At 57.8% G+C, this 115,343-nt stretch carries 105 protein-coding genes and 2 tRNA genes (2 of these 107 cut by a window edge); 67 read left to right on the forward strand and 40 right to left on the reverse strand.

The window, feature by feature from the left end:
- The 4 genes in view from cysN to GRI41_RS04035 are tightly spaced (at most 31 nt apart) and all read right to left on the reverse strand, a layout consistent with a single transcriptional unit that may run on beyond the window.
- Positions 1-1,381 carry the 5' portion of a sulfate adenylyltransferase subunit CysN gene (cysN, locus tag GRI41_RS04020; protein WP_160603473.1) on the reverse strand. Its footprint begins 527 nt before the window's first position, so the window shows 1,381 of its 1,908 coding nt (coding positions 1-1,381); it begins with the start codon at positions 1,379-1,381; its stop codon lies beyond the left edge, outside the window.
- Complete coding sequence (gene cysD / locus GRI41_RS04025; protein WP_160603474.1) at positions 1,381-2,295, reverse strand: sulfate adenylyltransferase subunit CysD; 915 nt, start codon at positions 2,293-2,295, stop codon at positions 1,381-1,383. Before cysD ends, cysN begins: the two co-directional genes overlap by 1 nt.
- 31 nt (positions 2,296-2,326) lie before the next feature.
- Entirely contained in the window at positions 2,327-3,328 is a 1,002-nt protein-coding gene (locus GRI41_RS04030; RefSeq protein ID WP_160603475.1) for a zinc-dependent alcohol dehydrogenase, read from the reverse strand.
- Between the two features lie 18 nt (positions 3,329-3,346).
- Positions 3,347-4,135 carry an SDR family NAD(P)-dependent oxidoreductase gene (locus tag GRI41_RS04035; RefSeq protein ID WP_160603476.1) on the reverse strand — a complete coding sequence of 263 codons (789 nt, stop codon included), beginning with the start codon at positions 4,133-4,135 and terminating at the stop codon, positions 3,347-3,349.
- 166 nt (positions 4,136-4,301) lie between these two features.
- Here GRI41_RS04035 and GRI41_RS04040 point away from each other — a divergent pair, with 166 nt between their 5' ends.
- Positions 4,302-4,769, forward strand: a complete 468-nt coding sequence (locus GRI41_RS04040) for a VOC family protein (protein ID WP_160603477.1) — start codon at positions 4,302-4,304, stop codon at positions 4,767-4,769.
- Here GRI41_RS04040 and GRI41_RS04045 read toward each other — a convergent pair.
- The 3 genes from GRI41_RS04045 to GRI41_RS04055 form a co-directional block, all read right to left on the reverse strand.
- Complete coding sequence (locus GRI41_RS04045; RefSeq protein ID WP_160603478.1) at positions 4,766-5,128, reverse strand: hypothetical protein; 363 nt, start codon at positions 5,126-5,128, stop codon at positions 4,766-4,768. The two genes, GRI41_RS04040 and GRI41_RS04045, sit on opposite strands and share 4 nt — an antisense overlap.
- The gene (locus tag GRI41_RS04050) at positions 5,125-6,315 is read right to left on the reverse strand and encodes an aromatic ring-hydroxylating oxygenase subunit alpha (RefSeq protein WP_160603479.1); all 1,191 of its coding nucleotides are present in this window, start codon (positions 6,313-6,315) and stop codon (positions 5,125-5,127) included. The genes GRI41_RS04045 and GRI41_RS04050 overlap by 4 nt, the downstream gene beginning before the upstream one ends.
- Positions 6,316-6,397: 82 nt before the next feature.
- Positions 6,398-7,195 (reverse strand): helix-turn-helix domain-containing protein, encoded by a 798-nt coding sequence (locus GRI41_RS04055; RefSeq protein WP_160603480.1) that lies wholly within the window; start codon positions 7,193-7,195, stop codon positions 6,398-6,400.
- 192 nt (positions 7,196-7,387) lie between these two features.
- Here GRI41_RS04055 and GRI41_RS04060 point away from each other — a divergent pair, with 192 nt between their 5' ends.
- From GRI41_RS04060 to GRI41_RS04070, 3 genes are all read left to right on the forward strand, one after another.
- Positions 7,388-9,037, forward strand: a complete 1,650-nt coding sequence (locus tag GRI41_RS04060; RefSeq protein ID WP_160603481.1) for an MFS transporter — start codon at positions 7,388-7,390, stop codon at positions 9,035-9,037.
- A 49-nt stretch (positions 9,038-9,086) separates the two neighbouring features.
- Positions 9,087-10,130, forward strand: coding sequence for an NAD(P)H-dependent amine dehydrogenase family protein (locus GRI41_RS04065; RefSeq protein ID WP_160603482.1), 1,044 nt, complete (start codon positions 9,087-9,089; stop codon positions 10,128-10,130).
- A gap of 124 nt (positions 10,131-10,254) precedes the next feature.
- On the forward strand, positions 10,255-10,485 hold the full coding sequence (locus tag GRI41_RS04070; RefSeq protein WP_160603483.1) for a biotin/lipoyl-containing protein: 231 nt from the start codon (positions 10,255-10,257) through the stop codon (positions 10,483-10,485).
- Between the two features lie 18 nt (positions 10,486-10,503).
- Here the strand turns inward: GRI41_RS04070 and GRI41_RS04075 are convergent, their stop codons facing one another.
- The gene (locus GRI41_RS04075; RefSeq protein WP_268893179.1) at positions 10,504-11,616 is read right to left on the reverse strand and encodes an NADH:flavin oxidoreductase; all 1,113 of its coding nucleotides are present in this window, start codon (positions 11,614-11,616) and stop codon (positions 10,504-10,506) included.
- Positions 11,617-11,648: 32 nt separating this feature from the next.
- Positions 11,649-12,449 (reverse strand): enoyl-CoA hydratase/isomerase family protein, encoded by an 801-nt coding sequence (locus GRI41_RS04080; RefSeq protein ID WP_160603484.1) that lies wholly within the window; start codon positions 12,447-12,449, stop codon positions 11,649-11,651.
- A 130-nt stretch (positions 12,450-12,579) separates the two neighbouring features.
- Between GRI41_RS04080 and GRI41_RS04085 the strand changes: the two genes are divergently transcribed.
- The 4 genes from GRI41_RS04085 (at position 12,580) to GRI41_RS04100 (ending at position 17,097) form a co-directional block, all read left to right on the forward strand.
- Positions 12,580-14,268, forward strand: coding sequence for an FAD-binding protein (locus GRI41_RS04085; protein WP_160603485.1), 1,689 nt, complete (start codon positions 12,580-12,582; stop codon positions 14,266-14,268).
- Between the two features lie 108 nt (positions 14,269-14,376).
- Positions 14,377-15,372, forward strand: coding sequence for a thiamine pyrophosphate-dependent dehydrogenase E1 component subunit alpha (locus GRI41_RS04090; protein WP_160603486.1), 996 nt, complete (start codon positions 14,377-14,379; stop codon positions 15,370-15,372).
- A complete protein-coding gene (locus tag GRI41_RS04095) occupies positions 15,369-16,358 on the forward strand; it encodes an alpha-ketoacid dehydrogenase subunit beta (protein ID WP_160603487.1) in 990 nt (329 codons plus the stop codon). Before GRI41_RS04090 ends, GRI41_RS04095 begins: the two co-directional genes overlap by 4 nt.
- Before the next feature lies 1 nt (position 16,359).
- Positions 16,360-17,097: an alpha/beta fold hydrolase gene (locus GRI41_RS04100; RefSeq protein ID WP_160603488.1), complete on the forward strand. Its 738-nt coding sequence runs from the start codon at positions 16,360-16,362 to the stop codon at positions 17,095-17,097.
- On the opposite strand, the gene GRI41_RS04105 is transcribed toward GRI41_RS04100, so the two are convergent.
- The 3 genes from GRI41_RS04105 to GRI41_RS04115 are packed head-to-tail and all read right to left on the reverse strand — an operon-like array spanning position 17,090 to position 19,659.
- Positions 17,090-18,103 (reverse strand): acyl-CoA dehydrogenase family protein, encoded by a 1,014-nt coding sequence (locus tag GRI41_RS04105; RefSeq protein WP_160603489.1) that lies wholly within the window; start codon positions 18,101-18,103, stop codon positions 17,090-17,092. The two genes, GRI41_RS04100 and GRI41_RS04105, sit on opposite strands and share 8 nt — an antisense overlap.
- Entirely contained in the window at positions 18,100-19,278 is a 1,179-nt protein-coding gene (locus tag GRI41_RS04110; RefSeq protein ID WP_160603490.1) for an acyl-CoA dehydrogenase family protein, read from the reverse strand. Before GRI41_RS04110 ends, GRI41_RS04105 begins: the two co-directional genes overlap by 4 nt.
- A 57-nt stretch (positions 19,279-19,335) precedes the next feature.
- Positions 19,336-19,659, reverse strand: coding sequence for a Rieske (2Fe-2S) protein (locus GRI41_RS04115; RefSeq protein WP_160603491.1), 324 nt, complete (start codon positions 19,657-19,659; stop codon positions 19,336-19,338).
- 150 nt (positions 19,660-19,809) lie between these two features.
- On the opposite strand from GRI41_RS04115, the gene GRI41_RS04120 reads away from it, so the two are divergent.
- The 6 genes from GRI41_RS04120 (at position 19,810) to GRI41_RS04145 (ending at position 31,323) form a co-directional block, all read left to right on the forward strand.
- On the forward strand, positions 19,810-20,919 hold the full coding sequence (locus GRI41_RS04120; protein ID WP_160603492.1) for a 2-oxo acid dehydrogenase subunit E2: 1,110 nt from the start codon (positions 19,810-19,812) through the stop codon (positions 20,917-20,919).
- Between the two features lie 465 nt (positions 20,920-21,384).
- Positions 21,385-22,362 (forward strand): hypothetical protein, encoded by a 978-nt coding sequence (locus GRI41_RS04125; protein ID WP_160603493.1) that lies wholly within the window; start codon positions 21,385-21,387, stop codon positions 22,360-22,362.
- Positions 22,363-22,439: 77 nt separating this feature from the next.
- Positions 22,440-22,856 carry a hypothetical protein gene (locus GRI41_RS04130; protein ID WP_160603494.1) on the forward strand — a complete coding sequence of 139 codons (417 nt, stop codon included), beginning with the start codon at positions 22,440-22,442 and terminating at the stop codon, positions 22,854-22,856.
- A 71-nt stretch (positions 22,857-22,927) separates the two neighbouring features.
- Positions 22,928-24,022 carry a hypothetical protein gene (locus GRI41_RS04135; RefSeq protein ID WP_160603495.1) on the forward strand — a complete coding sequence of 365 codons (1,095 nt, stop codon included), beginning with the start codon at positions 22,928-22,930 and terminating at the stop codon, positions 24,020-24,022.
- A gap of 78 nt (positions 24,023-24,100) precedes the next feature.
- Positions 24,101-29,164: a TonB-dependent receptor gene (locus tag GRI41_RS04140; RefSeq protein WP_160603496.1), complete on the forward strand. Its 5,064-nt coding sequence runs from the start codon at positions 24,101-24,103 to the stop codon at positions 29,162-29,164.
- A 122-nt stretch (positions 29,165-29,286) separates the two neighbouring features.
- Positions 29,287-31,323 (forward strand): DUF11 domain-containing protein, encoded by a 2,037-nt coding sequence (locus GRI41_RS04145; protein WP_328600510.1) that lies wholly within the window; start codon positions 29,287-29,289, stop codon positions 31,321-31,323.
- Between the two features lie 36 nt (positions 31,324-31,359).
- Here GRI41_RS04145 and GRI41_RS04150 read toward each other — a convergent pair whose 3' ends face one another.
- A complete protein-coding gene (locus tag GRI41_RS04150) occupies positions 31,360-31,821 on the reverse strand; it encodes a response regulator (protein ID WP_160603497.1) in 462 nt (153 codons plus the stop codon).
- 138 nt (positions 31,822-31,959) lie between these two features.
- On the opposite strand from GRI41_RS04150, the gene GRI41_RS04155 reads away from it, so the two are divergent.
- The 3 genes from GRI41_RS04155 to trxB all read left to right on the forward strand — a co-directional run bounded on the left by GRI41_RS04155 (position 31,960) and on the right by trxB (position 34,327).
- The gene (locus tag GRI41_RS04155) at positions 31,960-32,736 is read left to right on the forward strand and encodes a tyrosine-protein phosphatase (RefSeq protein ID WP_160603498.1); all 777 of its coding nucleotides are present in this window, start codon (positions 31,960-31,962) and stop codon (positions 32,734-32,736) included.
- A 36-nt stretch (positions 32,737-32,772) separates the two neighbouring features.
- Positions 32,773-33,246 (forward strand): hypothetical protein, encoded by a 474-nt coding sequence (locus tag GRI41_RS04160; RefSeq protein ID WP_160603499.1) that lies wholly within the window; start codon positions 32,773-32,775, stop codon positions 33,244-33,246.
- A gap of 115 nt (positions 33,247-33,361) precedes the next feature.
- Entirely contained in the window at positions 33,362-34,327 is a 966-nt protein-coding gene (trxB, locus tag GRI41_RS04165; RefSeq protein ID WP_160603500.1) for a thioredoxin-disulfide reductase, read from the forward strand.
- Between the two features lie 37 nt (positions 34,328-34,364).
- Here trxB and GRI41_RS04170 read toward each other — a convergent pair whose 3' ends face one another.
- The 3 genes from GRI41_RS04170 to GRI41_RS04180 form a co-directional block, all read right to left on the reverse strand.
- The gene (locus GRI41_RS04170; protein ID WP_160603501.1) at positions 34,365-34,808 is read right to left on the reverse strand and encodes an MAPEG family protein; all 444 of its coding nucleotides are present in this window, start codon (positions 34,806-34,808) and stop codon (positions 34,365-34,367) included.
- A 3-nt stretch (positions 34,809-34,811) separates the two neighbouring features.
- Positions 34,812-35,261, reverse strand: coding sequence for an MAPEG family protein (locus tag GRI41_RS04175; RefSeq protein ID WP_160603502.1), 450 nt, complete (start codon positions 35,259-35,261; stop codon positions 34,812-34,814).
- Positions 35,262-35,328: 67 nt separating this feature from the next.
- Positions 35,329-36,273: a threonine ammonia-lyase gene (locus GRI41_RS04180; RefSeq protein WP_160603503.1), complete on the reverse strand. Its 945-nt coding sequence runs from the start codon at positions 36,271-36,273 to the stop codon at positions 35,329-35,331.
- A 98-nt stretch (positions 36,274-36,371) separates the two neighbouring features.
- Here GRI41_RS04180 and GRI41_RS04185 point away from each other — a divergent pair, with 98 nt between their 5' ends.
- A complete protein-coding gene (locus GRI41_RS04185) occupies positions 36,372-37,583 on the forward strand; it encodes a saccharopine dehydrogenase family protein (protein WP_160603504.1) in 1,212 nt (403 codons plus the stop codon).
- Between the two features lie 7 nt (positions 37,584-37,590).
- Here GRI41_RS04185 and GRI41_RS04190 read toward each other — a convergent pair whose 3' ends face one another.
- Entirely contained in the window at positions 37,591-38,982 is a 1,392-nt protein-coding gene (locus GRI41_RS04190) for a serine hydrolase domain-containing protein (protein WP_202388651.1), read from the reverse strand.
- A gap of 132 nt (positions 38,983-39,114) precedes the next feature.
- Here GRI41_RS04190 and GRI41_RS04195 point away from each other — a divergent pair, with 132 nt between their 5' ends.
- Positions 39,115-40,293 (forward strand): carboxynorspermidine decarboxylase, encoded by a 1,179-nt coding sequence (locus tag GRI41_RS04195; RefSeq protein ID WP_160604626.1) that lies wholly within the window; start codon positions 39,115-39,117, stop codon positions 40,291-40,293.
- On the opposite strand, the gene GRI41_RS04200 is transcribed toward GRI41_RS04195, so the two are convergent.
- The gene (locus GRI41_RS04200; protein WP_160603506.1) at positions 40,290-41,237 is read right to left on the reverse strand and encodes a DUF3137 domain-containing protein; all 948 of its coding nucleotides are present in this window, start codon (positions 41,235-41,237) and stop codon (positions 40,290-40,292) included. The two genes, GRI41_RS04195 and GRI41_RS04200, sit on opposite strands and share 4 nt — an antisense overlap.
- Positions 41,238-41,304: 67 nt before the next feature.
- Between GRI41_RS04200 and GRI41_RS04205 the strand changes: the two genes are divergently transcribed.
- The 3 genes from GRI41_RS04205 to GRI41_RS04215 all read left to right on the forward strand — a co-directional run bounded on the left by GRI41_RS04205 (position 41,305) and on the right by GRI41_RS04215 (position 46,245).
- Positions 41,305-41,859: a LemA family protein gene (locus tag GRI41_RS04205; protein WP_160603507.1), complete on the forward strand. Its 555-nt coding sequence runs from the start codon at positions 41,305-41,307 to the stop codon at positions 41,857-41,859.
- Positions 41,860-41,987: 128 nt separating this feature from the next.
- Positions 41,988-43,193, forward strand: a complete 1,206-nt coding sequence (locus tag GRI41_RS04210) for a type III PLP-dependent enzyme (protein ID WP_160603508.1) — start codon at positions 41,988-41,990, stop codon at positions 43,191-43,193.
- Positions 43,194-43,371: 178 nt separating this feature from the next.
- Positions 43,372-46,245, forward strand: coding sequence for a TonB-dependent receptor (locus tag GRI41_RS04215; protein ID WP_160603509.1), 2,874 nt, complete (start codon positions 43,372-43,374; stop codon positions 46,243-46,245).
- Positions 46,246-46,354: 109 nt separating this feature from the next.
- On the opposite strand, the gene GRI41_RS04220 is transcribed toward GRI41_RS04215, so the two are convergent.
- The 7 genes from GRI41_RS04220 to GRI41_RS04250 form a co-directional block, all read right to left on the reverse strand.
- Positions 46,355-47,224, reverse strand: a complete 870-nt coding sequence (locus GRI41_RS04220) for a TauD/TfdA dioxygenase family protein (protein ID WP_160603510.1) — start codon at positions 47,222-47,224, stop codon at positions 46,355-46,357.
- 38 nt (positions 47,225-47,262) lie between these two features.
- Positions 47,263-47,940, reverse strand: coding sequence for a nitroreductase (locus GRI41_RS04225; protein WP_160603511.1), 678 nt, complete (start codon positions 47,938-47,940; stop codon positions 47,263-47,265).
- A gap of 131 nt (positions 47,941-48,071) precedes the next feature.
- The gene (locus GRI41_RS04230; protein WP_160603512.1) at positions 48,072-50,246 is read right to left on the reverse strand and encodes a putative bifunctional diguanylate cyclase/phosphodiesterase; all 2,175 of its coding nucleotides are present in this window, start codon (positions 50,244-50,246) and stop codon (positions 48,072-48,074) included.
- A gap of 110 nt (positions 50,247-50,356) precedes the next feature.
- A complete protein-coding gene (locus GRI41_RS04235) occupies positions 50,357-50,635 on the reverse strand; it encodes a YdeI/OmpD-associated family protein (RefSeq protein ID WP_160603513.1) in 279 nt (92 codons plus the stop codon).
- A gap of 3 nt (positions 50,636-50,638) precedes the next feature.
- A complete protein-coding gene (gene hemA / locus GRI41_RS04240) occupies positions 50,639-51,859 on the reverse strand; it encodes a 5-aminolevulinate synthase (RefSeq protein WP_160603514.1) in 1,221 nt (406 codons plus the stop codon).
- A gap of 117 nt (positions 51,860-51,976) precedes the next feature.
- Positions 51,977-52,768, reverse strand: coding sequence for a glutamate racemase (murI, locus tag GRI41_RS04245; protein WP_160603515.1), 792 nt, complete (start codon positions 52,766-52,768; stop codon positions 51,977-51,979).
- Entirely contained in the window at positions 52,768-53,268 is a 501-nt protein-coding gene (locus tag GRI41_RS04250; RefSeq protein ID WP_160603516.1) for a VOC family protein, read from the reverse strand. Before GRI41_RS04250 ends, murI begins: the two co-directional genes overlap by 1 nt.
- Positions 53,269-53,433: 165 nt before the next feature.
- Between GRI41_RS04250 and plsY the strand changes: the two genes are divergently transcribed.
- From plsY to topA, 4 genes are all read left to right on the forward strand, one after another.
- Entirely contained in the window at positions 53,434-54,030 is a 597-nt protein-coding gene (gene plsY, locus GRI41_RS04255; protein ID WP_160603517.1) for a glycerol-3-phosphate 1-O-acyltransferase PlsY, read from the forward strand.
- 10 nt (positions 54,031-54,040) lie between these two features.
- Positions 54,041-55,144: a DNA-processing protein DprA gene (gene dprA / locus GRI41_RS04260; protein WP_160603518.1), complete on the forward strand. Its 1,104-nt coding sequence runs from the start codon at positions 54,041-54,043 to the stop codon at positions 55,142-55,144.
- A gap of 13 nt (positions 55,145-55,157) precedes the next feature.
- Positions 55,158-55,871, forward strand: coding sequence for a hypothetical protein (locus GRI41_RS04265; RefSeq protein WP_160603519.1), 714 nt, complete (start codon positions 55,158-55,160; stop codon positions 55,869-55,871).
- A gap of 150 nt (positions 55,872-56,021) precedes the next feature.
- Positions 56,022-58,583, forward strand: a complete 2,562-nt coding sequence (gene topA, locus GRI41_RS04270; protein WP_160603520.1) for a type I DNA topoisomerase — start codon at positions 56,022-56,024, stop codon at positions 58,581-58,583.
- Between the two features lie 541 nt (positions 58,584-59,124).
- Here the strand turns inward: topA and GRI41_RS04275 are convergent.
- The 4 genes from GRI41_RS04275 to lepB form a co-directional block, all read right to left on the reverse strand.
- A complete protein-coding gene (locus GRI41_RS04275; RefSeq protein ID WP_160603521.1) occupies positions 59,125-59,721 on the reverse strand; it encodes a hypothetical protein in 597 nt (198 codons plus the stop codon).
- A gap of 5 nt (positions 59,722-59,726) precedes the next feature.
- On the reverse strand, positions 59,727-60,623 hold the full coding sequence (era, locus tag GRI41_RS04280; RefSeq protein ID WP_160603522.1) for a GTPase Era: 897 nt from the start codon (positions 60,621-60,623) through the stop codon (positions 59,727-59,729).
- 123 nt (positions 60,624-60,746) lie between these two features.
- Positions 60,747-61,442, reverse strand: a complete 696-nt coding sequence (rnc, locus tag GRI41_RS04285) for a ribonuclease III (protein ID WP_235901052.1) — start codon at positions 61,440-61,442, stop codon at positions 60,747-60,749.
- Entirely contained in the window at positions 61,439-62,290 is an 852-nt protein-coding gene (lepB, locus tag GRI41_RS04290; RefSeq protein WP_160603523.1) for a signal peptidase I, read from the reverse strand. Before lepB ends, rnc begins: the two co-directional genes overlap by 4 nt.
- Before the next feature lie 90 nt (positions 62,291-62,380).
- Between lepB and pgi the strand changes: the two genes are divergently transcribed.
- From pgi to GRI41_RS04390, 20 genes are all read left to right on the forward strand, one after another.
- A complete protein-coding gene (pgi, locus tag GRI41_RS04295) occupies positions 62,381-63,934 on the forward strand; it encodes a glucose-6-phosphate isomerase (protein WP_160603524.1) in 1,554 nt (517 codons plus the stop codon).
- A 24-nt stretch (positions 63,935-63,958) separates the two neighbouring features.
- Entirely contained in the window at positions 63,959-64,708 is a 750-nt protein-coding gene (locus tag GRI41_RS04300; RefSeq protein ID WP_160603525.1) for a hypothetical protein, read from the forward strand.
- 159 nt (positions 64,709-64,867) lie between these two features.
- Positions 64,868-66,214 carry a glutathione-disulfide reductase gene (gor, locus tag GRI41_RS04305; RefSeq protein WP_160603526.1) on the forward strand — a complete coding sequence of 449 codons (1,347 nt, stop codon included), beginning with the start codon at positions 64,868-64,870 and terminating at the stop codon, positions 66,212-66,214.
- 12 nt (positions 66,215-66,226) lie between these two features.
- Positions 66,227-66,949 carry an SDR family oxidoreductase gene (locus GRI41_RS04310; RefSeq protein ID WP_160603527.1) on the forward strand — a complete coding sequence of 241 codons (723 nt, stop codon included), beginning with the start codon at positions 66,227-66,229 and terminating at the stop codon, positions 66,947-66,949.
- 103 nt (positions 66,950-67,052) lie between these two features.
- Positions 67,053-67,679, forward strand: coding sequence for a DUF2975 domain-containing protein (locus GRI41_RS04315; protein ID WP_160603528.1), 627 nt, complete (start codon positions 67,053-67,055; stop codon positions 67,677-67,679).
- Positions 67,679-67,891, forward strand: coding sequence for a helix-turn-helix domain-containing protein (locus tag GRI41_RS04320; protein WP_160603529.1), 213 nt, complete (start codon positions 67,679-67,681; stop codon positions 67,889-67,891). The genes GRI41_RS04315 and GRI41_RS04320 overlap by 1 nt, the downstream gene beginning before the upstream one ends.
- 96 nt (positions 67,892-67,987) lie before the next feature.
- Positions 67,988-69,520, forward strand: coding sequence for an acyl-CoA carboxylase subunit beta (locus GRI41_RS04325; protein ID WP_160603530.1), 1,533 nt, complete (start codon positions 67,988-67,990; stop codon positions 69,518-69,520).
- The gene (locus GRI41_RS04330) at positions 69,520-69,768 is read left to right on the forward strand and encodes a hypothetical protein (RefSeq protein WP_160603531.1); all 249 of its coding nucleotides are present in this window, start codon (positions 69,520-69,522) and stop codon (positions 69,766-69,768) included. The genes GRI41_RS04325 and GRI41_RS04330 overlap by 1 nt, the downstream gene beginning before the upstream one ends.
- Before the next feature lie 5 nt (positions 69,769-69,773).
- Positions 69,774-70,217, forward strand: coding sequence for a methylmalonyl-CoA epimerase (mce, locus tag GRI41_RS04335; RefSeq protein WP_160603532.1), 444 nt, complete (start codon positions 69,774-69,776; stop codon positions 70,215-70,217).
- A gap of 179 nt (positions 70,218-70,396) precedes the next feature.
- Positions 70,397-71,182, forward strand: coding sequence for an enoyl-CoA hydratase-related protein (locus GRI41_RS04340; protein WP_328600511.1), 786 nt, complete (start codon positions 70,397-70,399; stop codon positions 71,180-71,182).
- 120 nt (positions 71,183-71,302) lie between these two features.
- Positions 71,303-73,447, forward strand: a complete 2,145-nt coding sequence (gene scpA, locus GRI41_RS04345) for a methylmalonyl-CoA mutase (protein WP_160603533.1) — start codon at positions 71,303-71,305, stop codon at positions 73,445-73,447.
- The gene (locus tag GRI41_RS04350) at positions 73,444-74,289 is read left to right on the forward strand and encodes an alpha/beta hydrolase (RefSeq protein ID WP_160603534.1); all 846 of its coding nucleotides are present in this window, start codon (positions 73,444-73,446) and stop codon (positions 74,287-74,289) included. The genes scpA and GRI41_RS04350 overlap by 4 nt, the downstream gene beginning before the upstream one ends.
- Positions 74,290-74,300: 11 nt before the next feature.
- A complete protein-coding gene (bioB, locus tag GRI41_RS04355) occupies positions 74,301-75,311 on the forward strand; it encodes a biotin synthase BioB (protein ID WP_160603535.1) in 1,011 nt (336 codons plus the stop codon).
- A 97-nt stretch (positions 75,312-75,408) separates the two neighbouring features.
- A complete protein-coding gene (locus tag GRI41_RS04360; RefSeq protein WP_160603536.1) occupies positions 75,409-76,194 on the forward strand; it encodes a heme-dependent oxidative N-demethylase family protein in 786 nt (261 codons plus the stop codon).
- 22 nt (positions 76,195-76,216) lie between these two features.
- Positions 76,217-76,609, forward strand: coding sequence for a lysozyme inhibitor LprI family protein (locus tag GRI41_RS04365; protein WP_160603537.1), 393 nt, complete (start codon positions 76,217-76,219; stop codon positions 76,607-76,609).
- Positions 76,606-77,034, forward strand: coding sequence for a hypothetical protein (locus tag GRI41_RS04370; RefSeq protein ID WP_160603538.1), 429 nt, complete (start codon positions 76,606-76,608; stop codon positions 77,032-77,034). The genes GRI41_RS04365 and GRI41_RS04370 overlap by 4 nt, the downstream gene beginning before the upstream one ends.
- On the forward strand, positions 77,035-79,056 hold the full coding sequence (locus GRI41_RS04375; RefSeq protein WP_160603539.1) for an acetyl-CoA carboxylase biotin carboxylase subunit: 2,022 nt from the start codon (positions 77,035-77,037) through the stop codon (positions 79,054-79,056).
- A 120-nt stretch (positions 79,057-79,176) separates the two neighbouring features.
- Positions 79,177-79,464, forward strand: coding sequence for a hypothetical protein (locus GRI41_RS04380; protein ID WP_160603540.1), 288 nt, complete (start codon positions 79,177-79,179; stop codon positions 79,462-79,464).
- Between the two features lie 34 nt (positions 79,465-79,498).
- Entirely contained in the window at positions 79,499-79,897 is a 399-nt protein-coding gene (locus tag GRI41_RS04385; protein WP_160603541.1) for an MAPEG family protein, read from the forward strand.
- Between the two features lie 21 nt (positions 79,898-79,918).
- Entirely contained in the window at positions 79,919-80,290 is a 372-nt protein-coding gene (locus GRI41_RS04390; protein WP_160603542.1) for a tRNA-binding protein, read from the forward strand.
- Here the strand turns inward: GRI41_RS04390 and GRI41_RS04395 are convergent.
- From GRI41_RS04395 to GRI41_RS04405, 3 genes are read right to left on the reverse strand one after another with little or no spacing between them, the layout of a single operon-like run.
- A complete protein-coding gene (locus GRI41_RS04395; RefSeq protein ID WP_160603543.1) occupies positions 80,287-81,057 on the reverse strand; it encodes a cyclase family protein in 771 nt (256 codons plus the stop codon). The genes GRI41_RS04390 and GRI41_RS04395 overlap by 4 nt on opposite strands.
- A 32-nt stretch (positions 81,058-81,089) precedes the next feature.
- Positions 81,090-82,199: a 3-dehydroquinate synthase gene (gene aroB / locus GRI41_RS04400; protein ID WP_160603544.1), complete on the reverse strand. Its 1,110-nt coding sequence runs from the start codon at positions 82,197-82,199 to the stop codon at positions 81,090-81,092.
- On the reverse strand, positions 82,190-82,786 hold the full coding sequence (locus GRI41_RS04405; RefSeq protein WP_160603545.1) for a shikimate kinase: 597 nt from the start codon (positions 82,784-82,786) through the stop codon (positions 82,190-82,192). The genes aroB and GRI41_RS04405 overlap by 10 nt, the downstream gene beginning before the upstream one ends.
- Positions 82,787-83,029: 243 nt before the next feature.
- Between GRI41_RS04405 and GRI41_RS04410 the strand changes: the two genes are divergently transcribed.
- The 4 genes from GRI41_RS04410 (at position 83,030) to GRI41_RS04425 (ending at position 88,393) form a co-directional block, all read left to right on the forward strand.
- Positions 83,030-84,883, forward strand: coding sequence for a hypothetical protein (locus GRI41_RS04410; protein ID WP_202388652.1), 1,854 nt, complete (start codon positions 83,030-83,032; stop codon positions 84,881-84,883).
- A 28-nt stretch (positions 84,884-84,911) separates the two neighbouring features.
- A complete protein-coding gene (locus tag GRI41_RS04415; RefSeq protein WP_160603546.1) occupies positions 84,912-85,784 on the forward strand; it encodes a tyrosine recombinase in 873 nt (290 codons plus the stop codon).
- A 61-nt stretch (positions 85,785-85,845) separates the two neighbouring features.
- Positions 85,846-86,793 (forward strand): acetyl-CoA carboxylase carboxyltransferase subunit alpha, encoded by a 948-nt coding sequence (locus GRI41_RS04420; RefSeq protein ID WP_160603547.1) that lies wholly within the window; start codon positions 85,846-85,848, stop codon positions 86,791-86,793.
- A 130-nt stretch (positions 86,794-86,923) separates the two neighbouring features.
- Positions 86,924-88,393: a M48 family metalloprotease gene (locus GRI41_RS04425; protein WP_160603548.1), complete on the forward strand. Its 1,470-nt coding sequence runs from the start codon at positions 86,924-86,926 to the stop codon at positions 88,391-88,393.
- A gap of 325 nt (positions 88,394-88,718) precedes the next feature.
- On the opposite strand, the gene GRI41_RS04430 is transcribed toward GRI41_RS04425, so the two are convergent.
- A complete protein-coding gene (locus GRI41_RS04430) occupies positions 88,719-88,895 on the reverse strand; it encodes a Flp family type IVb pilin (protein ID WP_160603549.1) in 177 nt (58 codons plus the stop codon).
- 120 nt (positions 88,896-89,015) lie between these two features.
- On the reverse strand, positions 89,016-89,201 hold the full coding sequence (locus GRI41_RS04435; RefSeq protein WP_328600512.1) for a Flp family type IVb pilin: 186 nt from the start codon (positions 89,199-89,201) through the stop codon (positions 89,016-89,018).
- Positions 89,202-89,302: 101 nt separating this feature from the next.
- Between GRI41_RS04435 and GRI41_RS04440 the strand changes: the two genes are divergently transcribed.
- The 4 genes from GRI41_RS04440 to folE all read left to right on the forward strand — a co-directional run bounded on the left by GRI41_RS04440 (position 89,303) and on the right by folE (position 91,403).
- Positions 89,303-89,707, forward strand: a complete 405-nt coding sequence (locus GRI41_RS04440; protein WP_160604631.1) for a (deoxy)nucleoside triphosphate pyrophosphohydrolase — start codon at positions 89,303-89,305, stop codon at positions 89,705-89,707.
- A 55-nt stretch (positions 89,708-89,762) separates the two neighbouring features.
- A tRNA-Arg gene (locus GRI41_RS04445) sits at positions 89,763-89,839 on the forward strand.
- A 358-nt stretch (positions 89,840-90,197) separates the two neighbouring features.
- Positions 90,198-90,689, forward strand: coding sequence for a hemerythrin domain-containing protein (locus GRI41_RS04450; protein WP_160603550.1), 492 nt, complete (start codon positions 90,198-90,200; stop codon positions 90,687-90,689).
- Positions 90,690-90,794: 105 nt separating this feature from the next.
- Positions 90,795-91,403: a GTP cyclohydrolase I FolE gene (folE, locus tag GRI41_RS04455; RefSeq protein ID WP_160604632.1), complete on the forward strand. Its 609-nt coding sequence runs from the start codon at positions 90,795-90,797 to the stop codon at positions 91,401-91,403.
- A 176-nt stretch (positions 91,404-91,579) separates the two neighbouring features.
- Here the strand turns inward: folE and GRI41_RS04460 are convergent, their stop codons facing one another.
- Positions 91,580-92,059: a peroxiredoxin gene (locus GRI41_RS04460; protein ID WP_160603551.1), complete on the reverse strand. Its 480-nt coding sequence runs from the start codon at positions 92,057-92,059 to the stop codon at positions 91,580-91,582.
- Positions 92,060-92,246: 187 nt separating this feature from the next.
- On the opposite strand from GRI41_RS04460, the gene ahcY reads away from it, so the two are divergent.
- The 8 genes from ahcY to trxA all read left to right on the forward strand — a co-directional run bounded on the left by ahcY (position 92,247) and on the right by trxA (position 105,105).
- Positions 92,247-93,659, forward strand: coding sequence for an adenosylhomocysteinase (gene ahcY / locus GRI41_RS04465; RefSeq protein WP_328600513.1), 1,413 nt, complete (start codon positions 92,247-92,249; stop codon positions 93,657-93,659).
- Between the two features lie 150 nt (positions 93,660-93,809).
- The gene (locus GRI41_RS04470; protein WP_160603552.1) at positions 93,810-96,146 is read left to right on the forward strand and encodes a sensor histidine kinase; all 2,337 of its coding nucleotides are present in this window, start codon (positions 93,810-93,812) and stop codon (positions 96,144-96,146) included.
- Positions 96,143-96,586, forward strand: coding sequence for a tRNA (adenosine(37)-N6)-threonylcarbamoyltransferase complex ATPase subunit type 1 TsaE (gene tsaE, locus GRI41_RS04475; RefSeq protein ID WP_160603553.1), 444 nt, complete (start codon positions 96,143-96,145; stop codon positions 96,584-96,586). The genes GRI41_RS04470 and tsaE overlap by 4 nt, the downstream gene beginning before the upstream one ends.
- The gene (locus tag GRI41_RS04480; RefSeq protein ID WP_160603554.1) at positions 96,583-97,572 is read left to right on the forward strand and encodes an aminoglycoside phosphotransferase family protein; all 990 of its coding nucleotides are present in this window, start codon (positions 96,583-96,585) and stop codon (positions 97,570-97,572) included. The genes tsaE and GRI41_RS04480 overlap by 4 nt, the downstream gene beginning before the upstream one ends.
- Positions 97,569-98,285, forward strand: coding sequence for a nucleotidyltransferase family protein (locus tag GRI41_RS04485; RefSeq protein ID WP_160603555.1), 717 nt, complete (start codon positions 97,569-97,571; stop codon positions 98,283-98,285). The genes GRI41_RS04480 and GRI41_RS04485 overlap by 4 nt, the downstream gene beginning before the upstream one ends.
- Positions 98,278-101,238, forward strand: a complete 2,961-nt coding sequence (locus tag GRI41_RS04490) for a PD-(D/E)XK nuclease family protein (RefSeq protein WP_160603556.1) — start codon at positions 98,278-98,280, stop codon at positions 101,236-101,238. The genes GRI41_RS04485 and GRI41_RS04490 overlap by 8 nt, the downstream gene beginning before the upstream one ends.
- Entirely contained in the window at positions 101,235-104,738 is a 3,504-nt protein-coding gene (gene addA, locus GRI41_RS04495; RefSeq protein ID WP_160603557.1) for a double-strand break repair helicase AddA, read from the forward strand. The genes GRI41_RS04490 and addA overlap by 4 nt, the downstream gene beginning before the upstream one ends.
- Positions 104,739-104,784: 46 nt before the next feature.
- Positions 104,785-105,105 carry a thioredoxin gene (gene trxA / locus GRI41_RS04500; protein ID WP_160603558.1) on the forward strand — a complete coding sequence of 107 codons (321 nt, stop codon included), beginning with the start codon at positions 104,785-104,787 and terminating at the stop codon, positions 105,103-105,105.
- An 11-nt stretch (positions 105,106-105,116) separates the two neighbouring features.
- Here the strand turns inward: trxA and GRI41_RS04505 are convergent, their stop codons facing one another.
- Positions 105,117-105,899, reverse strand: a complete 783-nt coding sequence (locus GRI41_RS04505; protein ID WP_160603559.1) for an inositol monophosphatase family protein — start codon at positions 105,897-105,899, stop codon at positions 105,117-105,119.
- A 17-nt stretch (positions 105,900-105,916) separates the two neighbouring features.
- Complete coding sequence (gene argJ, locus GRI41_RS04510; protein ID WP_160603560.1) at positions 105,917-107,143, reverse strand: bifunctional glutamate N-acetyltransferase/amino-acid acetyltransferase ArgJ; 1,227 nt, start codon at positions 107,141-107,143, stop codon at positions 105,917-105,919.
- Positions 107,144-107,234: 91 nt separating this feature from the next.
- Between argJ and GRI41_RS04515 the strand changes: the two genes are divergently transcribed.
- The 4 genes from GRI41_RS04515 (at position 107,235) to GRI41_RS04530 (ending at position 111,462) form a co-directional block, all read left to right on the forward strand.
- On the forward strand, positions 107,235-107,945 hold the full coding sequence (locus GRI41_RS04515; RefSeq protein WP_160603561.1) for an energy transducer TonB: 711 nt from the start codon (positions 107,235-107,237) through the stop codon (positions 107,943-107,945).
- Positions 107,946-108,064: 119 nt separating this feature from the next.
- Positions 108,065-108,256, forward strand: coding sequence for a hypothetical protein (locus GRI41_RS04520; RefSeq protein ID WP_160603562.1), 192 nt, complete (start codon positions 108,065-108,067; stop codon positions 108,254-108,256).
- A gap of 102 nt (positions 108,257-108,358) precedes the next feature.
- Entirely contained in the window at positions 108,359-111,106 is a 2,748-nt protein-coding gene (secA, locus tag GRI41_RS04525) for a preprotein translocase subunit SecA (protein WP_160603563.1), read from the forward strand.
- A 59-nt stretch (positions 111,107-111,165) separates the two neighbouring features.
- Positions 111,166-111,462, forward strand: a complete 297-nt coding sequence (locus tag GRI41_RS04530) for a PilZ domain-containing protein (protein ID WP_160603564.1) — start codon at positions 111,166-111,168, stop codon at positions 111,460-111,462.
- An 89-nt stretch (positions 111,463-111,551) separates the two neighbouring features.
- On the opposite strand, the gene GRI41_RS04535 is transcribed toward GRI41_RS04530, so the two are convergent.
- Positions 111,552-111,626: transfer RNA gene (locus GRI41_RS04535), tRNA-Asn, on the reverse strand.
- A gap of 85 nt (positions 111,627-111,711) precedes the next feature.
- Positions 111,712-112,500 carry an NAD kinase gene (locus GRI41_RS04540; protein ID WP_160603565.1) on the reverse strand — a complete coding sequence of 263 codons (789 nt, stop codon included), beginning with the start codon at positions 112,498-112,500 and terminating at the stop codon, positions 111,712-111,714.
- A 161-nt stretch (positions 112,501-112,661) separates the two neighbouring features.
- On the opposite strand from GRI41_RS04540, the gene GRI41_RS04545 reads away from it, so the two are divergent.
- Positions 112,662-113,948 carry a bifunctional diguanylate cyclase/phosphodiesterase gene (locus tag GRI41_RS04545; protein WP_235901054.1) on the forward strand — a complete coding sequence of 429 codons (1,287 nt, stop codon included), beginning with the start codon at positions 112,662-112,664 and terminating at the stop codon, positions 113,946-113,948.
- On the opposite strand, the gene mfd is transcribed toward GRI41_RS04545, so the two are convergent.
- Positions 113,945-115,343 carry the 3' portion of a transcription-repair coupling factor gene (mfd, locus tag GRI41_RS04550; RefSeq protein WP_160603567.1) on the reverse strand. The gene runs 2,084 nt beyond the window's last position, so 1,399 of the gene's 3,483 nt are visible here — the last part of the coding sequence; the start codon falls outside the window, past its right edge; its stop codon occupies positions 113,945-113,947. The two genes, GRI41_RS04545 and mfd, sit on opposite strands and share 4 nt — an antisense overlap.

The following is a 115,343-nucleotide window of genomic DNA, read 5'->3' on the forward strand; positions in this document are numbered from 1 at the left end:
TCAGACTTGCATGCTCTTCCCGTGTGACCGCGGTTGGCTGCCAATGGACGTTCTGCGCGCGCCGCAAGCTGAAATGTAGCATTCCTGCGCCAACCGTGCGATTGGAAATTTTGTCGATCAGGATGAAACCGCCGAGCGCGCGATTTTCGCTGTAGGGTTCGAAAATCACCGGTTTGTCAGTGGTTACCTCGGCAACGCCGATCGCGTTGAGATCAAGCGTCTTTGCCGCCAGATGTTCCAACGTGTTGACATTGATTTCGTATTTCGGCTCCGCAATCGTTGCTGAAACTGTCTGGCTAGCCAGCTTCATCTGGTAGGCACGCCCCGGAAGCATTGCTTCATCATCCAGCCAGACGATCGTGGCTTCAAACTGGTCGGACACTTCGGGTGGGGCATCCGCCGCCGCGATCACATCACCCCTTGAACAATCGACTTCATCGTCCAGACAAATGGTCACCGATTGACCTGCCTGTGCTTCGTCCAGGTCTCCGTCGAATGTGGTGATGGATTTGACCGTGCTTGTCTTGCCCGATGGGAGAACCCGCACGGGATCGCCGGGTTTCACAGCCCCGGTAGCGATCAATCCGGAAAACCCGCGAAAGTCGAGATTCGGGCGGTTCACCCACTGAACCGGCATGCTCAGCGGCAATTCGGCGTCATGTGCTGCATTGATCTCTACCGCTTCCAAATGGGCAACAAGCGGCGGCCCTTTGTACCAGGGAGTGTTGGCCGAGGGAGCGGTGATATTATCGCCCTTGAAGCCGGAAATCGGCATGGCAGTAAAATCGGTAATCCCGATTTCATCGGCAAAGGCAGCATAATCGGCAACAATGGTGTCGTATTTGTCCTGATCGTAATCGATCAGGTCCATCTTGTTCACTGCCAGCACAATGTTTCGAATGCCCAGCTTCTGGCAAAGGAAGCTGTGCCGCCTGGTCTGGACGAGCACGCCCTTGCGCGCATCCACAAGGATTACCGCCAGATCAGCAGTGGACGCGCCAGTCACCATGTTGCGGGTATATTGTTCATGCCCCGGGCAATCCGCGACGATGAATTTGCGATTCTCTGTCGCGAAAAAGCGATAGGCTACGTCAATCGTGATACCTTGTTCACGTTCAGCGGCCAGACCATCGACCAGCAACGCAAAGTCGATTTCCTGTCCCTGCGTTCCCACTTTCTTGCTGTCGGTTTCGAGTGCCGCCAACTGGTCCTCGAAAATCATCTTGGAATCGTAGAGCAGCCGGCCGATCAGCGTCGATTTGCCGTCATCCACACTTCCGCAAGTAATGAACCGCAGCATGGTCTTGTGCTGATGCTTTTCGAGATAAGCGTCGATATCCTCAGCAATGAGGTCTTCGGTTTTGTAAATTTCGCTCGACATCAGAAGTAGCCCTCCTGCTTCTTCTTCTCCATCGACGCGTCTCCCGAATCCTTGTCGATTACCCGCCCTTGCCGTTCAGAAGTTGTCGTCAAAAGCATTTCCTGAATAATTTCGGGCAGCGTCGCGGCTTCGCTCTCTACCGCTCCGGTAAGCGGGAAGCAGCCGAGTGTTCGGAAGCGGATGGACCGTTCGGTGATCTCGGGGCGGTGGCCCAGAACTTTCTCCAGACGGTCGATATCGTCCGCCATGAACAGCCCGCCTTCATACTCGAACGTTGGACGTTTGGCCGAATAATAGAGCGGGACAATCTCGATATTTTCGAGATGGATGTATTGCCAGATGTCGAGCTCGGTCCAATTCGACATCGGAAAAACGCGAATGCTCTCGCCCTTCTTTTTGCGAGCATTGTAGAGATTCCACAGCTCAGGCCGCTGGTTTTTGGGGTCCCAGCCATGGCTGGCGGTGCGGAAAGAGAACACGCGCTCTTTCGCCCGGCTTTTTTCTTCGTCGCGCCGCGCTCCCCCGAAAGCCGCATCGAAGCCGTATTTGTCCAATGCCTGCTTCAACCCCTGGGTCTTCCACATATCGGTATGGAGCGGACCGTGGTCGAAGGGATTTATTCCTGCTTCCTCCGCCTCAGGATTGCGGTGCACGAGAAGCTCCATTCCCGCATCCTTCGCGCTCTTTTCGCGCAGATCATACATCGCCTTGAATTTCCATGTCGTGTCGACATGCAACAGCGGGAAGGGCGGCGGCGAAGGATCAAAAGCCTTCTTGGCAATGTGCAGCATCACCGCGCTGTCCTTGCCGATCGAATAGAGCATGACGGGCTTCTCGGCCTCGGCGACCACCTCGCGCATGATATGGATCGCTTCGGCTTCGAGCCTTTGCAAATGGGTCAGTGGCGCGTTCATGCAGCTTGCTTTCTTCTGAATCGGTAGGGGGTCATGCGTTGAATTCGATCATGACCTTGGCTGATTGCGGATCGGCCGCGATTTCCAGGCCCTCGATTACTTCTTCGAACGGAAGGTGATGGCTGATAAGCGAAGCAATGGTGTCCTTGAGACGCGGCATCGCCGCAATCACTTGCGGAAATTCGTCGGGATATCCGACCGCTGTGGTGATCGTCATTTCACTCGTCAGCATAGCTCCGGCGGGCAAATCTATCGGTTTCAGATAGGCCGCGGTGATAACATGGCGTGCATGTTTCTTCGCCATCGTAACAACGTCTGCGAGAATGGAGGGGGCACCAGCGGCGTCGATGTAGGCATCGGTATCAGCGCGCTCGCGATTGAAATATGTATGGCTCCCGTGGAGCTCCTTGATCCGTGCTTGCACATCTTCCGAACCCGGATTGATCGTTTTCGCGCCCAGCTGTCGCGCGCGCTCCAAGCGGCTTTCGGCCAGATCCAGTGCGATAACGTCGCACCCGCGATCAATCGCCCACATCACCATTCCCAGGCCAATAGGACCGCATCCGAAAATCGCGATCTTGTCACCTTTGCCGACTTCGGCGCGGTTGACGCCATGCAGCGCTACGGCAAGCGGCTCACACATCGCGGCGACATCAAAGGGAATATCCGCCGGGATCGGCAAAATACTGTCATTCAGCCGCGCATCGCGGACCAGCAGTTCCTCTGTAAATGCGCCTTCCGGCCCACCGCTCCCGATGAAGCTTGGCGTGTTCATCGGGTTGACGATCACCGGTTGACCAACCGAAAGTCCGTCAACTTCCGATCCGACTTCCATGATCTCTCCCGAGCCTTCATGCCCCAACGGCGTTGGCTTGCCTGGCCCCGGAATTCCGCCATTCTTGATATAGGATAGATCGCTGCCGCAAATGCCGCAGGCTTTCATTTTGACGACGACATCCCTCGGCCCTGCTTCGGGGCGTTCATACTCATCAAGAGCCACGCTATTTACATCGTGAATGTTCAGCAGTTTCATTGCTTGTTCCCTTGGGGTTTAACCCGCGATCATATCGCCGCCGTCGATCGTCAGCGTTTGGCCTGTCATGAACGAAGATGCGTCGGACGCCAGGAAGGCACCGACGCCTTCAAAATCTTCGGGGTATCCAACCCGCCCGATCGGCATTTTGGGCCCGAACATTTCCGCCATTGCCTTTTCATTGGCCTCTCCGCCCATCATCGGCGTCATGATGAGCCCTGGCGCCACGACATTCGCGCGGATCTGATGCTTGCCAAATTCTGCCGCCATGCAGCGGATCACGCCGGCGACAGCACATTTGGAAGCAGCATAATTCTGCTTTCCCGGCAGGCCGCGGAACAGCGACAAGCTGCCGCAGCCGACGAGGCTGCCACCCGGCTCACCGCCTTCGGCGCGGGCGACCATGTGGCGTGCACCTTCACGCAAAGTAATGAATGCGCCGTGCAGCGCGACATCCAGAAACTTGTGCCACGCATCGGTAGGCATGTCGAAAACAGAATTGAATCCCGGAGGCCCGCCGGAATTGGCAAAAACGCAATCGACCCTTCCGAAATCCGCGAGCAATTTGTCATAGCCCGCCAGAATGTTTTCTTCAGAAGAAACGTCGACCACATATGTTTCGACGCGCTGCGCACCGGCATCGAGCAGGTCCTGCTTTGCCGCTGCGTTCTTTTCTTCGTTGCGCGCCCAGATGGCGAGCGATCCACCTTGTTTGGCGATACCTCTCGCGAAGCCAAGTCCGATGCCGCCATTACCACCGGTAACGAGAGCCACTTTGCCAACACAGTCAAATAGATCAGACGCCATTAAATCCTCCAGTTTGCGGACGTATCATGGCGCGCTGCACAGCCGCTGACTAGCCTTGGCTACATCGCGGTTGCGATCACTGTTCCACAATCCGCCACGAGGCGGGACTTGACCGCCACGGCGATGCTAAATGGGCCGAAGTTTCGGCGCTAACCACGGAGTATTCATGGCAATTGGACAGCACTATCAGAACGCCTACGTCACCCGCGATATCGCAGCCGGGGTCAAGCGCTTCCAGGATCATTGCGATCCGCGTCTGGTGATAGAAACCGAAGTCGAAGTGCCGCTATGGACACCGCAGGGCGATGGCACCGGCAAGCAGAAACTGGCCTTTATCTGGGTCGAAGATTTGAACTACGAGCTGATCCAGCCGGTAAGCGGCGATGTTCTGTCGCTCTATTCCGACGCTTTGCCCGACGACGACAGTCTCGTGTTCCATCATGTGTGTCACCGCGTCGATGATTGGGATGATCTTATGCGATATATCGAGGCGCAGCCTTTTGAGGTGGTGCTTCGCGGCGGATCAGCCGAACATTTGCAATTCTGCTATATCGATACGCGCGATTGGTTGGGCCATTACACCGAATATGTATGGGCTTCGCCAGAACGCTGGGCGCAATTGGGCGGTCGCTAGGGCAAGCTATCCGCATTCGTCGCACGATCAGCGGGTGCTCGCGTAAACCGCAAGCGCGGACGGGTGGCAGCGTGCTTTGCTTCGTCCGACCCTTGAACCTCCTCGGCATGGCCGACATGGGCATAGGCCAGCAAAAGCTGCATCAAATTCTCGTCCGCGGCGTCGAAATTCGCCAAACCTTTTTCATCAAGCTGGTCCAAGGCCTGATTGGCCAATGGGGCAATCACCCGATGAAACGCGGCGCGCTGCTGTGCCGGAACGGTCGTGCGCAGATTGTCGCGCTGTGCAGCCGTGTTTGCTGACCAAATTGCAATAAACGGCTCAAGCGCTTCGAAACCCTTCGGGAGCTTCCGGCTCATGACCCGTTTCGCTCTGCTTGGTAGGCGTGCACCTTTTCTTCGACGACATTAAACAAATGCCGGCACAGCGATTCCTGCGTCTGCATGTGGATGTGCTCTAGCGCGCCGCTTGAGATTCCGCGCTGTCCGGCTTCGATCACGGCGGTGTCTTCGCAGTGAACATCGTGCGCGGTGACCATAATTGCCTCGCGGCCAAAACGCTCGCTCGCGCTGCCATCCTCATCGACCCAATAGAGGCGGATCACGCCCCGCGATTTCTCCGCGCTTATCGGATAGACCACATGAACAAAGTTCTGGACCGGCGTGCCGAACATGAAGAAGCTGGGGAAGAGAGCAAAATATTTCCGCCCGGCATCGGTGTTCAGGAGGCCTTTTTCCATCGCTGCGGGGATCGTCCGGCCAAATCCAAGTTCCTGCACCGCTGGCGCGGAAGCATCGGGGTTGCTCCAGATGGTCTGGGTTCGATGGTCACCGTGAAAATCGACTTCAGCGGGATAGCCGAACGGATTGTCTTTTCCGCAAGCCGCCCCGCCGCTGCGCGGATGAATAAACCGCAGGTGATAATTTTCCTGGAAGTTATCGTAAGTCAGCTTCCAGTTCGCATCGATTTCATAAACATATTCGCTGAATGTCGTGGCGCGGGCGACGGGCAACGACTCCATCTGGGTGACAAGGTCCCCCAATTGGTCACTAAGAGCTTCGGGTTCCTTGGAAAAATTGACAAAGATCAGCCCGGCAATGACTTCAAGCGCCACCTGTTTGAGCGCGCAATCTTCTTTGGCGACATGGAATTGCTCAAAGTCCGGAGCGGAAACCAGTTCACCGTCGGACCCAAACGTCCACATGTGATAGGGGCAAGAAAACCGGGTGCGCTTCCCCTGCGCCTCTTCAACCAGCTGTGTTCCCCGATGGGTGCAGACATTGTGAAACGCGCGAAGCTTTTCATCTTTGCCTCTGACGATCAGCAGCGACGCTTTCAGCACCTCCAGTTCGCGGCGGATAAAGCTGCCTTTCTCCGGCACTTCGCAGATATGGCCGACGCACATCCAGCTACGCCGGAAAACGGCCTCGCGTTCCAGTTCGAACCAGTCAGCATCGTAATAGGGTTTCGCCGGAATGGGGCGCGTGCCCAAGAACGCGACACGTTCTTGCGAAACCTGCTCAAAGGCTTTGCTTTCAGCGTTCATCGATCTGCTCCGACCTTGTGAAGGCCAATTTCGGCTGGTTCAAACAGAGCCGGTAAAGTGCCAAGTCCGATTGGCGCGTTTTCTACGCAGCTGCCGAGAAAATCTCGCCTTCGTCATAAGTGCTGGTTTCGCACTCACGCACTGCATCGCGGAGCATTGCAATGAACTCCTCCGGATTGGCGCTTTCGCCCGGCTCGTAAACAAGGCCGAGTGCGAGCGGACGTGTCTCCCCATTGCCGGGGATCAAGACCGCGCAGCAATCGGCGATAGAGCCGTAACCCATCCGGCCAATTGCAAAACCGCAATCGCGGGCGCGTTCGACTTTTTCGACCATCTCCCGATAGTCGAATTTGTTCTCATCGCTCGCTTCTGCATTGAGGCGGCGGATCATCCCTTCGCGGCGGCTCTTTTCGATAGTGGAAAGGAGCAAAAGGCCGGCAGCGGTATTTGTCAGGTGTTCCTGCATACCGCCAAAGATGCCTTTGGGATTGCTCGATTTGAGCGGTGGCTCGCCATTGTGCCAGCAGAAGATTTGGCTTTCGAGACCGACGACACCAAAGATACCGACCGAGACGTGTGTTTGTTCAGCCAGCCGGTCAACCAACCGGTTGAGGCGTCCATCACGAACGAAATCGGGCTGTGCAAGAGAGCCCAAAATCGCGGCGCGCGGCGTCAGTGTGTAGGAACGGGTTTCCAGATCTTTGTAGAGTAGGCCGAGTTCAACAAGGCTGGAAAGCAGCTCGGAAGTGCTCGACTGCGGCCGACCGTAACGACGGACAATGTCCATGACGGTTGCGGTTTGGTGCTCGTGGTCAAAGTAATCGAGGACCTCGACGACTCGCTTGGCGATTTTTGCCTTGTTTGACTGTGTTGCCGGCATCCGAATCTCTCCCATTCGTTTTATCTAATGAACAGGAGTGTTGACTAAACCTTCCGTACCGTCAAGAAAAAAATGAGACCCTCTCGTTTTTGTGTCGCTCGGGCGATATAGAGGCCGGAAACTTCGAAGGGAATCGAGTGTCTTAGGCATTCATGCTTCGAAGATGTTGGACACAAATATTCGGTGAAGCTTTTGCGAATCCCACTTTTCAAGCCGCTGGCACCCCTGGGCGAAACCTTGTTCCGCCGGGTCTGGAGCGCGAGTGTACTGAGCAATCTCGGTCAACTGATTCTGGGTGTCGGGGCTGCATGGGAGATGACCCGGCTTACCGATTCGCCAGCGATGGTTGCCTTGGTACAAACCGCGCTCATGCTACCGCTGATGCTGGCTTCTGTTCCTGCTGGCGCGCTTGCCGACATGTTCGACCGCCGCAAGGTTGCAATTGCCGGATTGGTGGTTGCCGGTGTGTTTGCGACATTGCATGCCGTCCTCGCCTATTCCGGCCTTCTTTCACCTTGGACGATCCTGGCATTCTGCTTTCTGATTGGCAGCGGGGTTTCGCTCTACAGCCCGGCATGGCAGGCTTCGATCAGCGAACAGGTCAGCCCGGATAATCTCCCCGCGGCGATCGCGCTCGGTTCGATCAGCTATAATCTGGCACGCAGCTTCGGCCCGGCTTTGGGCGGACTGATCGTGCTTGCCTTTGGCGCGCAGGCTGCGTTCGCGGTGAACGCAATCTTTTATTTGCCACTCCTTTTCGCCTTTCTGCTTTGGCGCAGACAAGCGATCATTCCGCGATTACCGCCAGAGGGAGTTGGCCGGGCAATGGTCTCCGGCGCGCGGTATGTTTCGCATTCGCCCTTGCTCAGAAAGATTGTGGTGAGGTGCGCTGCTTTCGGTTTTGCAGGGGCGACCGCAGCGGCGCTGGCCCCGCTGATTGCGCGCGATATGCTGAACGGCGATGCCTCGACCTATGGAGTGCTCTTGGGTGCAAGCGGGGCAGGGGCGGTTGTGGGGGCGCTGATGGTTTCCTGGGCGCGCAGCAGATGGAAGACCGATATAGTCACCTCGGCAATGATGCTGGTGACCGCCGCGGCCCTTATGATCGCGGCGACCAGTCAGAACCTGTTCCTGACCTGTGTTGCAATGTTCGCCATTGGCACTGCCAATATGTTGGTCATTGCGCTGTATAATGTGACAGTGCAACTGGCCGCCCCGCGCTGGGTTCTCGCCCGGGCGTTGTCACTTTTTGGCGCCAGTATGACCGGCGGCATTGCCGTTGGCGCGTGGGCATGGGGCGTGCTGGCGAACGAGACTTCGGTGACCACCGCGGTCGTAGCCTCCGGCGTGATGATGGCAATATTGCCGCTAATATCCTGGTTGCTGCCGATAGAAGAGAAATCGAACGACACAGCTGAGACGGTTTCGATCGGATTTGAACCGGATATTGCGCTGCCTATCACGCTACGGTCCGGACCGGTCGTCATCGAAATTGACTATCGTGTCGATCCCGATGACGCCCGCGAGTTTTACGACGCGGCGCTGAAGTTACGGCCGTTGCGCTTGCGCAATGGCGGATATGACTGGTCGCTGTCTCGTGACATTGCCGATCCCGGCCTTTGGACTGAACGATATTCGTGTCCGACCTGGGCCGACTATCTGCGTATCAGAGACCGCCACACCGCAGCAGACGTTGCCGGGCAGCAAGACGTATCGGTTTTTCTGGTGAAAGACTGTCCCCCCATCGTCCGCCGGAAGCTGGACCGGCCTTTCGGATCGGTAAGGTGGAAGCATGACAGCGTCGATCCGAAGAAAGATCGACAAATGACAATTGCGCCCTGATCAAAAAAGCAGCCGATTTTTTTAAGCGTATTAGCGTGGAGATTTGAGCATGTCCGACAAGTTGAAAGTTGTACAATGGGCAACCGGGAACATTGGCACGCGGGCCCTTCGCGCGGTGATAGAACACCCGCAGATGGAACTTGTCGGACTGTGGGTCCATTCACCTGACAAGGTCGGCCGCGATGCTGCGGAATTGTGCGGAGTTGACGGGAAATCGGGTGTTTTGGCGACCAATTCGTTGGACGAAATCGTCCGCCTGGATGCCGATTGCGTGCTCTACATGCCGCAAGCCACAGATATGGAGGCGCTGACCGCATTGCTCGCTTCGGGTAAGAATGTTGTCACCACGCGCGGCGACTTTCATTGCCCCAAGCTCATGGATGCGGCGCAGCGCGGCTTGATAGAAGCCGCCTGCCAATCAGGCAATGCGACTGTCTATTCCACCGGATCGAGCCCGGGCTTCATAACCGAAGCGTTTCCCGTTCCACTGCTATCGCTTTCACGGCGGCTCGATTGTCTGACCATTGACGAATTCGCAGATCTTGGCTCGCGCAATTCACCCGAACTGCTGTTTGGTTTTATGGGTTTTGGCAGTGAAGACTTCTCGACCGACACAGGGCAGATCGAACATATCAAAGCCGATTTCGCCGGCTCTTTGGCGCAGCTTGCTGATGCGGTTGGCATCGATATCGATCAGTGGTTGGCCGAAAAACAGGTCTCCAAAGCCACGCAAGACGTGCAAGTTTCTGCAGGCACAATCGGCAAAGGAACTGTCGCCGCGCAACGGATTGTTGTGACCGGCATGGCAGAAGGTATTCCGCGGCTTCGGTTCAGAGCCAATTGGTACGCCACCAACAAAATCGAAAACACAGATTGGGAACTGCGCGATTCCGGCTGGCGGGTGCAGATATCGGGCGATACTCCACTGGATGTTAGCGTCAGCTTCCCGGTTGCGCCGGAAGATTACGCCGCATTCACCCCGGGTCTCACCGCGCATCGGGCGGTAAATGCAATCCCCGCAGTTTGCGAGGCGGCTAGCGGAATTGCGACGACCGTATCGCTTGGTCAGGTCATTGCGAATTTCGCGAAGTAGGCATTGTTGGTGCTGCATCGCGTTGACGATGATTGGTGCAGTGCCGCATATCCGACTTGCCGTTCACCCAGCGAAGCGGCATCGCTTGACCAAGAGCAATTCATAAAGACTAGGGCTAACGAACATGGCGACGGAAATTTTGCTTCCCAAAATTGGTTTTTCAATGACCGAAGGCATGGTCGCCGAATGGATGTTCGGTGACGGCGAAGAGGTGAAAGAAGGCGAAATCCTTTACCTGCTCGACGCAGACAAATCAGCCAATGAAGTTGAAGCACCGGCTTCGGGTAAGCTGAAAGTCATCGCGGAAGAAGGCAAAGTCTATCCGGTCGGCGAAGTTCTCGGCTATATCGAATAGGGCAAACACCCTCCCGGCCTAGTCGAGCGTATAAAGGTCTGTTCGGCTGAACGGCCTGAAGCCGTCAAACTTGCCTGTGCGAATTTTGCGTGGCCATTCGGGCTCGACGATCAGTGTCCGGCCAACCGCGATCAGATCAAATTCCTCTTTCTCCATCCTTTCCACAAGGCCGTCGATTGCTGCGGGCGTAGATGTGTCTTCGTTGAAGACGTTGATGAAGTCGCTCGAGAGGCCGACCGACCCGACGCTTATCGTTGCGGCACCGGTCAGTTTCTTGGCCCATCCGGCAAAGTTCAGGCCTTTCTCCCCGTCAAGTTCGGGGAATTCGGCTTCCCAATAGCGTCGCTGAGAGCAGTGAAGGATATCTACCCCCGCTTCGACCAGCGGGCACAACCAATCTGCCATTTCATCGGGCGAAAGAGCCAACCGGGCTTCAAAATCCTGCTGTTTCCATTGGCTCACGCGGAGAATGAGCGGGAAGTCCTCGCCAACCGCCTTGCGGATTGCGCGGATCATTTCGGCAGCGAATGCAGTCCGGTCGCGCAGGCTTGCTCCACCCCAGCGGTCGGTTCGCAAATTTGTGCCTGACCAGAAAAACTGATCGACCAGATATCCGTGCGCACCATGCACTTCTAGCGCATCGAAGCCGAGCCGTTTTGCATCGCTTGCGGCTTTGGCAAAGGCAGCGATTGTGTCGGTGACATCCGTTTCGCTCATGACCACACCGCGTTCATTGCCCGGCGCCAAAAGGCCGGAAGGACTTTCAAACGGGGCATCGGGCTCGAAATCCGTTGTCAGGCTTTTGACAGCGCCAACATGCCAGATCTGAGGCGCGATCAATCCGCCGGCATCGTGAACTTCCTTCACCACATTGGCCCAGCCATCGAGCGCTTCACCATGGAAATAAGGAACGCCCGCTTCGTTGCGCGAGGCAGGCCGGTCGACAACCGTCCCCTCGGTCACAATCAATCCAACTTCGCCTTCGGCCCGCCGGCGGTAATATGCCTGTTGCGGCGCACCGACCATGCCGCCTTCCGCGAACGAACGGGTCATGGGGGCCATAACAATCCGGTTCTTCATACGCAGCGATTTCAGCTGGAATGGTTCGAACAGCGCGGATGTATTGGTCAATGAAGTTCTCCGATTGATATGTGATTGGTTGCTCAGTCGCGATGAAAATTGGGCTTTCGCTTTTCGCGCAGTGCCGCGATTGCTTCGGCATGATCCGGATCGCGAACCGATTCCGCTTCCCAGCGCAAACCCGGGTCCAACAAAGTGTGCGACAACCGCTTCAGTTCCATGTTCAAAAGAGCTTTGGTCCGTCGCAGTGCGAATTGGGGTTTGGACAACAGGCTTTGGCAGACATCGTCTACAGATTGGTCAAGCTGTTGCAGTGGAACAGAGCGGCTGATTAGTCCTATCTTCACTGCCTGTTCGGCCGTGATCGGTTCTCCAGTCAGCAGGAATTCCTTGGCACGGGTTAGGCCAATGCGGTGCGGCCAGATAATCGCGCCTCCATCACCAGCGACCAGCCCGATATTCACATGCGGATCGCCAATTTTGGCTCCGTCTGCGGCAATGATGATATCGCAGAGCAGCGCGATCGTGGCGCCAAGTCCGATGGCGTGCCCGTTCAGGCGGCAAACCACCGGCTTTTCCAAACCGATCAGTCGCTCGACGATTTCTTTTGCCATTGCGATTTCGTGATCGAACCGTTCCGGCTCCGCAGCGTTGCGGGCGATGTGTTCCAAATCTCCGCCGGCAGAGAAGGCTTTCCCGGCGCCGGTCAGGATGATCACGTCAGAAGACGGGTCGTTGGCCGCAAATTCCAGAGCGCGTGGCAATTCGTCATGCATTTCAAGATTGAACGCATTGAGCGACGCCGGACGGTTCAAACAAACCTTCAGCGCTCTGCCGGACCGGGAAAAGGCAATCGTTTCGAGTTCAGGCTGGCTGGATGACATCGTTCGGGCTCTCCTTGACCCCGCTTAACACGCCCGAGCGATATGCGAACGTCGCAGGGGCGATAATGCTTGCTCATGCGGCTTTACAGCGCTCAAATCTGATCGCGCGCAAAGAAGATCGGTGAGGCATATGCAGGGATTTGACGAAACGTTCGATTGGGTTGTTGTCGGTAGCGGGGCGGGATCATTTGCTTCGGCACTGGTAATGCGCGAGGCAGGCAAATCGGTCACCATTCTCGAGAAGACAGAGTTTCTCGGCGGAACAACGGCAAAGTCGGGCGGGGTAATGTGGATTCCCGGCAACCGTTTCATGGCGCAGGATGGCGAGCCAGATTCGATCGAAGCGGCCGCCACCTATCTTGATGCGCTTCAGGCGGTGGATGGTGGAGAAGCCCCGGGAACTTCGAAAACGAAGCGGCACTCTTTTCTTGTCGAAGGCCCCAAAGCGGTCGATTTCCTGATAGAAAAGGGGGTCAAATTGCGCCGCGGCCCGCAATTCTGGCCGGACTATTACGACGAAGTTGAAGGCGGCTGCAAAACAACAAGAACGGTTGTTGCTGAGCCATTCAATCTCAAGGAACTGGGGAAAATGTCGGCCATGCTCCGGCCCGGTTTCGCCCCCTTCAATCTGTTGCTTGGTGAAGGGATGGAGGCCGGCCATAGCCGCACCAATCCGGCGGCCAAGAAGATCCTTCTTCGCATCGCATTCAGGACAATTCGCGACAAATTGCTGGTGCGCAAATTCACCACTGCAGGCGCAGCCTTGCAGGGCAGGATGCTCAAGGCAGCTATCGATGCAGGCGCTGATGTGCGCACCAATTGCGCTGTTGAAGAGCTGGTCATCGAAGATGGCGCAGTTACCGGTGTGGTTGTCCGGCGCGATGGCAAAACGGTCAGGATTGGTGCGCGCGTCGGTGTGCTGGTCAATGCCGGCGGTTTTTCGCGCAATCAGGAGATGCGCGACAAATATACGCCGGGAACCAAGTCCGAATGGTCGCAGGTGCCCGAAGGCGATACCGGCGAAATGCACCAAGAGCTTGAGCGGGTTGGGGGCGTTTTGGCCCAGATGGACCAGCTGGTCGGGTTTCAAACCACAACGCCGCCGGGCTGGCAGGATGCCTATGTGATGCCCGGGGCGCAGGGGATGACGGGTAAGCCTCACGCAATCCTCGTGGACCAGTCAGGCGCAAGATATATGAACGAAGGCGGGTCCTACGAGCTCTATTGCGAGACAATGCGCAAGCGCGACAAAGATGTGCCGGCCATACCCAGCTGGGCCATCTTCGACAGGCAATATGTCGAGAAGTACAAGGTTGCCGAAAAATTCATCGACAAGAAAATTCCCGAGGGATGGGTAGAGGAAGGATATCTGCATACCTCCGATACCTTGGCGGGTCTTGCCGCCAGCATCGGCGTTCCAGCCGATACACTAAACGCGACGATAGAGCGGTGGAACGGATTTGTTGCGCAAGGGAGGGATGCCGATTTCAACCGCGGCGAGCGCGCCTATGACAATTGCGGTTTTGTGGGTGATCCGTTTTCGGAGGCAAGTTCGATTGGCTCGATTGAGCAGGGTCCGTTTTATGCCGTTCCGGTCGTGCCGGGCGATGTCAGCACTTATGGCGGGGTGGTTACCGATGAAAAAGCGCGGGTTCTAAACGCTGATGGTGACCCGATTGGCGGACTCTACGCGACGGGAACATCGACGGCGTCCGCCATGGGCAATGTCTATCCGGGGGCAGGATCGAGCATTGGACCATCGATGACGTTCGGCTTTATTGCGGCCAAACACGCTGCCGGATTGGACAACCAGCTGTAGCGTTTCAACGCAGCAGCGATACTCTGGCGATTTTCCGATAGCGCGATTGACGTTTACGCGAACTCTCCCGAATGTTGGTTCCATCCCGAATAGCTGTCGAGGAATCCAATGACAGAGCTCAGCAATGCGCCCAAGCCGGACGGCGAAGCGCTTAAAGATATCTACCGCCGCATGTTGCGGATCGAACGCAACGAAGATGAAATCCTCTCGACCATCCGCAAGGGTCGCCTGACCATGCCGTATTACTCGGCGCGGGGCCAAGAGGTTATTCCAGCCACGGTTTCGCATTTCCTGAATGATGAAGACCAGATCTGCACCATCTATCGCGGTGTCCAGGATATGGTCGCCAAGGATATGCCGCTCAAACCGCTTTGGGCGGAAATTGCCGGCCGCGTTGAAGGGACTTGCAAGGGCAAGGGTGGGGGTATGCACATCACTCATCCCGAAACCGGGGTTATGGTCACCACCGGTATTGTCGGCTCTTCCATGCCGATTGCCAATGGCCTTGCATGGGCGGCGAAACTGGATGGCAGCGACCGTGTGGTCGTGGCCTATTTCGGCGATGGCGCGTCCAACATCGGCGCTTTTCACGAGGCCTTGAATATGGCTTCGGTCTGGAAGCTGCCGGTCATTTTTGTCTGTGCAAACAACCTTTTCGCAGAGCATACGCGGTATGAAGACGCAACTTCGGTTGACCAGATTTCGAAGCGGGCAATCGGATACGGCATGCCCGGCTTCACGGTCGATGGGAACAATCCGGACGATATGTATGCGCATATGGCAGCGGCTGTAGAACGTGCGCGTTCGGGTGAAGGCCCGACTTTGCTTGAATGTATGACTTTCCGGTTCCGCGGCCATGTTCTTGGCGATGACGACAAGTACATGACCAAGGAAGAGAAAGAGGCGGCAATGGCTGCCGATCCTTTGCCGGCACTGAGGCAGCGCCTCGTCGATGATGGTATTGCCACCGAAGAAGAGCTGGCATCGCTTCAGGAATCGCTCGAGCAAGAGGTGGCAGATGCCCGCGACTTTGGTCTGGCTGGCGAACTGCCGTCTGAAGATGAACTGAGACGCGATGTCTTCGCCGAGGAGATTCCGGCATGAGCGAGATGGAAAAAATGCACGCCATCCAGGCGATCAATTCGGCCCTGCATCAAGCCATGGCAGAAGATGACAAGGTCCTGGTGCTCGGCGAGGATATCGCCGACAAGGAAGGCGGAGGTGTCACCGGCACAACCGCGGGGCTTTCCACCAAATTCGGGACTGATCGGGTCAAGTCTACTCCGATTTCCGAACAAGCCATTATGGGCGCCGCAATTGGCGCAGCGATGGCCGGTTACAAGCCGGTCGCCGAAATCATGATGATGAATTTCACCACCGTCGCGATGGACATGATCGTCAATCACGCCGCAAAATTGCGCTTCATGTCGGGCGGCCAGACCAACGTGCCTTTGGTTATACGTACGATGACCGGTGCAGGGTGGCAGACGGCGGGCCAGCATTCGGACTTCCTCGAAGGCTGGTTTGCGCATACCGCCGGAATCAAGGTCGTTTGCCCGGCATTCCCGGCTGATTACAAAGGGCTGATGCTATCGGCGATCCAGGATCCCGATCCGGTGATCTTTGTCGAGGGCGGGGGGACATTCTTCATTCCGAACGACGTGCCCAGCGATCAGGGACCAATTCCGCTTGGCAAGGCCAATGTGGTTCAGGAAGGAACCGATTTGACCATCGTGACATGGTCTGCCCAGACAGTCCGCGCGATGATGGCAGCGCCTGCGATTGCAGAGGCAGGTATTTCTGCCGAGATTATCGATCTGCGAACGGTATCGCCTTGGGATAAGGAAACTGTCCTGGCATCTGTCGAGAAAACCGGACGTCTGTTGGTGGCACACGAGGCGGTTCGCAATTTCGGGCCCGGCGCAGAGATTGCTGCAACTGTGAACGAGGAACTGTTCGGCAAGCTAAAAGGGCCCGTAAGGCGTCTTGGCGGGCCAACCTGCGCGGTGCCTTTTGCCAAGAACCTGGAAACTGCCTTTATCGTCCAGCCGGATGATATGGTCGCAGCCGCCAAGGAGCTGATGGGCTGAGGTGGCTACATCAGCAACCCGGCCCGTAATCGCGCTATTGCACGGTGGCGGGCAGGGGAGCTGGGTGTGGGAAGAGCTTGTCGCGCTGCTTGAACAAGCAGGCGTCAGAGCAATCGCGCTCGATGTGCCCGGTTGCGGGACCAAGCGAGGGCGCGATCTGTCAGCGATTGATGCCAATTGCGTTGCCGCCGAATTGGTCGATGATCTTTCCGGGCATGACGATGTGACATTGGTCGGCCATTCGCTGGCCGGAGCGATCCTGCCGCGAATGGCCGGGATATTGCCGAATAAATGGCGGCGGTTGATCTATGTCACATGCACCGCGCCGCCTACAGGAACAGGATTTCGTGCACTGATGGGCAGCGGCCTCCACGGGGAAAATCCGGATGAAGTTGGCTGGCCGGTTGATCCCGCCAGCACCAGTGCTGACGAGCGATATCGCGTGATGTTTTGCAATGATATGTCCCGCGAAAATGCCGGGGCATTTCTGGCCAAGATGGGGCAGGATGACTGGCCGATGGACGTTCTGGTCCGGACCGATCACAAATATGATCATCTGGCGGAGATCCCGTCGACCTATATCGTGTGCCAGCGAGACAATGGCTTGCCGCCAAATTGGCAACGCAAATTCGCCAAACGGCTGCATTGTGACCGCATTCGGGAAATCGACGCCGGTCATCAGGTTATGGTAACGCAGCCCGCAAAACTGGCGGAAATGCTCCTGGTAGAGCTTAGCTAGAAGAAAGAAGCGCGCGGCCCGCCACGCCTTCCCAATGATCGACATCGCCAGCAAGCGTGCAGTTCAGCATCGCACGCTTGAAAAAGCGGTGGCAGGGGTGCTCTTCGGTCAAGCCAATGCCGCCATGCAGCTGGATGGCGTCTTCTGCGATATCGCGAAAGGTGCGCACGCAGAGCGCCTTTAACGCCCCAAGTTCTTCCATACTGCTGGTTGGTCCGGCCCGGCTCCAAAGGAGTGCCTCGGCCGCTTCCAGCGCTGTCTTGTGATCAGCGACACGGTGTTTGAGCGCTTGAAACATTGCGAGCGGGCGATCGAACTGCCTGCGCGTTTTGAGATATTCGATCGTCATTTCGAGCAAAGTATTGGCAGCCCCCAGACTATCGCTGGCAATCGCCAATTGCGCCGATGGGGAAATCAGATCGTGCAGCTCGCCGGCATCTTGCGGATTTGCAATGACGAGTGCGGGGTCCGGCTGGTAATTGTTCAACTCAAGCGAGAAGATCCGGCGGCTTGGATCCCAAAGCGGGTGTTCGGACAATGTGATACCACCGGCATCGGTTGGGATCAGCAGGAAACCGGCGGCCGATGCTGCAACGACCTGCCGCGCCATGTCTGCCTCGAAATAGCCCGGAATAACGCCCGACAGCGTTCCATCCGCATTCTGCTCCACCGCTGCGCCGGGAAGCATGTTGAGCGGTGTATATTCGCCGCCTGAAACTCGCTTTATCCATTCCTCTTTGCCGGCAAGGCAGGTTGATGCCGCAACCGCCTGAAGCCCGAGCAGCGCAGGGATCAGGGGCACCGCCGGCAATGACTTGCCCAACTCGTAATGGAGTGTCGCGGAAGCATCGCGCCCCATTCCCAAACCGCCCTGTTCATCAGACAGCTCAAGGATAAGCCACCCCATTTCAGCGGCCAATTGCCAGCTTTGATCGCGGTCAGGGGTGAGCGGATCGGGCGGAAACGCTTTCTGGACAGCATCGCGAAGTTCGGACAGCTCGATCATGACAGCGTCCAATTCTTCGGCTCGCGCGGCATCTCGAGCATCCGTTCCGCGATGATATTGCGCTGAACTTCCTCGCTGCCACCGGCAATTGTCCAGGCGTAGGAGTTCATGAAATCGGCCATCCAGTTTCCGGTGTTCAGATCACCGAAGGTGATCGCTTGGCGATATTGGCCAGAATAGCCATCGACCCTTACGCCCAAGTCAGCCCAGGCTCTGAGCGCTCGAGAATAGGCGTTTTTGACGATCGAAGCGTCGCCAATTCGTTCTTCGTCGTCCATCCGCTTTTGCAGGAACCTGTCAGCGAGCGCACAAACCGCATCGACCTGCGTCGCAAGACGGCCCAAATCTCTCTGGATTCCGCAATCTTCGGACCGGCCACGCTTTTCAATAGTGTCCGCAAGGCGGAACAGGTTTCCGCGCATCCGGTAGGCCAGTTCCATCAGCGTTAACCCGCGCTCCGATGCGAGCGTGGCTTGGGCAACGGCCCATCCTTGCCCCTCTTCACCCACTCGCTCACTGACCGGGATTTCGACATTGTCGAGGAATATCTCGGCAAATTCCTCGTCGCCCTGGATTTGATGGATTGGCCGGACGCTGACGCCCGGTGTCTTCATGTCCAAGAGGAAATAAGTAAGCCCTGCCTGTTTGGGGCCGTCATCTGAAGTCCGGGTCAGCAACAGGCAGCGATCGGCGTATTGCGCCATTGTCGACCAGACTTTCTGGCCCTCAACAATATAGACATCGCCTTTTCTGGTGGCCTTGGTCCGTACCGCGGCGAGATCGGACCCGGCGTTGGGCTCTGAGAAGCCCTGACACCAGATCTCGCCTTCAAGAATGCCGGGGAGCAATCGATCCCTTTGGTCGTCATTGGCGCATTCATGGAGCGTGGCGAAGGCGTGATATGTCGAGACGAATGTTAACAGAAGGCGAGGGGCATCGGCCCGCGCCAGTTCTTCGTAGATAACTTTTTGCTCTGCCAGGCTACGGCCGCCTCCCGGCCATCCTGCGGGCCAATGCGGAATGCCATAACCGGCATCGACGAGCTTCCGGAACCACGCACGTTGCTGTTCAGCGAAAAGGGCGTGCGAGCTTGCACTTTCACGCCAGTCTTTTGGCGCATTTTGATCCAACCACTCCCGCAGTTGAGATCTCAGTTGTTCAAGCTCCTCGCTCATAGGAATCGTATTTCGGGCCAACCGTCAAACACTGCAAGCTGGCACTGACAATATCGATCAGGCGATGCTCGACGCATCGAGCATTATCATTCCGGATTCAACCTTTACCGGGAATACCTCGATAGATTCTGTAGCCGGCGGATTGAGCGGTTCTCCACTCTTAAGATCAAATCTAGCTCCGTGTGCAGGGCATGCTATCCAACCACCCCGCATCACTCCCCCTTCCAAACATTGGAAAGCGTGTGAGCATTCGTTCTTAATAGCATGAAATTGATCATTAATATGGCAAATTAGAACCGAAACACCCCCGACTTCCTTTGCCACCGCTGTTCCGCTTTTGATCTCGCTCACGCGGCACAGTTTAACCCAGTTTTCTTCCATTTTGATCTTGTTTCCTGGTCAATTGTTCCATCGGTCCGGCGATGAATTGAAGGTCCGCAAAGCATAGCAACCAACATTTGCCTAAACCCTGTATCAACCCTGCAATACCTCTTCCAGCCGATCTTCGGCAGAACATAGTCGGAATGTTTCATGTCAAATGCAAATGCGCCAGCAGCTTCACCATCTGCCAGAAAACTTGCTGAAGAAAAGGGCATCGATCTTGCCTCGATCTCCGGTACCGGGCCGGCAGGCAAAATTACCAAAGCAGATGTCGAGAACGCGCCTGCAGGTACGCCGCAGCCTTCTCCAGACACATCCGCGCCCGCAGATGAAGCACCGGCACCGGATGATGCAATCGCGGCGTCGCCGCTTGCCAAGCGGATCGCAGCGCAGAAAGGGCTGGATCTGTCCACCATCAAGGGTTCCGGTCCGGGCGGGCGCATCGTCAAAGCCGATGTCGAAAATGCAGAGCCGGGTGGGTCCGGCGGGGCTGCTCCGTCGTCATCTCCGGCAAATTCGGCCGCTCCAGACACCAAAAGCCCGTCCGCGATGCCGATGGACGGCTTGGAAGCCCCCTTTGAAGTGCAAGCGCTCAATGGCGTGCGCAAGGTTATTGCACGCCGGCTGACCGAGGCAAAGCAGACTATCCCGCACATTTACTTGTCAGTCGATGTCCATTTGGATGCGCTGCTTACTCTGCGCGGTGAGCTCAACGCTTCGCTCGAGGCTGACGGAGTCAAGCTCTCGGTCAACGATTTGCTGATCAAGGCGCTGGCGAGGGCGCTGATGCGCGTTCCCGCCTGTAACGTCAGCTTTCAGGGCGACGATATGCATCGCTACTCCCGCGCGGACATATCGGTAGCGGTCGCGGCCCCTTCTGGCTTGATTACCCCGATCATTCGCAACGCGGATGGCAAGGGTGTTTCCGAAATATCTAGCGAAATGAAAGGGTTGGCTGCTAAGGCGCGCGACGGGAAGCTGCAGGCACATGAATTTCAGGGCGGAACCGCATCGCTTTCCAATTTGGGAATGTTCGGCATCAAGCATTTCGACGCGGTTATTAATCCGCCGCAGGGGATGATCCTTGCTGTCGGGGCGGGCGAACAGCGGCCCTATATTGTCGAAAATTCCGTCCAGCAGGCGACTGTGATGAGCGTAACGGGCAGTTTCGACCACCGTGCCATCGATGGTGCTGACGGGGCGCAGCTCATGCAAGCATTCAAGGATTTGGTCGAAAAGCCGATGGGTCTGCTGGCTTAGGCAATGTTGAGGCGCGCCGTTTGCGAGCCTTTGCGAAAGCGCTGGTAAGGGACATATCCGATTTTCCGGCCGTTCTGCGCAATTCACTGCAGGTTGCGCCCGGCTTGCCGAGGAAAGGCCAGCGTATCAGGGCGGCTCACACTTTCGCTCCCGAATTCACAAAGTTCAATATAAACAGTTGATTATGCAAATTATAGGCGCGCCTGAACGGCTTTCAACTCGCGCAAAATTCCGCCATTAACCGGACCTCGGAAGAATTTTCACCATTGGTTGAAAATTTCGTGCGCGAGCGTTTCTGCGCAATTTTTACATGGGTTTACAAGGATTCCGCTACGGAATTTCTGGATGTTACATTTGTATACATTGCTGAAGCATGCGTTAACCGTTGTAAACTGCGGTTTCTCTAAGGAAAAATCGCCCCTCCTGCTAACGGCTTGATAACCTTTTTGCTCCATAAAACGGGGCATGAAAAACGCACAGAAAATATATTCCGTTGTCGCGGCAGCTGCATTTGCGCCGCTATTTGCCACGCCGGCGCTGGCCGATGGTGTGGCGGCTGGCACGCTGATCGAGAACACCGCGACCGCGACTTACGACATAGGTGACGGGCCCGAGACGATTGACTCGAACACCGTCGTGCTTCGCGTGGACGAGCTGATCGACGTTGCGGTGACTTCGCTGAATGCGGGTCCGATCGCGACCGATTCAGGCACAGCGGTTTTGACCTATTCGGTTACCAACACCGGTAACGGTCCGGAAGCGTATACGCTGACGGCCAATCCTGCGGTTGCGGGTAACGATTTCGATCCGACGGTTGATGGCATCGCTATCGATACCAACGGAAATGGCGTTTATGATCCGGGCGTTGATGAAATTCTGACATCGCCCGAAACAACAGCAATTCTCGATCCCGATGAAGAGCTGACGGTTTTTGTCCTCCTTTCTGTGCCCGCAGGCACCAATGACGAGGATGAAGCGCAAGTCGAACTGCTCGCAGAAGCAGTAACCGGCACAGGCGCACCCGGAACAACTTTCCCTGGTGAAGGCGTCGATGGCGGCGATGCGATTGTCGGCGTTAACGGCGCTGACGATACCGCGCTTGGTTCGATCATCGTCGGCATTGCTACTGTTGATCTGTTCAAATCGGCAGTTGTGGTCGATCCGTTTGGCGGCACGAGTGTCGTACCCGGGTCCATCATTACTTACACGATCCGTGCGGATGTGACCGGCAGCGGTACGGTTAGCGATCTGGTGATCACTGACATCATCCCGGACGACACAACTTACGAAGCTGGAACTCTCACGCTCGACACAGCCGCGCTCACCGACGCTGCTGATGCGGACGCGGGTGAAGCGTCTGACGCGGCCGGAATTTCGGTCGATCTGGGCGAAGTAGCTGGCGGAACTTCGCACTCCATCACCTTTGACGTGTCTGTCGACTAACGAGGACTAAGACGATGAATACAGGTCGCATTTTTGGATTTTTTGCAGCGCTTGCGGCGCTTGTTTCCACACCTGCCATGGCGCAGCGTGAACAAGCGGTCGAACTCAGCGGCGACGTAATGGTCGTAAAGACCGTCACCGAAGAAGGTGCGGAGCCGCGCGAGGAGCTGGTGAAGCCGGATCTGGTTGTACCAGGCGATCGGTTGGTTTTCCGGACGAACTACCGGAATACCAGCGCAGATCTGGTCGAGAACTTCGTCGTCACCAATCCGCTGCACTCAGCAGTCGCACTGGCGCCCGATACACCGAGCAGCCAGCAAGTTTCGGTCGATGGTGGAAACACTTTCGGCACTTTGTCCGAACTGACGGTCACCGAGGAGGACGGCACCAGCCGCCCGGCGATGGCTTACGATGTGACGCATCTTCGCTGGGTTCTGTCCAGCCTTGAACCAGGCGCGTCCGGACAAATCAGTTTTTACGCAATCGTCCGTTGAGAAGCGGAAGGTAACTGCCTCGTCCCGTGGGCAGTCGGGGAAGCACGGGACAACTTAGAAGGACCAACACAATGAAACGCACAAAGCAATTGCTCGGAGCGGTGAGTGGCGTAGCCCTTATTGCGATGAGCACGACGCCGGCCCTGGCTGCCGGCACGACGGCTGGTAGCTCGATTACCAATACCGTCGAAGTCGACTATCAAGTCGGCGGTTTCGATCAAACCACCGAAACCGCAACCGATACATTCACCGTCGACCGGAAGATCGACCTGACTGTTGTCGAAACCGGCTTTATCGGTCGTACTTCTGTCTCACCAAACCAGACACGGGCTGTGATCGCTTTCGACGTCACCAACCTGTCAAACGACACGGTTGACCTTGCCCTGACCGCTACACCGGCGGCTGGCAACGACTTCACGCTGTCAAACATCATCATTTTCGTCGACGCTGACAGCGATGGCGAATATGACGTGGGCGAAGAAGTAACCTATCTCGATGAAGTCGTCGCTGACGGCGTTACCGAGGTTCTGGTTGCTGCTGACATCCCTGTTACCGCAACGGCTGGTCAAACCGCAGACATCGTTCTGACGGCGCAAGCACATGAAGCTGGCGGCGTTGGCAGCCTTGGCACTATCTATGATGCCGCAAACACTTCGGACGATACCGAAGCCAACACGGAAGACGGTACTGTTAACCCAGCCAACGTCGATACGGTTCTGGCTGACGGCGCGGGTGATACCGATGCTGCTGAAGACGGCGCATTCTCTGACACTGACGGCTATGTCGTTGCTGCAGCAGATGTTACTGTCACCAAGCAGAGCACGATCATCAGCGATCCGATCAACGGCACAAGCAACCCGAAAGCGATTCCGGGTGCGGTTGTTGAATATTGTATCGCCGTAGCGAACGGTTCGGGTGCAGCAACGGCGACTGCCGTGACTGTTTCGGATACGCTTCCTGTCGATCTCGAAATCGACGACGCATTCGGCGTTTTCGTTGACGGTACTGTCGACGGAACGGGTGCATGTAACGCTGACGGTGTTGATAACGCCAACAGCAACTTCACCGACAACGCACTTGGCACGCCGGACGAAGTGAACGGTACTCTCAGCGATATCGCTGCAGGCGTTACCCGTACGCTTTATTTCCGCGCGACCATCAACTGATCCCACTTTTGATTAGTTGAGTTTACGCAAGTGCGTTTCACTTCTTCTATACGCGACATTGCAGCGGCACTCCTTGTAGTGCTGCTGCAATTAGTCGTGCTTGGAGGGGTGGCGCACGCGCAAACCATTACCAATGTTGCCCAGGCAGACTGGACCGACCCGACCGGACCGCGCACGACGCTTTCCAACCCGGTTGATCTGGAAGTTTCCGAGCTGCCGGTCACGATTACTACATACCAACCGACCCCTGGATCGGGCACGGTTATTACTTTCCAACCGTCTTCTTGCGGGTCGCAGTCCGCGCAAACCGGCGGTGGTGGGTCAACCAGTGCAGCGGTTTTGCCCTCGGATGAGATCCGGGTTGGCCAAAATCTGTATTTTCAGGTCAATATTCCCTCTGCAAACGTCGATTCTGGGGCCGTTGACAGCCTGGAAGCGCAGATCAAGACGAGCACCGGCGACACAGAGACCATTATTATCTACGAAACGGGCCCCGATACGGGCGTATTCGTGGGTGAAATTCCAACGATTGGCATCCCTCCTGCGGTTGTTTCCGGAGATTGTCGCCTGAGCCTGGTCGATGGCGCGACGATCGATATCGGCATTACCCGCGTTGGCGGAACCGATATTGTTATTTCGACTTCGGTCACGGTATTGGCCGATCCGTTCGGCGTTGTCTTTGACAGCGAAACCGGAGAGCCGGTTACCGGCGCCATCGTTACGCTTGTTGACGCGACCACTGGCCTGCCAGCAACCGTGTTTGCCGAAGACGGCACAACCCCTTGGCCTTCCACGGTTATTGCGGGACAGCCGATCACCGATGGCAATGGCAATGTCTATCCGATGGGGCCGGGCGAATACTGGTTCCCGCTGACTGCACTCGGCGATTATCGCCTCGAAGTGCAACCGCCGGCGCCTTATACCGCGCCATCCGAAGCGACACCCGAAGAGCTCGCGACGCTAGAGCGCCCGGGCGGCGGCCAGTTTGTCATCAATGACGGATCCTACGGCGGTATCTTCTCGCTGGTCGATCCGACACCAGTGCAAATCGACATTCCGCTTGATCGGCCCGCGATCGCTGTTGACCTTACCAAAACCGCCTCGCGCGATCGCGTGCAGCCCGGTGATGTGGTGTTCTACACCGTCACCGCGCGCAATTCGGATCCGAGCCGCGTCCGGCGCGATGTTACGCTTGTCGATACGCCTTCTTCGTGGCTGCGGCTGCGGCAGGATTCGATCCGTCTCAATGGTGCTCCTGCGCCCGATGCAGTCGATGTGACCGCTGACGGACGCCAGCTTACCGTGCGCGTGGGCGATCTTGCCGGCGGTGCGCAGGCACGCCTGACCTATGCCATGGTGGTGCGCGCAGATGCGCCTCCGGGCCAAGCCGAGAACCGCGTAGTCGCGACCGATGTTCGCGGGCGCACTTCGACTGCCAATGCCGTGATCGACATCGAACGCGACACGATTGCCGGCCGCATGACATTGATCGGGCGGATTACCGCCGGAACTTGCGACATTCGCGACCCTCGCGTTGGTATTCCCGGCGTGCGTGTGATGCTGCAGGACGGCAGCTTTGCGATCACCGACGCAGATGGCCGCTATCACTTTGAAGGCCTGGTACCGGGTACCCACGTGGTGCAGGCGGCAGAAAACACTCTGCCCGAAGGCGGCGAATTCATCGATTGCTATCGCTCCTCGCGCAGCGCGGGCAGCACTACATCGCGCTTTGTCATCGGGCAGGGCGGTTCGCTGCTGGTTGCAGATTTCCATGCTGTGGTTCCCGAAGGTTCGCTGAAGCCTGTCGTCGAAGACGCCACTGCGGGCACACCCGAAGCGGGCATCGTTGAAGGTGCTGCGGATCGCGTTGGCGGTGAAGCACCGCAGGCAAAACCTGTCGTGTCCCAGGCCGAGAAAGAAGCGATTGGCGACGTCAATTGGCTTGCGCTGGGTGACGGCGAGGACGGCTGGCTGTTCCCTGACGCCGATCACAACCCGCGTGTCCCGTCCATTCGCGTGGCTATCCGCCACCGTAAGGGCCAGAGCGCGGAACTGTTTGTCGATGGCGAGCCTGCGAGCAAACTGACATTCGAAGGCATCCGCACGGCTTCTGACGGCCATTATGCGGTCAGCCTGTGGCGCGGTGTACAGCTGGAAGGCGAAAAAACCGTCCTGACCGCAAACATCATGAATTCGCTTGGCGGCGTTTCCAAAGAAATCTCCCGTGATGTGTATTTCACTTCGCAGGCCGACAAGGTTGAGTTGGTCAAAGACCAGTCGCAACTGGTTGCTGACGGCGTTACCCGCCCGGTGGTTGCGGTGCGCGTCACCGATCGCCATGGTCGCCCTGTACGCGGCGGTATCTCTGGCGAGTTCACCGTAAACGCGCCGTATCAAAGCGCTTCGCAAATCGAACAGCAACAATTGCTGCAACTCACCGGCGGCAGCGGCAGCACTGCGCGCTGGACCGTTGAAGGTACAGACGGCATTGCCCTGATCGAGCTTGCGCCAACCATGATCAGCGGATCGGTCCGCCTCGACTTCCGCTTTGCCGATGGTGAAATCACCCGCGAACAGGAACTAGAAACCTGGATCGAACCGGGCGATGTTGAATGGACCGTTGTCGGTTTGGCCGAAGGTTCGATCGGCGCCCGCACGGTTGCTGACAATATGGAACGTGCCGGTAACTTCGACAGCGATCTGGGAGACAAGGCGCGCGTAGCATTCTATGCCAAGGGCCGGGTACTGGGTAAGTATCTGCTGACGCTGGCCTATGACAGCGCCAAGCAGCCCGATGACCAGCGTCTTCTGGGCACGCTTGACCCCAATGCTTACTACACCGTGTTCGCTGACGGCTCGAGCCGCCGTTTCGACGCGGCATCGCGCGAAAAGCTCTATGTCCGCATCGAAACCGCGACATTCTATGCGCTGTATGGTGATTTCCAGACCGGCTTCGACCAGACCCAGCTGGCCCGCTACAACCGCACTGCGACAGGCATAAAAGCCGAAGCCCGCTTTGGTCAGGTTCAGGCGCAAGCATTTGCTGCGGAAATCGACACACGTTTCCGCAAGGACGAAATCCAGGGGCAGGGCATTTCCGGCCCATACCGCCTCAGCAGCCGTGCGATCATCGCGAATAGCGAGAAAGTCGCGATCGAAACACGCGACCGCCTGCGTTCGGAAGTGATCGTTGATCGCCGCGAACTGACACGGTTTATTGATTATGACATCGATCTGCTGTCGGGCACGATCACTTTCAGCGAACCAGTGCTGAGCCGCGATTTTGACCTGAACCCGCAATTCATTGTCGTTGACTATGAAGTTGACGAGCTGACCAGCGGTGAATGGAATGCCGGTGTTCGCGCTGCATGGACCGACAAATCGGGCAAGATCCGCATCGGTGCGACTGCAATCACCGATAAGGGCGAAGAAGCCCGTACCAATATCGGCGCTGTCGATCTGCGTGCCCGCGTTGGTGAGAACACCGAAGTTCGCGCTGAAGTCGCGATGAGCCGTAGCGAAGGCAAAACTGCATCGGGTTATCTGGTGGAAGTAGAGCATCGCGCCGGTCCGGTAGACCTCCTTGCCTATGTCCGTTCGCTTGATGCCGATTACGGCGTCGGCCAGCAAAGTGGTGCCGAGCGCGGCCGCCGCAAAGTGGGTGTGGATGCACGTTATCAATTCAGCGAGAACGCCTCCGTCGTCACCAGCTTCTGGCGCGATGACAGCCTGACCGACAGCAACCGCCGCAATGCTGCTCGCGTTACTGCAAACTATCGGACGGGAGATACCGATCTTCAAATCGGCATCGCGCATCTCAATGATCGTCTGGACGACGGAACGAAGAACAAGTCGACTGTTCTCGAAGGCGGGGTCACCCAGCGTCTGTTCGACAACAAGCTGGAGCTTAGCGCATCCAGTGCGATCGCTCTCGACCAGACCGAATCTATCGACCTGCCAACGCGTCATCGTTTCGCGGCCCGCTATGCGATCACACCGAATGTGAAGCTGGTTGGCCTGTACGAAATCGCCAATGGCGAGAATATTGACGCGCGCACCGTGCGCGGCGGGCTGGAAGTTACGCCATGGCAGGGTGGTCGTTTCACCACGACACTCGGTCAGCAGCGGATCGACGAGAACGGCAACCGCAGCTTTGCAGCATTCGGCCTTGCGCAGACGCTGCAGGTGTCGCCAACGCTGACAGTCGATGCAACGCTTGATGGCAGCCGCACGCTGGGCGGTACCGGCAACGTGTCCGACATTATCAATCCGGCGCAACCGGTATCGAGCGGAGGACAGCTGGGCCAGGACGGCAGCCTGTTCGAAGACTTTACCGCTGTTACGCTTGGCGCGGCCTATCGTAAGGACCGCTGGAGCGCGACCTTGCGCGGCGAATATCGCGATGGTGAATTCGCCGATCGCCACGGTGTCACTTTTGGCGCCGTCCGCCAGCTTGGCGAGGGCAGCATCGTCGGTTCGGGCTTTACCTGGACCGAAGCCACCGGTGAAAACGGCACCAAGACAGAGATTTTTGACGGCGCGATTGCATTTGCTCACCGTCCCGATGCATCCGAAATCGCGATGCTGGGCAAGCTCGAATTCCGCAGTGACTCGGTAACCGGGGCCATTGCTGGCGAGACCGGTCCGGCTGGCCGTACCGCGCTGACCGTGACCGGCGATGCACAATCGCGCCGCCTGATCGGTAGCCTTTCGACCAACTGGTCGCCACGCGGCTATGAAGAGCTCGACGAAATCGAGGGTATTGAATATCAGTACCGCCGCAGCGAGCTGGGCCTGTTTGTCGGCGCGCGCTACAATTTCGACCGCTATGAAGGGTTCGACCTGTCGGGCTTCACCGCGCTGGCTGGCGTTGACGCACGCATCGGAATTGGAGAGCGGTTCGAGATCGGTGCAGCCGGTACCGTGCGCGCGAACCTGACTGACAACACCACAAGCTTCGCATTCGGTCCGAATATCGGTTTCGTTCCGGCTGATGGAATGCTGCTGACCATTGGTTACAACATCGAAGGCTTCCGTGACGAAGACTTCTCTGCATCGCGCAACACCGACAAGGGCATCTATGCCAGCGCGCGGATCAAGTTCGATGCCGATACATTCGGCTTCCTGGGGCTTGGCCGATGAGCCAGTTTTCGCAAATGCCGGAGCGCCAAGTTAGCGCCGCGTTAACCACGTTCGGATATTCCAAGCTGATGTTTTGGAAACCAAAATTGCTGCTCGCGATTGCGTTGGTGTGCATAGCGTTTGTGTCGCTCTTGAATCCCAAGGATGCGTTCGCACAAAATGCGACGATCGACTGGGCAGACGCCAACGTGCCGAGCCTGACAGCCGTACCAAACCCGACAACTGTGACGGGTTCGGATGGTACAACCGCGACCGTATCCAGAACGGTGCAAACAAGTGGCATCGGTCTGTTTACCTTCACCTATGGTGATTATTTGTCCTACTTTTCCGGGACAGTCGGGACAGCGGCATCGCCACTGCTGTTTAACTTTGACAACACGCAATATGATCCGAATGACAAGGTCACCTACACCGTTGCGCTAAGCCAATCGGTCAAAAACCTGCAGTTTCTGATTGCGGATATTGACCAGGGCACATTCCAGGACTCTATCGAAGTCTATTACGACACAGGCAACGGCACTTTTGTAAACGCCGCTACCAACACAGCTTTCTGGACTGCGAACAGCGCGGTATCGCGCACCAACAATGCAACTGTGAACGGTTGGCGAGGCGTCGCCGGATCGGCTACCGCGGCGACAGACGGGAACATCAATTTCAACTTCGGAAACACCGCGGTCCAACGTATCAGGATCGTCTATTTCAGCTACACCGGAACGGGTGATCCCAGCGGGCAGTTTGCCGCAATGTCAGACCTTGCTTACACGCAACCCGATGCAGACCTGTCGCTGACCAAAACGGTCAGCAATGCGACGCCGGCCAACGGTACCGCGGTTAGCTATACCCTTACTGTAAACAATGCAGCGAGTTCGGTTTTCAACGCAACCGGCGTGCAGGTTCGCGATGTTCTTCCCGCGGGCTTCACTTACGTGAGCGCCTCCGGTGTTGGCACGTATAATAGCGGTACCGGAATCTGGGACGTTGGCAGTGTGCCGGTAGGCACAAACCGGTCGATTACGATTAACGGCACGGTCAATGCGACTTCGGGCGCGACCATTACCAACACGGCAGAGATTATCGCCAGTAACCAACCGGATCGCGATTCCACGGTCAACAATGGCGTTACCACAGAAGATGATTACGCCACCCGCAGCTTTACCGTTTCGGGTACCAGAGTGGCAGGCACGCCGCCGGTACTAAGTTGCCCGGTCGGTAGCGTTTTGTTTGATTGGGACACGCGTACATGGACCGCGGGCTCGCTGAACAACACCTATGCCGTCACCGGCATCGGGAATATCAATTACACTGTCAGTTCACCGGGCGTTTTCGTCGATGATCCGGCGTTTGGCGGTCAGTCGCCATCGCTGAGCAATGCCAATAATGGCGGGACCGGCACAACCGACGTTGCGCTTCACCAATATCTTGATTTTGCGGACCAATCCCAGACGGCCACGACAGTAATCACGCTGCCAACAGCTGTCCCGGGCGCGCAATTCACGGTCTATGATATCGACTTTGCCAATAACGACTTTGCTGACAAACTCACCGTCACCGGTTCGTTCAATGGCGCGACTGTGATCCCGACGCTGACCAACGGTGTTGCAAACTATGTTGTCGGAAACACAGCAATCGGTGATGCCGGTTCCGGCGGAACATCTGCTGATGGTAATGTCGTAGTGACATTCTCCAGCCCGGTTGACACGATCACGATCGTTTACGGCAACCATACAACCGCGCCGGCTGTTCCCGATGGTCAGGCGATTGCTATCGCTGACATCCGGTATTGCAATCCACAGGCAACGCTAAGCGTTACCAAGGTCAGTTCCATCCTGTCCGATCCGGTCAACGCAACGACCAATCCCAAGCCCATTCCGGGCGCGCTGGTCCGCTATTGCATTCTGGTGAATAACCCGGGGTCGGCGACAGCAACATCGATTGTCGCGACTGACAATATTCCTGCGGATCTCACATTTGTTCCCGGATCGATCCGCAGTGGAACCAGCTGCGGCACGGCAACTACGGTTGAGGATGACAACAATACCGGGGCGGATGAAAGCGATCCCTATGGTGCGGCAATTGCAGGTTCGACGCTGACCATGACCGCGGGATCATTGGGCCCGACCGCCAATATGGCGATCACATTCCAGGCTACGCTCAACTGATAAAGTTGAAATCCGGCGCGCTGGCGGGCGCGCTGATCAGTAAAGCAATCTATTCTCGCCCGGGATATTGGCCGTCTGGCCGGAAGAACGCCGCATCAAATCCTTCAGTTCGGTATGTTTCGGGCGATGCGCGCGTGTGCGCAGCACCTGGTTGACCCGCCATTTCAGGAACTTTGAATCGAAGGGCTTGCGAATATAGTCCTGCGCACCCTGAAACCGGGCTTGTTCTTCATCGTCAGCGCCGGTCATTCCGGTGAACATGATCACCGGCAGATCGTAGAGCTTGGGCGAGTTTCGCAGCGTCCTGAGAACGGTCGAACCGGACAGGCCGGGCATGTCCTGATCGAGAAGCATCAAATCCGGGCGGCGCCATTGCAGCAATTCCAGCGCTTTCTCCCCATTGGTGACCCACCCGCACGCGTGGCCGGCCTCTATCAAGACATTGGCAGCCAGCTCGGCGATTATCTCGTCATCATCGGCGATCAGAATATAAGCCACAATGCTCCCTCCATAGTTTTGCGCTGTCTTTGTAAACGCTGGAAAAGGAGAGCGCGTGAAACCCGCGCTACGCAAGACTACGGATTTGTGGTCGCTGATGGCTTGTGCTCTGCGGGGTGTGGTGGCAGGTGCCGCAGCATGAATACTGACCGCGTAATTCCGCTATCCGGCATCCACAATTTCCGCGATTATGGCGGGTACTCCGTAAAGGGCGGGGGCCGGGTCAAAACCGGACTGCTGTTTCGATCCGGTGAACACGGCAAGGCCACCGATGAGGATCTTGACCGCGTTGATGCCTTGAACCTTCGCCATGTGATTGACCTGCGCGGCAATAGCGAAAGACGGGCCAATCCCTGCCGGCGCGGCAACAATTTTAATGCCGAGGTGCTGTTTTTCGACGGAGAAACCGCGGGGCTGGCCCCCCATGTCGAAGCGGCGAGAGAAGCGTTCAATGTGGAATCTGCGCATGCCGCAATGGAGCGGCTTTATGCGCAATTGCCGACGCGCGATAAGCTCAATTGGATTTTAAAGCGCTATTTCGCGGCCCTTGCCAAGGGGGAGGGGCCAAGCGTCGTCCATTGCCTTGCGGGCAAAGACCGCACCGGGATGGCGGTCGATCTGCTGCACCATGTCTTGGGCGTTCATCCTGACGATGCAATGGAAGACTATCTGCTGACCAATTCTGCGGGAAATATGGACGCCCGCGTCGCCGCCGGGGCCACGGCAGTGCGCGCGAAATATGGCGATATTGACGAAGCCACGATCCGCGTCCTGATGGGCGTTGATGCCCGATATCTGATCGCCGCGCGAGAAGCGGTGATTGCAGAATTCGGCTCCATCGATGCGTTTCTGGAACAGGTGCTGGGCGTGGATGATGCGATGCGCGGCGCGCTGCGTGCTCATTTGACCGAGTGAATGGTAAACCGGGGCAAGTTCGAAAAGGATTTCAGAATGCGAAACACAACAAATGCGGCACTTGCGCTTGTATTGGCGGCCGGAACAATCGCAGCTTGCGCCGAGCCGGTTGATCCGGACCGGGCAGCAAAGCAGGCCGCGGAACTTGCCCAGCTGGAAGAAGCCGCACGCGAGCCCGAAGCTGATCCTGCCGAAGCGGAGGGCGATGAGGCGGCCGGGGACAGCGAAGCCGCGGATGCGAAACGGCTCGATTGCGAACCGCTTGGCGATAGCGCGGTCTGGATCGAAACCGGCGAGGACGGCGAGCATACTCTAGTCACGCATATGCAAAGCGAAATGGCGCCAGATGCGGAGCCTGTCGAAATGGCGATCGAGGCAACCGGTGCGAGCGCCGGGCGAGAAGGGTCACGCTTGACCGACGAAAATGGCGAATATGTCGTTTGGATCATGGATGACGGCACCGCCACGGTGAAAGCCGGCGAGAACGAAGTGAGCTGCCCCGCGGCCTGACCCGCCCAATTCGCGCCTTTCCACCGGCATCGGCAGCGGCGGCTTTGACCGCAGCCTTGTCATAGCTAAGAGCGTGGCCATATCACTTATCTAATTTTCTGATACGGGACGGCTCATGGCTACTCATCATACCAAAATGCTCATCATTGGCTCGGGTCCGGCGGGATATTCCGCCGCCATTTACGGCGCGCGCGCAATGCTGGAGCCGATTGTGGTGCAGGGGCTGCAGCCTGGTGGGCAGCTGACGATCACCACCGATGTCGAGAACTATCCCGGCTTCAAGGATGTCATACAGGGCCCGTGGCTGATGGAACAGATGCAGGCGCAGGCCGAGCATGTCGGCACACGAATGATGTGGGACACCATTGTCGAAGTTGATTTGGCCAACGGTTCGCCCTTCCGCGCGATTGGTGACAGCGGCGACGAATATATCGGCGAAACGCTGGTCATCGCGACCGGTGCGCAAGCAAAATGGCTAGGTGTGCCGGGCGAGCAGGAACTGGGCGGGAAGGGCGTGTCCGCCTGCGCAACCTGCGATGGCTTTTTCTATCGCGGCAAGAAAGTGGTCGTGATCGGCGGCGGCAATACCGCGGTTGAAGAGGCCTTGTACCTGACCAACCATTCGGACGACGTGACCCTGATCCACCGACGTGACGAATTGCGTTCGGAAAAGATTCTGCAAGAACGCCTGTTCGCGAGCGACAAGATCACGCCGCTATGGAACAAGACCGTCGAACGGTTTGTTGCGGGCGAAAACGGTGCGCTCGATCATCTGGAACTGCGCGATACGCAAACGGGTGAGGCCAGCACTTTGCAAGCTGATGGCGCTTTTGTTGCAATCGGCCACGCGCCCGCGACAGAGCTGTTCACCGGCAAATTGCCGATGGTCGATGGCGGCTATCTGCAAGTGGAGCCGGGCACGCCGAAGACCGAAATCCCCGGCGTGTTCGCGTGCGGCGATGTGATGGACCACGTCTATCGGCAGGCAGTGACCGCTGCGGGCACCGGCTGCATGGCTGCGCTCGATGCAGAACGGTTCCTTGCCACGCTGGAACATGCGCAGAAAGAAGCGGCAGAGTAACCACCGGCAACCCGCCTCGTCACATATGCCCGCCTTGTCACATATGAATGTCGAACACCGAAATGGCCGCGTGGAAGATCAGCGCGATCAAAACCAGGCTCGACAAGGCGAATAGCACGAAGCGGACGAGCACCTTGTTTGCGGTCACTTGCACCAAAGAGTGCATCACCCGCAGGCCGACATAAATCCATGCCAGAAATGCGTTCATCCCGTCGCCTTGGCCGATGATAGCGAGCACAATAGCCACGGCGTAAAACACCGTCGGCTGTTCGTGCAGATGGTTGTAATTGTCCGCTTTCCAATTGACCTTGTCGGGCAATTGCGCGCGCAGGCTGGCCCCGGTGGTCCCCACCAGCTTGGCTGCGCTTTCGATGCCCGGCGCCCGGTTCATCGCCGGAATGCGGGTGATATACATCCATGCCCACATCACCATGGTCCACGCCAGCAACGCGACAATCGGTTTGAGAATTTCAGCTTCCATTTTTTAAAGTACTCCGGGGTCTGCAAATAGAGTGACGGCAATCGCGCGAATGGCGAGGGCGCTCAGCGCCAGCGTCGCGGCGAGGAATAGCAAAAAGCGTATCCTCACGACGTTCACCGTCGCCTGATACAGCGAATGCACAATCCGCAGCGCGACATAGATCCAGGCAAGCGTCACATCGACAGCGCCCGCCCCCATCACGGCGAGGATGACAACCGCGGGATAAAAGATTGTCGGCTGCTCCATAAGGTGCGCGTAATTGTGCGCTTTCCACTGCACCTTGTCGGGAATGACCCCTTCCAGATCCTGTCCGCGGCCGCCCGGTTTGGCTTCACCAATGCCGCCACCGCTTACTTTTTTGATCGCGGGTAGGCGGGTGAAAGCCATCCAATAGAGCATGATAAGTGACCACAGCACCAACACGGCAGCCGGGGCGAGAATTTGAGCCTGCATTACGAACCCTCCCATTTTTTCGGGCAGAGACTGATGCGGGCGCGGTCAATTGTCAATTGCAACCCGTCTATACCGAAATTGTCGCGGCAAAAGCGGCGGCATCGGTATTGCCGCCGGTAAGAGTAATCACGGTGTGCCCGTCAATCGCGGCTTTTCCCGCAAGCGCAGCGGCCAGCGCGGCTGCGCCACCCGGTTCGATCACCAATTGCAGCTTGGAAAAAGCAAAACGCTGCGCGGTGCGCACGTCTTCGTCGGTTACCGCGACGGCAGGCGAAGAGCGGCCCTGAAGAACAGCAAGATTTATGGGCGCGGTTGCGGGCGGTTGCAAAGCATCGCAGATTGTCGGCGGCGGATTGTCTGCGGCGCGAACAATTTTGCCTGCTTTGAGCGCTTGCCCGACCATATCCCAGCCGACCGGCTCGACCGGAATGATCTCTGCATCGGGGCATGCCAGCGATAGTCCTGCGGCCAAACCTCCGCCCCCGCAGCAGGCAATGATGCGCGACGGTTCACGTCCCAATTGCTGCGTGATTTCGATACCCGCGCTGCCTTGCCCTTCTATCACCCACGGATCGGCAAAGGCATGGACCAACACCGCACCACTTTTTGCAATTATCCCGGCTGCCACCGCATCGCGATCTTCGCCGGGCCGGTCATAGAGCACAATATCCGCGCCCAATCCGCGCGTTGCTTCCAGCTTCACCTGCGGGGCATCGCGCGGCATAACGATGGTCGCCTTGATTCCCAGCCGCCGGGCTGCCCATGCTACGCCCTGCGCATGGTTGCCGCTGGAAACGGCCACCACGCCGCGTGACTTTTCCTCGTCCGTCAGGTCGCTCAATCGGTGCCATCCGCCGCGAATCTTGAACGCGCCGATCGGTTGCAGGCTTTCCGCTTTGACCCAGCAGCGGGCCTTGCCGATCTCGACCGGCAGAAGCGGGGTGGGCGGCAAAATCTCCGCTATCTTGGCCGCGGCGCGAATAACGCCCTCTCTCGTTGGCATATGAGTCATAATCGGGGGCTTTCGCGAAACATTCGACTTGCCTAATGCGTTCAGCAACAAGAGCCAACGCTGCATTTGCTACTGCAGCCCAGTTTTACGGAGTTACCATGTCCACAGTCCTCGTAATCGGTGCCGGCGGCGTCAGCTCGGTCTGCGTCCACAAAATGGCGATGAACAGCGATATCTTCTCCGCCATCCATCTCGCCAGCCGTACCAAGGCAAAATGCGATGCAATTGCCGCATCGGTGAAAGATCGCACCGGACAAGATGTCGCGACTTACGAGATCGACGCGGAAGAAGTCCCCGCAATGGTCAATTTGATCCGCAAGGTTCAGCCATCGCTGGTGGTCAATCTGGCGCTTCCGTATCAGGATTTGCCGATCATGGATGCCTGTCTGGAAGCAGGCGTCGACTATCTCGACACCGCGAATTACGAACCGAAAGACGAAGCCAAGTTCGAATATAAATGGCAATGGGCCTATCATGACCGCTTCAAAGAGGCAGGGATCATGGCGCTGCTGGGATCAGGTTTCGATCCGGGCGTGACCAGCGTTTTCACCATGTGGCTCAAGAAGCACAAGCTCAAAACCATCCGCCAGCTCGACATCCTCGATTGCAATGGCGGCGATCACGGGCAGGCCTTTGCCACCAATTTCAATCCCGAAATCAACATTCGCGAGATTACCGCGAATGCGCGGCATTGGGAGAATGGCGAATTCGTGGAAACGCCCGCGCTCAGCACCAGCGTCGAATTCGACTTCGAAGCGGTCGGCCCGAAGAACATGTATATGATGTATCACGAAGAGCTGGAAAGCCTGTCCAAATTCGTTCCCGAGCTCGAACGCGCGCGGTTCTGGATGACTTTTGGCGATGAATACATCAAGCACCTGACCGTGCTGCAAAATGTCGGCATGACGGGCATCGAGCCGATCAAATATCAGGGCAAGGAAATCATCCCGCTGCAATTCCTGGCCGCCGTTCTGCCCAAACCTGAAACTTTGGGTGAAACCACCACCGGCAACACCAATATCGGCTGCATTGCGACCGGAGAGGCGCTGGATGGATCGGGCGAGAAGACGTTTTATATCAACAATATCTGCTCTCACGAGGCCGCCTATGAAGAAACCGGTAACCAGGGTGTCAGCTATACCACCGGTGTCCCCGCGATGATCGGCAGCGCAATGATGCTGGGCGGGACATGGTCAGGGGACGGCGTGTTCAACATGGAAGAATTTGATCCGGACCCTTTTATGGACATGCTGAACAAGCATGGCCTGCCGTGGAGTGAGAAAGAGCTTGAAGGGCCGGTCGACTTCTAGGAGACAGCTACTTCGCGGGCTTCGTATAGACGACACCAAGCCGGAATATCGCCCACAGCACTCCCAGTGCCGCAGCGGCCACTATCGCCAGTCCGGTATCGGGTTGAAATAGCCCGATCGTTGGGAGCGATGCAGCGAAAATCTGCGGCACGAAAACGAGCAGAAACACCGCAGCCCCTATTGTGGTCAATAGCGGGAACCACAGGCTGAACAGCCCGGAGGCTCCCGATTTTGCGCGCAATTGTGCGCGGTGCCGCCATGCCCATACCATGCTGACAAGGTAGAGCACCGGCAGAAGCGCCAAGCCGACAAACATGGCCTTTTGCCAGAACCGGCTGCCTTCGCCATTATAGTCCAGCCCGATCGCGCGCGCGGTGATGCCATTGCGCAATTCGATGGACTCTCCAAAGCCAATTCCGCTGCCGGCATTGACCAACACCGCGGCGCCTTTCTGCTCCGCCGGAACCATCGTCAGCAGCGTTTCAAATCCGGGGCTAGCACCCGAATGGAAGACGGTTCCGTCATCCGGGTCGAGAAACCAACCAAAGCCGTAATTGGGCGAGATATCGCTGGCCGGGCTCATCATTGCGGCCTTGCCCTCGGCGCTGAGGATATCGTCTTCGCCGTTCATCATGGTCTGCATATACAGCGCCAGATCGCTGGCGCTGGCGACTATGCCGCCTTGCGGAGCGGTGGCGAGATGCGTGCTGTTTCTTGCCAACGGGCGCTTGCTGCCGAACCACGGGCGGTGGCCGGTTGCCATTTCCGCGTGATCCTTCCCGTCGGAAACGAAGCTGTTGCGCATCCCGACCGGCTCCAGAATATTGCCGGTAATATAGCCAATGAAGCTCTGTCCGCTGACGACTTCGATCAGACGGCCGAGGATCTTGTAGTTCTGGTTGGAATATTCCCAGCGGGTTCCGGGCGCATAGGCAGGCGTTAGTGTGGCAATCGCGGCGGCTTGCTGCGCAAACACTTCGCCGCCTTGCGATCCCTCCGTGTGCGAGACATTGCCCTGATAGGTGGAGAATCCGCTGGTGTGGCTGAGCAGCTGGCGGATTGTGATTGTGCCGGCGGGTTGGCCGGAAAATTCGGCAAGATATTGCGATATCTCAGCATCCAGATCGATCTTGCCCGCTTCGACCAGTTGCATCACGGCGAGCGCGGTGAAGCTCTTCGAGATCGAACCTGTTATGAAGGGAGTGTCGGGCGTGATAGCCGCTTCGCCGCCAGCCCTTTTTACCCCGCGTGCACCGGCTTTTTTGTCCGCGCCGGCTTGCACAACAGCATAGGCAAGGCCGGGCGTGCCGGAGGCAGGCATTTCGCGGTCGATGAAACTTTCGATTGTGCCTCTGGGAACGTTGGCTTGCACCGCAAAGGCGAAAACCAGTCCAATCACAGCCAGAATTCCTCGCACCCTATTCCCCCTTCAATTCACTGCATGCAGACCTAGCAGCGCAGAGTTTTTTGCCAAGCAGGCGCGCCTTTCCGATGACTTGGTTCGCGAATGGGCTAAAGGGGCCGGATGACTATGGAAACCAAAGCTGGCGATCCAGGCGCCTTCGCCCAGTTCGATCTCAACCGCGTCGACAGCCCCGCTTTCGTCGTGGATGCGGCGAAGCTGCGCGCCAATTTGCAAGTGCTTGCGGACATTCGCGATGCTGCCGACATAAAAGTGCTGGGCGCGCTCAAGGCGTTCTCCATGTGGTCGGTCGCGCCGATCATGGGCGATTATCTTGACGGGGTGTGCACATCCGGCCTGTGGGAAGCACGGCTGGCCAGCGAGTTTTATGACGGCGAAATCTCGACCTATTCGGCGGCGTTCAAGCCTGATGAATTGGAGGAAGTGTGCCGCCTGTCCGACCACGTTATTTTCAACACGCCTATGCAGATGGAGCGCGCGGCGCTGATTTTGGAGCAAGCCAAAGCGATGGGCGGGGGCGTTGAAGTCGGATTGCGCATCAATCCGATGCACGCAGAGGGCGAAGTGCCCAAATATGATCCCTCTGCGCCGTATTCGCGTCTGGGGTTTCCGGTCGATCAGCTGGAAGACGAACATGTCGAACCGCTCGACGGGCTGCATTTTCACAATCTGTGCGAACAGGGCCTGGAGCCGCTGATCAACACCTGGGATGCGTTGAAAGAGCATATCGAACCCTATTTCGGCCATTTCAAATGGATCAATCTGGGCGGCGGGCACCATATCACGCGTGCTGACTATGACCGCGAAGGATTGGTCGAGTTTCTGCTTGAAGTGAAAGAGGAAACGGGCGCGGAGATCTATCTCGAGCCGGGAGAGGCGATTGCGCTTGATGCGGGAATTCTGACTGGCACCATTCTCGACAGTCACTGGAACGGTATGCCGCTGGCGATCACCGATATCTCCGCCACCTGTCACATGCCCGATGTGATCGAAGCACCCTATCGTCCGGCGATGCTGGGTGAGGAAGAGGACGGGGCGGGGGACCCGGTGCGTCTTGGCGGTCCATCATGCCTCGCAGGGGATGTAATCGGCGATTACCAGCTGCCGGTACCGTGCGAGCCGGGACAGAGGATCGCGTTCCTCGATCAGGCGCATTATTCGATGGTGAAGACCAACACGTTTAACGGGGTCCAGCTGCCGTCAATCTGGTTGTGGGACAGCGAGAGCGACCAGATCGAACAGATCAAAAGCTTTGGCTATCAGGATTTCCGGAACCGGCTGAGCTAATTCGCGCGCTTGTTGAAGCTGATCGCCAGATCGGCGAGCATTTTGAACTGGCCGACGGATTCCTGGATCTTGTGTCGATCATCTTCGGCATTGATCGATCCACTTTCAAACAGATTGCCGCTATCGACCGCGATCACCACGCTGCCGCCGATAAACAGGCTGCGGATATTGTCGCCGTGGAACGCCTGTTCGATGCCAATAAGCCGTTCGACATAGAGCGGATCAATCAGATAGCGCGCCTCGGTCTGGTCATCGGAATAGACCACAAAGCGGTCTTCGAATTCCGGATGAACCAGATCGACTATGCCCAGTTCATGGCCATCGAATTTGACGCTGTCCTTTTGCCCGCCAAGGCCAAACCAGCTTTTGTGCTTCTTGGCCCGCTGGAGCAGCGTGGTTCCGTGAAATCTCTTTCCGTATCCCATCGCAATGATCGCACCGCGAAAAACGGTCACCCAGCGGCGGTTTTTGCCTGATCCCCGCCGTACCTCGAGATGCGCTTCGAACAGGGTGAAATCATGCCCCGCGACCGACCCGCTCCACCGGTCTTCAAACGTGCTGCGGGTGAAATGGGGGACCAGCTGGTACTGCTTGCAATGTTCAAACTCCGCGCCGGGTTCGAAATCATGTTCATAGGTCAGATCCAGAGCCCCGGCGATGGCATCATTAATGCCGATCTTGGCTTCCTTTTTCGCCGCCGCGGTCGGCATATAGCCCCATGCCGCGCCTGCCGCGATCGCGCCCATGCCGAGGAAGATTTTCAGGTCGGTGCCGACCGGGATAAGCAGAAACAGGAAAGGGAGGATAATAACCGCCGCCAGCGCGACTTTGAAATACCGCCCCTTGGTCTTTTCCTTCGCTGCTTCGCGGACAAGTTCATGCTCGGCCAACCACGTGCCCAGCGGCCCGGCAAGCAGGCGATCAACATTGGGGGCTTCGATCATACGATTGGACCTTAATTAACTACCCCACTCTATGTATAGAGGGGCAAAGCAAGCAAGGAATTAAGCCGTGGTAACTTTCATCATTGTCGCTGTAATTGTCGTCATTCTGCTGGTTTTGGTTATCGGCATTTACAACCGACTGGTCAGTCTGCGGCAGAATGTACATCAGGGCGTGGCCGACATTGATGCGCAATTGCGCCAGCGGCATGATTTGATCCCCAATCTGGTAAACACCGTGCAAGGCTATGCCACGCACGAGACAGACACGCTGGAATCGGTGATCGCCGCCCGCAATCAAGCAGCCAGCGGGCCTGTTTCCTCAAACGATGAAGCCGCATTGCGGGTCGCGCTGGACAAGCTGCTCGCTCTGGGTGAAGCCTATCCCGATCTCAAGGCCAGCGCCAATTTCCAGGAATTGCAGCGCGAACTGGCCGATGTTGAAGACAAGCTTGCCGCCGCGCGCCGCGCGCTCAATGCGGCAGTTTCACGGTACAATACCGGGCGCGAAAGCTTCCCAGCGGTCTTGTTCGCCGCGTCTCTGGGTTTCCAGGAAGCGGACTTCCATCGTCTCGATGACAGCGAGAAGGGCGTTGTCGATCAGGTGCCCGAAGTGGCTTTCTGAAGATAGCCAAGATGCGGTTTTTTCTTGCGAATTGAGAGGCACAAATTATAGGGCCGCGTCAATGCTCCAAGGGATCTGAACCGTAAGGCAGTTTCGATCTTCAACTTCCACACAGGGAGGCCCTTGATATGCATATATACCCGGACGCTTCCGCTGTGGTCCGCGATCTGTCCCCCGACGAACCGGTCATCCTCAACCGCCCGCAAGCCGCCGCGCGCGCTGCGCGGTTCTTTGTCGAGAATTTTCCCGGAAAATCGCTCTATGCGGTGAAGGCCAATCCATCGCCTGCCTTGCTGCGTATTCTGTTCGACAACGGCATTACCCATTTTGACGTTGCGTCGATTGCAGAAGTGCGTCTGGCGCGCGAAGCCGTTCCAGAGGCGACGCTGTGCTTCATGCATCCGGTGAAAACCTCTCGCGCCATTCGCGAAGCTTATCACCAGCACGGCGTGAAGACCTTCAGCCTCGACACGGTGGAAGAGCTGGAGAAGATTGTTGCTGCATGCAGCGACGATCAAGGCAATCCGGCAACCGATTTGCGGCTGCTGGTGCGTTTGCGCGTGTCGAGCGAATATGCGGAACTGTCGCTCGCGTCGAAATTCGGCATCGATCTCGCCGATGCGGGGGATCTGTTGCAGATAACCCGCCAACATTGTGACTGGCTGGGTGTGTGTTTCCATGTCGGCAGCCAGGCAATGTCTCCCTTTGCCTATGTGCAAGCACTCGAACGCGTTCGTGCAGCGATCGCCGATGCCAGCGTGGTGATCGACATGATCGATGTCGGCGGAGGTTTCCCCAGCATCTATCCCGAAATGGAGCCACCCCCGCTGGAAGACTATTTCGCCGTCATCCACCGCCATTTCGAAGCGCTGCCGATTGCGTATAACGCAGAGCTTTGGTGCGAACCGGGCCGGGCGCTCGCCGCGGAATACTCCTCGTTGATCGTGCGCGTCGAAAAGCGGCGCGGCGACGAGCTGTATATCAATGATGGCGCCTATGGCGCGCTCTATGATGCGGCGCATGTCGGCTGGCGTTTCCCGGTGGTCGCGCTCGAAGATGATCTGCGCGATCCGGTTGAAGAGTTTGCCTTCTTCGGGCCGACTTGTGACGATGCCGACTTTATGCAGGGGCCGTTCCTTCTGCCCGGCGACATCAAGGCCGATGATTATATCGAGATCGGGATGCTGGGCGCATATGGCGCGGCGATGAAAACCGGTTTCAACGGTTTCGGCGATGCGCAGCAAGTGGACGTGGCGGACGAGCCGATGGCGAGCCAGTTCCGCGGCGACCGCAAGGATCCGCGTGAAAGCGATAATGTGGTGAACCTGCGCTAATTGCGTCTGGCCGTTCCGGCCATAATCCCGACAATTACAACTCTTTCCGGAGCGAACAACAAGCGGTCCGGTTTTGTCCGTTAGTGGCGCCACCGCTTGCCAAATTGGAAGAACTGTGCGTAATTCCCGCGCTAAGCGAGTCTACACAAAAGTTGACCGTGAAAATGGGAGAGAGATTATGAGGGTCAAGGCCACTCTATTGGCTGGTATCTGCAGCAGTGTAATTGCATTTCCAGCCTACGCACAAGAAAATACAGACGACAACGAAGAGCTCAAAGATGAGAACATCATCGTTGTTACCGCGCAGCGTCAGGCGGAAAGTCTTCAAGTCGTTCCAATTGCTGTTTCGGCATTTTCAGCGGAAGCTTTGGAATCGCAGCAAATTGAAAACGCCAGCGACCTTCAACTGACTCTTCCGAACGTTTCGTTCACCAAAAGCAACTTTACTGCGTCCAGCTTTACAATTCGCGGGATCGGCGATTTGTGCGTGGGCGTTACCTGTGACAGCGCGACCGCTATTCACCTGAACTCGGCTCCATTGTTCGGAACGCGTTTGTTTGAAACCGAATATTTCGATCTGGAGCGGATCGAGGTTCTGCGCGGACCGCAAGGCACTCTGTTCGGTCGCAACGCGACATCGGGCGTGGTCAACGTTGTCACGGCCAAGCCAAATCTCAACGAATTCGCCGCCAAAGCCGAATTCGAATATGGCAATTATAACAGCATCAAAGCCAAGGGCATGATCAATGTGCCGATTGGTGAAACATTGGGTGCGCGCGTTGCCGGTTTCTATCTGAAGCGCGATGGTTACACCACGAACCTGAATACGGGCGACGATTTCGATGATCGTGACATGTATGCGGTTCGCGGCTCTCTGCGGTTTGAACCGACCGTCGATACGACCATTGACCTGATGGCCTATTACTTCCGCGAGGATGACAATCGCGCGCGTATCCAGAAGCAATTGTGTCAGCGCGATCCGACGGGCGTGTTGGGCTGCCTCAACAATCGCCGCGACTTTGACAAGCTGAACAGCAATTCGACTTTCACCGGTACGCTTGGCTCTTCAGAGTTTCTCGCGATCAACGGCATTCCGTCGACCTTCGGCCTTAACAGCCTGTATGGCCCCGATTCTTATGCCAATTTCGACGAGCCAGATGATGTCCGGCAAATCCGGACAGAGTTTGTGCCGGAATATTTCACTGACGAATTGCAGCTGCAAGCTCATATCGAACATGACTTTGGCGCAATCCAGGCGTCTCTGACCGGTACTTATCAGGAAAGCAGCGTCGACTCGCGTCAGGATTACAACCAGGGTATCGGCCAAATTCCGCAAGGCGCGGTCGCCTTTGGTACGTTGCAGGCTTTTGCCAACAATGCCGCAGGGCCCGGCACAGGCGTCTATTTCCAGCCGATTGTTGACGCGCTGTTTGACGGAAACAATCTGTGTACCTCGGATACCCGGTTGGACAATCGCGGTGCCTATGAAGGCTTCCGCATCTGTTCGCCCAACGGTCCGCAGTTTGACCGTTCGAACCAAGAGAATGAATCCTTCTCGGTCGAAGGGATCATTTCCAGCGATCTCGACGGGCCGTTCAATTTCCAGTTGGGCGGTATCTATGCGAAGTCGAAAGTCCTTGAGAACAGCTACTTCGTCAATGCCTTCGCGATCGACTATGTGACCGGTATCCTCGGAACATTCGGCGCGCTTGGTGCCGGTGCGCCTCCGGGTTACCTTGCGACATCCTTCTTCCGCAACAACACGACCGGTTTCGAGCTGGAGAGCTTCGGCATTTTTGCCGAGGGTTATCTGGACCTTTCGGACCGTCTGAAGCTGACCGCAGGCCTGCGTTATAACGACGATACGAAATCGGTTACCGCGCGTTCGACGCTGGCTAGCTTCCTGAACCCGTTCAGCAATGATGGTGATCCGTTCGACTCACCTGCTGCTGCCGGCTTCGATGCTGACCCCAACACAGCGGGCATCCAGGGCATCCAATCGCGGACGGTGAGCTTCAACGAAATCACCGGCCGTGCGGTTCTGGATTTCCAGATCACGCCGGATAATCTGCTCTATGCTTCCTATTCGCGGGGTTACAAATCGGGCGGTATCAACCCGCCGCTGCAACCGATTTTCCAGGTGCCAAGCAGCTTTGCACCGGAATCGATTGACGCGTTCGAGATTGGTTCCAAGAACGTGTTTGCCAACGGCGCATTGCAGCTGAACGCAACCGCGTTTTACTACAAATACAAGGATCTCCAGCTCAGCCGGATTATCGCGCGTACATCGGTCAACGATACGATCGATGCGAATATCTGGGGTGCGGAAATCGAAGCATTGGTGCGGCCAAGCGACAAATGGCTGTTCAACATCAACTTCAGCTACCTCAATGCGCAAGTCGCTGGTGACCAGTTCTTCAGCAACCCGCGCGATCCGGGCGGTGGCGATCCGAATGCGGTGATCATCAAAGACGTGACCAATGGTGCGCTTTGCGCCGTAACCGGCCCGTCGCAAGCCGTGACAGCTGGCTTTGTCACCGCGGTCAATGCCGGGCTGGGGCTGCAAGGCCCGACAGCGTTCCCGTCTGACGGCGGCATCGCTTCGACCGGCGCATTCGGTATCTGCTCGGTACTCGAGGCCAATGCCCCGGCAGGCGTGAGTGTCCTTAGCCCCGGTGTCGAAGTCAATCTGCGTGGCAACAAGCTGCCGCAGGCGCCTGAATTGAAAGCATCGGTTGGTGTCCAGTATACCGCCGAATTCGATAATGGCATGACATTGGTACCGCGCTTCGACGTTGCTCTGACCGGAGAGCAATATGGCAACGTCTTCAATGGCAATGTGAACCGGATCGATCCATTCGTTCAGGCCAACGCGCAGATCCAGCTTAACGGGCCGGATGACCGCTGGTTTGTTCGCGGATTTGTCCAGAACATCTTCGACAGCAATTCCACCACAGGTCTGTATGTGACGGACGCTTCGTCGGGCTTGTTCACCAATATCTTCACGCTCGACCCGCGTCGCTATGGCGTTGCTGTTGGGGTGAGCTTCTAACCCGAACCCTCATTTGCAGGGACCGAATTGGCGGTCGGTAGCGATACCGGCCGCCATTTTTTTGGCATTTCTTTTGGGCATTCTCTTTGGTTCAAGGTGGGCAGAGTGCCTAGCTAGGCTTGCCAAAATAGGGCCGGCATCCAGCAATCGTCACGCGTTCCATAACGCGCCGCGCAGGGAAGTAATCGCTCGCCGCCAGATGTTGGCACACGCGGTTGTCCCAGAACGCGACCGAGCCTTTCTCCCAGCGGAAACGGCACTGGATTTCGGGATTGGCCGCGGTGGCGTAGAGATGTTCCAGCAGCCAATGGCTTTCCTCTTTACTCAGCCCTTCGATATGGCTGGTGAAGCCGTTGTTTACATAGATGACCGATTGCCCGGTTTCAGGGTGCGTGCGGATCACCGGATGCGTCATCGGCGGATATTGTTCGTGCAATTCCTCCGCCGTTTTCTTGAGCCGCCGTGCAAACACGCGGGCGACATCGTGGACCGCGCTTAGCCCTTCACAAAATTCCTTCATCTTGGGGCTGAGATTTTCGTAAGCGAGATGCATATTGGCGAACAGAGTGTCGCCGCCAACCTCGGGCACCTCGACCGCGCGCAGGATTGAGCCGAGCGAAGGTTTTTCGCGCCAGGTGACATCTGAATGCCAGTTGTTCTCCTGCCCCTTGCTCTTCGGCCCATGCGCAATGCGGAGTATTTCGGGGTTCTCTTGATCCTTGGGCGTAGCAGGATGGATTTCCAGATCGCCAAAATGGCGGGCGAGCGCGATATGCTGCTCTGCGCTCATTTCCTGATCGCGGAAGAAAATCACCCCGTGTTCGAGCAGCGCCGCACGGATTGCGGGAATATGCTGCGCAATGTCATCGGCCGCCAGATCGATGCCGAATATCTCCGCGCCGATGGCCGGGGTCATCGGGCGAATATCAAGATTGAAAGTTGCGGTGCTGCGCTGCGCAGTCTGTTGATCGCCCGACATTGTGCTCTCCCTTGGTGCGCAATCTGCCGATGCGCTTCCTATCCGTCAAACCCCACAAAACTCGCCGCTTCGCCAACTTCGCGCCGCGTAATCTTTACCGGATTTGCGGGGAAGTCTTCATCGGGCCAGCCCATTGCGACGGCTTTCATGATGACCTGATCGTCCGGAATACCCGCATGTTCGCGGACCACCGGGCTTTGCATAATCCCTTGCGAATTGATCACGCAGCCGAGCCCGCGGCTCCACGCGACATTGACCAGGGCGGTGGTCACCGCACCGCAATCGAAAGCGGTGTCGTCGCTATCGGACAATTCCTTGTCATAGGTCACGATTACGCACACCGGCGCGTCGAACTGGCGAAAGCCGCGCAGGACCCAGTCCTGCCGCTTTTCCTTGTCATCGCGCTCAATCCCCATTGCTTCGAACAATTGGATCGCGCAGCCGACCTGCCGCTCGCGGTGGATGCCCTGAAACGGGTGGCCACGGCGGAATTCGCGGCTATCGGGCTCCCCGGCGAGAATCCGTTCGGTGTTGCCCTTACGAATGCGGTCAAGCGGCTCGCCAGTAATAACATGGAAGTAATATGGTTGCGTATTCATCGAAGATGGCGACCGCATTGCCAGCTTCAGGATTTCTTCGATCAGCGAGCGCGGAACCGGTTTGTCGAGATAGCCGCGGATACTGCGCCGGCCGAGGACGACTTCGTCATATTGCATTGTGATAGTGTGCCTTTGGAAAGTGTGTGCCTGTGTTGCGGTGAACAGTTGCACGCTTCGCGCGATCACGAAAGGATAGATTGCGTCTCGCTACTGATTTTTGGCACCTGCCTGTGGCACTTGGTACGGTGTCAGGCGCTGATATTGCTCGCGGCGACTTCCAGGAATTTGGGTTTGGATTCGTTGCGCTTGCCCTCGGTTGGCCCGGCTGTACCCGGTTTCACAGGCAGACCGGCGGCGGCAATAGTGTAGGGCGAAACACGGTGCCGGGTGCACAATCCGCCCGAACCGTCACTGGTGAGATGCGTTTCAAACTCGACACCGAAACCTGTTTCGGTGAGATGTATTACCTTGCACACGGCAAGCTGCCCTTCGCCCAGATCGAGCACTAGGTCCGTGCCCACTTCAACGCCGACAATCCCTTCGATTCCCGCGCCATTGCGCGACAGATTGCGCATCACCGCGTTGTAATAGTAATCATCATGGATTGCGCCAACGCGGCGGTACACGGTTCGCCGGTCTGGCCGATAGGTGCTGGGTCCATCAGGTTCGATAATGAACACGCCATTGTCGATCTGGTCGAGGACCTCTTTGTCGGACAATGGCGGTGAGTAAATGAAGCCCTGGACCAGCTTGGCGCCGTGCGATTTGACCACTTCCAACTGGTCAAAGGCTTCGACGCCTTCGACGGTGGTTTCCATGTTCAGCGCGCTGGACAGGCCGACAATCGCGGCGATGATCTTCGCGCTGTTCTTGTCTTTTTGCGTACAGCTTTCGACAAAGCTCTTGTCCACTTTGATCTTGTCGAACGGGGCAGAGCGCAGATAGCTGAGCGAAGAATATCCCGTCCCGAAATCATCGAGCGCGAGCCGGACTCCGAGGCCTTTGAGCTTGGCAAATGTCTCTTCGGTTTCGGTGCTGTCGCCAACGAAAATACTTTCGGTCAATTCCAGTTCGAGCCGGTCTGCCTCGAGCCCCGAATGGGCCAGAGCATTGGCGACAATTGTGGGCAGTCCCTGACTGGCAAATTGAACAGCAGACACATTGACCGCGATGCGCACGCTTTTCGGCCAGCTTGCCGCTGTTTCGCAGGCGGTGCGAAGCGCCCATTCGCCCAGATTGTTGATCAGATCGCTTTCTTCGGCAATCGGGATGAAGCTGCCCGGCGCAATCGGCCCGCGTTCGGGATGGTCCCAACGCATCAACGCCTCCAGACACACCACCGCGCCCGATTTGATCGACACGACCGGCTGATATTCGAGATGTAACTGGCCCGATTCCAGGGCGATGCGCAAATCGTCGAGCATGGATTCGCGCTCTTGCTCTTCATTCTTGAGATCGGCGGCGTAGAAACGGAACTGGCCGCGTCCGCCGTTCTTCGCCGCATAAAGCGCGAGATCGGCGCTGCGGATCAAATCTTCACGTTCAGCGCCGTCAAAAGGAGCGACCGCAATCCCGACAGAAGCACCGATGACCGCGCGTTTGCCATCATCAAGCGGGTAGGGCTGTGACAGGATCTGGATAATCTTGTCGGCCAGTTCACCCAGCTTTCCGCGATCATCCTCGTCAGCGATCAGGACCTGAAACTCATCGCCGCCAAGCCGCGCTATCTTGCCGCGATCACCCACAATCGATCGTAGCCTCTCGGCGACTTCGATCAGCAGCGCATCGCCCGCTTGATGGCCCAGCGTGTCATTGACGCGCTTGAACTTGTCGAGGTCCATCATCATCAGCGCACAGGGGCGCTCTGCGGCTTTGAACGCGGCCAGCGTGCTGTCGATAGCGCGGTCCATATTGTGGCGGTTGGCGAGCCCGGTCAGCGAGTCATAATCGGCTAGCCGCGAGTCCATCAGCTTGCGCTCATATTCGATGGTCACATCGGTGGCATTGCCGCGATAGCCGACGAATTCGCCCGCATCATCGCGAACCGGATGGCCGGAGATTGACCACCATGTCTGGCGGATGTTTTCCTTCGGATTGTCGAGCGCAAAGCGGACCACCTGGTCGCGAACCTTGTTGCGCGCCTTGAGCTGGAATTTCAGCGAACGGCCCGAGCTTTCCTTGTCTTGGCTGTCATCCAGTTCAAAAATTTCATCAAGCGGGCGCCCGATCAGTTCCTCTGTGGTGCAGCCCAGCTTCTCCCGGGCACGGTCGGCCAGATAGATCAGCTTCCCTTCCGGATCGGTCGCCCAGATCCAGCCGATTCCGGCTTTGTCGAATTCGTCGAGGACGCGCAGCCGCAATTCGCCGCCGACGCCAGAGCCGGCGTCAGATTTGCCCGAAAAGCCCTGAAGAAAGCTCTTCATGACCGCTCCGGGCGGATATCGCGAAAAGGAAGCGCATTAAACATGCATCCGGAGCTAAACGGATATGGTTAAGAACGGTTTAAGGAATGTCGCTGAACCGGTGCCGGTAACTAGGGATCAACCCAATTTCGCGCGGATTCGCGCCTGTGCGGGCATCCGGGCCAGCAACAAGGGCGCTTCTTGCCATCGGCGACTTCTTCCTGAAGCCGGGACAAACGCTTCTCTCTGGTTTCGTTCTTTTTCGCGGAGACGACCCAGCAAATCCACTCATTTCTGGCGAGCGAGGTCAAACTGTCCCACTGCCGGCTAAGCTCCTGGTTGGCAGAAAGAATATCGCGAAGTTCAGCAGGGGTCTTGTGACGGAAGTCGGGATTTGCCGCCTGCGCCATTGTCTAGGCCGCTTTGCGCAGCTCCAGATCGAGCCGGTCCCAGATTTCGACCAGGGCTTCGGCAAGTTCGTCCATCATTTCTTCGGTGTGGGCCGGGCCGGGGGTAAAGCGCAGCCGCTCTGTGCCGCGCGGAACGGTCGGGTAATTGATCGGCTGCACATAGGCGCCATATTCGGCCAGCAGAATGTCGCTGATTTTCTTGGCGCGCACCGGATCGCCGACCATCAGCGGGACGATATGCGTTTCGCTTGCCATTACCGGCAGGCCGGCATCGCCCAGTTTGGCTTTGAGCATCGCTGCATTGTGTTGCTGCGCATCGCGTTCTTCGCTCGAGGATTTGAGATGCTTGACCGCCGCCAATACACCCGCGACCAAGGCGGGGCTGAGCGATGTCGTGAAGATAAAGCCAGGCGCATAGGACCGGATGCAATCGACGATCTTCTGATCGGCCGCGATATATCCGCCCATCACGCCAAACGCCTTGCCCAGCGTGCCTTCGATAATGTCGATCCGGTCCGCCGCGTCGTCGCGCTGCGAAATCCCGCCGCCGGTTTTACCATACATGCCAACCGCGTGGACTTCGTCGATATAGGTCAGCGCGTTATACTTTTCCGCCAGATCGCAGATTGCGTGGATCGGCGCGACGTCGCCGTCCATCGAATAGACGCTTTCAAAGGCAATCAGCTTTGGCGTTTCGGGATCTTCTGCGGCGAGCAATTGTTCGAGATGGTCCAGATCATTGTGCCGGAACACCCGCTTCTCGCAACCGGAATTGCGGATCCCGGCGATCATGCTGGCGTGGTTCAGTTCGTCAGAGAAAATCACGCAGCCAGGCAGCAGTTTAGCAATCGTCGAAAGCGTCGCGTCGTTGGAGACATAGCCGCTGGTGAACAGCAGCGCGGCCTGTTTGCCATGCAGCTCTGCCAATTCGCGTTCCAGTTCGACATGATAATGCGTGTTGCCGCCGATATTGCGCGTGCCGCCCGAACCGGCGCCTACATCGTGTAGCGCCTCTTCCATCGCCTCGATCACTTTGGGATGCTGCCCCATTGCGAGGTAATCGTTCGAACACCACACGGTGATCGGTTTCGGGCCGTTATGGCCGTGGAAACAGCGCGCATTGGGGTATTGCCCCTTGTTGCGCAGGATATCGATGAAGACGCGGTAACGCCCTTCGGAGTGCAAGCGGTCAATCGCCTGGTCGAAGATCTGGTTGTAGTTCATCGCAAACCTAAGATATCCGCTTTGATTCTGGCGCCAGCTCGAATCCGGCTTCCTTGCAGCGCGGCTTAGGCGCACAACCAACGCATTGCCACCCCGATCTTTGCGAATCGTTCGCGATTAAAACTGATCGAGATGATCGATATTGTTCGCGGCAAACAGCGGAGCGAGCGACCTGAATTGCTCAGGCGGGCCGGTTGTCACCGCCATACTTGGCGTTTGGCTATCGAATTGCTGCCCTTCGCACAGCGCCACAATCCTGCGGGCAATGCCCTGTGCACCGTCAATCAGGGCGACGTCCGGCCCGAAAGCCGCGCCAAGTTCGTCAGCCAAAAGCGGGAAATGGGTGCAGGCCAGAACCACGGTGTCGATGCGCTCTCCGCCTGCTTGGCTGCGCAAGGCGGATACCGCGCTGGCGATAACATCCGGATCGATCGCTTCGCCGCGCAATTTGGCCTCCGCAGCGCGCACAAGCCCCGGCGCGCCATGGCGCAGCAAGGTCTTGTCCTGTGCGAATTTCGCTTCCAGCCGGTCGACATAGCCCTGCCGGATGGTTGCTTCGGTGCCGAGCAGACCGATCACCCCGCTCTTGGTCATTGCCGCAGCGGGCTTGATCGCGGGGACCGTGCCGACAATGGGAATTTCCAGAACCTCGCGAACCATTTCCAGCGCGATGGTCGATGCGGTGTTGCAGGCAATGCAGGCAAGGCGGGGGCGATACCGCTCGCTCATCCGCCCGAGCAGCCCGGCAACGCGCGCGGCAATTTCAGCTTCGGATTTCGCGCCATAGGGCAATCCGGCTTGATCGGCGGCGAAAATGACCGGGGCATCGGGCAGGATTTTGCGCAGCTCGGTCAGCACGGTCAGCCCGCCAACACCGGAATCGAAAATCAGGATCGGTGCGGTTGACATCACTCCGGGCACGGTCCTGCAAACTGCACCCAATTGCCATCGGGATCAGCAAACGTGACGTAGCATCGATTGCCGTTGTCGCTCCTGTTCAGCGGGAACAGCGTTTGGGCCTGAGCCGATTTGGCTAACTTTTCTACCAGCTGAAGATCATTTGCGGCGAAGGTGAGCTTAACAACGCCGTGGCGCGTCGCCGGGTTGGCTGAATCTGGAGCCGCAAAGGGGATCGCATTGGCGAGCTTTACGATCTCCAGCCGCAGGCCGTTGCCTTCGAGAAACGCCACGACAACACCGTTCCCATGGTCGTTCTTTTCGGATAATTGCATCTGGAGTATGGTACTATACCAAGCGATGGCAGCGTCAACATCGCTTACTGAGACAGCAATTAGGTCGACCTTGATGGATTGTGCTTCGGCAAGAGTTTCGGCTCTTGTAGCGCATCCCGCCGGAATCGAGGCTGCCGCAAGACAAAGAGTGGCGCTAATCACGGTCGAAACTTTCATTGCGCGGAGTTAGTCGCCCCGACTGTTTACTGCAAGCTTGCGGCTCTCACTCAAGGTTCTGTCAACGCAATTGCTTTCACAGCGGACCAATTTTGCCGATTTTTTCTTGGCTAGACTGCAAACAATCTGGCTATGGTGCGTTTGGACAACGGAGACGATCTCACAATGGACAACGGTTTAGGCCTGCTGATTCCCGCGTTGCTTGGTTACGCTCTGGGTTCCATTCCTTTTGGTCTGATCCTCACCAAAGTCGCTGGCATGGGGGACGTTCGTAACATCGGATCGGGCAATATCGGCGCGACCAATGTTCTGCGCACCGGTAAGAAGGGGCTGGCCGCAGCCACTTTGCTGCTCGATTTGGTCAAGGGGTTCGTTCCGGTGTGGCTGGTAGGCCATTATTGGGGCGGCACGGCTGCGGGAACTGCCGCGCTTGCCGCGGTGATCGGCCATTGTTTCCCGGTCTGGCTGAAGTTCAAAGGCGGGAAAGGCGTTGCGACCAATGCCGGCGTTTGCTTCGGCCTCGCCTGGCCAATCGGTGCGGCCTATGCGGTGACCTGGCTGCTTATTCTGGCGCTGTTCCGCTTCAGCTCGCTTGCCGGAATGACCGCGGTGGTCGCGGCCCCGATTGCTGCGTGGCAGCTCGACATGAGCGAATATGTGCCCTTTCTGGTCGCGATTGCCATGCTGATCATCTGGCTCCACCGCGCCAATATTTCGCGCCTGATTGGCGGAAGCGAACCCAAAGTCGGCAGCAAGAATTGAGGTATAGCGGGTGAGCCTCGACCAAGCAGAGGCGTTTGCCCGGATCCGCTTGCTGCGCTCGCCCAATATCGGGCCGGTGACCTATCTCCAATTGCTCGGCCGGTTTGGAAACGCTGGGGCCGCGCTGGAGGCCTTGCCCGATCTGGGGAAGCGCGGCGGGCGAAGCTATCGCCCTGCAAAGCGCGAGGCGATTGAAGCGGAAATTTCCGCCACCAAACAGGCGGGCGCGAAATATCTGTTTCACGATTCGGGCGAATATCCCGCATTGCTGCGCGAATTGGAAAGCGCGCCGCCGATCTTGACTTGGCGCGGCGATCTGTCGCTTGCGGCAAAACCATGCGTGGCGATGGTGGGCGCGCGCAACGCCTCTGCGGCAGCGGTGAAATTGTCGCGCGATTTTGCCGCGGGATTGGCGGAGGCAGGCTACACCGTCGTTTCCGGCTTGGCGCGCGGCATTGATGGCGCGGCGCATCAGGGCGCGCTCAGCTCCGGGCCTTCAACCATCGGAGTGATCGCGAGCGGGATCGATATCGCCTATCCGCCAAAGCATGGTGAATTGCAGGAACAGATCGCGAGCGAGGGATTGCTGCTCGCCGAACAGCCACCCGGCACTGAACCGCGCGGGAGCCATTTTCCCAGCCGCAACCGGATAATTGCCGGACTGGCCGCAGGCACGCTGGTGGTCGAAGCGGCGCAGAAATCAGGATCGCTGATCACGGCGCGTCTGGCGGGCGAGGCGGGCCGCGAAGTCATGGCAATCCCCGGCAGCCCGCTCGACGCCCGATCGCAAGGGTGCAACCATCTGATCCGCGAAGGGGCGGTGCTGGTCCAGTCGGTCGAAGACGTGATAGAATTGCTCACCGGCTTTGACGGCAAGCCGCGATCAACCTTCCGCGAGGGAGCGCCCCCGATTTACGACTTTGGCGAAGAACTGTCCGAAGCGGAGCCCGCCAATATCGAGAGCCTGCTCACCACCGCGCCGATTTCGGTAGACGAGCTGATCCGCCAATCGGGTGAGGGAATGACGGCATCGGTGCATAACGCTCTGACAGAGCTTGAAGTTTCCGGCCAATTGCAGCGTCATGCAGGTGGCAAAGTAAGCCTCAGAAAATAGGGAAGGTGGGGAGATGGAACGAAGCGCGGATTTTGGTGGCATTCTCAGCGAGACCTTCGCGGTGCTTGCCGATGCCATTCGCTGGGTAGCGCTCTACGTAATGGTGGTTGGCGGGCTCCGGGCAATCGCAGCTGTGACGGGCGTGGTCGAACAGACCGATCAGATTTGGAGTGCCAGCGCGGGTTTTTCCATTGATGCGGATACCTCACTTGCAGGCGGGCTTGCGGAGTTGGTGATTGCGGTGACGTCCGTTGTCGCGTCATATTTCTTGCTGAGCGAGATGCTAAAAACGCGCGGAAGGCTTAATGGAGGCGGCACCCGGATTTGGGCCTATGTCGGCCTTTCAATTCTGTGGGCCCTTGGCTTTGCCTTCGGTTTGGTGCTCCTTGTTGTCCCGGGTCTCATTCTGCTGGTCCGCTGGACTGCAAGCACCGGGTTTCTGATTGGTGCGCGACAGGGAATTGTTGAATCGTTTGGCTCAAGCTGGGAGGCAACGAAGGGAAGTGGATGGCCAATCTTCTTCGGCGGAGTTGTCATAATCCTGGTCGCTGTGCTTGTCGGGGCTACGCTTGGCGGTGCGGCAGGGGCAACGGGATCTGCCGAAGCCATCGGCGTGGTCAGCGCTTTGGTAGAAGCATTCGGAAATGCGCTGGGCTTTGCGTTCGCAACTGCTGTGTACCACTTGGTGGCGGACGGAACGGAAGCGACAGCGGAGATATTTGAATGAAGATTTGCGATGTTCCGTTACGATTTGAACCATCCGGAACCGCGGCCGGAATCGTCGAATGACTTGACGGAAATGAGTGCTTGACGAATAGCGCGGCCTGACTCCACCCTCGCGCGTACACGCACACGTAAGGACTGACTGAACTTTTCCATGCAGCTTGTAATTGTCGAATCGCCGGCCAAGGCGAAGACCATCGAGAACTATCTGGGCAAGGACTTCAAGGTTCTCGCTTCCTACGGCCATGTCCGCGATTTTCCCAAGAAGGACGACGCGGTGAAGCCTGACGAGGACTTCGCGATGAAGTGGGAAGTCTATCAGGACAAACGCAACAAGGATCAGGTGAAGGCGATTGTCGATGCGTCGAAGAAGTCTGACCGGCTTGTTCTGGCGACCGACCCTGACCGCGAGGGTGAGGCAATTTCGTGGCACGTGTTGGAGCTGCTGAAAAATCGCAAAGCGCTGCCTGAAAAAGTCGACCGGGTAACTTTCAACGCGATTACCAAGGCGGCGGTCACCGAAGCGATGGCCAAACCGCGCGGGATCGATATGGATCTGGTCGACGCTTATCTTGGCCGCCGCGCGCTGGACCGTCTGTTCGGCTTTACCCTCAGCCCCGTGCTGTGGCGCAAACTGCCCGGTGCGAAAAGTGCGGGGCGTGTGCAATCGGTAGCGCTGCGGATCATCGTCGATCGCGAGCGCGAGATCGAGGCGTTCAAGGCGGACGAATATTGGTCGATCCTCGCCAAGATGGAGCATGACGGGACCGAATTCGATGCCCGTCTGGTCAAATATGACGGCAAGAAGCTGGAAAAGCTGAGCCTTGGCAATGAAGGCAGCGCGCTCGAAGCCAAGGGCAAGATCGAGAATGCGCCGTTCAAAGTCGAAGAAGTCGAAACAAAGCCGCAGAAACGGCACCCGTCGCCGCCATTCACTACCTCCACGCTGCAACAGGAGGCCTCGCGCAAGCTGGGCTTCAATGCCAGCCACACCATGCGCTGCGCCCAGAAGCTCTACGAGGCAGGCCTGATAACCTATATGCGGACCGATGGTGTGCAGATGGATGGCAGCGCTATCTCGTCATGCCGCAAGGCGATTTCTGACCGCTTTGACGGGCATTATCTGCCCGAAAAACCGCGGCACTATTCCTCCAAGGCGAAGAACGCGCAGGAAGCGCATGAGGCGATCCGCCCGACCAGCTTCCTCAAGACCAAGGCGAGCATTGGCGATGAAGCAAAGCTCTATGATCTGATCTTCAAGCGCGCGATGGCCAGCCAGATGCAATCGGCCAGCCTGGAGAGGACCACCGTGACCATGCGCGATCCGGCGGGCCTGCATGAACTGCGCGCGACCGGACAGGTTGTGAAGTTCCCGGGCTTTCTTGCTGTTTATGAAGAAAGTTTCGACGACAAGAAGGACGAGGATTCGGGCCTTCTTCCGGTGATGAACAAGGGCGATGCCCCGGCCAAAAAGGCTGTTGAGGCGAACCAGCATTTCACCCAGCCGCCGCCGCGCTATTCCGAAGCCAGCCTTGTCAAACGGCTGGAGGAACTGGGCATTGGCCGCCCCTCGACCTATGCCTCGACAATCCAGGTCCTGCGCGACCGGGACTATGTGCGGATGGAGAAAAACCGTTTCTTTGCAGAGGAATCGGGCAGGCTTCTGACATCGTTCCTCGAACGGTTCTTCGCGCAATATGTCGCCTATGATTACACCGCCGGGCTGGAAGACGAGCTTGACGTGGTTTCCGACGGCCGTGAAAATTACAAGGAATTGCTCGGAAAATTCTGGAAGGACTTTAAGCCCAAAACCGATGAGGTGATGGAGAAACAGCCTTCGGAAGTGACCGAAGTGCTCGACGAATATCTTTCCGACTTCCTGTTCCCCGAACGCGAAGACGGCAAGGACCCGCGCTTCTGCCCGCTGTGCGACAAGGAAGGCCGCGATGGCGGCCGTTTAGCGCTGCGCGGTGGACGTTTCGGCGCCTTTGTCGCCTGCGCCAATTACCCCGAATGCAAATTCACTCGCCGCTTTGCCCAGCCGGGCGCGGATGGCGATGAAGGCACGCAGGATCAGGTGATGGGCAATCACCCCGAAACGGGCCTGCCTATCGAACGCAAATCGGGCCGTTTCGGACCCTATGTCCAGATGGGCACTGGCAAAGAGGCGAAACGCGCGAGCATCCCCAAAGACCTTGATGATTTCGATCTCGAATGGGCGGTAAAGCTGCTCGATCTGCCGCGTGTTCTGGGTGAGCATCCCGATACGGGCAAGGAAATCGAGGCCGGCCTGTGGCGCTATGGGCCTGCGGTCCGGTCAGACGGGAAATACGGCAAGCTCCAGAATACGCAGGAGATTTTCGAGATCGGGATGAACCGTGCGGTTGCCCTGATCGCCGAAGCCGCCAACCGCAAAGGCGGCGGGCGGCAAAAGGCCGAACCGATCAAGACGTTCAAGGAACACCCCACTAGCGGCGGCGAGATGAAAGTCCTTCCCGGCCGTTATGGGCCGTATGTGACTGACGGCACCAATAACGCGACCATCCCGAAAGACATCAAGCCGGAAGATGTGACCGAGGAGCAAGCGATCCAACTGATCGACGACCGCATTGCCAAAGGCCCGCCGAAGAAGCGCAAAAAGAAAGCTGCGGCGAAGAAAAAACCGGCGGCCAAGAAGAAACCTGCGGCCAAGAAGAAGGCAGCGGCGAAGAAATAGCCCTCAGTCCGTCATTCCCGCGGTTGCGCAGCAGGGCGAAGGCCAACCGGGAATCTAGGGTACCTAAGCGCTACGCCATTCTGGATTCCCGCTTTCGCGGGAATGACGGAGGTGACCTAATGTCACACCTGTCACCTAACACGCCTCGTACAACGCACAGAGACTGAACGGTTTTTTTGCATCTGGATAGAGTGACACTTTGCACGCGTTAAAACTTTTCGGGCGAATCCAGCAATGTGAAAAAGCGACCAAGCTCTTTGCAAAGCCATGCCGTGTAGGACAGCCCATTTCCACTCCCGATGGGAGAGCGATGCCAAAGCTTATCAGCTCTGCCGATTAGCCGCAGTTGGGTGAGAGTGGGTGGCGCCGAGCGCGGCCAGGATACCCTCGCTAACCTCCTCTAGCCCTTGTAGGGCAAGCTACGCTATCCTCCCCCATCGGGGGAGGAGGCTGGCGGTGAGTCTGGGACGCAGTAAGCTACGTCATTACCATGATAGGGAAAATCCTCTGAAACTCGCACCAAATTAGAGGCGAAAGAGCTTTAGCTGACCCAAGTAGGCTTCTCGTACTTCACGTGCCAGCCGCCCTCTTTGTCTTTCCGTAGGTACACCTCAGTTCCACCCCCAGCCAATGGCGCGAATGTTACGCCTGAGAACAGGATCGCTTCGCCTCGCGCAATATCGGTCGACGGCATCGATATCGTCAAGAACACAGCTGCATACTCTTCGTCGTATGCGTCTGTTGAAGGTCGCACTTGCGTGAACTTCGATGAGCGGGATGGGTCGGTTATGAAGTCACGAAGGTTATCGCATTCTTCGAACGGGTTTACATCGTCCAACTCGAAGGCTTGAAGATATAAAGGGTAAAGCGGATCTGCCTTGATTATGGGGCCGAAATCCTCTCCCAGTGGAGGCCCTAACGGAATATTTAGGGAAGTCCGTTCGACACTAGGATAAAACGGGATATCGAGGTTACCGAGGTATTCGTCAGCCAGAACGTGTTCGAGATATACTTCGGCGATATGGCATCTTTCTTGAGATAACCGGGTTTGTTCCGAAGAGGGTTTGTTGGTTACGGCGAGGACGGCAAGCGCAATACCGACCAAGCTCAAAACGGCTAAAGGCGGGTTAATTTTCACCGCCCTCAATAATCCAACCCGATCTCTTCGAAGATCTCTTTGTCTTCCGCCCAGTTTTCATCGACTTTCACGTGGAGGAACAGGTGGACTTTCTGCCCTAACACTTCGGACAGTTCCTTGCGCGCTGCTTCGCCGATTGCCTTGATCCGCTGACCTCCTTTGCCGAGAACAATCGGCTTTTGGCTCTCGCGGCCGACGACGATTTGTTGGCGGATTTCCACGCTGCCGTCTTTGCGCTGGGTATAGCTTTCGGGGCGTACCGCGCTGTCATAGGGCAGTTCTTCGTGTAGCTGCAGATAGAGCTGTTCGCGGGTGATTTCGGTGGCGAGCAGGCGTTCGCTGGCGTCGCTGACCTGGTCTTCGGGATAGTGCCACGGCCCGGCGGGCATCAGCGAGGACAAATGCGATTTGAGCTCGGCCACGCCATCGCCGGTCAGTGCAGAGACGAAATATGTCTCCTCAAAGGCGAGCATGTCGTTGAGTTCCTGCGCCAGCGCGAGCAGCGGTTCCTTGACCGCCTTGTCGACTTTGTTGAGCACCAGCATCTTGCGTTCGGGCCGCTTGGCCAGCGCTTCGACCAGCGGGATCATCTCGTGGCGGCGCTGCTTGATCGGATCGACCAGCAGGATGATGGCATCGGCATCTTCGGTGCCTTCCCACGCAGAGGTCACCATCGCGCGGTCGAGCTTGCGGCGCGGGGCAAAAATGCCCGGCGTATCGACGAGGATGATCTGCACCTCTTCCTGCAAGGCGATCCCCAGCAGGCGCGCGCGCGTGGTTTGCGCCTTGGCGCTGGTAATCGCGACTTTCTGGCCGACGAGCTGGTTGACCAGCGTCGATTTGCCCGCATTGGGGGCGCCGATCACGGCAACGACGCCGCATTTTGTTTGTTGGTCAGACACTAAGAATTCCGTTCACCCTGAGCTTGTCGAAGGGTTGTCCTTCACTTTTGGCTGAGCACTTTAAGAAAGTGCAACCCTTCGACAAGCTCAGGGTATGCGGATTAGAGAAATTTGACGGCACGCTCACCCGAACTCCTCCATAAATGCTCTTGCAGCGGCGGTTTCCGCCTCTTGCTTGCTCGATGCGGTTGCTTCTGTCGCGCCGACATTGTGGACTTCCACGCGCACCGTGAAGCTGGCCTTGTGATCGGGGCCGGACCGGTCGATCAGCGTATATTGCGGCGGGCGGCGCTGGTTGCCTGCGGCCCATTCCTGCAGCGCGCTTTTGGGGTGTTTGCGCTGGCCCGCGCCGCCATCGACTTGCGGGGTCCACAAAGTGCGGATCAATGCTTCGGTTGCGTCAAATCCGGTTTCGAGAAAAGACGCGCCGAGCAGGGATTCCATCACATCGCCCAGCACATTCTCGCTATCGGCCGCGCCATCATCGCGCGCTTGTTTGCCAAGGCGGATATGCGCCGATGCGCCAATCGAACGGGCGGCCTCGGCACAGGCGCCTTTGCTGACCAAAGCATTGAGCCGCTGCGCCAAAGCGCCTTCCTGCCCGCGATTTTCCGCGAACAGCCAATGGGCAATGGTCAGGCCCAGCACCCGGTCGCCAAGGAATTCGAGCCGCTGGTAATCGCGTTCTTCACCCGTGCTGCCATGGGTGAGCGCCTCTGCCCATAATGCCTCGTCCTTAACCGCAAAGCCCCGCTTGACGAGCCAGGCCCTGGTGCCTTTCTCCAGCTTGCCCAGGGGTTTGCCTGCGCTGGTGCTCAAAGCCCGTCACCAATCCGGCTGCCGCGCGCGGCGCTGAACCATGTCCACGGCTTGATCCAGCTGGACGAACCATCGGTTGACCACATGATCACGCTGGCGCGCGCCACCAGCAAATCCTGCGGAACGATCCCCACACCGGCTTGCGGATTGGCGGGGAAGCGGCTGTCTTGCGAATTGTCGCGATTGTCGCCCATCACGAACATCGCCCCGTCGGGAACCACGACCGGATCGTAATTGTCCTGGAATGTGGGGCCGAAATCGAGGACGTTATAGGTCTCGCCCGATGGCAAGGTTTCGCGGAACTGGGTGTATCGGCACACCGCAATGCCATCACCGCGCACCGCGCGCTGGCCCATCTGGTGGCAGGCGGTGTTGGGCGAGATTTCGATCTCGAAATCCTCGATCTGCTCTTTCAGGATCGGCTCTCCATTGAGCAGGACAACCCCGTCGCGCATGGCGATTGTTTCACCCGGCAAAGCAATCACGCGCTTGATATAGTCGGTGCCGTCCACCGGATGCTTGAAAATCACGATATCGCCGCGTTCCGGCTGGCCGGCAAAGATGCGTCCGGGGATCAGCGGCGCTTCCATGGGTAGCGAATATTTCGAATAGCCATAGGGCCATTTGGCGGCGAGCAGATAATCGCCGTTCTGCAGCGTGGGCAGCATGCTTTCGCTGGGGATGTTGAAGGGGGAGAAAAAGAAGCTGCGGAAAATAATGACAATTGCCGCCAGCTTGAGCAGGAACACAACGAAATTGTCTTCCTTCTTCTCCGGTTTTTCGGGCTTGGCTTCGGCAGTTGTTGCAGCGGGCGCATTGTCCTCTGCGGAGGTGGTCAAATCTGTCATGCGGAAATTCGTATCCGTGGCTTTGCAATGGGTTCCAAAAGGTTACGCTAGCCCCTACTCGGTGGAGCGCCGTATAGAAAGGAATTTTCCATGAGCGATGCTGCCAAGGCGATCTGGGCAGAGCTGAAAGCACAGCCGCAACGCACCCTGACCGAATTGTTCGACGATGGCGATCGGGTCGGGAAATTGTCTGGCCGGATCGAGTGGAGCGGCGATGACACACCCGGTGAACAGGGCGGCGAATGGACCGCAGGCATCCAGTTCGATTGGTCCAAGACGCATCTGGATGATCAATTGCTGTCGCTGTTTGAAAAACTGGCAGATGCGATGGACTTCACCGGCAAACGCGCGGCGATGTTTGGCGGCGAAACCATCAACAACACCGAAGGCCGCGCGGCAACGCACAGCGCGCAGCGCGGCGTGGGGACTGACGCCGATGTCGAAGAGGCAATGGCGCTGCATGCGCGGATGAAAATGCTGGTCGAAGCCGTGCATGACGGAGCTTTGGGGAATGTCAAACGTCTGATCCATGTCGGCATTGGGGGATCGGCATTGGGGCCGGCCTTGGCGATTGATGCGCTGACCCGCGATCTGGCCAAGGTCGATGTGCATGTCGTGTCCAACATCGACGGGGTCGCGCTGGAACAGGCATTTGCCACATGCGATCCCAAGACCACGATGATCGCGGTCGCATCAAAAACCTTCACCACGATCGAAACCATGACCAATGCCGCCAGCGCGATCAAATGGCTGGAAGATAATGGTGTCGATGACCCTTCTGGCCGCGTGGTGGCGCTGACCGCCAGCCCCGAAAAAGCTGTCGAATGGGGCGTCGATGAAACGCGCATTCTGCCGTTCAAGGAAACCGTGGGCGGGCGCTACTCCTTGTGGTCCAGCATCGGTTTCCCCGTGGCGCTGGCGATTGGCTGGGAAGAGTTCGAGGAATTTCTGGCCGGGGCGCAGGCGGTCGATCGGCATTTTCAAGAGAAAGACGGCCGCGCCAATCTGCCGCTGCGCGCAGCCTTTGCCGATCTCTATTACGCGCGCATTCGCGGCTGCCAAACGCGCGCGGTGTTCGCCTATGACGAACGGCTCGGCCTGCTGCCCGATTATCTCCAGCAGCTGGAGATGGAGAGCAATGGCAAAAGCGTGACCTCTGGCGGCGATCCGGTGGATGGGCCGACCGCACCGATCACATGGGGCGGGGTGGGCACCGACGCGCAGCATGCGGTGTTCCAATTGCTCCATCAGGGAACGCATCTGGTTCCGGTGGATTTCATCGCCAGCATTGCCCCGGGCGACGATCTGGACCCCGCGCATCACCGCATCCTGCTGACCAATTGCTTTGCCCAGGGGGCGGCGCTGATGGCGGGCAAGGAAAGCGATGACGGTGCGCGCAATTTCACCGGCAACCGCCCCAGCGCGACCATGCTGTGCGACGATCTGGACGCCGCGACACTGGGCGCGCTGATCGCGTTCCACGAACACCGCACCTTCGCCAACGCAATGCTGATGGGCATCAATCCGTTCGACCAGTTCGGCGTGGAGCTGGGCAAGGAAATGGCAAAAGGGATCGAGGCTGGTGGTCAGAGCTTCGATGCGAGTACCGAGGCGCTGTTGGAGGCGGCGGGTGTTCGGTGTTGAATTTTAGGGTTATGACAGCGCCATATGTCGCTTGCTGAACTCATACTTAGTCTGATCGTCGCTGGCGGCGGCGGCGCAGCTATCGCAATAGGCGTGGTCCGATCATTTGGAGAGAGGTGGTTAGACAGCAAATTTGCTGGCAGACTTCAGGACTTGCGTCACGAGCATGAGCGCCAAATGGAACTTGTAAAATTGAATAGTTCACAGTCGTTTGACCGCTACTCGAGGCTTAGCGAACAGGAATTCGAGGCCACTTCCGAAGCCTGGTCGTTGGTAACAGACGCATATGTGAGAACCATGTCCGCCTTGCCCGGTTTTCGGCGGTCAGATGACTTCTCTAGATTGTCAGATGACTTGGCGCGTATCGTTTGCAAGAATTACGATTTCGAAGAATGGGAGACCGGCGAACTGTTGCAGAAGGCCCAACAAGATCGGAACTCCTATTTTAACCAGCGCAGAACGATGCATGAAATTCGCGACGCAAAGGTTGCGATTGGCAAGGCGAACAGTCACTTGGATCGCAAGGCGCTTTTTCTTGAACGAGAATTGCATCGGCAGCTGAGCGAGTTCATCGATTGGGCATGGAAAGCGATTGTCGCATGGGATGTTGTCAGGGAAGCTCGAGGTGGTGGTCCTGAAGCACTCGATGGTATTGAACGACACGACAACGAATTCCGGCAAAACGCTGAAGCGCGAATAAAGGAGCTTGAGAATATCGTGCGCGGTAGGTTTTGGCCAAACGCAGAGGACGAGAACGCGCTACCGGCTGTGTAACTTTTTGACAGCCGACGCGAACGGCCTTGCAAGATCATTTATGTTTCCGCAACGCTCGCTGGACAACAGATTCGTGCCGGCCTCACTATGAGCGGACGGAACTAATTTTCACCGACTGAGACCAATTCGCGCCTGCATTAAGTGAAAGAGAAACATTAGATGTCAGACTACGATTTCGACCTATTCACCATCGGCGCAGGCTCCGGTGGTGTCCGCGCATCGCGGGTTGCTGCGGCGCATGGCGCGAAAGTCGCTGTCGCGGAGGAGTACCGGGTGGGCGGCACCTGTGTCATTCGCGGGTGTGTGCCCAAGAAGATGCTCGTTTACGGCGCGCATTTTGCCGAAGATCTGGAAGACGCGCGGGAATTTGGCTGGGATCTGGAAGAACCGAAATTCGATTGGGTCCGGCTGCGCGATACGGTTTTGGGCGATGTGGACCGGCTCAACGGCCTCTACACCGAAACGCTGGAAAACCACGACGTCACGATCTTCCACGAGCGCGCCGAGATTTCCGGCCCGCACGAGCTGACATTGGCCAGCGGCAAGGTCGTGACCGCGAAATATATCCTGATCGCCACCGGTGCAGAGCCGGCGCGGCTCGAATTTCCGGGCAGCGATCTGGCGATTACTTCGAACGAGGCGTTTCATCTCGACGAAGTGCCCAAGCGGATATTGATTGCCGGCGGCGGTTATATCGCCAACGAGTTTGCAGGTATTTTCAACGAATTCGGCAGCAAGGTCTGCCTCGTCAATCGCGGCGATCAATTGCTGCGCAGCTATGACGAGGGCTTGCGCGACCGATTGCTGCAAATCAGCCTGATGAAGGGGATCAATTTCGCCTTCAACACCACTTTCAAATCGATCACCAAGAATGACGATGGCACGCTGCATGTCGAGCTGAACGGTGCGGACGATATGGACGTTGACGTGGTAATGTTCGCGACCGGTCGCAATCCCAACGTCAAGGGGCTGGGGCTCGATACGGTCGGGGTAGAGCAGGGCACGATTGGCGAAATACTGGTCGATGAATATTCGAAAACCAATGTCGATCATATCTATGCGGTGGGCGATGTGACCAACCGGGTGCAGCTGACTCCGGTGGCGATCCGCGAAGGGCAGGCTTTTGCCGATACGGTGTTCAACGATGATCCGAAAACGGTCAGCTATGATTGCATCCCCAGCGCGGTGTTCAGCCATCCACCGATTGCCGCAGTGGGCATGACCGAAGGCGAGGCGCGCAACAAGCTGGGCAATATCAAGGTGTACCAGTCCGATTTCCGGCCGATGAAGAATGTTGTCGCGGGCCGGAACGAGCGCGGGCTCTACAAAATGATCGTCGATGCCGCGAATGACAAGGTTGTCGGCATCCATATGATCGGGCCGGAATCGGCAGAGATTATGCAGGGTTTCGCGGTGGCGGTGAAAGCGGGTCTGACCAAGGCCGATTTCGATGCGACAACCGCGATCCATCCGTCGATGGCGGAGGAGCTGGTGCTGCTGAAGTAGGGAAGCGAAGAGATGGAACTTGCAGGCAAAGTGGTCCTCCTGACCGGAGGGAGCGCCGGAATCGGGCGCGAGATGGCGTGGCAGATGAAAGCCAAGGGCGCTGTGGTGGTCGTGACCGGGCGCAACGAGGAACGGCTGGAGGCGATGCGCAAGGACGGCTTTGTCGCGGTTGCGGCGGATCTTTCTTCCGCAGCTGGCGTCGATGCGCTGCTCGATGTCTGGGGCGACCGCGAGCTTGACGTGCTGGTCAACAATGCGGGGCAGGGCGTCGATCATGATTTCCGTGAGAGCAAACCCGATCCCGACGCAGCCGATGATTGCATCTACGCCAATTTCAACGCGCCGATCCGGCTGATCACCGCACTGCTACCCCGGCTGCACAAGCGGCCACAGGCGGCGATCGTCAATGTCACTAGCGGGCTGGCGATTGCCCCGCGCGCGGGCAGCCCGGTCTATTGCGCGACCAAGGCCGGATTGCGCAGCTATACACAGGCGCTGCGGGCGCAGGTTGGCGGGGTGAATTTCCAGGTGATCGAAGCGCTTCCCCCGGTGGTCGACACGCAAATGACTGCGGATCGCAAGAACAAGAAGATGCCTCCGCAAGAATGCGCGCGGCAGATTATCGATGCGATCGAGAACAACAAGGACGAAGCAAATGTGGGAATGGTGAAAGTGCTCAAGCACGTTCATTCGGTGTCCCCCGCGATTGCCCGCAAGGTGATGCTGAGATTCTAAAGAAAGACGAATAGCATCAAAAAATTTACGTAAAACATAAATTATCTATTGCGAATCGGGAATCGTCCTGTCATTGGGCCTTCAACAGAGTTTGGAGGAAACAATGACTGCGATTTGGACGAAACGGTTTGTGAACACCTTGTTGGTGCTGGTCGCCATCGCCGCGCTGGCCGCGGTAATCCAGGCGGCGGGATCAATCGCCGATGGCAAGTTCCACATGGTCAGCTATCCCGCATCGAGCGAGAATATCCGAATGGAGCCACTCGGCGGCGAAAGCGCCTGGTGGCAGATGCAGGCGGGCACCGTGCGGGTCGATGATCACAGCTGGCTTCGCGCGGCGCGGCTTGTGGGGCGGCTGGCCGGATTGGCCTTGCTCGCGGGGATGTTCTGGCAATTGCGCGGGTTGCTCGTCCGGATTGCCGAAGGCGATGTGTTCAGCGATGCCAATGTCGCGGCGCTGAAGCGGGTCGGCAAGCTGCTGATCGCCACCAGCGTGCTTTCGATTTCGATCACTTTCATGACCCAATATGCGATCCTGGAGGCGATCCCCGACATGGCAGAGCGCGCAATCCACCCCTCGATCAGCTGGAACGTAAAGGGTGTCGAGAATATCTGGATGGAATACACCCCGCCGATCATTCCGGTATTGCTCGCGATGATCAGCTTCATCACCGCCGGCGCGTTCCAGTCGGGCAAGAATTACCGCGAAGATAGCGAGAGTGTTGTCTGATGCCGATCATAACCAATCTCGATGTGATGATGGCCAAGCGGAAGGTCAGCTTGAAAGAGCTGGCCGACCGCATCGGCATTTCCAACACCAATCTCTCGCTGCTCAAAACCGGCAAGGTGCAGGGCATTCGTTACCGCACGCTCGACGCGATTTGTAAGGAACTCGATTGCCAGCCGGGTGATATTCTGGAGTATCGCGCCGATGATGATTGAGAATTGGTGACGATGCGGCCCCCCGGCAATTGACGCCACGCTGTCCTTTGTGCCACGCGCATTTGCATAAAAATACACGGAATTCAGGGACACTGCATGTCAGCCAATATCGCCGAAATGGAAAAACGCCGCGAAGCCGCCCGTATGGGTGGCGGCCAGAAGCGGATTGATGGCCAGCACGCCAAGGGCAAACTGACCGCGCGCGAACGGCTCGATGTGCTGCTCGACGAAGGAAGTTTCGAAGAAACCGACATGTATGTCGAGCATGACTGCCAGGATTTCGGCATGGCGGAACAGAAAGTTCCCGGTGACGGCGTGGTCTGTGGCAGCGGCACGATCAATGGCCGTCTGGTCTATGTTTACAGCCAGGATTTCACCGTCTTCGGCGGCTCGCTGTCCAAACGCCATGCGGAAAAAATCTGCAAAGTGATGGAAACCGCGATGAAAAATGGCGCGCCTGTCATTGGCCTCAATGACAGCGGCGGCGCACGGATTCAGGAAGGCGTGGCGTCGCTTGGCGGCTATGCCGATGTGTTCCAGCGCAATGTTCTGGCGAGCGGCGTTGTCCCGCAGATCAGCCTGATCATGGGCCCCTGCGCGGGCGGGGCGGTTTATTCCCCCGCGATGACCGACTTCATCTTTATGGTGAAGGACAGTTCCTATATGTTCGTCACCGGGCCGGACGTGGTCAAAACCGTGACCAACGAAGTCGTCACGCAAGAGGAACTGGGCGGGGCGGTCACGCACACAACCAAGACCAGTGTCGCCGATCTGGCGTTCGAGAATGATATCGAAACGCTGCTCGCGACGCGCGATTTCTTCGATTATCTGCCGCTATCTAACCGCGAAGAAGTACCGCAGCGCCCCACCGCCGATCCGTTCGATCGCGAAGAACCCAGCCTCGACACGCTGATCCCCGACAATGCCAACCAGCCTTACGATATGCACGAAGTCATCCGTAAGACGCTGGATGAAGGCGATTTCTTTGAAGTTCAACCGGCGCATGCGGGCAATATCATTTGCGGCTTTGGCCGGGTAGAAGGACGCACCGTGGGCGTGGTCGCGAACCAGCCGATGGTGCTGGCGGGCGTGCTCGATATCAATGCGTCCAAAAAAGCCGCGCGCTTTGTGCGGTTCTGCGATGCGTTTGAAATCCCGATTGTGACCTTTGTCGACGTTCCCGGCTTCCTGCCCGGCACCGCGCAAGAGCATAACGGCATCATCAAACACGGCGCGAAATTGCTGTTCGCCTATGCCGAGGCGACCGTGCCCAAAATCACCATCATCACCCGCAAGGCCTATGGCGGCGCCTATGATGTGATGGCGAGTAAACACCTTCGCGGCGACCTCAACTACGCCTGGCCAACCGCCGAAATCGCGGTGATGGGCGCGAAAGGCGCGGTGGAGATTATCTTCCGCAAAGACATCGGCGACCCCGACAAAATCGCCGAGCGGACAAAGGAATATGAAGACCGCTTCGCCAACCCCTTCGTGGCGGCACAGCGCGGCTATATCGACGATGTGATCTACCCGCACTCGACGCGGAGGCGGGTCGCGCTGGGGCTAAGGAAGTTGCGGAACAAGCAGCTCGAGAATCCGTGGAAGAAGCATGATAATATTCCGTTGTGATGGATACTGTTGACGCCTTTGGATACTTCTGGTCAGCGATGGTCGTCATTATGACGATTGTTTCTGTCGCTTGGGGTATCAACGATCTCAAGACGGGTAGCGCCCGCCTACATCTGATGGGTTTCGGAAATCGTGTCGATCGCGATAAGGAACCATTTGAATTTTGGTTTGCCGTAGGATCAAAGTTCATGATGCTCCCAGTTGGTATATTCATGCTTTGGTTCGCATCCGACTTTTTTTGGAAGTAAGTAAAATGAAACTAGGCCGCCTCAACCATATCGGCGTGGCTACGCCCTCAATCGCTGGGTCAATCGCCTATTATCGCGATATAATGGGCGCGGTCAGCATTACCGAGCCGTTCGACCTGCCCGAACAGGGCGTGAAGGTTTGCTTCGTCGATACGCCCGATTCCAATGGCGAAGTGGGCAAAGGCACGCAGATCGAATTGATCGAGCCGTTTGATGAAAGCTCTCCGATCAATGGTTTCCTCGCCAAAAATCCTGCGGGCGGGCAGCATCATCTTTGCTACGAGGTTGAGGATATTGCGGCGGCGCGCGAGTGGTTTGAGGGGCAGGGCAAACGCATCCTTGGCCCCACGCGGATCGGGGCGCATGGCACGCCGATCTTTTTCCTCCACCCCAAGGATATGATGGGCCAGCTGACCGAAATCATGGAAACACCCAAGGGCGAACACTAGCCAAGCGCGTCGTCCCGGCGAAGGCTGGGATCGTTTTCCACCAGCGCCTTGATCTGTGAGCGATCCCAGCCTCCGCTGGGATGACGATGGGCAATGGACGCAGCGCGTCGTAACGGACTTGCTAAGGCGGCCCCGTCGCCGCTAGGTCAGTCGCAAAGAACAACCTTTGGGAGATTCCTGTGAGCTTTGAAACTATCCTGGTCGAACGCGACGGCCCATTGATGACGATCACGCTCAACCGGCCAGACCGGCTGAACGCGATGCCGCCGCAAATGGCGGACGAGATTGGCGAGGCGTTTTACGATCTGGGTGATGCGCGCGCGGTGCTGATTACCGGCGCGGGCAAGGGTTTCTGTTCTGGCGCCGATCTGGCCGCGCGCGGCGAAGGCAATGCGCTGACCAGCAAAGGCGGCAGCCATCGGGCGCTGCAAAACCATTATAATCCGGCGATCAGCCAGGTCATGCGCGCGCCGGTTCCGGTGATTTGCGCGGTTAATGGCCCCGCGGCGGGCGTGGGTTGTTCGCTCGCTCTGGCGGCAGATTTTACCATTGCCAGCGACAGCGCATACTTCCTGCAGGCATTCGTCAATATCGGGCTGGTTCCCGATGGCGGATCGACATGGCTGCTGGCGCGCGCAATAGGCCGCGCGCGGGCCACGCGGATGATGATGCTGGGCGAGAAAATCGGCGCTGCGCAGGCAGAGGAATGGGGCCTGATCTACAAATCGGTCGCCGCCGATGCGCTGATGGACGAAGCGAAAGCGCTGGCAGACAAGCTCGCCAACGGTCCGACACTGGCGATCCGGACGATGAAGGAAAACATCGCACTGGCGTTGGATGGAACTTTGCAACAAGTGTTTGTGGGCGAAGCCGAAGGACAACGGCTCGCCGGCGCCAGCGAAGACGCGATGGAGGGCGGAATGGCCTTCCTCCAGAAGCGCAAAGCCGCGTTCAAGGGGAAGTAGGCGGCAAACCTCAAAATCCGTTCGTGCTGAGCTTGTCGAAGCACTGCATTTTTTCTAGCGGTTTGCTGAAAGTGAAGTGCAGCCCTTCGACAAGCTCAGGGCGAACGGGTATTAGGACCTATGACCGACAAACCAACCGTTTCCGACTGGCAGACCCTCGCGGACCAAGAATCCAAAGGCCGCGATCTCACCAAAGAAATGCCAGAAGGCTTTGCCGTAAAGCCGCTCTACACGCAGGAAGATTCTTCAGATCCCGGCCTGCCCGGTTTTGCCCCATTCACCCGCGGGGTGAAGGCCACGATGTATGCGGGGCGACCGTGGACCATCCGGCAATATGCGGGCTTTTCTACCGCAGAGGAATCAAACGCGTTCTATCGCCGCAATCTGGCGGCGGGTCAGAAAGGCCTGTCGGTCGCTTTCGATCTGGCGACGCATCGCGGTTACGATTCCGATCACCCGCGCGTGGTTGGCGATGTCGGCAAGGCAGGCGTGGCGATTGACACGGTCGAGGATATGCAGATCCTGTTCGACCAGATCCCGCTGGAAACAATGTCGGTCAGCATGACGATGAACGGCGCGGTGATCCCCGTTCTGGCGTTCTATATCGTCGCAGGTGAAGAGCAGGGCGTTTCCACCGAGCAGCTTAGCGGGACGATCCAGAACGATATTCTCAAAGAGTTCATGGTCCGCAACACCTATATCTATCCGCCCGCGCCGAGCATGCGGATCATTTCCGATATCATCGGATATACCTCTGCCAACATGCCGAAATTCAATAGCATTTCGATCAGCGGCTATCACATGCACGAGGCCGGGGCGACGGCGGTGCAGGAACTCGCCTTCACCATCGCCGACGGCAAGGAATATGTGCAAAGCGCAATGGCGACGGGGCTCGATATCGATGCCTTTGCCGGGCGGCTCAGCTTCTTTTTCGGTATCGGCATGAATTTCTTCATGGAGATCGCCAAACTGCGCGCCGCGCGGACATTGTGGTATCGCGTGATGGACGGGCTGGGCGCCCAGTCCGAACGCAGCAAAATGCTGCGCACACATTGCCAGACATCGGGCGTGAGCTTGCAAGAGCAGGACCCGTACAACAACGTTATCCGCACCACGGTGGAGGCGATGGCGGCAACACTCGGTGGCACGCAGTCGCTCCACACCAACGCGCTCGATGAAGCGATTGCCCTGCCGACCGATTTCAGCGCCCGCATCGCGCGCAACACGCAGCTGGTGTTGCAGGAAGAAAGCGGCATCACCAATGTCGTCGATCCGCTGGGCGGCAGCTATTACATCGAAGCGCTGACCGCGAAGCTGGTCGAGGAAGCCGAAGCGCTGATGGCTGAAGTCGATGCAGCGGGCGGAATGACCAAATATGTCGACAGCGGCGCGCCCAAAGCGGCGATCGAACGTGCGGCGGCAGAAAAGCAAACCAGCGTCGACAAGGGCGAAACTGTGATTGTGGGCGTCAACAAATATCGCCTGTCCGAAGAGGAACAGATCGAGACGCTGGAAGTGGACAACCACAAGGTCCGCACCGGCCAGATCGCGCGGCTCAAGAAGAACCGTGAAAACCGCGATGAAGATGCGTGTCAGGCGGCGCTGGCTGCCTTGACCGAGGGTGCGAAAGGCGATGGCAATCTGCTGGCGCTTGCTGTTGACGCCGCACGCCAACGCGCTTCGCTGGGTGAAATTTCCAAAGCGATGGAAGATGTATTCGGCCGCTATGACACCACCCCGACGCCTGTGAAGGGCGTCTACAAAAGCGCTTACGAGTTTGACCAGCGCTGGGCGCAGATCATCGACGGGGTCGAAGCTGTCGAACGCCGACTTGGTCGCAAGCCCAAAATTATGGTCGCAAAGATGGGGCAAGACGGCCACGATCGCGGCGCGAATGTGATCGCGAGTGCCTTCACCGATATGGGGTTCGAAGTCGTCTCCGGCCCGTTGTTCCAGACGCCGCAGGAAACGCTCGAAATGGCGCTGGAGCACAATGTCGATGCCATCGGCGCAAGCTCGCTTGCCGCGGGCCACAAAACGCTGATCCCCGAACTGATCGACCTGCTCAAAGGCGCGGGCCGCAGCGATATCAAAGTCGTCGCGGGCGGTGTGATCCCGCCGCAGGACTATGATTTCCTCCGCGATGCCGGCGTGCAGGGCATATACGGCCCCGGCTCCAACGTGATCGAATGCGGCGCGGATATGCTGCGCCTGCTCGGCCACAATATGCCGCCCGCGGGTGAGGAACTGGAGGCGGCGGAGTGAGGCTGCTTGTCGCATTGGTTGCCGGGGCATTGTTGGCCGCTCCCGCGCTTGCGAGCGAGCCTGCAACATCTGATCCAGAACCGATCACGATCGGCGAAGCCTATGCGATGGAAACGCATGACGCGGCGCGGCAGATCAATGTGGTTTTGCCGCGCGGTTATGAGAAGGATGAGGGCACCTATCCGATCATCGTGATGCTGGACGGCGGCAGGTCACAGGATTTCTTCCTCGCGCTCGGGATAGAGCAATGGAACCAGCTTTGGGGGCGCAGCCAGCCGGCGATTTTTGTTGGCGTCGAAACGGTTGATCGCCAGCGCGAATTGCTGCCGCCAACAGAAACTGCGGAAGAGGCAGAACGCTATCCCACGGCGGGAGAAGCGGATGCGTTCCGGTCTTGGCTGTTGGACGAAGTGCTGCCCATGATCAGGGCAAGATACCGCGACAACGGACGCGCGATACTCGTCGGCGAAAGCGCGGCGGGCCATTTCGTTGCCGAAACCTGGGTGAAACATCCCGCCAGTTTCGATGGTTACGCGGCCCTTTCACCGAGCTTGCAATGGAATAACCAGTCACTGTCGCGCGAACTGGGCAAATTTGACCGCCCCGCGCGCCCGCCGCTGTTTATCTCGCTGGCGGATGAGGGCGGCGCAACCGAAGAGGGCGCGCTGCGCTTTGTCGCTCAGGCAAAGGGGCAAATGTGCTTCGCCGACCGGCGAAGCAGCCATGTCCACCACGCCAATTCGCTGCATCAGCTGCTACCGCAGGCATTGCAGTTTCTGTTACCGACCGAAGCCGACTGGCTCGAGGAATATGGCCTCACCGTCGACTGTAACAAGGATTAGTGAGCAACCGCATGACCCAAATCCGTACTGACTGGACCCGCGAAGAGATCGCGGATCTGTTCAACCTCCCGTTCACCGAACTGTTGTTCCAGGCGGCATCGGTTCACCGCGAGAACCATGCTCCCGATCAGGTGCAGCTGTGCACTCTGCTGTCGATCAAGACCGGCGGTTGTCCGGAGGATTGCGGATATTGCTCGCAATCGGTGAAGGCTGACTCCGGCGTCGAGGCAACCAAGCTGATGGATGTGCAGGCGGTGCTGCAATCGGCGGCGCAGGCGAAGGATCATGGCAGTCAGCGTTTCTGCATGGGCGCGGCGTGGCGTAATCCCAAGGACCGCGACATGCCCGCGATTGTCGAGATCGTGAAGGGCGTGCGCGAAATGGGGCTGGAAACCTGCATGACGCTGGGGATGTTGACGCCCAAACAGGCCGATATGCTCGCCGAAGCGGGGCTCGATTATTACAATCACAATATCGACAGCAGCCCCGAATATTACGAGCGCGTGATCACCACGCGGACGATGGATGAGCGGCTCGATACGCTGGAAAATGTCCGCAATTCGGGCATTAATGTGTGCAGCGGCGGGATTATCGGCATGGGCGAAACACGCGAAGATCGCGTGGGCTTTGTCCACACGCTGGCGACGCTGGAGCAGCATCCCGAAAGCGTGCCGGTCAACGCGCTGGTCCCGGTAAAGGGCACGGTGCTGGGCGATATGCTGCACGACACGCCGCTCGCGAAAATCGACGATATCGAGTTTGTCCGCACTGTTGCGGTTGCTCGGATCACCATGCCGATGAGCATGGTCCGTCTGTCGGCAGGGCGCGAAAGCATGAGCGATGCGACGCAGGCGCTGTGCTTTATGGCGGGCGCGAATTCGATATTCACGGGCGACAAATTGCTCACTGCGCCCAATGCGGGTGACGACAGCGATGCGGCTTTGTTCGATCGTCTCGGGATGACTGCTTTGCAAGGTGAGGAGCCGATGAGAGCATGCAAAGTGGCCGAGCCAGCGGAGTGAGATTTTTGTGCCCGTCATCCCAGCGAAGGCTGGGATCGGTTTCCACAAAGCGCAAGATTGCGAGCGATCCCAGCCTTCGCTGGGATGACGACAATTCGTGACCCTCGGTTTCTCTGTCAACGAATTGCTCCCTAAGGCGCGCGGTGGTGGGCAGTTGAAAATGGGGCTGGTGAAGCTGTCCGAGGGAGAATGGCTTCAACCGGATCCTGATGTCGCGGCGCGCGCACAAGCGTTCGCCGATCACCCTGAAGGCATCCAGCTTTCCCCAAAAGGCGAAGCAGCGGCAGAAGAACTGGCCGCAATGCTCGGCGTGGCAGGCGGGCTTCCCGGTGCGGCCAAGGCGCATCACGAGGATATGTGCCTGCTCACGCGAGAGCGAGGCGAAGACATTTACCGCCTTGCCGGTGCGGCGGTGGCTTACCCAACCGATTGGCATCCGAAAGACAAGATGGGCCTGCCGCTGGCCGCGATGCATGCGCCGATACAGGGCTATCAGGAGCAGCTTGCCAGCGGGGTCGACTATTTCATGGCGAAGCTGAGGCCGGGCAAAATCTTCGGCCGCTGCAACTGGTTTATCGCGCCGACCCCCGAACTGCGCTGGATCGCGGATGCGCCGCCAGAGATCGCTTTTGGCAAAGTAACGGCGCAAAATGCGGGCGAGACTTTGTACGTCCGCAGCGAACGCCAGACCTTGCGGCGATTGCCAGAGACCGGCGCGATCCTGTTCACCATCGGCGTCTATGTCGCGCCGCTGGGGGCCTTGTCGCCTGCAAATGTTGCGACACTGGGCAATGCCGTCAAACGGCTCTTGGCGGGCGAGGGCGATCGCCGCGGATCGCCGTTTTACGCAAAATCGTTGATCGAATTTGCCGAAACCGTGTAGATTGGCAGCGGGAGATCAGACCATGATAGTAACAGCCATTGCAATGATCGCCGCCGCGATACCGCCGGTGCCCGAATGGAATTGCGATGATCCGCAAGTGCAACAGGAAATGAACTGGTGCGCCAATCAGGAATATCTGGAAGCCGATGCGGCGCTCAATGCGCAATGGAAAAAGACTGCTGCGGTGATGAAGTTGCGCGACGAGAATTTTGAAAGCACAAGCGACGATCGGCCCGGCTATTTCGATACGCTTCTGGCTGCGCAGCGCGCCTGGCTTACATATCGCGATACGCATTGCCGTTCCGAAGGATATTATGCGCGCGGCGGATCGCTCGAACCGCTTCTGGTAGCCACTTGCAAAACGGAGTTGACCGAGGGGCGCACGGCACAACTTGCGGCTCTGGTTGAGATTTGATCGGGCGCCGCGCGCCTTTGGCCGCCGCATTGGCCGCTGCCATTTTGCTGGGCAATTCGACCGGCGCTTTCGCCTGTTCCTTCAGCTGGAAAGAGGGCTTCTCTCCGGAAGAAATAAAGCAGCGTGAAGACGTTCGCAAAGTGACCGGCACAATCGAAATTGGCGAGTTGCAAGGCAGCGCTGACGAGAATGGCGAGCTGTGGGAAGGCACGATTTTTTCCCGCATCACAACTCTCCGTGGGACCGGATGGGAAACGTGGCAGAACTTCCATCGCGTTTCGCTCGATTGCGGTGCCTATCGCAAACCACTTGCCAACGGGCGCGGAATCTTCTGGATTTCTCGCCAAAAGATTGACGGCAGGTATGAAATCCTGCTGTGGGAAGGCGAGTATTCCCGCAATTCACAATCCAAGAGCAGCCAATAAATGTTCAAGAAAATTCTGATTGCCAATCGCGGCGAGATCGCTTGCCGTGTTATCAAGACTGCGCGCCGGATGGGGATTGCGACAGTCGCGGTTTACTCTGACGCAGATGCGCGTGCACCCTTTGTGAAGATGGCGGATGAAGCGGTCCATATCGGGCCTGCTCCTGCAGCGGAAAGCTATCTGATCGCGGACAAGATCATCGCCGCGTGCAAGCAAACCGGCGCGCAGGCTGTGCATCCCGGCTATGGCTTCCTGTCAGAGCGGGCGAGCTTTGTCGAAGAGCTGGAAAAGAATGACATCGCCTTTATCGGCCCGCCAACGGGCGCGATTTCGGCGATGGGTGACAAGATTGAATCCAAGAAGCTTGCGAAAGAAGCGGGCGTCAATGTCGTCCCGGGCTTCGTCGGCGAAATCAAAGATACCGATCACGCGGTGCAGATTTCGGACGATATCGGTTATCCGGTGATGATGAAGGCCAGCGCGGGCGGCGGCGGCAAGGGCATGCGGCTTGCGTGGTCTGAGAAAGACGTGCGCGAAGGCTTCGAAGCGACCAAGCGCGAAGGGCTGAACAGCTTCGGCGATGACCGCGTATTCATCGAGAAATTTATCGAGAACCCGCGCCATATCGAAATCCAGATTCTGGGCGATAAGCACGGCAATGTCATTTACCTCAACGAACGCGAATGCAGCATCCAGCGGCGCCACCAGAAAGTTGTCGAGGAAGCGCCTTCGCCTTTCGTCACGCCGAAAATGCGTGAAAGCATGGGCAAGCAATGCGTCGCGCTGTCAAAGGCGGTCGATTATCACAGCGCAGGTACGGTGGAGCTGATCGTCAGCGGTGCCGATCCGAGCGGAGAGAGTTTCTACTTCCTCGAAATGAACACACGTTTGCAGGTGGAACATCCGGTCACCGAAGCGATCACCGGCGTCGATCTGGTCGAACAGATGATCCGCGTTGCTGCGGGTGAAGAGCTGACAATCAAGCAGGAAGACGTGAAAATCGATGGCTGGGCGATCGAGAACCGCGTCTACGCCGAAGACCCTTATCGCGGTTTCCTGCCATCCACCGGCCGCCTCGTGCATTACCAGCCGCCAGTCGAACCATGGGCCGATGACGGCGCGGAAAACGGGCGGCGCGGTGTCGAGGGTATCCGGGTCGATGATGGTGTTTATGAAGGCGGCGAAGTGTCGATGTTTTACGACCCGATGATCGCCAAGCTGATCACCTGGGGCGAAACGCGCGACGAAGCCGCCGATCTGCAAATCCAGGCGCTCGACGCGTTCCGGATCGAAGGGCTGGGCCACAATGTCGATTTCCTCAGCGCGATCATGCAGCATGAACGCTTCCGCAGCGGTGAATTGACCACCGGATTTATCGCAGAGGAATATCCCGAAGGGTTCGAAGGCGCGGCAACCTCTGACCATCTGCTGCGCAATCTGGCGGCGGTTGGCGGGGTGCTGGCGACAATCGATGCAGACCGCGCGCGGCGCATCGATCAACAGCTGAACGGTTCAATCTACCCCACGGGCGATTGGAGCATCCGGATCGGCGAGCGGGACTATGCCGTATCGCTCGAAGAAGAAGCGATCACTGTAGATGGCGCGATCCTGCCGCTCGATATGGAATATACGCCCGGCGACCGGATGATTGATGTGGAAGTTGGCGATGATGACCTGACAATGCAGATATCCAAGACGCGCACCGGCTATGCCATCACCACCCGCGGGGCGACGCATTCGCTGCGGATATTGCCCGCGCATGTCGCGCATCTGGCCGAGCATATGATCGAGAAAGTCCCGCCCGATCTCAGCAAGTTCCTGATCTGCCCGATGCCGGGCCTGCTGGTCAAACTGCATGTCGAGGAGGGCGAGGAAGTCCAGCCCGGACAGCCGCTGGCGACGGTCGAAGCGATGAAGATGGAGAATATCCTGCGCGCAGAGAAGGCCGGTACAATAGCCAAGATCAACGCCGATCAGGGTGAAAGTCTTGCGGTGGACGCCATTATACTAGAACTTGAGTAACCGAAAATTACTTCCATGTGACATCAAGTTACATTGTTTACAAAAAAGCAGTTAACATTGCAGTCTTTGCGCTGGCGTTCCGGTGAAAAGAGGCCAATTCTATGCGCCTAGGAGGTGCATATGGCACATCAAGGGCTTGGATTCTTCAATGCCAAGGGTCAGTATTTCAAGACCCCTGACGAGGCGACCGCTAGCGATCTCTCGTCAATGCTGGGCAAGATCGGCGAGGGCGACAGTCTGGCCCCCGGCATCGCGTTGATGCTGCTTGAAAAGCGCGCGGAGATCGAACGGATCTTTGCCGAGCATGACGAAATGGTGGCCGAACGCACCGCGCATGAGGCGAAACTTTCTGGTGATGCCGATAATGTCACCGCCTTGCCGGGAGTTGATCGAAGCGAGGCAAGTTAGCTAGACCGGTTCCCTGATCATTCGGGAGGGAATCGTGCCATTACCAATAACGGCAACCGTTGCGGCCATCTGCGGCCTGCTGCTTCTTATCACGGCAATCATGACCGTACGCCAGCGTTTCAGGCTTGGCGTAGCGTTCGGCGATGCAAGCGATCAGGCGCTGATTTCGGCGAGCCGATCGCATGCCAATCTGGCCGAACATGCGCCCATAGTGCTGATTATGTTGGGCCTACTCGAGAATGGTGAAGCCAGCTCGACTGCGCTGATGGTGATCGGCGGGGCATTCGTTGCAGGACGGGTGGCGCATATTATCGGGCTTCATGGCAAGATCGAACCCGGCAAACCACCGCTCGCGCGCCAGATCGGCGTGATTGTCACATGGCTGACGCTGCTGGCACTGGCGGTGATGATCCTTCTCGGCGTGTTCGCGTGACGGGCACAGAAAGCGCTTAGGATGCATGTCAATCACAGCGCAGACGCGCCGGCCGAAGCCGAAATCACTTTCGATGAATTTTTAAAAGTCGATATCCGTATCGGCACAATCATCCATGCCGAAGAGTTTCCCGAAGCGCGCAATCCCGCTTTCAAGCTGCAGATTGATTTCGGCGAAACGATCGGGGTGAAGAAAAGCTGCGCGCAGATTGTCACGAACTATCCGATTGACGAGCTGCCCGGCCGGCAAGTCGCGGCGGTCGTCAATTTCCCGCCGCGCCAGATCGGCCCGGCCATGTCCGAAGTGCTGACTTTGGGCTTTGCCGACGGGCAGGGCGAAGTGGTGCTGTTCGCGCCCGATGTGAAAGTCCCCAACGGTTCGCGGCTGTTTTAACTGTCCACCATCGCCACGGCTCTGATCCATCCGGCGCTGGCATTTTCGATTTTTACTGGGAAGCAGCTGACGGTGAAGCCGTGATCGGGCAGCGCGTCCAGATTGGTGAGTTTTTCGATCTGGTAATAGGGATTGATCCGGCCTGCCTTATGGCCTTCCCAGATGATCTTGGGATCGCGTTTTTCGGCCCATCGCCGCGCGGTGTGGCTGAACGGCGCGTCCCAGCTCCACGCATCGGTGCCGACGACTTCAATGCCGCGTTCGGTCAGGTAAAGCGTCGCTTCTTCGCCTAGGCCAACGCCTTGGTCGGTGAAATTCTCGGCCCCGTACACCGCGCCCGATTGGACGAGCACAATATCGAGCGGCTGCAATTCATAGCCGATCCGCGCAAGTTCGGCTTCGACTTCGGCGGCGGTAACAACATGGCCGTGCGGCAAATGTGAAAAGTTGAGCCGGACGCCCGGGCGCAGAAACCGGTCGAGCGGTGCTTCATCGATGCTCGGCGCCTTTCTTGCGCCGCTATCCGTCGTCGAATGGTAATGCCACGGCGCATCCATATGCGTGCCATTATGCGTCGAGAGTTCGAGCATTTCGACCGCCCACCCTTCGCCATCGGGCAAATCGTCTTTCTCCAGCCCGGGAAAGAACATCGCGATCTGTTCCCAGCTGCTCTCATGCGTCACATATTCGATTTTCGGACGCATGACTTCGGGGTCTGAAATCACATCATTGGTGATCGGAATCGACAGGTCTATATAGCGGGTCATGCTGCGCAGCATCGGCCGCACAAGGGCAGAGGTCAATCGCCTTTCAATTGCCCATCAAGAAATGCGGCAACATCATCCAGCGACACGTCATGGTCCAAAAATGCTGCACCTATGCTGCGCAGCAAAATAAACGGCAGCGTGCCTGCATCCATCTTCTTGTCATGCCGCATATGGTCGACGAGTTTTGCGCCATCGCAGCCCATGTCGAGCGATGCGATCCCGGTGCGCAGGCCGGCCGAGGAAATTGCCTTGGCAACACGGTCCGCATCATCGCTTTCGAGCAATCCCTTGCGCACCGAATAGCGCGCCGCGAGCACCATCCCGAGCGCCACGCCTTCACCGTGCAGCAGCGTGTCCGAGTAACCGGTTTCCGCCTCCAACGCATGCCCGAAAGTATGGCCGAGATTCAGCAAAGCGCGCGTTCCGCTGGTCTCGCGCTCATCCTCCGCAACGATGCGCGCTTTGGCGGCCACGCTGCGCGAAACGGCCTCTTCAACAACGGCATGGTCGTGCTCGATAACGCGCTTGCCATTGCTTTCGCACCAATCGAAAAACGCCGCATCGCCAAGTATGCCGTATTTGATCACCTCGGCATATCCGGCCAGCATCTCGCGTTCGGGCAGAGTGGTAAGCGTTTGGGTATCGGCCAGAACCAGCGAGGGTTGATGGAAAGCCCCGATCAGGTTTTTGCCCGCCGATGTGTTGATCGCGGTTTTTCCGCCAACCGATGAATCGACCTGTGACAGCAGAGTGGTGGGCAATTGCACAAATCCGCAGCCGCGCTTTGTCACCGCGCAGGCAAAGCCGGTCAGATCGCCGACCACCCCGCCGCCAAGCGCAAACACATTGTCGCCACGCTCAACGCCTTGCTGCAAAAGCCAGTCGGTGAGTTTCTGCAATTCACCCCAGCTTTTCGACGCTTCGCCCGGCTCGACAAAATACCACGCTGCGGTATGCCCCGCTGCAGCCAGCGATGTTTCTAGCCGACTGCCATGATGTGCATGCGCGTTGCGGTCTGCGACAATCGGAACTACCGATTTGCGCATGAAACCTTTTGCCAGCTCACCGGCATTGTCGAGCAATCCGGCGCAAACATGCACGGCATACGATCGCCCGCCCAATTCAACCGGAATTACAGCCATCGATCTATCGCCTCTATAATTGCCATTGCGGTTTCGTGATGCGGACCATTTTCGCTGCCCACCCTGATCGGCGCTTGCGAATAAAACGGTTTGCGCTCTTCGTGAAGGCGCGAGAGGATTTCGTGCGGGTCGCCATCGCGCAGCAATGGCCGCGTGTCGCGCCGGCCGGTCCGCTCTACCAATATATCGATTTCGCAATCGATCCACACCGCGATGGCCGTGTCGAGGATCAATTTGCGCGTTTGGTCATTGACGAAAGCGCCGCCGCCGGTGGCAATCACGCCGGTCTGTTCTTCCATCATCCGCGCGATCACGCGTCGCTCGCCATCGCGGAAATATGCCTCGCCATATTGTTCGAAAATCTCGCCAATGCTGAGCTGCGCAGCGTCCTCGATCTCTTCATCCGCATCGGCAAATTCCTTGCCCAGCATTACCGCCAGCCTGCGGCCGACGGTGGACTTGCCCGTACCCATCAATCCGACCAGCACCACCGGCCGATCGATCCGCTCTGCAATCGCAGCGATAGCCGCTTCGTCCAGGCGATTACCATGCGCACTATCTTTTGGGGTTTGGGCTGCATCATCCATTGCCGCCCCGCCTATAGATGGGCTAGGCGAGGTGCAACATTGGTTCTGTAGAGGCGCGTAAAGTTTGCTTATGTCCGAGAGACGGCCAGAAGATGGCTCAGATAAACGGGCGGGGCGCGGGAAGCGAATAGGTCTGATAGTGGTTGCGAGTGTTTTTGCGGTACTGGGAATCGCGTGGTTTCACGGGGGCGAAGAGTCTCTGCGGCCAATGGTTGAACCTGTTGCCATTCCGGAAGGTGTGCGATGATTTCTGCGAAGAAATACCGGCTGCTTGTCGGCGGTGCAGCTCTGGCATTGTGCTCGACATTGGTGCTGGCGCAGGATGCGCCCGAATCTCTGCTCCCGCCGGGATTTGACGATCCGGCACCTGCTCCGACCCCGGCACCGGCCCCGACAGCAAGGCCGACCCGCGCGCCCGCCAATCCGGCACCCGCATCGCCAAGCGGCGGCGGATCGCCGACTGTACAGCCGATCCCCAGCGGCCCGTCAGTGGGGGCGGCACCATCTGCGCCGGTCGGTAATCTTCCCTCGCTGGACGATCTGGAAAATCTCGACCTTGATGAACTGGATGAATTGCTGGGCCTGAAACCCACTTCCGATATTCCACCGGCGGCGCGGCGTTCGCTTGCGCAAGTCGGCCTGCTTTCGCGGGCAGAAGGCGGATTGCCGATGGCGTCGCTTGCCAACCAGCCTGCATCGATTGTGCGCGCTTCGCTTGGCGGGATCCGCGGGCCAATGGTTTCGCGGTGGGGCCACATCATGATGCGCCGCGCGCTGGCCAGCAGGCTGGCTGCACCTTCGGGCATGAACCCGGTCGAATTTGCTGCGCTTCGGGCGCAGGCACTCAACCGTATGGGTGAATTCCGTGCGGCGCGCGCCATCGTGCAGGATGTCGATACCGGCAATTGGAATGATCCCCTGCTCGATGCAGCGCTGGATGCCTATATCGGTACGGCCGACATCGTTGGCGCATGCCCGGCGGTTACGCTGAGCACCGGTGACCGGGACGATCCGCAATGGGATTTGTGGAAGTCGATCTGTTACGCGTTCACGGGGCAGACCGCGCGCGCGCGGGGCAATCTCAATTCCGCGCTCAGCAAGGAAATCGCGCCGCAGATCGATATCCTGCTGGCGCAGCGTTATGCCCGCGCGGCAGGCGGGCAGGGTGCGGTCAATCTTGAATGGGACGGCGTCGATGAATTGACCCCGTGGCGCTTTGCTCTGGCGACCGCTCTGGGGGCGGAGATACCAGAGGCGCTGCGCGATCGCGCCGGGCCATATTACCAGAAAGTCGCGGCGGTCGCGCCGATGTTGCCGCTCAGCCAAAAGATTGGCGGGGCCGATCTGGCCGGCGGTCAGGGAATACTCTCGTCAGCGGCGATGGTCGATCTGTACAGCCAGGTGATGGCAGAAGGCGGCGCGGGCGATGCCGCTGCGCTGACCGCCTCGCGATTGCGCGAAGCCTATGTCGCGGTGGAATCAGCAGACCGGATGGCCGCCATTCGCGATCTGTGGGGCGGTGAGCAGCGCGATTATGGCCGGATGGTGCTAACCGCCTATGCCGCGGCGCGGATCGCCCCGAGCGAGGAAATGGCGGATGAGGCACCCGATCTGATTGCATCGATGCTGACCGCCGGGCTCGATGCGGATGCGCTGACATGGGCGCCCTATGCTCCGCAAGGCGGAGAGGCATGGGCGCTGCTGGTGCTGGCGCAGCCGGAACGGCAAAATCCGGTCTCCGAAGCGCAGCTGGAAGATTTCATCGGCGATGACGAGAGCGAAGGGCAGCGCAAATCGCAGTTCCTGGTTGCGGGCCTTGCCGGGCTGGGCCGACTGGATGGTGCCGCGCGCGACGAAGCGGTTGAATCGCTGGGCATGGATATCGGCACCGGGACCAAATGGAGCCGGTTGATTGCGAAAGCGGCCGATGTGAACAATCCCGCGCTGGTGGCCTATCTTGCCGGTGTGGGGATGCAGGGAAGCGGGTGGGACAAGATGACACCGCGCCATCTCTATCACATTGTTTCCGCGCTCAACCGGACGGGAATGACCGCCGAAGCGCGCATGATCGCGGCTGAGGCGGTCGCGCGCGGTTGATTTTTCCGCTGACGCCCGGAGGATAGCCATGTCCGCCGCGACCGAAGATTTTCTCGCCATGCTCGCCGCCGAACGCGGGGCTGCGGCCAATACGCTGGCCGCCTATCGCCGCGATCTTGAGGGGGCAGAGGGCATTATCGGTGATCTTGCCTCTGCCGGTTCGGATCAGTTGGCCAAGCTGGGGCCGGCATGGTCGGATCTGGCGCCGTCATCGCTCGCGCGCAAGTCGTCGACTTTGCGCCAGTTTTACGGTTTTCTGATCGACGAAGGGCTGCGGCAGGATGATCCGAGTTCCGCTCTGCCGCGCCCGCAAACGCGGCGGCCTTTGCCGAAAATCCTCTCGCATGAACAGGTTACCGCTCTGTTCGACCGGGCAGAGCTGGAGGCGCAAACTGATAAACCCGCCGCCATTCGCCTGCTGACTTTGCTGGAACTTCTCTATGGATCGGGACTGCGCGCGACCGAGCTGGTTTCTCTGCCGCTATCGGCGGTGCCGCGCGATGCGCCTTTCTTGACGGTCACGGGCAAGGGCGGCGCGGCGCGCATGGTGCCTGTCAGCGGGCGGGCCAAACAGGCTTTGTCACGCTGGATCGCGGTGCGCCCTGATGCGGCGAAATATCTGTTCCCCTCGCGCGGCAAGCATCTAACCCGCATCCGGCTGTATCAATTGCTCAAGGAAATCGCGGTGCGGGCGGATATTCCACCCGAAAAAGTCAGCCCGCATGTTTTGCGTCATGCCTTCGCCACGCATTTGCTCGAGGGCGGGGCGGACTTGCGGGTTTTGCAGACTTTGCTCGGCCATGCGGACATTGCGACCACGCAGATTTATACCCATGTCGACAGTGCGCGCTTGGTCGCGCTGGTCAATGAACGGCATCCGCTCGCCAAATCGCGCGGCTGAGCCGACCACCCCCGCACACACAAAACTTGCCCATGATTGAACTTAGGACTAGCGCAAAATTATGATTTCTTATCTCGAATTCGAGAAGCCGGTCGCCAAGCTTGAAGCCCGCATCGCCGAACTGCGCACTGCCGCAGACGGCGACGATGTCGATATTTCCAAAGAGCTGGAGCGGCTTGAGGTCAAAAGCGCTGACCTGCTAGCCAGCACCTATGCGTCCCTGACCCCGTGGCAAAAGGCGCAAGTCGCGCGCCACCCGTCGCGCCCGCATTTCACCGATTTCGTCGATCTTATTTTTGATGATTTCATCCCGCTGGGCGGTGATCGCAATTTTGGCGATGATGAGGCGATTCTGGGCGGTTTCGCGCGCTTGGACGGGCGGAAAGTCGTTCTGATCGGCCACGAAAAAGGCAACGATACCGAAAGCCGCATCCGCCACAATTTCGGCATGGGCAAACCCGAAGGGTACCGCAAAGCGATTCGCCTGATGCAGCTTGCCGGCCGGTTCAATCTGCCGGTGGTCACGCTGGTCGATACATCGGGCGCCTTCCCGGGGATCGAGGCCGAAGAACGCGGCCAGGCAGAGGCGATTGCCCGTTCGACAGAAGCCTGTCTGGCGCTGCCGACTCCGATGGTGGCGACGATTGTGGGCGAGGGCGGGTCGGGCGGCGCGGTTGCGCTGGCCAGCGCGGAACGCGTGCTGATGCTCGAACATGCGGTTTATTCGGTGATTTCGCCCGAAGGCTGTGCCTCGATCCTGTGGCGCACCGCCGAAAAAGCGCCCGATGCGGCAGAGGCCATGCGGATCACCGCGCAGCATCTCAAGAAGCTGGGCGTTATTGACCGGATCGTGAAAGAGCCGGTGGGCGGGGCGCATCGCGATCCCGCGGCTGTAGCACAGAATTTGGGCAAGGCGATCGGGCAAGAGCTCGACGCATTGGCAAAACTCTCTTCAGACGAAGTGCGCCGCATGCGCGAGGAACGTTTCCTGCAAATCGGCGTTAGCTAAGAGACTGAAACTACAGGTCTGACCGGCGCCGGTAAATTTGTGCAAACGGCACTTTTGCGCTTATTGTCGCGCGGTTAGACATTGAAATTGCCGCCCGCAACGGGCGCGACTGCCACTTCGGAGAGAATACATGGCCACCATGAAGACGTTTGCTTTGGCTTCAACTGCAACACTCAGCCTGGCTTTGACCGCCTGTATGGGCGGCGAAATACCCAGCGCGTCGGCTCCGATTACGCAGCAGGAAGCCGCGCAAGGGGCTGAATTCCACCCGCAATTGCTGCAGGAATTTGGCGGGACCTATCAGGGTCCGCAGGCCGCCTATGTCGAATCGGTAGGCAAGAATATCGCCGTGCAATCGGGCCTCGGCAATGCGCGTAGTTCATTCACCGTGTCTTTGCTCAACAGCTCGGTGAACAACGCTTTCGCGGTGCCCGGCGGGTATATCTATTCCACGCGGCAATTGGTCGCGCTGATGAATAACGAAGCCGAATTGGCGGGCGTGCTGGGCCACGAGGTTGGCCATGTCGCGGCGCGCCATTCGCAGCGCCGTCAATCCGCCGCGCAGCAGAACCAGATCCTGGGCGTGCTCGGTGCGGTTATTTCCGGAGCGGTGCTGGGTGACAGCCAGATCGGCAACACGTTGTCGCGCGGCTTCCTGCAGGGATCGCAACTGCTCACCTTGCGCTTTTCACGCAAGCAGGAGCTTCAGGCAGACGATCTTGGCATCGAATATCTGACAAAGGCTGGATATGATCCGCGCGCCATGAGCACCGTGCTGGCCAGCCTTGCAGCACAAAATTCTCTCGACGCGCAATTGCAGGGCCGCGGCAATGCCTCGATTCCCGCATGGGCATCGACGCACCCCGATCCGGCAAGCCGCGTTCGCACCGCGCTGGAGAAAGCCGGCGCAGGAACGGGGACCACCAATCGCGACACGTTCCTGACGCGGATTGACGGGATGTTGTATGGCGATGACCCGAAGCAGGGCGTGATCGAAGGCAACCGCTTTATCCATCCCGATCTGCGGCTGTCCTTCACCGCGCCGCAGGGCTTTTACATGGTCAATGGCACGCGCGCCGTTTCGATCAACGGGCAAAGCGGCAAAGCGCAAATGAGCATGGGCCCGTATAACGGCAATCTGGATAGCTATGTCCGGTCTGTGTTTACCGCTTTGGGCGGGGAGCAGCAGCAATTGGCGCCAACGTCTGTCCAGCGCACAACCACCAACGGCTTGCCAACCGCATTCGGTTCGGCGCGGGTCAATAATGGCAACAGCCAGGTCGATATTGTCGTCTACGCATACGAGTTTTCGAACAATCAGGCGTTCCATTTCGCAACGATCAGCCCGGCAGGCCGGTCGAGCACTTTCGACCCGATGTTCCGTTCAATGCGCCGCATTTCGCAAAGCGAAGCCAACGCCATTGTGCCGCGTGTCATTGATGTCGTGACGGTCCGGCGCGGCGACACAATCCAGTCGCTGTCAAACCGGATGGCATACGATACTGGCAAGGTAGAACGGTTCCGCGTGCTCAATGCACTGGGAACGAATGACCAATTGCAAGCGGGGCAGAAGGTTAAGCTGGTCGTTCGCGGGCGGTGATACATTTGTTTTTCGCTCACGCATCCGCGTGAGCGTCCTCGGCGCTAGTCCCTCCGCTGCGCTGCGGAGCGTCTGCGGGCGCGCGGTCGCGCTTGCGGTCCGTCCTGCGGCGGACCGGACTGCACTACGTCAACGACATTCGTTCTGAACCTTGGTCGCGGCAGCCATAGGGCCACGCGGCCCGCCCGCAGCGAAGCGACCGTCAGGGAGCGAAAGCGAGGAAATCGCGCGCCGGATGGCGTGCGGAATACGAAAACAAAAAACACAAAAAAAGGCGGCGGGCCTGAACCCACCGCCTTCTTTTTTGGTACGAACTTTTCGTCTATTAGACGGTGTTCGATTCACCCATCTTAGTCGACACAGTCGAGAAAGTGGTTGTCAGTTCGTTGCCGAGGCCCTGCATTGCAGTGATAGCAGCAACAGCGATCAGAGCAGCGATCAGACCATATTCAATGGCAGTTGCGCCCTGTTCGTCGCGAAGAAGATTTTTAAAGAATTTCATTTGTAGTCTCCTGGTTCAGTCTTCGGTACCCAATCTCTTCTCGGGTAAACCGAGCTGAGACTTTTCCGGAATAAACGAGACACCTTGACATTTTCCTAAGCGAACACGCTTAAAAAACGGTCAACCGCCCATATTCTGACCTACCTTTTGCGAAACTGTAGCCCACAGTCCGGTATTCTCGTTGGCTACAGCGTCGAAAGCGCCGATAGAGGCGATCACGACAAGGGAGGCGATCAGACCGTATTCAATGGCAGTTGCGCCAGATTCGTCTTTTGCGATCCGATTAAGGAATGGCATCAGTTCCATCGTTGCTTCCGTCCTTGTTAGTCCGATGAAAGCGCTTTTGGTTTTGAAAGTTTAACAATTGGTTGAGACGGTGCGACAAAGTGGAAAATAATCCGACATGGATGCTCGTTGTCGCCGCCGCCCTTCGGCGTACAGATGGACGCTGGCTGATGCACAAACGGCCCCAGGCCGCGCATCATGGCGGGCTGTGGGAGTTTCCCGGCGGCAAGGTTGAATCGGCGGAAACCCCTGAAATTGCTTTGGTTCGTGAGGTTGAGGAAGAGCTGGGTATCAGCATCGAGGCGGCCGATTGTATGCCTGCCGGTTTCGCCCAGTCGCAGGCTGAAACAGGGCGCAAAGCGATTGTCATCCTGCTTTACACTTTGGAAAAGTGGCGCGGAGAACCGCGCGCGTTAGAGGGCGAGGGGGTCGGATGGTTTACCCCGCAAGAGATCGAAGCATTGGACAAGCCGCCGCTGGATATCGCGTTGGCTGCCCAGCTGTTTTCGCGTTCCAGATCAGATTAACCGCGATAGGGGATTGCCAAGCTCGCATGGCCCCCTTATGTGGCGCCCTCCAAGCGCACCCGTAGCTCAGCTGGATAGAGTACCTGACTACGAATCAGGGGGCCGGAGGTTCGAATCCTTCCGGGTGCGCCAACATAAAAGCCCATCCCGCACGGGGTGGGCTTTTATGTTTGTGGATCATGGATCGATTTGAATTTCGGACTCGAAGCAGCAAAGCTGCGTAGAGGGCCAGAGCGAAGCGGCGGCCAATCCTTCCGGGTGCGCCAACATAAAAGCCCATCCCGCACGGGGTGGGCTTTTATGTTTGTGGATCATGGAATGATGCGAACATCGGAGTCGTAGCGAAGCGAAGACGGGTGATCGCGAAGCGATTGGCCAATTCTTCGCGGAGCCGGCTGCGCTCAGCATACCGCATTGCAAAAATTTCGGAACATCTCCTCGCCCCGGCCATTGGTGAAGTGAAACAATTTCACACAGGAGACTTCCCGCAATGGCGCAGGCCGAAACAATCTTTAAGACGCTGAAGCAAGACCATAACAAGCATCGCGAATTGCTCGATAAAATCGAAAATACGAGCGGCGACAGCGAAGAGCGGCGCGAGCTGTTCGAGATGTTCACCAAGGATGTGAAAAGCCACGCGGCCGCTGAAGAGCAAGCGGTCTATGCGACAATGCTACGCAAGCCCGAAACGACTGACGAAACTCGTCACTCGGTTGCCGAGCACCAGGAATTGGACGAAGCGCTTAACGATCTTGCCGCCACAGATATGTCGACGGGTGCATGGCTGCAGAAGTTCAAGCAGCTGAAGCACGATTATCTCCACCATATCGAGGAAGAGGAAGAAGACCATTTCCCCGATTTCAGCGAACATCTGACTTCGGAAGACGAGAAGCAAATGGCCGAAGCGTTCGAGCGGCGTAAGTCAGCCGAGAAGAAAGAAGCAGAGGTCACTCCGGAAAAGAAATCGGACGCCAAGGAATAGTCCGGTCTGCAACAAACTGCAGAGAATTGGATTTGCATTGGAAGCGTGCTTGCCCGAAAGGGCGGTGCGCTTCTTTTTTTGCACGAAACCATGAGAGAAAGTTCCATGAACAGCCAGATCACGCCTGAAGAGGAAGAAGCACGCGGCAAGCTGCCGGTGCCCGATCATGTTCAGGACGCTATCCGCACTTTGCTCGAATGGGCCGGAGAGGATCCGGACCGCGAAGGGCTGCTCGACACGCCCAAGCGCGTTGCGCGTGCGTGGAAGGAATATTGCGAAGGCTATGCGGAGGATCCGGCGATCCATCTCAACCGCGTGTTCGAAGAAGTCGGCGGTTATGAAGAGATCGTGCTGCTCAAAGACATCCCGTTCCATTCGCATTGCGAGCACCATATGGCGCCGATTATCGGCAAAGCGGCGATTGCCTATCTCCCGACCAATCGCGTTGTCGGGATTTCCAAGCTTGCCCGCGTGCTCCACGGCTTTGCCCGCCGCCTGCAGGTGCAGGAACGTCTAACGGCCGAAGTTGCCGATTGCATCTGGGACAATCTCGAACCGCGCGGTGTCGCGGTGGTGATCGAAGCGCAGCATTCCTGCATGACCGCGCGCGGCGTTCGCACGCCCGGTGTGGGCATGGTCACCAGCCGGATGATGGGCACTTTTCTGGAAGACCAGCGCAGCCGCAAAGAAGTGCTGAGCTTGATGGGGTATTGAGGGGGCGGGGCGGATTTTCCTACACGCGCCGATGTTGCTAACTTCGCATCGGCTCTTTGAAACGTAAATCCCGCACGAAAAACGCCGCCCCTTCGTAAAGAGGCGGCGCATCGGATGTACTATATCAACTAAACCCCCAAATTGCGCAGCGTCACGCTGCGAATCGGGAAGAATTATCAGAGCTGGCCGAGCATATGCTCCGCTGAACTGACCGAGAAATCACCAGGCGCTTCGACATTGAGTTGCTCAACAACCCCGTCATTGACGATCATCGAGAAACGCTGGCCGCGTTGCCCAAGGCCGAAGCCCGAACCGTCCATTGTCAGGCCAACCGCTTGTGCGAAATCGCCGTTACCGTCGGCGAGCATCGTTACGTCTTCGGCATTGTTGGCACCTTGCCATGCGCCCAGAACAAACGCGTCATTGACCGCTGTGCAGGCGATTTCGTCAACGCCTTTGGCTTTGAGTTCGGCGGCCTTTTCTACATATCCGGGCAAGTGACGCGCCGAACAGGTTGGCGTGTAAGCACCGGGCACAGAAAACAAGGCGATCTTCTTGCCAGCGAAATATTCGCTCGACTGAACGGCCTCCGGGCCATCAGCGGTTGCCTTGGCCAGTTTTACATCGGGGAGCTTGTCGCCAACAGAGATTGTCATGGGGTAATTTCCTTTCGTGAAATAGTTGCTTGGCAACGGATATAGGAAACCTGTTCGCCGCGGCAATGCTTAGATGATATAAAGATATCTTTATATTTGCATCGAGCCAGTGGCATCGCTAAACGGTTGGCATACTGTTCGCGCTCCCAATCGGGGCGCAATTTTTTTGGCATTCAGGAGAATTTGCGTGGCTGTTGCAGCACAAAACTACATCATCAAGGACATCTCGCAGGCGAATTATGGCCGCACAGAGATCGATATTGCCGAAACCGAAATGCCAGGCCTGATGGCGCTGCGCGAAGAGTTCGGTGACAGCAAACCGCTTAAAGGCGCGCGAATCACCGGCTCGCTGCATATGACCATTCAAACTGCGGTTCTGATGGAAACGCTGACCGCTCTGGGCGCGGACATCCGCTGGGCAACTTGCAACATCTTCTCGACCCAGGATCACGCTGCTGCGGCGATGGCTGAGGCAGGTATTCCGGTTTACGCGGTGAAGGGTGAAAGCCTTGCCGAATATTGGGACTATGTCGGCCACATCTTCTCTTGGGGAACCGATGCGGACCCGGACCAAACGGCCAATATCATTCTCGACGATGGCGGCGATGCGACGATGTTCGCTCTCTGGGGTGCACGGATCGAAGCAGGCGAAGAAATGCCCGCGCCGACCAACCCCGAAGAAATCGAAATGCAGCGTTCGGTCAAAGCTTTCGTCAAAGCCAACCCTGGCTATCTCACCAAGACCGTCCAGAATCTGCACGGCGTTTCGGAAGAAACTACCACGGGTGTTCACCGTCTTTATCACCTCGCAAAGCAAGGCAAACTGCCTTTCCCTGCGATCAATGTGAACGACAGCGTGACCAAGTCGAAATTCGACAACCTCTATGGCTGTAAGGAATCGCTGGTCGACGCGATCCGTCGTGCAACCGACGTGATGCTGGCTGGTAAAGTCGCTTGTGTGGCCGGTTTTGGCGATGTGGGCAAAGGTTCGGCCGACAGCCTCCGCAATGGCGGTGCGCGTGTGATGGTCACCGAAATCGACCCGATCTGCGCGCTTCAAGCGGCGATGGAAGGCTATGAAGTTGTGACAATGGAAGAAGCGGTCAAGCGCTGCGATATCTTCGTCACCACGACCGGCAATGAAGACGTGATCACTGCCGAGCACATGAAGGCGATGAAGCCGATGAGCATCGTGTGCAACATTGGTCACTTCGACAGCGAAATCCAGATCGGTGCGCTCGACAATTATGACTGGACCGAAGTGAAGCCGGGCACTGACCTTGTGACTTTCCCCGATGGCAAGCAGATCATGATCCTTGCCAAGGGCCGCCTCGTCAATCTGGGCTGCGCGACTGGCCACCCGAGCTTTGTGATGAGCTGTTCCTTCACCAATCAGGTGCTGGCGCAGATCGAACTCTACACCAAGGGTGATGAGTACAAGAACGAAGTCTATGTGCTTCCCAAGCATCTCGACGAGAAAGTTGCCGCACTTCACCTCGAGAAACTCGGCGTTCAACTGACCAAGCTCAGCCAGCAGCAGGCCGATTACATCGGCGTGCCGGTTGAAGGTCCCTTCAAGCCGGAGCATTATCGCTACTAAAATCGCCGCCGCTTGGCGGTGATTATTTTGACGAAATAGACGCCATTCTCGCTCTGCGGGAGTGGCGTCTGTCGTTTTTCGGCCAAACTTCTGGCGAAATTGGGAGAATGTCCGTTGCAACATGCCCCCGGCGCGCATAGCTGAACGGATATGGAATTTTCGCCCACTGCCTTGGTCATTATCGGATTGCTTCTGGCGGCATGGATGGTCGCCGCGGCGTGGATGATGATCTCGGCCGCGTCAAAAGCGCGCAGGGCAGAGGGAAGCAAGAAAGCCGCCCGCCGGATGGCCCGCATGATTGACGAAGCACCGGCCATTCCGCTGCTCGTCCGGACCGATGGCCGGATCGAAGGTTCCGACCGGCTTGCGGGGTGGTTGGGGCTGGATAGCTTGCCCGAATATCTCAGCGAACTTGATGGCGGCGTTCAGCGGGAAAACGGAAGAGGTTTGTCAGCGGAACAATTGGCCGAGCTGAGTGAAAATGTGCTGCGCGCACAGAAAACCGCTGCACCGTTCCGAATGGCTCTGACACCCCCGGGCTCGCAGCGCAGTCTTGCTGTTCGCGGCGTTCTCGCTGACCCGCAAGTATCGCCAGGCGGAGCAGCGCTGGTCTGGATTTTCGACTTCAGCGAAAGCGAAAGCGAGTTGTCGCGTTTGCGCGAAGAGGCGGCGCGAGCAAAAGGTGATTTCGGCGCGCTGGTCGGGATTATCGAGGCGGCCCCTATGCCCATGTGGTTCCGCGGCCCCGATGCCAAATTGCAGCTGGTGAACAAAGCCTATGTCGAAGCGATTGGGGCTGCCGACGCAGACAGCGCAGTTGCCGAACAATTGGAATTGATCGAATCCGTTGATGGTCTGTCCGCTGCGCAAATTGCTGCTCAGGCTTTCGACAAGAAGCTACCAATCGAGCGGATCGTCGCGACGACTGTTAACGATCAACGGCGGGCCATGCGGGTAAGCGATTTGCCGCTGGGTAAAGAGGGTGTCGCCGGTTACGCGGTTGATATCGAGGAAATGGAAGAGCAATCGCGCGAATTCCGCGCGTTTCGTGATGCCCAGCGTTCTATGCTCGATCAGCTTTCGATTGGCGTTGGGCAATTCGACGCGGATCGCAAACTGACCTTTGCCAACCAACCATTCCGTCGGACCTTTGCGCTCAATTCGGGCGCGGTTTCGCAGAATCTCGGCTTTGAACAATTGCTCCAGAATGCCCGCGAAAATGGCCGCACGCCAGAGGTGCGCGATTTTCCCGAGTGGCGTTCGGAGCATGCGGACTGGTTTGCTTCTGGCGAAACGCAAGAGGAAGCATGGCCTCTATCCGATGGCACACATCTGAGAATAGTTGCCCAGCCTATGCCCGATGGTGGACTTGTGATTGTAGCGGAGGACCGCACAGAGCAACTGGCGCTTTCCGCAACACGCGATACTTTGCTGCGGACCCGGACGGCCACTTTCGACAGTCTGTTCGAAGCGCTGGCCGTTTTCGCCCCCGATGGTCATTTGCAGCTATGGAATCGTAGTTTTGCCGGAACATGGGGGCTCGATCCCGAGCAGCTTGACGCGCATCCGGCTGCTCCCGAACTGCTCGAACTGATCGCACCGAATCTGGAGAAGCCGAAACAGGCGAAACTGATCGGCGAAGTAATTCGAGCCGCGACGCTGGACCGCAAAGAGGAAGCCGGCCGTATCGCGCTGGCAGATGGCAGAACGTTGGAATTCGCTGGGGTTCCACTTCCCGATGGAAACGGATTGCTGACGGTACTGGATGTGACGGCGAACGAACAAGCCGAAACCGCGCTGAGAGAGCGCAATAAAGCGCTTGAAGCCGCAGACGAAGTCAAAACGCGCTTCTTGTCCAATATGTCTTACGAATTCCGCACGCCGCTGACATCGATTGGCGGTTTCGCCGAGCTTCTCCAATCGGGCGTCGCTGGCGATCTTTCGGAACAAGGCGAGGAATATGTCGCTGCGATCCTCGATTCTGTTTCCCGGTTGACCGAGCAGGTCGAGAATGTGCTGGACCTTTCGCAAAGCGAAGCCGGTCTGCTTCCGCTCAACAAGAAGCGCCTCGATTTGCTGTCCTTTGTCACCGATGTTGTCCGCGAACGCGAGGCTGCAATCAGCGCAGGGGGGATCACGCTGGATTTGCGCGGCAACAAGGCGAGCGGCAAGTTCGAAGCGGACCCGCGTCAACTCGGGCGCGCAATTGGTCAATTGCTCGATAATGCAGTTGCTGCAACGCCATCGGGCGGGAAGATTTTGGTCGATCTTTCCAAGTCAAAGGGCGTGGTGCAAATCGTTATCTCCGACAATGGAGCAGGGATGAGCGAGCATGAGCTTAAGCAGCTGATGCAGGGCGAACAATCGGCAAAACGGCAGGGGCTGGGAATCCCGCTGGCGCAGCAAATGATCGAATCGCACGGCGGCACGCTGGAGCTGGTATCCGAAAAAGGCGCCGGAACCTCTGCGATTATCCGGTTGCCGTGAGGATCGAACTTGCCGATCTGGCCGCAATGGAGGCTTTGGGCGCGCGCATCGCACGCCAGTTGAGAGCCGGAGATGTCGTGGCGCTTTCGGGCGGATTGGGAAGCGGCAAAACCACTTTGGCGCGCGCTATTATTGCCGCATTGGGTTACGTCGGTGAGGTGCCGTCTCCGACATTTACGATTGTCGAAACCTATGATCCGCCCGCGGTGTCGGTTCCTTTGGTGCACGCAGATTTCTATCGTTTGAAAGCACCGTCTGAAGCCGAAGAGATCGGTTTGGATGACTACCGGCAAGGCGCGGTCTTGCTCGCCGAATGGCCTGATCATGCGGGCGGTTTCGCGCATGAGGCGGCTTGTCTATCAATATCGCTGGAAACTGCGGATGAAGGGCGGATTGCGATTGTCGAAGGCGGGCGCGATTGGCTAGATCGTCTGCCATGAGCGAACTCCCAGACGGTATTGATTCTTTCCTGCAATCCGCTGGATGGGGCGGGGCGGAAATTGATCCAATCCCGGGCGATGCCTCTTTCCGCAGGTATTTTCGCATTGCCGAAGGCGCGCGCAAAGCAATGCTCATGTACGCCCCGCCGCCAGAGGAAGACCCGGCCCCATTTCTTCACGTAGCAAAGTGGCTCTCTCAGCATTCATTGCGAGCACCAGAGATTTACGCAGAAGATGCCGGTGCGGGCTGGGTGCTGATTGAAGATTTCGGCAATGACCGGATGCGCGATTGGCTGGACGAAAATCCGGCGGGCGAGGACAAAAGCTACCGGGCTGCCATCGATGCATTGGTTGCGTTGCACAGCAAGCCTGCGGGGCCATTCGATCCTTATGATCAGGTTGTCTATGCGCGTGAAGCGGCGCTTTTGACCGAGTGGTATTGCCCTGCAATGGGGCTCGAAGTGGATAGTGAGGGGTATGCACGCGCTTGGGAAGAAGCGCTTGCTCCGATGTTAGAACGTCAAGATCCGGGCGTGTCGGTGCTGCGCGATTACCACGCGGAAAATATCATGCTGCTCGATCCCTCTAACGATGGCTCGGGTGCTCAGGGGTTGATCGATTTCCAGGACGCATTGGTTGGTCATCCAGCCTATGACCTTGTGTCCTTGCTGCAAGACGCCCGCCGCGATGTGGCGCCTGAACTGGAACAGCGCATGCTTGACCATTATTTGGCACAAGTGGATGCGGGGCCCGAATTCATCGCTGACTACGCTCGGCTCGGGGCGCAACGAAATGCGAAGATCGTTGGCATATTCACCCGTCTGAACAAGCGTGACGGTAAGCCGCATTATCTCGATTATATACCGCGCGTATGGAGAGCGATGGAACGCGATCTCGCCCACCCTGCGCTCGCGCCGGTTGCGGCATGGTTTGATTCCAACATCCCGCAGCATATTCGCGATGCAAATGGGGGGCGGCCCGAATGACAAATCTCGCATCGGATACGGCGATGATCATGGCAGCCGGCATGGGCAAGCGGATGCGGCCGCTTACTGCTTCGCAGCCGAAGCCTTTGGTGCGCGTTGCCGGTAAGCCGCTGATCGATCATGCACTGGACAGGCTTGCGGCCGCGGGTGTCGAAAAAGCAGTCGTAAATGTGCATTATCTGGCTGACGCGCTCGAAGCGCATCTTGGCGAACGCAGCGATCCGCAAGTTGCAATCTCGGATGAACGCAGCGAGTTGCTGGAAACCGGGGGCGGAATGGTCAAGGCGCAAGACCAGCTTCCCGATCCGTTCTTTTGCCTCAACGCCGACAACATCTGGCTGGATGGCCCGCGTGACGCGTTTCATGATCTGTCCAAGCGCTGGAACCCGGATCAAATGGACGCGCTGCTTCTGTTGGTTCCGCACGCTCGCGCTGCCAATTTTCGTGGTAAGGGCGATTTCCACATGGATCCCGAAGGCCGCGTAACGCGGCGACGTTCGGGCCGTATCGCTCCGTTCATTTACACCGGTATCCAGCTGGTTTCAAAGCGCCTGCTACGCGATGCGCCAGACGGTAAGTTCTCGACCAATATCTTGTGGAACAGGGCGATAGAGGAAGGGCGGCTGTTCGGGACTTCGTTTACCGGACATTGGTTTGAAGTGGGCACGCCTCAGGCAATCGCGCCGACCGAAGAAGCGCTCCGGCGTGGGTGACCTGACAGCACCAAACGTCTATTCTATCGCCGCGCATCGCGGATTTGCCGATGCGCTGGTTTCAGGCCTGATCCCGCGTTATTCCGACGGTGAACTTGGCCTGGCCAAGCTCACGCTACTGCTCCCCAGCACTCGCGCAATGCGGATCGTGACCGAGGCCTTTATTCGGCATTTCGGTGCCAATGGCGGGCAGGGCATGCTGATGCCGCGAATGGCTGTGGTCGGCGATCTTGATCTGGATGAAACGCTCGGTTCCCTGCTGGATCCTCTCGGGGCAAGTGACATTCCGGTCGCTGTCGATCCGACCCACAGATGGCTCCGGCTGGCCCAGCTATTGGCAGAAGAGCTTGGCGACGAAGCTCCCGGATCGGCGGGACTGATGCGGCTTGCCAGAGAAACCGCCATGACAATGGACCGACTACTCGTTGAGGATATCGGGCCGGAGGAGCTCCTCAAGGACTCGGTTCTTGATCTGTTGGGGGATCTTTCCGGCCATTGGCAAAACAGTTTGCATTTGTTTGCGCGGGTCCAGACGCGTTGGTTGGCAGAACTAGAAGCGCGCAACGCGCTCGACGCTGCATCGCGCCGGAACCGGTTATTCGATCACGCAGCAGCGCGATGGAAGAGCACGCCACCCCAATCGCCAATTGTCGCAGCGGGTGTCACCAGCGCCTCCCCCGCTTTGGCGAGAATGCTGAAAGTGGTGGCACTGTTGCCCGACAGTGCGGTGATACTGCCCGATTTTGATCTATCGATGGATGATGCGGTCTGGGAAGAGCTGGGCGCGGCAGGCGGAAGCGCTGCGGATGATGACACTCCCTTCCAGCGGGGAGACGCGATTACCCATCCGCAATATCATTTGAAGTTATTGCTGGAACGGATGGGCATTGCGCGAGGCGAATTGCAGCCTTGGCATCGCAAAGGGCTAACCGCTGCATCGCCCGATCGCACCCATGCGATCTCGAGCCTGTTTCTGCCGCCCGAGGCGAGCAAGAGCTGGGTTGATCTTCCTGGGGACAAGCGGCGACTATCCGGCGTTCGCGTTATGGAGTGCGCAAATCCGGAGGAAGAAGCTCAGGCGGTGGCGTTGCTGGTGCGCAAAGCAGTTGCCGAACCAGAAAAGCGCGTCGCCGTTGTTACCCCAGATCGCGGTTTGGCACGGCGCATTGTCCAGCATTTACGCCGGTGGCACATTCAAGCCGACGATTCCGCGGGTGAACCGCTGTCGCAGACCCCTGCTGGACGTCTTTTCCTGCTGCTTGCCGAAGTCGTGTCCGAACGCGCAGCCCCGGTTCCTTTGATGGCGCTGCTCGAACATCCGTTGGTACGGTTTGAAAATGCTCGCGGTGAATGGCTCTCCAACGCGCGAGCATTCGAGCTTGCACTTCGCGGTCCCAGGCCAGCGCCCGGGCTGGGTTCGTTGGCGCAGATCGCGCAAGACGCTCAAGTGGGCGAATGGTGGGATGAAGTCTCGGCGATCCTCTCTCCCCTCGATGCGACGAAAGAATCGCATGGCCTAGCCGCGCTGCTTGATCTCCTAGCGACTGCGGGTGAGGCTCTGTGCGGTGACGCGCTTTGGTCGCGCGAGGACGGGCGCTCACTGTCAAACTTTGTCGAGGATTTGCGTTTCCACGCCGATGGCGTTGGCACGCGGATCACCCCGGACGATTTGCACACGGTTCTGCGCGACGCGATGGAAACAGTCGCCGTTCGTCCGCCCTATGGTGGCCACCCGCGCGTCGCGATCTATGGATTGCTGGAATCGCGGATGAGCCGCGCCAATCTGGTCATCTGTGCGGGGCTGAATGAAGGCAGCTGGCCATCGACACCGTCGACCGATCCCTTGCTCGCGCCGGCCGTTCTGCGCGCATTGGGTGTGCCGGGCGCGGATTTTCGCATCGGATTGTCCGCGCATGATCTGGCCGGTGCCATGGGCGCGCCGGAAGTGGTGCTGAGCCGCGCGGACCGCGATATTTCCGGCCCGGCGATACCTTCGCGATTCCTGCTGAGGGTCAAGGCATTGCTCGGGGCGGACCTGATCGACAAGCATCGCGAAGTAGAAGCGGTGGAGATTGCCCGCGCGCTCGATCATGGGGCGACGACCGAGATTTACTCCAAGCCGGAGCCAAAACCCTCTGCAGAGCAACGTAAGCAGCGCATCAGCGTTACCGCGCTCGACCGTCTTCGGTCAGACCCCTATCAATTTTACGCGGGCAATATCCTGCGGCTTGGCGATCTCGATGGCCTCGATGCAGAACCGTCCGCGGCATGGCGCGGAACCGCTGCTCACGAAATTCTCGAAACTTGGCACAAGACAGGTCGGCCGATCGCCGAAGTTGCCAGCGAGGTCTTGCAGCAAATGAATGCACACCCGCTGATGCGTTCGCTTTGGCAACCACGGCTGATGAAAGCACTCGAATGGGTGGAGGGCACAGTAAAAGCCTTTGAGGGTCGCAAGCCTACCAAAATCGAAGAATGGGGCGAAATGGAGGTGCGCGGTGTCACGATCTTCGGAAAAGTCGACAGGATCGATAGCTGCGACGGGAAGTCGCTCGCAATCGTTGATTACAAAACCGGCGGGCCGCCGACCGGGAAAGAGGTCGAAGCGGGCTATGCACTCCAGCTGGGCACATTGGGTCTGATGGCCGGGAAGGGCGCGTTTGGCGGCCCAATGGGCACTCCGGAAAAATTTGAATATTGGTCACTGGCAAAAAGCGACAAGAGCGAAACCGGCTTTGGTTACATCGCCACACCTTTGAAGGAAGGCAGCAAACGCAGCGGCATTCTGCCCGAAGATTTCCTGCCAAAAGCGCAGGACTTTCTCGACGACGCACTCGACCGGTGGATTCTAGGCGATGAGCCCTTCACCGCCCGATTGAATCCCGATGCCAAGGTCTACACCACTTACGATCAATTGATGCGGCTCGATGAATGGATGGGGCGCGAAGAATGACTGCGCCAAAGAACCAGGGCCGGGTGTTTCCGTTAAAGGATAATCAGGCCCTCGCCGTAGATCCGCAGGATAGCGTGTGGCTCTCCGCCTCTGCAGGAACCGGAAAGACGCAAGTTCTTTCGGCGCGTGTCCTGCGTTTGCTGCTCCGTAAAGATGTCGATCCTTCACAAATTTTGTGTCTGACTTTTACCAAGGCCGGCGCCGCTGAAATGGCGACCAGGGTAAACGAGGTGCTCGCCAATTGGGTGCGGATGAAACCGGAAGCCCTTGCGAAAGATCTGGCAGCCATTGGCGCGTCAGTCGGACCGGAAACGCAAAGCCGGGCGCGGAGCCTGTTTGCCAGTGTGCTTGATTGCCCGGGTGGTGGTCTGCGGATCGATACGATTCACGCATTTGCGCAATGGCTGCTTGCGGCGTTTCCGGAGGAGGCAGGGCTGACACCGGGAACGCAGGCCATGGAAGATCGCGACCGCGACTTGCTTGCACATCAGGTGCTTGCCGATCTGCTGGTCGAGTGGGACGAGAGTGGGGAAACAGAACTGCTCGGCGCCCTCGAAATGCTGAGCCTGCGTATGGGCCCCGATGGAACCCAGTCTTGGCTGATGCGCTGCGCAGAAGCGCGCGAGGCGTGGTTCGGCGCGGGCGGATGGCCCGATGATCTAGAGGTAAGGGTGCGGCAACTGCTGGGGCTTGCGGCGGATGCCGGGCCCGATGATGTTGCGGATTTGTGCGGTGACGATGTTTTTGATGTGTCGGCGCTTCGCAGGTGTTCTGCGGCCAATGCCGAATGGGGTACCAAGACAGGGCTTGGCTCTGCCAAAGCGATCGCAGATTGGCAGGCAGTGAACAATATGGCGCGTGTGCAGCAGTCTGATGCATTGGAGGCAGCCTTGTTCACCCAAAAGGGCGACGCCCGCTCGCTTAAATCGCTGGAGAAGATTGACCCGGCCTATGCAGAATCTGCGAGCGCGGTTCTGGAATCGCTTCAGGCTGTGCGCGAATTGCAAATGCTGCTCGAACTGGTGGACTGGCTTACACCGGCGTTGCGCGTCGGACGGCGATTTGCCTTGCGCTGGGATGAGGCGAAAAAGCGCGAGGGGCTGATCGACTTCGACGACCAGATCCGGCGCGCGGCGGCACTGCTATCACGATCCGACATTGCGGAGTGGATCCGCTACAAACTTGACCGGCGCTTCGATCATATTCTGATTGATGAAGCGCAGGATACCAACGAAGCGCAATGGTCAATTATTGAAGCGCTCACATCCGACTATTTTACCGGCTTAGGCCAACGCGAAGGGAAGCTGCGCACGGTTTTCGTTGTCGGTGATTTCAAGCAGGCGATTTTTGGTTTTCAGGGAACGAGCCCCGAGAATTTCCGCGCTGCGCGCGAGCAATTCAGAAAGATCATGGCGGATGCCAAAGCCGGTGCCGTGGCAATGCGCGATCATCGGATTGATGCGCGCGAATTGGTCAGCCTTGGTCTTGGGCGATCTTACAGAACCGCTCAGAAGGTGCTCGATTTCGTCGACGCGGCAATCTATCAAATCGGTTTCGAACAGTTCGGACTGGATAAGCATCCGGGAAAGCATATTGGCGAGGAACGACCCGGCGAAGTCACATTGTGGAGCCCGGTCAGCGCTCAGCCAGACGACAGCGATGATCAGGATGCGATCGAGAATTGGCTATCGGAGCCCGAGCGCCGAATGGCAGACAGGATCGCCGCGCAAGTGCGCGAATGGCTCGACGATGGCTATCCGCTGGTAAAGGGTGGGGCCGCCCGCAATGCCGGACCGGGCGATATCATGGTGCTGGTTCGCAAACGCAAAGAGCTGGCCGGGCTGATAGTAGCGCGTTTGCACGCTGCGGGTGTACCGGTTGCAGGGGTGGACCGGTTGCGGCTTGGCGCGCCTCTGGCGGTGAAAGACTTGATGGCTGCGTTGCGCTTTGCCGCGCAACCGCTTGATGATTTGAGCCTCGCCAATGTGCTTGTGTCACCGCTGGTCGGTTGGACACAGGACGATCTTCTTGCGCATGGATACCGCGACAAGGGCATCCATTTGTGGGACCATTTGCGCAAGAGCGATGCTCCGCTGGCGGTCGAAACGATCACCAAACTGCGCGACCTTTTGAGACTTGCCGATTACGAACCGCCTCAAGCTCTGATTCATTGGATGCTGACAGGACCTTGGCGAGGGAGGAAGAGGCTCGTCACACGGTTGGGCCATGAGGCCAATGATCCGATTGACGAGCTGCTCAATGCAGCTCTCGCCTATGCGTCCGCGCATACGCCCAGCCTCCAAGGCTTTATCCAATGGTTTGATGCAGGCGATGGTGAGCTGAAGCGCGAAGCGGGGGCGAGCGAAGGCCTTGTTCGGGTGATGACCGTACACGGGTCCAAGGGTTTGCAAGCTCCGATTGTCATACTCGCAGACGCGACAGGCAATCCCGATAGTTCGCCCTTGCGCGGAATTTCTTTGACTGACCAAGGCGGAGAGCATGGATCGGGACGTTCGATCCCCATTCCTCCACTTCGAAAAGAAGAAAAGGTCGGACCGGTTCTTGGTGCAGAGGAAATCGCCGCCCGGGCTGAGCGGCAAGAACATTGGCGATTGCTTTATGTGGCGATGACCCGTGCTGAAGAGGCGCTGTTCATCGGCGGTGCTCTGGGAAAGCGGGAAGATGTACCCGCTGAAGATAGCTGGTACGCGCGCCTCGCGCCCTTGTTGCCAGATGCCGCAATTAAGGATGATCATTTTGGAGAGCGGCGCATTTGGGGACAGCGCCCTGCAGCGATCCGCGAAGTCCAAACGCCTGCGCCGGAACAAACGCCGCCCCGGATGCCGGACTGGGCGACAAACCCTGTTGGGCCGGAACCGCGCCCACCGCGCCCGCTTGCCCCATCATCGCTGGGCGACGAACAGGCGGCAAACCCGCCAATGGCAGCAGAGGTTGCACGGGAGGCAGCGCGGCGCGGGACTTTGATCCACAGCTTGCTGGAGAAATTGCCCGACGTTGCGCCCGAGCACCGTGTTGAACGTGGAACGGCGTGGCTGGCCAGACACGCCGCGGAATTCGATCAGGCTGCACGGCAGGAAATGCTTGAGGCCGCGATAAATGTGCTCGAGCAGCCGGGTCTCGAGGAGATATTCTCTTCCTCCGCTCTTGCCGAAGTGCCACTAGCGGCAACCTTTGAAGGACAAGTGATTACAGGGATCGTCGACCGCCTGCTGGTAACGCCCGATTTGGTCAAAATCGTCGATTTCAAAACAGCCAGGCGGCCGCCTTCTTCGCTGGATCAAGTGCCGATGGCAACGATCCGGCAGATGGCAGCCTATACCGCAGCATTGGAAGTGATCTATCCCGACCGCCCGATCGAGGCGGTTCTACTCTACACCCAAACGCCGCATCTTATTGCCATTCCTGCTGAGGTTCTGGCGGCGCACAAATCGCATTTGTCCACAAAGCAGGAAAGCTTTGCCGCGGGAGCCGTTGAGTGATCGGCGTTTGCACCTAAATAGATGACAGAGAAATAGGAGAAGTCCCATGGCGACCATCAATGTCACCGACGAAAGTTTCAAAGCCGATGTACTCGAATCCGACAAGCCTGTGCTGGTAGATTTTTGGGCGGATTGGTGCGGTCCGTGCAAAATGATCGGGCCCTCGCTTGAAGAAATCAGCGACGAGCTGAGCGATCAATTGACCATTGCAAAGATGGATATCGTTGAAAACACCGGGGTGCCAACCGATATGGGCGTGCAGTCCATCCCACTGATGGTGCTGTTCAAGAACGGAAAGCCCGTCGCGCAGAAACTCGGTGCGGCACCGAAAAATCAGCTCAAAGGCTGGATCGAAAGCGAGCTCTGAGCTGGGGCCGTCTATTCACCCAATTTGGCCATTCGTTCGGCCAGTTCATTCCATAGGACTGGGCTGGCCGCTCCGATTAAGCCGGGGCGATCCCATTCATCGACGCGATATTGCGCCCCATCATTGCGCGCGACTTTGCCGCCTGCTTCGTTGAGCCACAAAGCGCCAGCGGCATGATCCCACGGCAAAGTCCGCTGAAAAATCGTTACATCGTTGATTCCTAGCGCGAGCCGCGGATACTGCTCGGCGGCGCAGCGCGGAATATCGGCCAGCGTGTAATGGGGCGCGATGTGCTGCATAATTTTGTCGCGCAGTCCATCTTCCATAAACAGCGTCGAAATGCCCGCGACCGGCAGCGTCATGCCGGTGGTTCGGGCAGTTACACGCTCTCCATTCACAAAAGCCCCTTCGCCGCTATGCGCGGTGCAAAATCGCTGCGTCAGCGGGTCGTATATCCACGCCGACTGCGTTTTGCCCGCGTCGGCAAGCGCGATCAGGATGCCGAAGGGCGGATTGCCGCTGGCGAAATTACCGGTCCCGTCGATCGGATCGATGATCCAGCAATGTTTGTTCAAACCATCGAGGACAGAGGGGTCCTTGTCGCTCGCTTCCTCCCCAACGACTGCGAGGCCGGGGACGATTTTCTCCAGTCCTTCGGCCAGCATCACCTCGGATTCACGGTCGGCAATTGTGACCAGCTCATTCTTGCCTTTGTCAGCAATGTCTGATGCTTCCAGATTGCGGAAGCGCGGCAAAATCGTGGCTTCGCTCACTCCTTGGAGCAGCGAGAGCATGGCAGTATCGATCGCTCTCAAGAGCGGTAATCCGCGTTGATCGAAATGTATCCGTGAGTGAGGTCGCAGGTCCAAACGGTGGCGCTTCCCTGACCAATTCCAAGATCGACGTCGATGCGTATATTTTGCTCTTTCAAATGGGCCGCCAGCGGCTCCTCCTCAAAATCTTCGACCGCCTGGCCATTCTTCGCTGCCCAATAGCCGCCGAAGCCGACTGATAATCTGTCGCGGTCAGCGGGCTCGCCAGCTTTGCCGACTGCCATGACCACGCGGCCCCAATTTGCGTCTTCGCCCGCAATCGCCGTTTTGACCAAAGGTGAATTGGCAATCGCCAGGCCGATCGTCCGCGCGCTGTCATCGCTTTGCGCACGGACAACTGCGATTTCGATGAATTTTTGCGCGCCTTCGCCGTCCCGAACCACCAAATGCGCCAACTGGCGGCAAATGTCCTCAAGGGCCGCCGCAAAAGCGTCTGCACCCGGATCATCAAATGAAGCAATCAGGGCATTGCCGGCTTTGCCCGTGGCAAATGCCAGCACGGTGTCACTTGTCGAAGTGTCGCTATCCACGGTGATGCAGGAAAATGTCTTAGCATTCGCGTTTGCCAGCAATTCCTGCAGGAAGGACGGATCAACGGCCGCATCGGTGAAGATGTAACCGAGCATAGTCGCCATATCGGGGGCGATCATTCCGCTGCCCTTGATGATCGCCGAAAGCGTCACTTTGGTTTCGCCAACCATTGCCGAAGTGGTCGCGCCTTTTGGATAGGTGTCAGTGGTGCCGATTGCGGTTGCAGCTTCTTCCCAGCTTGCAGGATCGGCCTGCGACACCGCGGCTACTCCATCGCGGGCTTTGTCAAGCGGAAGCGGATATCCGATCACCCCGGTTGACGAAACGAAAACCTGTTCAGGCCGGCAATCGAGCGAGTCAGCGACCTGCCGCATAATCTGCTCCACCGCCTCGCGGCCCTTGCGGCCGGCGAAGGCGTTGGCATTGCCCGAATTCACGATCAACGCGCGCGCAGTGCCTTGTTTGATTTGTTCGCGGCCCGACTCGATTTCGTAGGAGGCGCATGCGCTCTTGGTGAAAACACCCGCCGCTGCCGTGCCTTCGGCCAATTCGGCAAAGGTAATATCGGCGCGCCGCCAATCCTTGTACCCCGCCTGCGCCACGCGCAGTGTTACCCCGTCAATTTCGGGCAATTCGGGGAAGGGCAGAGCAAGCGGAGAACGGGTCATTTCCATCGTCAACGCCTTATGGTCAGCGCAAAGGCTTCGCAAGCGTTAGAATAGTTGGGGCTATTGATAATCGGACCGATCCCGATAGAGTGTTGATATGATGTACAAAGCCCTGTTCTCGCTCGTTTTTGCCGTTTTTTCGTTGAATTCTGCCCATGCTCAGGAGGCCGATATCGATGAAACTGCTGACGCAGTCGCTGCAGATTTCGAGGCGAATATGGAGGTGGTTTCCGAAGCTGCTGAAGCTGCAATGGAGGTGGACCCATTTGATCCAACCTCAAATCGAAGCCCTTTTCCCAAGCGGGGTTTTTACCCCACGCCAACTCCATTCGACTATCCAGCCGACTCTCACGTCAATGGTGAGGAAGGGCTGGTTAGGTTGACGCTCGATATTGATGCCGAAGGAACAGTCACTGACTGCAAAGTATCAGAAAGCAGCGGGCACTTGGCTTTGGATAAAGCATCTTGTGCTGTCGCATTGCGCGATGCGCCTGAATTTGAGCCTGCCAAGGATGAGCGCGGCAATGCGGTAGCATCGAAGTACGAGCTGACAATCGATTGGAACATTCGCGAACCCGAGCTTCAACCAATGGTCATCGATGTACGGCTGACCATTGGCACCGATGGGAAGGTCAGCGAGTGCGAGGCATTGGAAACGTCCGGCACGCTATTTCGAGGGTTCGACAGGACCGATCCGTGTAAGAACATGAACCGTTCCGGCGACATTTACCGTGATGAGAACGGTCAGCCCGTTGCCAAAAAGGTCCGCATTCGCATGACAGTAGAGGTCGACGACGTGCCGGAATGAGTTTGCCGGTTTACGACTTACGCCGGAGTATCTATATAACCCATATGCGTCGCTTACTCGCACTCCTTGCCCTACTTTCTGGCCTTGCGGCCGTAGGTGCGCCCGCGACTGCGGCGCAGGTGAGCGATGTTTGTGACCGGATCACCAGCTCGGAAACTGCCGAGGCGGCAAAGTCCGATGCGTGCAAATGCCGCGAAATACGCCGCGATGCGGCGGGCCGGTCGGTTACGGAAAAAGGCTGCAAGCCGCGCAAGCCCGTAATCATCTACATTCCGACGATCCAGTTTGGAGCTGACCGCGCATACGAATAGCGCGCTGTTCTGCATTTTAGTTTTTTAACCTGACGCTGTGTCCATCGCTGACGCACAACGCGTGCAGGCCCCCCGCAAATTCTGTTCTTTGAAAGATCATCCATGATCAACGCACTCATGAAATCCATTTTCGGTTCTTCCAATGACCGTTATGTCAAATCGCTTGGTAAGATCGTCAATCAGATCAACGCGCTAGAGCCGCAGATTCAAGCGCTCAGCGATGCTGAATTGCAGGCGCAAACGGCAAAATTCCGCGATCAGCTGGCCAATGGCCAAACGCTGGACGACATTTTGCCCGAGGCTTTTGCGACGGTGCGCGAAGCATCGGTTCGCGTGCTTGGCATGCGTCACTTCGATGTTCAGCTGATTGGCGGCATTGTGCTCCATCGCGGAGAGATCGCCGAGATGCGCACGGGCGAGGGTAAAACCCTGGTGGCCACCCTCGCGACCTATCTCAACGCGGTTGCGGGCAACGGTGTGCACGTTGTTACCGTCAATGACTATCTCGCTAGCCGTGACGCCGAATGGATGGGGCAGCTTTATTCATGGCTCGGCCTGACAGTTGGCGTGATCGTCCCCAATCTGGGCGAGTTCGAACGTCGCGAGGCCTATGGCGCCGATATTACCTATGGCACCAACAACGAATTCGGCTTCGATTATCTGCGCGATAATATGAAGCACAGCAAAGACCAGATGGTCCAGCGACCCTTCAATTTCGCAATCGTTGACGAGGTTGACTCGATCCTGATCGACGAAGCGCGGACGCCGCTGATCATCTCGGGTCCGACCGAAGACAAAACCGATCTCTACTTGTCAATTGACGCGGTGGTGAAAGAGATCCCCGAAGAATGGTACGACGCGGACGAGAAAACCAAAAACATCTCCTGGACCGAAGACGGGACCGAGGAGATTGAGAAGCTGCTGATCGAAGCCGGACTTCTCGAAACCGAAAACCTCTACGACGTCGAGAACACACAGGTTGTTCATCATCTCGATCAGGCGCTTAAAGCGAACAAGATGTTCAAGCGCGACACCGATTACATCGTAAAGGACGACAAGGTCGTTATCATCGACGAATTTACCGGACGGATGATGGACGGGCGCCGTTGGTCAAACGGTCTTCATCAGGCGGTCGAGGCCAAAGAAGGCGTGAAAATCGAGCCTGAAAACCAGACGATGGCGTCGATCACATTCCAGAACTACTTCCGCATGTATCCCAAGCTGGCAGGCATGACTGGAACCGCTGCAACCGAAGCGGCGGAATTCTGGGATATCTACAAGATGAACGTGGTTGAAATCCCGACCAACAAGCCGGTCCAACGGATCGACGAAGAAGACGAGTTCTACAAGAACACGCAGGACAAATTTCAAGCGATTGCCAAAGCGATTGCGGAGAAAAATGCGATTGGACAGCCGGTACTGGTCGGAACAGTGTCCATCGAGAAGTCTGAATTGCTCGCTGAATTCCTCAAGAAAGAGGGCGTCGAGCATGAAGTTCTCAACGCACGCCAACACGAGCGTGAGGCGCATATCGTGGCGCAGGCCGGGCGAATTGGCGCGGTGACCATCGCGACCAACATGGCCGGCCGCGGGACCGATATTCAGCTCGGCGGCAATGTCGAATTCCGCGTTGGTGACGAGCTTGCCGGGATGGAAGAAGGCCCAGAACGCGACGCTGCGATCGCCAAGATTGAAGAAGAGGTCGCAGCAGAGCGGCAAAAGGTTGTGGAGGCAGGCGGCCTGTTCGTTCTTGCGACAGAACGCCATGAAAGCCGGCGCATCGATAACCAGCTGCGTGGCCGTTCTGGCCGTCAGGGCGATCCGGGACTGAGCCGGTTCTACCTCTGCCTAGAGGATGATCTATTGCGTATCTTCGGGCCCGACACCTTGTTCAGCCGGATGATGAACTCGAACCTCGAAGATGGCGAGGCAATCGGTTCCAAATGGCTCTCCAAGGCCATTGAAACCGCTCAGAAGAAGGTTGAAGCGCGCAACTATGACATTCGCAAACAGGTCGTCGAATATGATGACGTGATGAATGACCAACGTAAGGTTATTTACGAACAGCGCGCCGAAATCATGGACAGCGAGGCCGTGGGCGATGTCGTTGTCGATATGCGCCACGATACGGTCAATGCACTGGTGACGGCTGCGTGCCCTCCCGGTTCTTATCCCGAACAGTGGGATGTAGAGGGAATGAAAGAGCGCATTGCAGAAGTGCTCGACCTTCAACCACCGATCGATGCGTGGCTGGAAGAAGATACAGTAGAACCAGAGATCATCGAAGAGCGTCTGCGCGCGCAAGTTGATGAAATCATGGAAAAGAAGATGGCCAATGCCGATCCGGCAATCTGGACTCGCGTCGAGAAGAGCATCCTTCTGGAACGGCTTGACCACCATTGGAAGGAACACCTTTCAACGCTCGATGCGCTGCGTCAGGTGGTTTTCCTTCGTGCCTATGCGCAAAAGCAGCCGATTAACGAATATAAGCAGGAGGCTTTCGGCCTGTTTGAGCGGATGCTCGACACGCTTCGTGAGGACATCACCAGCATCCTGTTGAAGAGCGAATTGCGGATGGCTCCGCCGGTTCAGGAAGAGCTTCCCGATCTGCCGGACTTTCTAACCGGGCACATCGATCCGCTGACCGGTCTCGACAATTCCAACGACGGGGATGGCTCTGCGGAACGCCCTGAAATGTTCGGTTCGCTTGCTGGTAGTCCGCGTGCCGCATCCGGGCCAGGCGGCGCGAACAGAGACAATCCCTATGCCGACCAGGATGTTAGCCGGAACGCGCTGTGCCCATGTGGCTCTGGTAACAAGTACAAGCACTGCCATGGCGCGGCTGCGTAAAGCGGTTGTTATCCATTCAAATTAATTTTGAATCGAAATACATGATATAGTTAAGCCCCATGGCAGAGGGCAGACGAGATCCACGATTCGAGGTAAGCGTACAGGGCCGGTATAGGACCGGCACTGGCGTGGCGAAGGACGTGCCGATTCTGGAAATGTCCGAGACAGGCTGCCGGTTTTACGACCGTTTCGGGCGGTTACGGCCCGATACCGAGATTTCGCTGAGGATCGGATCAATCGGGCCGGTGATCGCGACTGTGCGATGGTGCAACGATCATATCGTCGGGGTGGAATTCGAAAATCCGCTCTATGGCCCTGTGTTCGAACACATCCGTTCGCAATTGGGCCAGAGATAGAGGAGCAAACAGGCTGCCTGCAGCATACTGCAGCCATCAGCGAATTCATTCCGCTTGATGGGCTTCCGCACATTGTCTGGAAAGAAGGATGGCTCCCCGAGTTGGATTCGAACCAACGACCAAGTGATTAACAGTCACCTACTCTACCGCTGAGCTATCGGGGAACAGCCCTTATGCGCCGCTATCTCTCGCGGGCAGGGGTGCGCCTATATGCACCCCCTTTTGGTTTGGCAAGCCTGAGTTTCAGCCTCAAACTACAAATTGTTCGGCAACGATGCGTTCATCGAGCGCATGTCCCGGATCGAACAGCAGGGTGAGTTCTTTTTCAGCCGCGATTTCGATGCGCACTTCGGCGATATCGCGAATCTCGGTTTGGTCGGCCACCGCCGCCACCGGCCGCTTGTCAGGCTCGTTCACTTTGAAACGGATGGTAGACCGGTCGGGCAGGATTGCTCCCCGCCAGCGGCGCGGGCGGAACGCGCTGATAGGCGTCAACGCAAGCAATTGCGAATCGAGCGGTAGAATCGGACCGTTTGCAGAAAGATTATAGGCAGTCGAGCCTGCTGGCGTGGCCACCAAAACGCCGTCGCCAACCAATTCTGAAATCCTGACGCGATCATCGACCGACACTTCCAGTTTGGCAGTCTGGCGCGTTTCACGGAGCAGGGAGACTTCGTTAATCGCGTTCTCGACCACTCTTTCGCCGGTTTGCGTCACGGCTTCCATGCGTAACGGTGAAATGCCGATCGCGCGCGAACGATTGACCTTGTCGAGAAGCTTCACGCCTGCACGATACTTGTTCATCAGAAAGCCAACGGTGCCGCGATTGATACCGTATGTGGGGATCTGCCGATCGCTGTCGAGCATCGCATGCAAAGTGTGCAGCATGAAGCCGTCGCCGCCGAGCACGACTTGTGCATCAGCTTCTTCCAGCGGCACCCAATCGTGCATATCGCGCAGCACTTCTGCTGTCTCCGCCGCTTTTGACGTATCGGAGATGGCCAAAGCCAGCTTTTTGAAACCGTGGTTTCTGCTCAAAACATCCTCCTGATCGAACTACGGATTCATCGTAGTGACTCATATTGACCCTATGTAGGGCTGTACCATTTGGCAACGCATTGAAAAGCGGTGGCGAGCGACGCATAGTCGGTCGCTATTGGGAAGGAATGCGAAGTGCCGCACGAAATCTTGAAACAGTCATGAATGACGAGCTGACCGGACTCGCCAGTGTTGAGGCTGCGCGGGCAACGCTCGAGAAGTGGCAAATGCAGGCGGCGGAGCAAGGAAAGACGGCGCCGGTCCATGCGATGCTGCTCGGGCTGGGCCGGTTTGATGCCGTGAATCTGGCATATGGCGAATCGGTGGGTGATGGTGCGTTGGTTACAGTCGCGCAGCGCATTCTGCATTTTTCCGAAGATGAATTCGAACAGGGTGATTGGCTGGTCGCGCGATTGGGAGGCGGAAAGTTTCTGCTGGCCGCACATGAAGCGTGTAGCCGCGAACGTTGGCAATGGCTTGCAGAGGCTTTGGCAGATGCCGTAGCGCATCCGATAACTGGTTTGGACAGCTCGGGCACCTTGCGGCTGTGGCCACGGATTGCACTGATGCGGCCTGCGCCGGGTGAAGGACCGGCATTGATCTTTGATCGCTTGGGCGAAACACTAGAGGAAGCGCGGACAAAACACGGCAAGCGCGTTTTGTGGTCTGATGGTGGATTGACTGTTCCGGGGCGGCGTAGCGCGCTTGTGGACGCAGATTTGCTGGCTGCGCTTGATCGGCAAGAGATCGAGATCGTCTATCAACCGCAGGTCTCGCTTTCGGATGATGCCATCATTGGCGCAGAGGCATTGGCCCGATGGCAGCATCCGGAGCTGGGCCGGATCGGGGCGAGCCAGCTTTTCGTGATCGCCGAACGCACCGATCATGTTGCGCAACTGTCGCGCCATATTGCCACACGAGCGCTTACCCAGGCCGCGACATGGCCCGTCGGTCAGAGATTGTCGATCAATGTGACGCCGGCTGATCTGGCATCGGCAAACTTCGCGGACGAATTTATCAAGCTGGTCGAAAATTGCGCGTTTGATCCAGAGAATCTGTCGCTTGAAATCACCGAACATGCGCTGCTCGACAATCTTGAAAGCAGCGCCAAAACGCTGCTGACGCTTAAGGCCCACGGAATGCGCGTTGCGCTTGACGATTTTGGCGCGGGATTTTGCAACTTCCGCTATCTAAAAATTCTTCCGCTCGATGCGATCAAGCTCGACCGCACGATGATCGACGGTATCGGCAGCGACGAGCGTGACTTGGCTGTGCTGCGAGGGATTATGGCAATGGCTAAGGCGCTAGGGCTTCGCGTTATCGCGGAAGGGGTCGAAACAAGCGAGCAGCGCGCAATTATCGAACGTGAGGGCTGCGACTATTATCAGGGTTTCTTGCGCGCGACCCCGATGTCTAACGCCGAATTCATCGACATTGTGACGGGTTAGGCGGCCGAACTGCGCGCTTTGATGGCGATCCGGCTTAGCCCCTTGGTCAATTGGAACAGACCATTGAGGCGCGATTGCGGATCACCCCACGCACGGTTGATTACCAGCTTCATATCAGGGCGCAATTTCGCGGTGTCTTTCAGCCGGTCAACATAAGCGATCAAGCCGGGGCCGTCGGGGAAATCATCATTGTGGAACGTCACCAGCGTGCCGCGCGCGCCGACATCGATCTTGGCGATATTTGCGGCGATTGCCTGATGCTTGATCTCGATCAGACGGACAAGATTGGAAGTCGCATCGGGTAGCGGTCCGAAGCGGTCAATCATTTCCGCGGCCATCGCTTCGATTTCGGCCTTGTCTTTCGCATCGTTCAAACGTCGGTAGAGAGCCATCCGCACTGCCAGATCGGGTACGTAATCCTCTGGGATCATAATTGGGGCGTCGACCGTGATTTGCGGACTGAAGCTCTCCCGCTCCGCCGAAAGCCCCATTTCTCCTGCCTTGGCCGCTAAAATCGCGTCTTCGAGCATCGATTGGTACAGTTCGAAACCAACTTCGCGGATATGGCCAGATTGTTCGTCACCCAGCAGATTTCCTGCGCCGCGAATGTCGAGATCATGGCTCGCAAGCTGGAAGCCCGCACCAAGACTATCAAGGTCGCCAAGGACTTTCAGTCGCTTTTCCGCAACTTCGGAAAGCTGTTGGTCTTTGGGATATGTCAGATAGGCATATGCGCGCAGCTTGGATCGGCCCACGCGGCCGCGCAATTGATAGAGCTGCGCCAATCCGAACCGATCCGCTCGGTGGATAATGATCGTGTTGGCGCTTGGAATATCCAACCCGCTTTCGACGATCGTTGTGGAGAGCAGAACCTCGTACTTGCCCTCGTAAAATGCGCTCATCCTTTGCTCGACCTCGGTCGGTGACATCTGGCCATGCGCGGAGATCGACTTGATCTCGGGCACGTGTTCTTTCAACCACTCTTCGACATCAGCCATGTCCGAAATGCGCGGGACGACGATAAAGCTTTGCCCGCCGCGATGATGTTCGCGTAGCAAGGCTTCGCGCATCACCATCTCGTCCCATTCCATCACATAGGTGCGCACGGCCAGTCGATCGACCGGCGGTGTCTGAATGGTCGACAGCTCGCGCAAACCGGTCATTGCCATTTGCAATGTGCGCGGAATCGGCGTGGCGGTGAGTGTCAGCATATGGACATTGGCGCGCAGCTGCTTGAGCTTTTCCTTGTGGGTGACGCCAAAGCGTTGCTCTTCGTCAACGATTACGAGGCCGAGGTCTTTAAACTGGGTGGATTTGGAGAGGATCGCATGGGTGCCGATCACGATATCCATCGTCCCCGCGGCAAGCTGCTCACGTGTTTCGGTCATTTCCTTT

The organism is Pontixanthobacter aquaemixtae (assembly GCF_009827395.1).
Classification (GTDB): Bacteria; Pseudomonadota; Alphaproteobacteria; order Sphingomonadales; family Sphingomonadaceae; genus Pontixanthobacter; species Pontixanthobacter aquaemixtae.

Bases quoted from the DNA above. Each gene is read 5' to 3' on its own strand.
- gor (WP_160603526.1), top strand. From the start codon at position 64,868: ATGTCAGACTACGATTTCGACCTATTCACCATCGGCGCAGGCTCCGGT.
- GRI41_RS04185 (WP_160603504.1), top strand. From the start codon at position 36,372: ATGTCCACAGTCCTCGTAATCGGTGCCGGCGGCGTCAGCTCGGTCTGC.
- GRI41_RS04330 (WP_160603531.1), top strand. From the start codon at position 69,520: ATGGATACTGTTGACGCCTTTGGATACTTCTGGTCAGCGATGGTCGTC.
- GRI41_RS04095 (WP_160603487.1), top strand. From the start codon at position 15,369: ATGAGCGAGATGGAAAAAATGCACGCCATCCAGGCGATCAATTCGGCC.
- GRI41_RS04530 (WP_160603564.1), top strand. From the start codon at position 111,166: ATGGCAGAGGGCAGACGAGATCCACGATTCGAGGTAAGCGTACAGGGC.
- GRI41_RS04210 (WP_160603508.1), top strand. From the start codon at position 41,988: ATGCATATATACCCGGACGCTTCCGCTGTGGTCCGCGATCTGTCCCCC.
- GRI41_RS04250 (WP_160603516.1), bottom strand. From the start codon at position 53,268: ATGAAAGTTTCGACCGTGATTAGCGCCACTCTTTGTCTTGCGGCAGCC.
- GRI41_RS04070 (WP_160603483.1), top strand. From the start codon at position 10,255: ATGGCGACGGAAATTTTGCTTCCCAAAATTGGTTTTTCAATGACCGAA.
- GRI41_RS04080 (WP_160603484.1), bottom strand. From the start codon at position 12,449: ATGTCATCCAGCCAGCCTGAACTCGAAACGATTGCCTTTTCCCGGTCC.
- GRI41_RS04450 (WP_160603550.1), top strand. From the start codon at position 90,198: ATGGCGCAGGCCGAAACAATCTTTAAGACGCTGAAGCAAGACCATAAC.
- GRI41_RS04485 (WP_160603555.1), top strand. From the start codon at position 97,569: ATGACAAATCTCGCATCGGATACGGCGATGATCATGGCAGCCGGCATG.
- hemA (WP_160603514.1), bottom strand. From the start codon at position 51,859: ATGAACTACAACCAGATCTTCGACCAGGCGATTGACCGCTTGCACTCC.
- bioB (WP_160603535.1), top strand. From the start codon at position 74,301: ATGACCCAAATCCGTACTGACTGGACCCGCGAAGAGATCGCGGATCTG.
- secA (WP_160603563.1), top strand. From the start codon at position 108,359: ATGATCAACGCACTCATGAAATCCATTTTCGGTTCTTCCAATGACCGT.
- folE (WP_160604632.1), top strand. From the start codon at position 90,795: ATGAACAGCCAGATCACGCCTGAAGAGGAAGAAGCACGCGGCAAGCTG.
- GRI41_RS04035 (WP_160603476.1), bottom strand. From the start codon at position 4,135: ATGGCGTCTGATCTATTTGACTGTGTTGGCAAAGTGGCTCTCGTTACC.
- scpA (WP_160603533.1), top strand. From the start codon at position 71,303: ATGACCGACAAACCAACCGTTTCCGACTGGCAGACCCTCGCGGACCAA.
- GRI41_RS04480 (WP_160603554.1), top strand. From the start codon at position 96,583: ATGAGCGAACTCCCAGACGGTATTGATTCTTTCCTGCAATCCGCTGGA.
- GRI41_RS04085 (WP_160603485.1), top strand. From the start codon at position 12,580: ATGCAGGGATTTGACGAAACGTTCGATTGGGTTGTTGTCGGTAGCGGG.
- GRI41_RS04125 (WP_160603493.1), top strand. From the start codon at position 21,385: ATGAAAAACGCACAGAAAATATATTCCGTTGTCGCGGCAGCTGCATTT.
- trxA (WP_160603558.1), top strand. From the start codon at position 104,785: ATGGCGACCATCAATGTCACCGACGAAAGTTTCAAAGCCGATGTACTC.
- GRI41_RS04135 (WP_160603495.1), top strand. From the start codon at position 22,928: ATGAAACGCACAAAGCAATTGCTCGGAGCGGTGAGTGGCGTAGCCCTT.
- GRI41_RS04325 (WP_160603530.1), top strand. From the start codon at position 67,988: ATGTCAGCCAATATCGCCGAAATGGAAAAACGCCGCGAAGCCGCCCGT.
- GRI41_RS04390 (WP_160603542.1), top strand. From the start codon at position 79,919: ATGCATGTCAATCACAGCGCAGACGCGCCGGCCGAAGCCGAAATCACT.
- GRI41_RS04045 (WP_160603478.1), bottom strand. From the start codon at position 5,128: ATGAGCCGGAAGCTCCCGAAGGGTTTCGAAGCGCTTGAGCCGTTTATT.
- plsY (WP_160603517.1), top strand. From the start codon at position 53,434: ATGGACAACGGTTTAGGCCTGCTGATTCCCGCGTTGCTTGGTTACGCT.
- GRI41_RS04300 (WP_160603525.1), top strand. From the start codon at position 63,959: ATGTCGCTTGCTGAACTCATACTTAGTCTGATCGTCGCTGGCGGCGGC.
- GRI41_RS04040 (WP_160603477.1), top strand. From the start codon at position 4,302: ATGGCAATTGGACAGCACTATCAGAACGCCTACGTCACCCGCGATATC.
- cysD (WP_160603474.1), bottom strand. From the start codon at position 2,295: ATGAACGCGCCACTGACCCATTTGCAAAGGCTCGAAGCCGAAGCGATC.
- GRI41_RS04440 (WP_160604631.1), top strand. From the start codon at position 89,303: ATGCTCGTTGTCGCCGCCGCCCTTCGGCGTACAGATGGACGCTGGCTG.
- GRI41_RS04310 (WP_160603527.1), top strand. From the start codon at position 66,227: ATGGAACTTGCAGGCAAAGTGGTCCTCCTGACCGGAGGGAGCGCCGGA.
- GRI41_RS04130 (WP_160603494.1), top strand. From the start codon at position 22,440: ATGGCGCAGCGTGAACAAGCGGTCGAACTCAGCGGCGACGTAATGGTC.
- GRI41_RS04195 (WP_160604626.1), top strand. From the start codon at position 39,115: ATGGAAACCAAAGCTGGCGATCCAGGCGCCTTCGCCCAGTTCGATCTC.
- GRI41_RS04420 (WP_160603547.1), top strand. From the start codon at position 85,846: ATGATTTCTTATCTCGAATTCGAGAAGCCGGTCGCCAAGCTTGAAGCC.
- GRI41_RS04170 (WP_160603501.1), bottom strand. From the start codon at position 34,808: ATGGAAGCTGAAATTCTCAAACCGATTGTCGCGTTGCTGGCGTGGACC.
- GRI41_RS04415 (WP_160603546.1), top strand. From the start codon at position 84,912: ATGTCCGCCGCGACCGAAGATTTTCTCGCCATGCTCGCCGCCGAACGC.
- GRI41_RS04430 (WP_160603549.1), bottom strand. From the start codon at position 88,895: ATGAAATTCTTTAAAAATCTTCTTCGCGACGAACAGGGCGCAACTGCC.
- GRI41_RS04320 (WP_160603529.1), top strand. From the start codon at position 67,679: ATGCCGATCATAACCAATCTCGATGTGATGATGGCCAAGCGGAAGGTC.
- argJ (WP_160603560.1), bottom strand. From the start codon at position 107,143: ATGGAAATGACCCGTTCTCCGCTTGCTCTGCCCTTCCCCGAATTGCCC.
- GRI41_RS04460 (WP_160603551.1), bottom strand. From the start codon at position 92,059: ATGACAATCTCTGTTGGCGACAAGCTCCCCGATGTAAAACTGGCCAAG.
- GRI41_RS04545 (WP_235901054.1), top strand. From the start codon at position 112,662: ATGAATGACGAGCTGACCGGACTCGCCAGTGTTGAGGCTGCGCGGGCA.
- addA (WP_160603557.1), top strand. From the start codon at position 101,235: ATGACTGCGCCAAAGAACCAGGGCCGGGTGTTTCCGTTAAAGGATAAT.
- GRI41_RS04220 (WP_160603510.1), bottom strand. From the start codon at position 47,224: ATGTCGGGCGATCAACAGACTGCGCAGCGCAGCACCGCAACTTTCAAT.
- GRI41_RS04215 (WP_160603509.1), top strand. From the start codon at position 43,372: ATGAGGGTCAAGGCCACTCTATTGGCTGGTATCTGCAGCAGTGTAATT.
- GRI41_RS04030 (WP_160603475.1), bottom strand. From the start codon at position 3,328: ATGAAACTGCTGAACATTCACGATGTAAATAGCGTGGCTCTTGATGAG.
- GRI41_RS04315 (WP_160603528.1), top strand. From the start codon at position 67,053: ATGACTGCGATTTGGACGAAACGGTTTGTGAACACCTTGTTGGTGCTG.
- GRI41_RS04065 (WP_160603482.1), top strand. From the start codon at position 9,087: ATGTCCGACAAGTTGAAAGTTGTACAATGGGCAACCGGGAACATTGGC.
- lepB (WP_160603523.1), bottom strand. From the start codon at position 62,290: ATGACAGATTTGACCACCTCCGCAGAGGACAATGCGCCCGCTGCAACA.
- GRI41_RS04365 (WP_160603537.1), top strand. From the start codon at position 76,217: ATGATAGTAACAGCCATTGCAATGATCGCCGCCGCGATACCGCCGGTG.
- GRI41_RS04055 (WP_160603480.1), bottom strand. From the start codon at position 7,195: ATGCCGGCAACACAGTCAAACAAGGCAAAAATCGCCAAGCGAGTCGTC.
- GRI41_RS04395 (WP_160603543.1), bottom strand. From the start codon at position 81,057: ATGACCCGCTATATAGACCTGTCGATTCCGATCACCAATGATGTGATT.
- GRI41_RS04050 (WP_160603479.1), bottom strand. From the start codon at position 6,315: ATGAACGCTGAAAGCAAAGCCTTTGAGCAGGTTTCGCAAGAACGTGTC.
- GRI41_RS04375 (WP_160603539.1), top strand. From the start codon at position 77,035: ATGTTCAAGAAAATTCTGATTGCCAATCGCGGCGAGATCGCTTGCCGT.
- GRI41_RS04435 (WP_328600512.1), bottom strand. From the start codon at position 89,201: ATGGAACTGATGCCATTCCTTAATCGGATCGCAAAAGACGAATCTGGC.
- GRI41_RS04175 (WP_160603502.1), bottom strand. From the start codon at position 35,261: ATGCAGGCTCAAATTCTCGCCCCGGCTGCCGTGTTGGTGCTGTGGTCA.
- GRI41_RS04230 (WP_160603512.1), bottom strand. From the start codon at position 50,246: ATGAAGAGCTTTCTTCAGGGCTTTTCGGGCAAATCTGACGCCGGCTCT.
- GRI41_RS04160 (WP_160603499.1), top strand. From the start codon at position 32,773: ATGCGAAACACAACAAATGCGGCACTTGCGCTTGTATTGGCGGCCGGA.
- GRI41_RS04155 (WP_160603498.1), top strand. From the start codon at position 31,960: ATGAATACTGACCGCGTAATTCCGCTATCCGGCATCCACAATTTCCGC.
- murI (WP_160603515.1), bottom strand. From the start codon at position 52,768: ATGTCAACCGCACCGATCCTGATTTTCGATTCCGGTGTTGGCGGGCTG.
- GRI41_RS04265 (WP_160603519.1), top strand. From the start codon at position 55,158: ATGGAACGAAGCGCGGATTTTGGTGGCATTCTCAGCGAGACCTTCGCG.
- topA (WP_160603520.1), top strand. From the start codon at position 56,022: ATGCAGCTTGTAATTGTCGAATCGCCGGCCAAGGCGAAGACCATCGAG.
- GRI41_RS04515 (WP_160603561.1), top strand. From the start codon at position 107,235: ATGATGTACAAAGCCCTGTTCTCGCTCGTTTTTGCCGTTTTTTCGTTG.
- GRI41_RS04405 (WP_160603545.1), bottom strand. From the start codon at position 82,786: ATGGATGATGCAGCCCAAACCCCAAAAGATAGTGCGCATGGTAATCGC.
- GRI41_RS04235 (WP_160603513.1), bottom strand. From the start codon at position 50,635: ATGGCGCAGGCGGCAAATCCCGACTTCCGTCACAAGACCCCTGCTGAA.
- GRI41_RS04105 (WP_160603489.1), bottom strand. From the start codon at position 18,103: ATGATCGAGCTGTCCGAACTTCGCGATGCTGTCCAGAAAGCGTTTCCG.
- GRI41_RS04090 (WP_160603486.1), top strand. From the start codon at position 14,377: ATGACAGAGCTCAGCAATGCGCCCAAGCCGGACGGCGAAGCGCTTAAA.
- GRI41_RS04120 (WP_160603492.1), top strand. From the start codon at position 19,810: ATGTCAAATGCAAATGCGCCAGCAGCTTCACCATCTGCCAGAAAACTT.
- GRI41_RS04470 (WP_160603552.1), top strand. From the start codon at position 93,810: ATGGAATTTTCGCCCACTGCCTTGGTCATTATCGGATTGCTTCTGGCG.
- GRI41_RS04110 (WP_160603490.1), bottom strand. From the start codon at position 19,278: ATGAGCGAGGAGCTTGAACAACTGAGATCTCAACTGCGGGAGTGGTTG.
- GRI41_RS04410 (WP_202388652.1), top strand. From the start codon at position 83,030: ATGATTTCTGCGAAGAAATACCGGCTGCTTGTCGGCGGTGCAGCTCTG.
- GRI41_RS04505 (WP_160603559.1), bottom strand. From the start codon at position 105,899: ATGCTCTCGCTGCTCCAAGGAGTGAGCGAAGCCACGATTTTGCCGCGC.
- GRI41_RS04115 (WP_160603491.1), bottom strand. From the start codon at position 19,659: ATGGAAGAAAACTGGGTTAAACTGTGCCGCGTGAGCGAGATCAAAAGC.
- GRI41_RS04225 (WP_160603511.1), bottom strand. From the start codon at position 47,940: ATGCAATATGACGAAGTCGTCCTCGGCCGGCGCAGTATCCGCGGCTAT.
- GRI41_RS04180 (WP_160603503.1), bottom strand. From the start codon at position 36,273: ATGACTCATATGCCAACGAGAGAGGGCGTTATTCGCGCCGCGGCCAAG.
- aroB (WP_160603544.1), bottom strand. From the start codon at position 82,199: ATGGCTGTAATTCCGGTTGAATTGGGCGGGCGATCGTATGCCGTGCAT.
- GRI41_RS04425 (WP_160603548.1), top strand. From the start codon at position 86,924: ATGGCCACCATGAAGACGTTTGCTTTGGCTTCAACTGCAACACTCAGC.
- GRI41_RS04200 (WP_160603506.1), bottom strand. From the start codon at position 41,237: ATGATCGAAGCCCCCAATGTTGATCGCCTGCTTGCCGGGCCGCTGGGC.
- trxB (WP_160603500.1), top strand. From the start codon at position 33,362: ATGGCTACTCATCATACCAAAATGCTCATCATTGGCTCGGGTCCGGCG.
- pgi (WP_160603524.1), top strand. From the start codon at position 62,381: ATGAGCGATGCTGCCAAGGCGATCTGGGCAGAGCTGAAAGCACAGCCG.
- mce (WP_160603532.1), top strand. From the start codon at position 69,774: ATGAAACTAGGCCGCCTCAACCATATCGGCGTGGCTACGCCCTCAATC.
- GRI41_RS04380 (WP_160603540.1), top strand. From the start codon at position 79,177: ATGGCACATCAAGGGCTTGGATTCTTCAATGCCAAGGGTCAGTATTTC.